The organism is Streptomyces sp. NPDC059788 (genome assembly GCF_042732265.1).
Lineage (GTDB): Bacteria > Actinomycetota > Actinomycetes > Streptomycetales > Streptomycetaceae > Streptomyces.
This window is the reverse complement of sequence record NZ_JBHWHY010000020.1, coordinates 1-112,824: the sequence shown is the minus strand read 5'-3', so window position 1 is coordinate 112,824 and position 112,824 is coordinate 1. Positions and strand designations below refer to the sequence as shown.

Here is a 112,824-nt window from a genome sequence, read left to right as displayed (position 1 = left end):
GCGCCTTCGTGGGGATGCTGCTGGGCGGGGCCTCACCCGTTCAGGCGGGCGCGGTGCAGCTGTTCGTCCTGGTGGCGCTGCTCGCCGTACAGGCGGCGGCCGTGGGGGTGGTGCTGGAGCTGGTGGCCCGCGGGCGGCTGCACCGCGTACCCTTGGCCACAGCAGAAGGGGAGTAGCTCTTCGCCGGACCGTCGACATACTGCCCGCCCGTCGGCCGCCACCGCCCAGGTGACAGGCCGCCCGTGGTGGGCCGGCGCCCGGAGCGTGGCAGGTGACCGGTGTCCCTGCCGCGCCAGCGAGACCTTCGGCCGCAGTGTTTGCGCAGACGCACGTGTGCGCAAGAGACGCTGCCGTGCCGAAGCGACCCCTTTTCCGGGCCCCTCGGTGCGGCCCGACCGATCGAGGTAAGACACCCCGTGTTCAGTTTCACCGTCGCCGCCGTCGTCTTCGGCGTCGTGTTCCTCGCCGAACTGCCGGACAAGACCGCCCTGGCCGGCCTCGTGCTCGGCACCCGCTACCGCGCTTCGTACGTGTTCGCCGGCGTCGCCGCGGCCTTCGCCGTCCATGTCGCGCTCGCCATCGCCGCCGGCAGCGTGCTGTCCCTGCTGCCGCACCGCCTCGTGCAGGCGGTCGTCGGCGTGCTCTTCCTCGCGGGCGCGGTCGTCCTGATCTTCAAGAAGGACGAGGAAGAGGAAGAGGTCAAGAAGCCCGCCGACCAGAGCTTCTGGAAGGTCTCCGGGGCGGGCTTCATGATGATCCTGGTCGCCGAGTTCGGCGATCTGACCCAGATCATGACCGCGAACCTCGCCGCCCGCTACGACGACCCGGTCTCGGTGGGCGTCGGCGCGGTGCTCGCCCTGTGGGCCGTCGCCGGACTGGGCATCGTCGGCGGGCGCACCCTCATGAAGTACGTGCCGCTGGACCTGATCACGAAGGTCGCGGCGGGCGTGATGGTGCTGATGGCCGGGTTCAGCCTGTATGAGGCGATCACGGGCTGAGCGGTACGGGCTGAGTGGTACGGGCGGGGGCGGGCGGGGCGGTGCGGCTTCGGTTGGCGGAACGTTCCGCCAACCGGCCCCGCAGGCTGGGGCGCCCGTCGGCTGTGCCGGTCAGCCGTCGATGTGCAGCGCGATCGACCCGTCCGCGAGCGCCTCGACCCGTACCTGGTGCAGATCGCGTACATGGGCGTCGGGGCCGAAGGCCCCGGCCCGCTCGCCGACGCCGACCACGCGCATCCCCGCCGCGCGCCCGGCCTCGATGCCCGCTTCGGAGTCCTCGAAGACCACGCAGTCCTCGGGCGCGTACCCCAGCTCGGCCGCGCCCTTCAGGAAGCCCTCGGGATCCGGCTTGCTGGCGTTCACCGACTCCGCGGTGATCCGTACGGCCGGCATCGGCAGCCCGGCCGCACCCATCCGGGCGTCGGACAGGGCGAGGTCGGCGGAGGTGACCAGCGCGTGCGGGAGCCGGGCGAGGGCGGCCATGAAGGCGGGCGCGCCCGGGACCGGCACGACGCCCTCGACGTCGGCGGTCTCCTGCGCCAGCATCCGCCGGTTGTCCTCGTGGTTGAGCTCCATCGGGCGCTCGGGGAGCAGCGCGGCCATCGTGGCCCAGCCCTGCCGCCCGTGCACCACCTTCAGCACCTCGGCCGCGTCGAGCCCCTGCTCGGCGGCCCAGCGGCGCCAGCACCGCTCCACCACGGCCTCCGAGTTCACGATCGTGCTGTCCATGTCCAGCAGCAGGGCACGGGCGGTGAGCGTGATGGTTGCCGGCATCGGCGGGCTCCTGGGCGCTGAGGAAAGAGTCAAGCGGCTCCGCCCGCCGGTCAGGGAGTGCGGGCGGAACCACTTTGTTCCTACACGATACAAAGAGCCCCCGCGAGAGGCCAACCGCCCCCTCGGCCGACGGCCTGCCACCGGCGCCCCACGCGCCCGCAACCACCTCGGTCACGCGCCCGCGCCCGCCCTGGCCGCGCGCCCGGCGCCTGCCCCTCCGGTCACGCGCCCGCGCCCAGCCCGCCCACGCGCCCGAGCCCGTGCCCGACGGTCCGGCCCGCACGCCCCGGCTCACGGCTCGACCGTACGGGCCTCCAGCGACCTTCGGGTCTGCACCCCGTAGACGCCGGACGGGTCCTCGCGCAATCCGTAGAACCGCTGGTAGGCGGCGACGGCTTCGCGTACGGCGGTGCTGAAGCGGCCGTCCTCCGGGCCCGGGTACGTGGCCACCTGCTCCAGCCGCCGCTGCAACTCCAGAACCTCCGGCCCGCTGGCCCCCTCCCGCAGCACGAGCGGCCCGTCCGGCGGGCTGCTCGGCGGGCGGCTCTCCGGGGCGCTCGTGATGCTCCCGGAGGCCTTGGCCGTGCCCGCGGGCGTGGAGGGGCCGGGCGAGGCGGGCGGTGTGGCGGCCGGGCCGGGCGGCGGCTGGGCCCTGGTCGCCCGGTGCGGTGTCGGCGTGGAGGAGGGGGGCGGCGGCGCGGCGCGGCGGCCCGGACCGCCGCCTCCGGGGCCGTCGCCGCCGCTGCCCGGTGTCCGGGCGACGCCGGGCATGTGCCGGTGATCGTCCGGCAGGGCGCGGTCCTGGTCCGTGTCGGACAGCAGCGCGCCGCTGAGCAGCACCGCGCCCGCGGCCAGAGCCGCCGCGGAGACCGCCATGGCGGCCAGGGCCGCCTGCTTCCTGCGGCGACGCGGGGAGCAGGCGTACGCGCCGTGCTCGGCCTCGGACCTGGACCCGGCATCCGCCCTGGGCTCGGCGCTGGACCCGGCCCCGGCGCGGACCGCGCTCTCCGTACCGCCCCTGAGCCCCGCGCCGCTGCCGCTCCCGGAGCCCGAGCCCGAGCCCGGACCCGAGCCACCCTCCGCACTCGCACCCGCCCCGGCCGCCGCCTGCCCGTCGGTGTGCCGTCCTGCATCCGAGCCGGCGCACGAACCGGCCTGCGCCTCCTCCCGCCCTCCGGCGTGCGAACCGGCGTGCGAATCCGTACGTGCCCCGGAGTGCGGGCCCGCCCGTGACCCGGCACGCGCCCCCGCCCGCGACCCGGCCGGCGGCACCGTACGGGACCCGAACCGCGGCGCGGGACGCGGATCGGGCCGCATCACCTCCGCCGTCGTGCCCGACGCCGCCCCGGCCGGGTCCGCCCCGTCCGGCAGCCGCACGTACGGGCGTACCCCCAACGGATCGAAGTCCTCCGCGCCGGCCGCCTCGCACAGACACCTCGTCCGGCCGTCGTCGCGCGCGGGCGCCGAGCAGTACGGGCAGGTCTCAGCCGTCACGAGCGTTCCCCCTCCTGAAGCCCTCGATCTGAAGCCCTCGATTGGGCAGTGATTATCCCCATCTGGCCCCTTCCTGCACAGGGAGCACCCGGCAGCCACCGGCCCCCACGGCTCCCAGCGGGCCGTACCCGATCCCACCCGGCGGTATCCGATCTCGGCAGGCCGTATCCAACCGAAACGATCAGGATGGATGGCAGCAAGCCCGCCCCCGCCCGTACGTGAAGCCCGCACGAAGAGCCCGTACGAGAAGACCCGCACGAGAAGACCCGCACGAAGAGAGACGCTCATGGCGCAGGACACCGGCGCTCCGGCCGTCCCCGGCGAGGGCCGGTCCCGGCGGACGGTCCTCGTCGCGATCGGCGCGCTGCTCCTCGGCCTGCTGATCGCGGCACTCGACCAGACCATCGTCGCCACCGCGCTGCCCACCATCGTCAGCGATCTCGGCGGCCTGGACCACCTGTCCTGGGTGGTCACGGCGTATCTGCTGGCCTCGACCGCCGCGACCCCGCTGTGGGGCAAGCTCGGCGACCAGTACGGGCGCAAGCGGCTGTTCCAGACCGCCGTCGTGATCTTCCTGATCGGGTCTGCGCTGTGCGGCATCGCGCAGAACATGCCGCAGCTGATCGCGTTCCGCGCGGTGCAGGGCCTGGGCGGCGGCGGCCTGATCGTGCTGTCGATGGCGATCGTCGGCGACATCGTGCCGCCCCGCGACCGCGGCCGGTACCAGGGCCTGTTCGGCGCGGTCTTCGGCGCGACGAGCGTCCTGGGGCCGCTGCTCGGCGGCCTGTTCGTGGACCACCTCAGCTGGCGCTGGGTCTTCTACATCAACCTGCCCATCGGCATCGTCGCACTGGCCGTCATCGCCACCGTGCTGCACATCCCGGTCCGCCGCACCCCGCACCGTATCGACTATCCCGGCACCGTCCTCGTCGCCGCGGTCGCCGCCTGCTTCGTCCTGATGACCTCGCTCGGCGGCGTCAGTTACGGCTGGGGCTCCTGGCAGATCATCGGTCTCGGAGTGCTGGGACTGGTGCTGCTGGCCGGGTTCGTCGCCGTCGAGCGCCGGGCCGCCGAACCGGTCATCCCGCTGCGTCTGTTCCGCCTGCGTTCCTTCACTCTCACCGCGGTCATCGGCTTCGTCATCGGCTTCGCGATGTTCGGCTCGATGACCTACCTGCCGACCTTCCTCCAGGTGGTGCAGGGCGTGTCGCCCACCATGTCCGGGGTGCACATGCTCCCGATGGTCATCGGCATGCTGCTGTCCTCGACCGCCTCCGGGCAGCTCGTCAGCCGCACCGGGCGCTACAAGGTCTTCCCCGTCGCCGGCACCGCCGTCACCGCCGTCGGCCTGCTGCTCCTGCACCAGCTCGGCCCGTCCAGCGGCACCACGGTGATGAGCCTGTACTTCTTCGTGTTCGGCTTCGGACTGGGCCTGGTCATGCAGGTCCTGGTCCTGATCGTGCAGAACGCCGTCGACTACCAGGACCTCGGCGTCGCCACCTCCGGCGCCACCTTCTTCCGCTCGATCGGCTCCTCCTTCGGCGTCTCCATCTTCGGTACGATCTTCGCCGACAAGCTGGGGCCACGGATCGCCGACGCCCTCGCGGGCAAGCAACTGCCGCCCGGAACGGACCCGTCCAAAATCGCCGAGGACCCGCGGACGGTGGGGCAGCTGCCCCCCGACGCCGCCTCCGGCGTGCTCGACGCCTACTCGGACTCCATCACCGACGTCTTCCTGTACGCGGTCCCGGTCGTCCTGATCGCCTTCGTCCTGGCCTGGTTCCTGCGCGAGGAGCCGCTGCGCCGCGGCGTCACCGCGCCCGACAGCTCCGAGGTGCTCTCCGCCAGCCCCGTACACCGTTCCTCGTACGACGAGGTCTGCCGCGCGCTGTCCAAACTGGGCAGCCTGGAGGGCCGCAAGGCGGTCTACGAGCGGATCACCGAGGCGGCCGGGCTGGACCTGAAACCGGCGGCGAGCTGGATGCTGCTGCGCATCAACCGTTACGGCTCGGTGGAGCCGGCGCTGCTCTCCGAACGCAGCATCGTGCCGCTCCGGGTGATCGCCGAGGCCACCCGGCAGATCGAGGAACGCGGTCTGGCCGTACGGGAAGGGCTGCCGCTGGTCCTCACCGACCGGGGCCGCGCGGTCGCGGAGCGGCTGGCCGCCGCCCGCCGCGCGTCACTGGCCGAACTGCTGGGGGACTGGTGGACCGAGAACCGGCCGACCGACCTCACGGAGCTGGTCGACGAGCTGTCGGCGGAACTGTGCGGCTCGGACAGGGAGAGCCCGCACAACGACGAAGCCCGCAGACGGCGGCCACCGGCGGCACCGCGCTGAGCGGGCCATCCGTCCGCCGGAGCCTCCGCTATTCCCCGCCGCCCGCCAACCGCTTCTCGAAGAAGACCTCCGCATACCGGTCCTCCTTGTACGCGGAGATCTCCACGTACCCGAACGCGCGGTACAGCGCGACGGCCTCGGACAGGTCCCGCCGGGTGTCCAACCGGAGGCGCTCGGCACCCAGTTCCGCCGCGCGCCGCTCGACCGCGCGCATCAGCGCGCCCGCGGCTCCCCGTCCGCGCCACGGCTCGCGGACGAACACCCGCTTCAGTTCCGCCGTACGCCCGCCGTCGATGAGCAGCAGCCCCGCGCACCCGGCGGCCTCCCCGTCGGCCCGCCATACGACGAACAACGCGCCGTGCGGTGGCGTCAGTTGCCCCATCGGATACTCCGCCACACCCTCGTCGATCTCCTCGGGCGTGATCCGCGGCCACCCGTGCAGCGTGTGGTACCGCTGCGCGACCTCGGTGTAGTACTCGCGGAACAGGGCCGTGACGGCGGGCGCGTCGTCCGGCTCGTCCGAGAGGCGCCAGGTTTCCGGCAGGCGCCTGGTGGGGGCGTCGGTCATGGCGGCATTGTGCCGGTACGGGCCCGTCCGCCGCCCTCGAATATCCCCCGGTACGCGCCGCGGGACGGGCCGCCGGCCGGACCGCCGCGGCCCACCGGCCCGTCACCAGGCGGTTGTTTGGCGCCCGACGGCAGGGCTACCCGCCCCGTATGTCCATCACCTTGATCATCGTCCCCATCGTGGCGCTCCTGGTGATCGCCGCCCTCGTCCTCATGGCCCGCGCCAAGGTCGCCCGCAGCGGCAGCAGAGGACTGCGCAAGCGTTTCGGCCCGGAGTACGAACGCGCCGTCGCCGTGCACGACGGCGACACCGTGGCCGCCGAACGCGAGCTGAACCAGCGGCTGGACCGCCACGGCGCGTTCCGCCCGCTGCCGCTCACCGCCGAGCTGCGGTTGCAGTACGAGGAGCGGTGGGAGGCCGTACAGCGGCAGTTCGTCGACGAGCCCGAACAGGCCGTCGTCGAGGCCGACCTGCTGATCGGCCAACTCGCCCGCGAGCGCGGCTACCCGGCCGACACCTATGACGAGCAGACCGACGCGCTCTCCGTCCACCACGCGCACGGCGTCCACGGCTACCGCAAGGCCCACGAGACGGCCGTACGCGCCCGCGCCAACCGCCCCGAGAACGCCGCCGGCACGGAGGAACTGCGCGCCGCCGTCGTCCACGCGCGCACCCTGTTCACCGAACTCCTCCAGACCGGAAGGGGCCGTTCCACCTCCGTGCACGGCCCTCGCGACCACGGCCCCCGCGAGCGCGGCCACCACGACCACGGCTCTCCCGGCCACGGTCGCGGCACCACGGCCCACGGCCGCCCCGACCCGTCCCACGACGGTCACGACCCGGCGGCCCGCGACCCCCGGCACCACAAGCCCACCGCCCGGCGGCTCGGCGACCGGCTGCGTTCTCCCTGGACGCACGGCCGCGGCCACGGGCACGACACCGCGGAAGGCGGTGCGCGATGAGCACCTACGACGAACGCGGGACCGGTCCCGTCGAGACACCCGGCGAGCGCGCGGCGAGCGAGGGCATGCCGCCCCCGGAGCGCGGAGCCGCGGCGTACGAGGGCACCCGTAGCGCGCAGCAGCCGACCGCGCCGCCGCCCACCACCACGTCCGGCGCCGCCGGGACCGAACCAGGCGCGACCGAACCGCGCGCGACCGAACCCGGCGCGACCGAACCCGGTGTGTACGCGGGCCTGCCCGGCACCTCCACCGACTACCCCGCGGGCGCGCCCGGCCACTCCGCCCCGCCCACCGGGAACGCCCCCGCCGGGAACGCCCCCACCGGAAACATCCCCACCGGAACTCCCGGCCGGGCAGGACACACCGATCCCACTCCCACCGAGGCCCTGCTCCCCGCCGACGCCCGGGACAAGCTGCGGCAGCGGCTCGACCACGCCGTCAACGGTTTCGTCGACCGCCCCGGCGAGTCCGTCCAGGAAGCCGACGCCGTCTACGAAGAGCTGTCCGCCCTCCTCCCGGAGGCACTGGCCGCCCGCCGCCGCGCGCTGCGCACGTCCTGGGAGCAGGGCCGCACCGACACCGAACAACTCCGCGTGGCCCTGCGCCACTACCGCGAAACGGCCCAGCGCCTACTCGACTTCTGAGGCCCCGGCCCCTCGCCCCTGAAGCCCCGGACACGCCCGCCCCGGCCCTCACCGGGACGGGCACCCACTCGGCCGGCCTTCCCGGCCGACTCGACCGGCCGGTCCTGCCGGCCGGCCCTACCGCTTCGGACTACTGCTTCGGGCTCGCCTGCTGCACGACCTCGAACGACCACAGCGTGGACCCGGAAGCGGCGGGCTTGGGCCGCTCACCGCCCTCCGCGCCGCCGCCCTGGTGCGCGGCCTTCATCGGCCCCTCCATCCACGCCTGGAAGGACTCCTCGTCCCGCCACCGCGTGTAGACGAGGTACTGGTCGGTGCCCTCCACGGGACGCAGCAGCTCGAACCACTCGAAGCCGTCCGACGACTCCACGGAACCGGCCCGCGCCCCGAAGCGCTTCTCCAGAACTTCCCGCTGCTCGGCGGGTACGGTCAGCACATTGATCTTCACGATGCTCATACCGAACATCGTGCCCCATACCCTCCGGCCGAGGCAGGGCAGGGCCACCCGCCGGCCGGGTTGCGCGGGCCGTGGGCCGCCGGGCCGACGCCGGTCCTCCTGGGATTCACGCGGCGCCGTCGAGCACCGCCCGGACTTCCGGTACGTCCCGGTAATCTTCCAGCCGCCCCAGCACGACGCGTACCCGTGCGGCCGTACGGTCGCTGGTCACGCTCGCGCTCAGTGTGATGACCCGTTCCGCTGTCGCTGCCGCCTCTTCGGGTTCGTTCGCGTCGGCCAGAGCGACGGCCAGCCAGGACAGGTACAGAGCGAGTTCTCGGGTGTGCGTCGTGTCGTACTGGCTGAGCACGTCCCGCAGCAGGGGCACGGCCCGCAAGGGGCGGCGCAGCTCCGTGTAGACGCGACTCTCCATGATCTGTAGTTCTCCAACGTCCACCCAGTACAGGTAGGCGGGCGCACCGGCCCCCGCGTGGTCCGCGGCCAGTGCTTCACCGGCCTGTCCGAGCGCTCGCATGGCCTGCTGGGCCTCCCCGGCCTTGGTGTGGGCCCATGCGGCCCGATCGAGGTAGAGCGCGCGGGCTTTCGGGGGCGCATCCGGGCCGGCTTCGCCGAGGGCCGCCAGCGCGAGTCGGACGCCTTCGGCCTCCCTGCCCGTATTGCTGAGTTGATAGGCCAGCGACCCAGCGAGGTTTCCGGCCAGCGTCCGGTCTTCCGCCTGCATCGCCGCGCTGATCCCGAGCCGGTAGATACGTTCCGCATCCGCATGTTGCCCGGCGTCGCCGGCGATCCATCCCGCGATCTGCGCCAGTTCTCCGACCTGTACGAGGAGAGCACGCGCCACCTCCCCGGAGTGGGCGCCTTCCCGGTAGACCCGTACGGCGGCGCGGAGTTCCCGCAGAGCCGGCCGGATCAAATCACCCCCGGCCAGCACGTCATCAGCGAGCCTGAGCCCGTGCACGCGCTTCTGAAGGTCGCCCACCTGCCCCATGCCGACACGTCGGCCCTCACGGGCGCAGAGCGGGGCCAACGGGTCGTCGTCGGGCAGGAAATCCGCCAGCGTCGGCAAGGGGGGCCCATCGGGCCTCTGCGGCTCCTTGAGTACGTCCACGGGCACTCCGAGGGCGGCAGCGATGAACGGCAGCCACTGACGAGGTGTGCGCTTTCCCTTTTCCCAGCGGCTGACTTCTTGGCGGCCTACCGGTTCGCCTCTGACTCCGGCGCCGCGGCAGATCTCCTGTCCTAATCGTTCCTGACTCCACCCACGGCGGTCCCGTTCACGCCGGATGTTGGCCCCGATGGCGCTTCCCATGGGGCCAGTCTGGCCGACATCCGGCCTACACGGGGCCGCTGGTGGTCACGCCGTCCTGGCGCGACGATCTCCCCACGACGTACCGAGGGGACGGCGAGGAACCATGACTGCTGACCGGGCCCCACGACCGGGGCGTACGCCGTGGATACGGCAGACGGCCGGATCGGAGAGGTGCACTGGCTGTTCGAAGGGCCCGCGTACCTCGATCCGACGGGGCGCGGTGCTGCGGGGACGGCCGCACGAACCGCCCGGCGGCCGAGGAGTGTTCGCTGAAGACGACCGTCGACCTGGAACGGCTGATCCGGCGCTGATGACGCACACGGGCCGTATCGGCACCTCGCTGATCTGTAAGGCGCGCAGCACCGCGTTCCCCCACGCTGCGCGACCCGCTTGAGGGGGCAACTCATCCCACAGTCGCAAGGAGCCCGAAATGAGCGCTGCCCGGAACCGACTGAAGTTTGCATGGTTGGAGGTCACCGGGTTCTGCAACGAACTCTGTGATCACTGCTACGCGGACTCTTCCCCGAAGGGGACGAACGGCACGATGACCTTCCAGGACTGGGAGCGCACCATCGACCAGCTCGTGGGCCTGGGCGCGCTGGACGTGCAGTTCATCGGCGGGGAACCGACCCTGTACCCGCACCTGCCCGACCTGATCAGGCATGCCCATGGGGCGGGGCTGTCCATTGAGGTGTTCTCCAACCTCACGCACGTACGTGATCACCTGTGGGCGATCTTCACGGACTGCGGTGTCAAGCTCGCTACGTCGTACTACTCCGACTCGGCGAAGGACCACGACACAGTGACCAACCTCCGGGGGTCGCACCGGCGGACCCGGAGAAACATCCAAAAGGCGCTCAGCCTGGATATCCCGGTACGCGGTGGCGTCGTCGCGGTACGGGAGGGGCAGCGTGTCCGGGCAGCAGCCAAGGATCTCGTGGACCTGGGCGTGGGTGCGGTCGGCGGGGACCGGACCCGGGCGTTCGGGCGGGCGAGCCGGGGAGCTGCGCCGACGATCGCCGACCTGTGCGGGCACTGCGCCCACGAGAAGTGCGCCATCGGCCCGACGGGCGACGTGTGGCCGTGCGTGCTGGGCCGTTTCCTGACCATGGGCAACGTGCGGGAAACGCCGCTCGCCGACATCTGGTGCGGCGCGCGGATGGCCGAGGTGACGGCCGGTATCACCGCCGTGCACGGCGAGGGCGCGCAGTCGTGCACGCCTCCGCAGTTCCTGCCCATGTGCGGGCCGTGCGGGCCGTGCGTCCCCTCTGTGGGGCACTGCGATCCAAGGGGGGCCGACGCCCCGGTCGAGGCGGCTACGATCGGCTCGCCCGCCTGACCCGCTGAGACCATCAGGGAGCGCGCACATGCACGATCACGGTGACGACTTCGGTCCCTGGGAGGCTGGCGGCAACGCCGGCGCCACACAGCGAACCGAGGAAGAGTGGGCCGCCATCGCCCGGTACGTCCGCCACGCCGCGAACAAGGTCGGCCCCGGCCTTCCGCTGTGTCTCCCCGGTGAGCCCCAGGAGTGCGGGCGAACCGCTCAACAGCACGTCTTGGCGTGGTCAGCGCACCTGAAGGCGGCAGCGCACCACCTGATCGAGCAAGCCACCCCCAGCAGGGAGAGGGGCGCTCACGCCGTCGGGCCCCTGTATCAGCGGCGGCTGACCGAGCTGCGGGACCGGAGCGCCCGCGTCCAGCGGTAGCCGGCACTGCCCGCCCGTCCGTGCTACGCGTGTGTCTCGACAGGGCCACCCGCCGGCCGGGTCCGTTGTTCAGCTCGGCCGGTTGCGTCTGCTCCGGTTGTCGGTGGGTGGGGTTAGCGTCGGGGTATGTCGAACTCAGAAGCGGGGCAGGGGACGCCGGGCGGGGCGCGGCCGGTGCGGCCGACGGGCTGGAAGCGGTTTGTCTTCCGGGCTCCGATCCACCTCTACCGGCTCGGTCTCGGCGGTCTCTTCGGCAAGCGGCTGCTGCTTCTGGAGCACCTCGGCCGTACGTCGGGCAAGACCCGGCGGGTCGTCCTGGAAGTGGTGTCGTACGACCGGCAGGCCCGCACCTGGACGCTGGCCTCCGGCTTCGGTACGGGCGCGCAGTGGTACCGCAATCTTCAGGAGCAGCCCCGGGCGACGATCCAGGTGGGGCGGCGCCGGTGCGCCGTCATCGCGGACTTCCTGCCTGCCGAGGAGGGCGGCCGGATCATGGCGCGGTACGGGGCGAAGCATCCGAAGGCGGCCAAGTCGTTGACGGGGTACATGGGGTTCGAGGCCGACGGCACGGCGGAGGGCTATCGGCAGGCGGGGGAGCACATACCGTTCGTACGGCTCGTGGAGCAGTGAGGCGGTGGCGGCGACGGAGTCCAACGGGGGAGTGGCGCCGCGGTAACGGCCGTGTCCGCTGTTGGAGTCGCAGCCGCCGGGGCGCCGGAGTGGGGGCCGGGCGGGGCGACGGGTTGCCTTCAGCATGGCTCGCACCAGGGCGCGCGAGGGCGCGGCCCGGTGACGAGAGGGAAGTTCTTGAACCCCATGAGCTCCATGAGCCCCGTGCAGTCTGTGAATCCCCAGCGGTCCGTGAGTCCCATGCAGTCCGTGAACCCAATGCCTCCGATGGAGTCCATGAGCGCTGTGACGTCCGTGAACTCCCTGCGCAAGTTCCTCCGCGCCGCGGTCGTGACGGTCTCCGCGGTCGGTACGGTCCTGGCCGCCGTTCCCGCCGTACTGGCCTGCCCGGCGCACGACGGCCGGGCGAGCGGTGACAGCTGCCGTTTCGCCTACACCAGCTTCTTTCCGTCGCCCTCCGGAGCGACCACGGGCGACGGGCTCTACGCGCACGGCCAGAAGGACCCGGCGGGGCGCACCTGCGACGACGGCGGGTGGGTGGGCCCGAACCGCCCGAGCGACACCTGAGGCCGCCCCATCCGCGCAGAGCAGGCAGCGCACTCGCGTAGAGCCGACGGCCCAACCGCGGGGAGCGGACAGCCCACCCGCCGGGCGCCGAAAACGCCTGTGCGCGAGGACGAATCCGTCCTCGCGCACAGGCGGCGTATCAAGATGTATGGCGTATCGGGGCGCAACAGGGCGTATCGATCGGCCCTGAGCCCGCCCGCCGGGTCAGGCGGGCGTTTCCGCCGCGACCCGGCGCTTGCCCGAAGCGGGCTTGGGGGAAGCCGACGCCGAGGCCCGGCGCAGCTCGCGCGCCTCGGACTCCGTCTCCACCGCCGGCGGGGAGCCCGGCAGCGGCCTGCACGCGCTCTCCGACATCAGCAGTACGGCGATCCCGCCGACCACCGCGGCGGCCATCATGTAGAACGCGGGCATCATGTTGTTGCCCGTGGCGCCGATCAGCGCGGTCACCACCAGCGGAGTCGTACCGCCGAAGACCGACACCGAGATGTTGAAGCCGATGGACAGCGAGCCGTAGCGCACCTTCGTCGGGAACAGCGCGGGCAGTGTGGACGGCATGGTGGACGTGAAGCACACCAGCATCAGGCCGAGGATGGCCATGCCCAGCGCGATGCCGGCCAGCGAACCCTGCCGGATCAGCAGCAGCGCGGGCACGGACAGCACCAGGAAGCCGACGCAGCCGGTCGCGATGACCGGGCGGCGCCCGAAGCGGTCGGTGAGGCGGCCCGCGAAGGGCTGCACGCACATCATCACGACCATGACCGCCAGGACGACCAGCAGACCGTGCGTCTCGTCGTACTTCAGCTCCGAGGTCAGGTAGCTCGGCATGTACGACAGCAGCATGTAGTCGGTGACGTTGAAGACCAGGACCAGGCCGACGCAGAGCAGCATCGCGCGCCACTGGCCGAAGATCATCTCGCGTACGCCGAGCTTCTTCTCGGCCTGCCGCCGCTCCTTCTCCTTGGACCGCGCCTCCTTCTCCAGCTGCGCGAAGGCCGGGGTCTCCTCCAGCCGCATCCGCAGGTAGAGGCCGATGATGCCCATCGGGCCCGCGATCAGGAACGGGATGCGCCAGCCCCAGGAGATCAGCGCGTCGTGGCTCAGGACGGCGGTCATCAGGGTGACCAGGCCGGCGCCGCCGACGTAACCGGCGAGGGTGCCGAACTCCAGCCAGCTGCCCAGGAAGCCGCGCTTCTTGTCGGGCGCGTACTCGGCGATGAAGGTCGAGGCGCCGCCGTACTCGCCGCCGGTCGAGAAGCCCTGCACCAGCCGGGCGATCAGCAGCAGGATCGGTGCCCAGACGCCGATGGAGGCGTACGAGGGGATCAGGCCGATCGCGAAGGTGCCCGCGGCCATCATGATCATGGTGATGGCGAGGATCTTCTGCCGGCCGATACGGTCGCCGAGCGGTCCGAAGACCATGCCGCCGATGGGGCGGACGAGGAAGGCCGCCGCGAACGTGCCGAACGTCGACAGCAACTGCGCGGTCGGGTTGCCGGACGGGAAGAAGACCTGTCCCAGCGTGACCGCGATGTAGCTGTAGACGCCGAAGTCGAACCACTCCATCGCGTTGCCGACCGCGGCCGCCGAGACGGCGCGCTTGACCATCGACGGATCGACGACGGTGACGTCGCCGCCCGGTCCCCGCTTCTCCGGTTTCTCCGGCTCGGCCGGATCGGGTGCGGAACCACCGGTACGGGTCCGCGGTGCGACGGGTGACTGCGTCGGCACGTGCTCGCTCGCCTGCGCTCTCTGGGACGACTGCATGGAACACCCGCCGGGGCGGGTCCGGCCCGCCATGGCGTGACGGGCAAAGGTCGACCATAGGGGCAGAGCGGCTCATCACGGACAGTGCACGGCCGACAGCGCAACAGCGCGTAACCCCGCTCTCCGCAGGGGAAGCGGCACTCCGGGGGTCCTTATCCGGCCTTGCCGAATGTGATCCATCTCGCTGCGATCACCGCAACCGAATTGCCCCGGCTTGTGCCTCATATGCACGGCACGGACCTGACCCTGCCCACTCCGCGCGGATGTATGCGCGACATTCCGAAAAATTTCCCCAGGCGCCACACGGGCCACTTCGGACCCTCTCCTGCCCCCTCCGGCCGCTCTCCGGACCGCCTCCCGTGTGCCCCGTGAAGCCCTTCCCCCATCCCTCCCGCGTACCCCTCCCATAACGTCCCCGTACGCCTCGCCTGACCGGATACCCGGTTCCGGCGGGCGCGCCGGGACGCAAGGGTGCGACGCATGTCTATCGCTACGGCAGTGCTGACCGCATCACTGGCGATGGCGCCGGCCGCCGCGCCATCCATGGGAGTGCAGTGCACCAGCGTGACCGTCCGTGCCCACTTCGCCGCGTCGCCGACGGGTGAGGCCGTCACCTACGACCCGGCCCTGGTGCCCGAGGGCAGCCGGGTCACGGTCGTGGAGAAGCGGTACGGGCCGGCGGGCACCGGGCGTACCGTCGTCGCCCTGCGCCTGGCGGGCCTGGTCCCGGACCGTACGTACGGCGCCCATGTCCACACCAAGCCGTGCGGGCCCAAGCCGGCCGACTCCGGCCCGCACTACCAGAACGTGCGCGACCCTGTTCAGCCCTCCACCGACCCCGCCTACGCCAACGCGCGCAACGAGGTGTGGCTCGACCTGAAGACGGACGCGGACGGCGACGGCGCCTCCGTCGCGAAGGTCGACTGGCATGTCCGCTACGGGGAGGCCCGCTCCGTGGTCGTCCACGAACACAAGACGCACACCGAGCCGGGCCACGCCGGGACCGCGGGCGCCCGCCTGGCCTGCGTGAACGTACCGCTGGCCTGAGCACTCGCCGGGCGCGGGCGGCGCGGCAGCATCCGGCTGCCGCGCCGCGGGATCGTCGCGCCCATCCAGCATCAGCCATTCGGCCGCACCCCGCCACTCGGCAGCGCGTCCCGGCCGTGGTGCCGCGTCCGGCGGCCAACCCGGCCGGGATCGCGCCCCGTTCACTCCGTTACGATCGCCCGGCAAGCCGCCGCAACGTCTCTGCACGCAGCGGCGGCGCCGAATCCGGCGACTCCAGGAGGAACGCTATGCGCGGCGCACCCGGCCCGAACGGAGCCCGGCTGTGAAGTACCGACAGCTCGGCGGACCCGGAGGAGCCACCGTTTCGGCGGTGGGACTCGGGTGCATGGGGATGTCCATCGCGTACGGGCCCGCCGATCCGGCGGAATCGCGGCGGGCCCTGGACAAGGCCGCCGACCTGGGCGTGACGTTCCTCGACACCGCCGACGCGTACGGGCGCGGCGCGAACGAGGAATTCGTCGGTGACTGGCTGCGCGGGCGGGGCGGGGCCGCGCGGGAGGACGTCGTCCTCGCGACGAAGTTCGGGCTGCGGCACGACCCGGTGAGCGGGCGTGTCGACACCGTCGACACCTCGGCCGCGTACGTACCGGTCGCCTGCGACGCCTCGCTGCGCAGGCTCGGCGTCGAGTACGTCGACCTCTATTACGCCCACCGTCGCGACCCCGCCGTGCCGGTCGAGGAGACGGTCGGCGCGATGGCGGAGCTGGTCGCGGCGGGGAAGGTGCGCCACCTGGGCCTCTCGGAGGTCAGCCCGCGGACGCTGCGCGCGGCGCACGCCGTGCACCCCATCAGCGCCGTGCAGGTGGAGTACTCGCTGTTCACCCGGGACGTGGTCGAGGGCGAACTGCTCGCCACGTGCCGCGAACTGGGCGTCACGGTGGTGGCGTACTCGCCCCTCGGACGCGGGATGCTCGCGGGCGCGCTCGCCTCGCGCGAGGAACTGGGCGAGGACGACAACCGGCGGCGCTGGCCGCGCTTCTCCGACGACAACATCGAGCGCAACCTCGCGCTCGTACGCGCGGTGCGCCGCGTAGCCGACGAGATCGGGGTGCCTCCCGCGCGCGCGGCGCTCGCCTGGCTGCTGGCGCAGGGCGAGGACATCGTGCCGATCCCCGGCACGAAGCGGGCGCGCTACGTGACGGAGAACGCCGCCGCGGCAGGGCTGACCCTCACCGCCGATCAGGCGGACCGGCTGCGCGCGGCGGTGCCCGCCGACGCCGTGGCGGGCGCGCGCTACCCGCAGCAGGCCCTCGACCGGCTCGGTCACTGAGCGGACGGGCGCGAGGCCGCCCGCGACCGGCCGTCCGGTGACCCGGCGGGTCCGCGCGCGCTCGCCTCACGGCATCCGGGCGCGCTCGCCTCACGGCATCCACGCCTCGTACGACAGCACGTCACCCGACTTGATCCTGAAGTCGGGGATGTCCTTCGTGAACGTCGTCTCCATGCCGAGGACCTGGCCGGTCTCCGGGTCCAGGATGATCAGTTGCAGGGTGCCGTCCATGGAGCCGTCCGAGGAGTCCGTACCGCGGTACGCGTACGCCTGGCCGCGCCGGCCGAGCCGGTCGATGACCTGGCCGGCCGGGCGGAGGTCCGTCCTGCGGGAGAGCAGCCGGGCCAGCGCGGCCGTCTCGCGCGGGCCCGGCGTCCACTCCTGGAGGTAGGAGGACAGGGCCATGAGCAGCGACGGCGTCTTCGTGTCGGCGTCGCTGTAGAAGGTGGCGAGGTACGCGCGCAGCTCGTCGGGGTCGGCGGGCGGCCGGGCGGGCAGTGTGCCGTCGCCGGTGACCGGGTCGTCCAGGCGGGTGCCCGCCGGGTACGTCTTGTGGTGCAGGACCTTGCCGTCGTTCACGGTGCGCCACTCGCCGTCCGCGTCGTTGATCACCGGGCGGCCGGGGTGCCGGGGGTCGGTGGCGACGACGAGTTCGGAGCCGCTGCCGTCCGGGTTCCAGCTGGTGATGCGCTCCTCCGGGACGGTGACCGGCGGCGCCGCGTCCGGACCGGTCTCCATGCTCAGGTACCAGCTCTGGAGGTGGCTGCCCCGGTGCGGCCGGGGGGCGCTGTGCTGGGCGCGGGCGTACGCCTCGGCCTGGCGGGCGACCTCGTCCAGGGGGACGGCCGGGGCGTCGCGCTGCACGACGAGCGGGGTGGGCGAGGCCGCCGCCGGTGCCGTACCGGCGCCGGAGAAGGTCAGGGTCAGGGCCGCGACCACGGCGGCCGAGGCGGCGGTGGCGCCGATGAGGAGGCGCCGGGTGCGGCGCGGACGGCGTGGGCGGTCGGTGCGCGCGGGCGCGTGCGCCGGTTCGGCGGTCGGCGTGCTGTCGCTCATCAGCGCGGCCAGCCGGTGTTCGGCGCGCGCGGTGAGCGGGCGGTCGCGCCAGGGGCCGTCGCCGGACGGTACGGGGTCGGCCTGCCGCAGCAGGTCCAGTTCGTCAGTCAAGGCCGCGGCCTCCGGCTCGGGTCGGCACCGCGGGTGCGGGCAGGGGCGATCGTGCGGTCGTACGGGGTGCGCGCGGGCGCGCCGGAGGAGCGGGGACGCGGCCGGGACCGGGCCCCGGCTCCGGTGCTCCCTTCGGGCGGAGGCGGTCTATCTGCGTACGGAGCCGGTTGCGGGCCCGGTGCAGCCGCATCGCCGCGGCGCTCTGGCTGCAGTTCAGGGTGACGGCCAGTTCCTGGAGGTTCAGTTCCTCCCAGGCCGTCAGACGCAGCACTTCCTGGTCGGCGGGGGAGAGGCGCTCCAGGGCCTCGTGCACCCAGGAGCCCGGCCGTTCCGTGTCGGGGCTGTCCACGGTCTGACGGCGGTGCGCGGCCTCGTGGTTGCCCAGGCGGTGCAGCAGCCGCCGGTAGCGGCCGAAGCCGCGCACCGTGTTCGACAGGCAGTTGCGGGCCACGCCGTACAGCCAGGGCAGCGGGGACGCCGGCAGCTCGGCGCGGCGCCGCCAGGCTATGGAGAAGACCTCCGCCACCACCTCCTCGACGTCGTCCGCCTGGCCGCTGTCCAGGCGGCGGGCGACGAACCGGCCGACGGCCCAGTAGTGCGCGCGGTAGGCGGCGGCGAAGGCTTCGTCGACGTCCTTGCCGAGGTCCGTGCCGGGGCCCGCGCCGAAGTCTTCGTCGGGTTCGTCCCCGGCGGCTGCGTCCTTGCTCATGATCTGTTGGTGTCCGGCACACCGGAGATCTTCACACCCTCCCGCGGTGAAGATTTCCGCGGCCCCGGACACCTACGGTGCATGAAGTCCCCCGTGAAGTGGCTGACGACCACCGACCACAAGACCATCGGCACGCTCTACCTGATCACCTCGTTCGCGTTCTTCTGCGTCGGCGGGCTGATGGCGCTGCTGATGCGCGCCGAACTGGCCCGGCCCGGCCACCAGATCCTGTCGAACGAGCAGTTCAACCAGGCGTTCACGATGCACGGCACGATCATGCTGCTGATGTTCGCGACGCCGCTGTTCTCCGGCTTCGCGAACTGGATCATGCCGCTGCAGATCGGCGCGCCCGACGTCGCCTTCCCCCGGCTGAACATGTTCGCGTACTGGCTCTACCTCTTCGGCTCGCTGATCGCGGTCGGTGGTTTCCTGACGCCGCAGGGCGCCGCCGACTTCGGCTGGTTCGCCTATGCGCCGCTCTCCGACTCCGTGCATTCCCCGGGGATCGGCGGCGACATGTGGATCATGGGTCTGGCGCTGTCCGGTTTCGGCACGATCCTGGGTGCGGTCAATTTCATCACCACCATCGTCTGTATGCGCGCGCCCGGCATGACGATGTTCCGTATGCCGATCTTCACCTGGAACGTGCTGCTGACCGGCGTGCTGGTCCTGCTCGCCTTTCCCGTTCTGGCGGCGGCTCTCTTCGCACTGGAGGCGGACCGCAAATTCGGCGCGCACGTCTTCGACGCGGCCAACGGCGGCGCCCTGCTGTGGCAGCACCTGTTCTGGTTCTTCGGCCACCCCGAGGTGTACATCATCGCGCTGCCGTTCTTCGGCATCATCTCCGAGGTCATTCCGGTCTTCTCCCGCAAGCCGATGTTCGGTTACGTCGGACTGATCGCGGCGACGATTTCCATCGCGGGCCTTTCGGTCACCGTCTGGGCGCACCACATGTACGCGACGGGCGGCGTCCTGCTGCCGTTCTTCTCGTTCATGACGTTCCTGATCGCCGTACCGACCGGGGTGAAGTTCTTCAACTGGATCGGCACCATGTGGAAGGGCTCGCTGTCCTTCGAGACACCGATGCTGTGGGCCGTCGGCTTCCTGATCACCTTCACCTTCGGCGGCCTGACCGGCGTCATCCTGGCGTCCCCGCCGATGGACTTCCATGTGACCGACTCGTACTTCGTCGTGGCCCACTTCCACTACGTCATCTTCGGCACGGTCGTCTTCGCGATGTTCGCGGGCTTCCACTTCTGGTGGCCCAAGTTCACCGGCAGGATGCTGGACGAACGCCTCGGGAAAATCACGTTCTGGACGCTGTTCACCGGCTTCCACGGCACCTTCCTCGTCCAGCACTGGCTGGGCACCGAGGGCATGCTGCGGCGCATCCCCGATTACCTGGCCGCCGACGGCTTCACCACGCTCAACACGATCTCGACGATCGCCTCGTTCCTGCTCGGCCTGTCGATGCTGCCGTTCCTCTACAACGTCTGGAAGACCGCGAAGTACGGGGAAAAGGTGACCACCGACGACCCGTGGGGCTGGGGACGTTCGCTGGAGTGGGCGACCTCCTGCCCGCCGCCCCGCCACAACTTCGTCGCCCTGCCGCGCATCCGCTCCGAATCCCCGGCGTTCGACCTGCATCACCCCGGGATCGGTGCCCCCGAACTGGCCCCGGAAAAGGAACGAGGTGCGCTGGTATGAGCGGCGGTACGCCGGTGGGCACGGCCGAGGCGATCAACGAGATCGAGGGATATCTGCTCTGGGAGGCCGAGAAGGACCGCGCACGGACGCGCGCGCGGGAATTCGGCGCCCGGCTGCCGTGGCTGACCCGTGCGCAACAGGAGGAGGTCGAGCGGCAGTACCGGGCCGACCAACTGGAATGCTCCCGCGCGTATCTGCGGCGGATCGCGGCGCGTAGCGGGGAACTGCGCGCCGAGTACGAGGGCGTGTACCAGGTGCTGCGGCGCCGGCTGGTGACGGCGGCCCTGGCCACGGCCGTGGTGCTGGTGGCCGGCGCGGTGACGGTTGCCGTTGCCCTCACCGGCGGGTGAGGGCAACGGACCGACGACGACCGGGGGCGCCCGCGGCTGAGGGGGCGGTCGGCGGACACCTCCCGGCCGTCGGTCTTGGGGCCGCCCGTCAGCCGGTGACGGTGATCTGCGACGCCGGGTCGGTGGTGTCGGCGACCTTGTAGGTGGCGTTGAACAGCGACGTCGTCGCGCTGGTCGGGCAGCCGAAGCCGCCGACGACCTTGACCGGGACGGAGGCGTTGGTGAAGACGAGGGTGGACGGCGCGCCGTTGGTCCAGGCGCCGCTCACCGTGGCCGCGCCGGTGGGCGCCGCCGTCACCGTACAACTGGCCAGCCCACTGGTCTTGAGCACGAAACCGCCGGTCGGGATGGTCAGCCCGGCGGTGCTCGGCGCCCCGTTCTGCATGGTGACGCCCCATGCGCCGGACGTCTGGATGGTGGCGCTGACGCCCGGCATGCTGGTGGTGCAGGAGCTGTAGGTGGGCGCCGAGATCCCGTTGCTGACCGGGCCGGAGGCGTTGGTGTTGTCCGGTGCGTCGGGGACCTGGCCGGTGGCGTTCGAGACGGTGCAGGTCACCGTCACCGAACCGGCCTTGAAGGTGGCCTTGCCGCTGAGGGTGGCGGCGTAGGCGTGCCCGGCCGGCGTGACGGTGGTCGCGGCCTCGGTGATCCCGGCCCCGGTGGGCTGGGCGGTGGCCGAGCCGGTGAGGGCCAGCGAGAGGGACGCGGTCGCGAGGATTCCCGTACCGGCGGCGAGCAGGGCACGCGGCCGCCGTGTCCGGGGGTGATGTGCGCGAGAGCGTGCGGGTCTGTGCGTCATCGCGAATCTCCTTCTGCGAGCGGTGTGGGTGGGGTGGGTGGTGCGTGTGTGGTGATGGTGGTTCAGGTGGTGCGATTCGGGGGGAGTGGAACCGGCGACGCGGGCAGGGCGGACAGCGACGTACGCGTACGGAGGCCCGCCGGTACAGGCCGCGTTCCTGCCGTACGCGTACGACGCTCCCGCCGCGCCGGTCCGGGTCAGCGCCGCGGCTGGGGGCGGAACGGGGACGGCTCGCTGTCGGACGGCCCCTGGTGCGGCTGCGGGCCGGTACTACCGGTGCCCGGCTGCGGACCCGTACCGTCGCCCGGGCCCGAGTTCGCACCGTCACCCGGCTCCGGATGCGGCTCCGGCTCCGGTTGCGGGCGCGGCTGCCAGGCGAAGATCATGCCGCCGCCGAGGATGCCGACGATCGTGCCGAACAGGAAGCCGCCGAGGTTGGACATCACCAGCGCGGCGGTGGCGACCAGCACGGTGAGGATTCCGGCGAGGCCCCGGTAGTGCGGCGCGAACCACGCGGACAGGCCCATCAGGATCATCACCAGGCCCATCAGGACGGACGGAATTCCGGCGATGCCCTGTTGGAGCATGACCTTCAGGGGCGCCAGCGGGATGGCGCAGATCTCCGCACCGGCGACGACGGCCGCCAGCCCGCCCCAGAAGGGACGGCCCTTGCGCCAGCGCCGCCAGGCCGCGCGCCCGCGCCGCACGGCGCCGGGGCCCCGCCCGGTCAGAAGCATTCCTTCTTGCCCTTGGAGATCTTCATGCTCAGGCCGGCCAGCCGGAACGTCCCGGCGTTGGTGGCCCAGGCCGTCTGCCTGAGGTTGGTGATGTTGACGTCGTCGGCCTGCTGGGCGAACAGGTCCTGCATGCCCTGGGCGGTCGCCGGGCCCTTGTCGAGGGTGGAGGCGTCCCGGCCGATCTCGATGTTGTTGAAGTCCGCGTTGCCGGAGAGCTGCGTGGCGTCCACGAAGAGGTCGGTCGCCTTGACCGGCGTACTGCCCCGGCCCGCGGTGAGGTTGAGCGAGATGTCGCCGATGACCGGCAGCGTGGTGACGACCGACTGGCACAGGCTGCGCAGCTCGGCGTTCTTGATGGCCGTCACGGCCACCGGCAGTAGGTCGCCCCGGGCGTTCTGGTCGACGCCGCCGTACTGGGCGAACCCGTCACCCTTGAGGGCGGCGGCGGACACCTTGAACTGCTGTCCCGATACGGCGAACGAAGCCGCCAGCGCGCCGTTGGCCAGGGCGATGGCCAGCGCGGCGGTCCCGGCGAAGGCCGGGACGGACAGCACGGCGAACTTGCGCCAGCTGACCCGCCCCGTGACATGTCTGCCGTGTGCGTCCTTCATGAGAGTGGTCCCCTTCGAAGTGCGGTGGATCGCGCAGCCGAGAAATGTGGGGGGACGTGCTGGGCACCTGGCCAGGAGGTGAAGGCACGTGGTGGTTACGTGGAGGGTGTGAAGAACTGGCCGGTGTTACTGGCGAGTTGAATGTAAGTCTGCCAGTAGCCGTTGGCAAGGTTGAGGACCGAAGGAACCACAGGAGACGCAAAAGAGACGCGGCGGCACGGCCGTCGGCGGTGGTACGGCCGTACGGCCCCGTACCGGGGCGCGCAGGGCGCCCGTATGCCGGAGGGGCGCGCGGCCCATGCGTATCGGGCGGGTGTGGTCTACGCGCACCGACGAGGCCCGCGGCGCACACCCGCAGCGGGCGGCTGCGGCCTACGCGTACCGGGCCCCCTACGCGTACCGGACCCGCAGTTCCTTCACCCCGTTCAGCCACGCCGACCGCAGCCGGCGCGGCGCGCCCGCGAGGGCGATGCCGGGCATGGCGTCCGCGATCGCGTTGAAGATCAGCTCGATCTCCAGGACCGCGAGCGACTTGCCGAGGCAGAAGTGCGGGCCGCCCCCGCCGAACCCGAGGTGGGGGTTGGGGTCCCGGGTGATGTCGAACGTCCCGGGGCTGTCGAAGACCTCGGGATCGTTGTTGGCGGAGGCGTAGAAGATGCCGACCCGCTGGCCCTCGCCGATCCGCGCGCCGCCCAGGGTGGTGTCCTGGGTGGCGGTGCGCTGGAAGGAGACCACGGGCGTCGCCCAGCGCACGATCTCCTCGGCGGCGGTGCGGGTCCGCTCCCGTTTGAACAGGTCCCACTGCTCGGGGTGGGTCAGGAACGCGTGCATGCCGTGGGTGATCGCGTTGCGCGTCGTCTCGTTGCCCGCGACGGCCAGCAGGAGCACGAAGAACCCGAACTCGTCGGACGCGAGGTTGCCCTCGTCCTCCGCCGCGACGAGCCGGCTGACGATGTCCTCGGCCGGACACTGCTTACGGGCCCCGGCCAGGTTCATCGCGTACGAGATCAGCTCCGCCGCCGCGTTGCTGCCGACCTCCTCGGTGATGGCCAGCTCCGGGTCGTCGTACGCGATCATCTTGTTCGACCAGTCGAAGATGCGGGAACGGTCGTCCTGGGGGATGCCGATCAGTTCGGCGATGGCCTGGAGGGGGAGTTCGCAGGCGATGTCGGTGACGAAGTCGCCGGACCCCTTGCTGCGGGCCTCGGCGACGATGGTCCGCGCCCGGGCACGCAGGGCGCCTTCGAGGGCGCGGATGGCGCGGGGCGTGAAGCCGCGCTGGACGATCTGGCGGACCCGGGTGTGTTCCGGCGGGTCCATGTTGAGCATGATCAGCTTCTGGACGTCGATCTGCTCGCGGGTCATGGCCGCGTTGAAGCGGATGATCGAGGTGTTGAGGTTCGCCGAGAAGATCTCCGGCCGGGTGGAGACCTCCTTGACGTCCTCGTGGCGGGTCACCACCCAGTAGCCGTCGTCGCCGAAGCCGGCGATGCCGTGCGGCTGGGCGTTCCACCAGACGGGCTCGGTGCGCCGCAGCTGGGCGAACTCGGGCAGCGGTACGCGGCGTTGGTAGACGTCGGGGTCGGTGAAGTCGAACCCGTCGGGCAGCGCGGGGCATGGCATCTCGGCGACTCCAGGTCTGGTCCGGTCCAGCTCTGGTCCGGCCCGGCGCCGGTCGGGGGTCCTGGCGGCCTGTCGTCGAACGGGTGCCGGCCGGCGGTACTGACGGGCCGTCAGCTCATGGCGGTGAAGGTAATAACGAGTTCTATAAGTGGCAAGGGGGTGCGGGGCCTCAACTGCCGCCACTCTACGGCCGTTGCGGACGGAAGGCCCGTGCAGCACCCTTGCGCCTCCGGCCGCGGCTCAAAGAAACTGTCCGTGGAACTAGAACGCGTACCAGTTCCATCGTCGGGGGTGCCGGGACGTCCTGCGGGACGTGAGGAGAGGACGAGTCAGCATGGCCGCGGAACCCGTCATCGTCGAAGCCGTACGCACCCCGATCGGCAGGCGCGGTGGCGCGCTCGCCAACCTCCACCCCGCCTACCTCCTCGGCGAGACCTACCGCGAGCTGCTCGCCCGTACCGGAATCCAGCCGGACTGCGTCGAACAGATCGTCGGCGGCACGGTCACCCACGCCGGCGAGCAGTCCATGAACCCGGCGCGCACCGCCTGGCTGGCGATGGGCCTGCCGTACGAGACCGCCGCCACCACCGTGGACTGCCAGTGCGGCTCGTCCCAGCAGGCCAACCACATGGTCGCCAACATGGTCGCGGGCGGCGTCATCGACATCGGCATCGGGTGCGGTGTGGAGGCGATGTCGCGGGTGCCGCTGGGCAGCGGCTCCAAGCACGGCCCCGGCAAACCCTGGCCGGACGAGTGGAACGTGGACCTCCCCAACCAGTTCGAGGCCGCCGAACGCATCGCCCGCAACCGGGGGCTGACCCGCGCGGACGTCGACGCGCTGGGGCTGCTCTCGCAGGAACGGGCCGCGGCGGCCTGGGCGGAGGAACGCTTCAAGCGGGAGACATTCGCGGTCCAGGTGCCGACGACGGAGGAGGAACAGGCCGCCGGACAGGGCATGTGGCGGCTCGTGGACCGTGACGAGGGGCTGCGCGACACGAGCCTGGCGGCGCTCGGCGGCCTGAAACCGGTCATGCCCACGGCTGTGCACACGGCCGGCAACTGCTCACAGATCTCGGACGGCGCGTGCGCGCTGATGTGGGCGTCCAAGCGGATGGCCCGCGCGCTCAAACTCAAACCGCGCGCCCGGATCGTCGCCCAGGCGCTGGTCGGCGCCGATCCCCACTACCACCTGGACGGGCCCATCGACGCGACGCGGGCCGTGCTGGGCAAGGCCGGGATGTCGCTCAAGGACATCGACCTCGTCGAGATCAACGAGGCGTTCGCGTCGGTCGTGCTGTCGTGGGCGCGGGTCTTCGAACAGGACCTGGACAAGGTCAACGTGAACGGTGGCGCGATCGCCCTGGGCCACCCGGTCGGCGCCACCGGCGCGCGGCTGATCACGACGGCGCTGCACGAACTGGAACGTACGGGCAAGGAGTTCGCGCTGATCACGATGTGCGCGGGCGGCGGGCTGGCGACGGGGACGATCATTCAGCGGTTGTGAGGGGCGCGGAGGGTGCGGAGGGCGCGGATGTGAGGGGGTAGGCATGCGGGTGACGCGCCGGTGGTCGGGGCGTTGTCAGTGGTCCCTGTCACACTCGCGGCATGAACGAATCAGGGGTTCAGGCAGCGGCTCGGCCGGCCGCCGTGCCGCGGGGGAACTACGCGCCGACGTGGCCGGGTGACGGCGCCGCGCGGCGGAGTCCGCCGCTGGTGGGGGACGAGCGGGAGATCCTCACCGGCTATCTGGAGTGGCACCGCGCCACCTTCGAGCTGAAGTGCTCCGGGGTGCCCGCCGAGCGGCTCTCGGAGCGGACGGTGCCGCCGTCCGGGATGAGCCTGCACGGGCTGATACGGCACCTCGCCGCGGTGGAGCGCTGGTGGTTCCACATCCAGTTCGCGGGTGAACGGCCGCCCATGCTCCATTACTCGGACGACGACCCGGACCAGGATTTCGGCGACCTGTCCGGCGATCCGGCCGAGGCCCTGGCGGTCTGGCGGGAGCAGTGCGAGCACTCCCGCCGCATCGTGGCCGCCGCTCCGTCCATGGACGCGACGGGCATCCACGCGGCCTCCGGCGACCCCGTCTCCCTGCGCCGCGTCCTGGTCCACCTGATAGCCGAGTACGCCCGGCACAACGGCCACGCCGACCTGCTGCGCGAGCGGACCGACGGCGCCACCGGGCACTGACGGGGGCATGGGGACTGGGCGGGGTCACCGGGCACTGGCGGGCCGCACTGGCGGGCCGCGAGGGCGGGCGGCGCGGGTGGGCCGCGAGGGCGGGCGGCCTCAGTCCTTGAGGGGGAAGGAGCGCGTCACGTCCAGGACGGATTGCTGGAACACCTCGTGGTGACCGGCAGCGCCCCGGTCGACGACCGTCACGGAGGCGCCCCGTGCGGTCAGCTGCCGGGCACAGCTCAGGGTGTTCTCCTTGACCACCTCGTGGTCGCCGGTCGCGGTGTAGAGCGTCACGGGCACCTCGGGTGCCCAGGAACAGGTGGTGTCGATGGTGCGGAACATGTCGAGCAAGGCGCCGGACGGGTGGCGCAGCTTCTCGTACCAGGCGTGGGTGAACAGTTCCTTGAGCGTCCCCGGGAGTTTCCTGATGACCTCCTCCTGCTGGTGCTCGCCGTTGAAGAGGCCGTCGATGTAGGAGGCGTACGGGGCGCGGAAGACCTCGCGCGGATCGGAGTAGAGCGGCGGTGAGAGGAAGTGGTTCTGTGACGTGAGGGCCTGGGAGAAGGTCAGTACGGCGGCCACGCCGTTGACGCGGCCTTCCAGCGCGGCCGGGATCTCGGCGTTCAGCAGGTCGTACGGGCCGCCACCGGGCGCCAGCCCGCGCAGCCGGAAGCGTGGGTCCGTCCCCTCGGCCAGGGCGCGGGCGAAGCCCATGGCGGCGTGGCCGCCCTGCGAGTAGCCGGTGACGTACACCTGGCCGTCGAGGGAAGCGCGCCCGGCCGGTTCGGCGGTGTGCTCGGCCTGCTCGGCGGTGTGCCCGGTCCGCTCCGGCGGTGTGGGGCGGGCGGTGTCCAGGCGGGGTACGGCGGTGCGCGCGGCGCGGAGCATGTCGAGGGTGGCGGAGACGGTGGCCGCGGTGTGCAGGAACGGGTGCCGGCCCGGTCCCTTGCCGAGCCCGAGGTAGTCGGGGGCGACGGCGGCCCGGCCACCCGCCGCGTAGAGGGCGGTGGCGAGGTGGTCCGGCCCTTCGCCGTTGACCGAGGGCGCGCGGTCGCGGGCCGTCATGCCGCCGTGCGTGTGTACGACGGCGGGCAGCCGGGCCGGGGCGTCGTGCGGCAGCACGAGCAGCCCGGAAGCGGTGGTCGGCCGCCCGTCCGGGGCGATGGTGCGGTAGCCGAGGCGGTACGCCGACACGTCGTGCCGTACGACGTCGCGCCAGTCCGCCGCGCTGCCCGCGAACTGTGCCTTCCGGGCGGCGGCGACGAGATGGGCGCGGTCCTGCGTACCGAGAGGAGTGACGGAAAGGAGGGCGCCACGGCCAACGGAGGCGAGCGCAGGGTGCGTTGCCGGAGCCGGAGCCGGAGCCGGAGCCGGAGCCGGAGCCGGAGCCGGAGCCGGAGCCGGAGCCGGAGCCGGAGCCGGAGCCGGGGCCGGGGCCAGGGTCGGGGTCGGGCGGGCTGGTGTGGCGGCTGCGGGTGGTGCGGTGGCGAGGGGGACGAGGGCGGTCGCTGTCGCCAGGAGTGCTGCTGCCGCGCCGACGGCAGTGGAACGGCGGGCGCCCCACGGTCGCCAACCCCCTTTGGTCCGACGCCATTTGCCGGTGTGTCGAGACATGGCGCCGATGCTAGGGCGGCCCTTGGGGAAGGGCCATAAGGGTCTTCCCCGAGTCCTGAGGGAGGAGAGGGGGAGGGGGAGCGACGAGTGGGGAGGGCAGGGTGAGGAGAGTGAGGGGTGGGGGCGGGGGAAGGGGAGAAGCGGGGCGGCGGGATAGGCGAAAGCGGCCGACGCCGGGGGCGTCGGCCGCTTAGGGGCAGGAGTGCGGGCGGGCTTCAGGGGCCCGGGCTGCTCAGTACCAGTTGTGGGACTGCCAGAAGTTCCAGGCGTCGCACGGGCTGCCGTACGTGGAGTTCATGTAGTCCAGGCCCCACTTGACCTGGGTCTCCGGGTTGGTCTTCCAGTCCGGGCCGGCCGAGGCCATCTTCGAGCCCGGCTGCGCCTGCACGAGGCCGTAGGCGCCGCTGGACGGGTTGGTGGCGGTCGGGTCCCAGCCGCTCTCACGCTCGACGATGTTGCTGAAGCACTGGTACTGCGCCTGGTCCGGGATCAGCTTGTGCGCCGCGGCCTTGGCGTCGCTCGCGCTCGCGGAGGACGGGGCCTGCGCGGGGGCGGCGGCCTGGGCCGGCGTGGCGGAGAAGACGGCGGCCGAAGCACCCAGGGCGACGGCACCGGCGGCGACGACGGCCTTCTTGTGGGTGGCAAGGCGGCTGGTGATCGTGGACGAGGTGACGCTCACGGGAGGAGAAGCCTTCCGGTGGGGTGCAAGGGGCGCCGCCGAGGCTGCGGCCAAGGGGGGAAGAAGCACGCTGCGCTCGGCGACGTATCCACCCTGGGAAACGGCCGGCGGGTCCGGCAACACCCCCCTCGTACTAGTGGATCTCGCACGGTGGGTGGAAGGTCCTGCCCGTCGCGGCCCGAGGGGGAGGGGATCGTCGGCGGGACGGCGGCTACGAAGGCGGGCCGTATGTGACGGAAGTCCTGTGGGTGGGGTCACACGGAGAGGAGGGGGAGGTAATGGGTGCGAGATGCATAGGGGTATTACGCGTGGGCGGGGTGTTACGGGCGGGGGTGCGAACGGGGACTGCCTCAGCCCGCAGTCCCAGCCCGCCCGGACCCAGCCCCAGCCCCAGGCCCGGACCCGCCCCCGGCCCTCGGCTCAGCCCCCGGCCCGGACCCGCCCCCGGCCCCCGCCTCAGCCCCCGCCCCCGGTCCGAACGCCGTCGGTGTGTCGAACGCCGCGCGGCGTGTGGCGCGGCGGAGGGCCTTGAGGAGGGTGCCGCCGAGGGTGAGTGTCAGGACGACCGTGACCAGGGCGCGCGGCAGGTCCCAGCCCAGGGAGGTCGCCAGGCAGTAGGCCACGAAGCGGGCCAGGTTCTCGGGCAGCGGGTCGCCCGGCACGAAGGAGACGCCGGTGGCCAGGCCGCCGATGTACGGCCAGCCCTGGAGGTTCATGACCAGGCCGTACAGGACGGCGGAGACCGCGCCGTACACCGCGATCATGACCAGTTCGCGGCGGCCGCGCAGCCGGTCCGGGCCCGGCAGCAGGCCCGCGCCCATCGACACCCACCCCATCGACAGCATCTGGAACGGCAGCCACGGCCCCACGCCGCCGGTCAGCAGCGCGGAGGCGAACATCGACACCGAGCCGAGCACGAAGCCGAAGCCGGGCCCCAGGACCCGCCCGGCCAGCACCATCAGGAAGAACATCGGCTCGATACCGGCGGTGCCCGCGCCCAGCGGCCGCATCGCCGCGCCCGCGGCGGCCAGCACGCCGAGCATGGCGATGGCCTTCGAGTCCAGGCTGGGCGCGCCGCCCGACGAGGAGGCCGCCGAGGTGTCCGCGATCGTGGCCACGACGACGGCGAGCAGCAGCGGCAGCAGCGCCGCGAACAGCCACGGCGCGTCCTTGGAGTGCGCGAGACCGGAGGCGGAGCCGGCCAGCAGCGGCCACCCGAAGGCCATCACGCCGATGGCGGAGACGAGGACGAGTGCGGCGACGGCGCGCGGCCCCAGCCGTACGGCCCGCGCCTGCCGGTCCGCCGGTGCCGTACGGGTCCGGGCGGGGGGCGGCCACGTGCCGGGCGCTTCGGGGGCCGGGGTGCGGACGTCGTCGTGGCGGGTCATGCGGTGGTCTCCAGTGCGTGCGCGACCTGGGGGACGGTGAGCCACGGCAGCGGCGCGAGCACCTTGGCGACCTGCGGCGCGAAAGCGGGCGAGGAGACGACGACCTCGGCGGTCGGCCCGTCCGCGACGATCTCGCCGTCCGCGAGGATGACGACGCGGTGGGCCAGCTCGGCGGCCAGCTCGACATCGTGGGTGGCCAGGACGATCGCGTGGCCCTCGGCGGCCAGCCCGCGCAGCAGCTGGACGAGACGGCCCTTGGCCGCGTAGTCCAGGCCGCGGGTCGGCTCGTCGAGCAGGAGCAGCGGTGGCCGGGCGGTGAGCACGACGGCCAGCGCGAGGGCGAGCCGCTGGCCCTCGGAGAGGTCGCGCGGGTGGGTGTTGTCGGCCACGTCCGGGAGCAGCCGGGTGACCAGGTCCCGGCAGGTGCCGGGGGCGGCGTCCGCGTCGTGGTCGGCGGCGGCGCACTCGGCGGCGACCGTGTCCGCGTAGAGGAGGTCGCGCGGTTCCTGCGGTACGAGGCCGACGTGCCGCAGCAGGGCGCGCGGACCGGTGCGGTGCGGCGTGGCGCCGCCGACGCGTACCGAGCCGGCGGCGGGCTCGTGCATGCCGACCAGGGTGGTGAGCAGGGTGGACTTGCCCGCGCCGTTGCGGCCCATGAGGGCGATGGTCTCGCCGGCGCGTACGGTCAGGCCGACGCGGTGCAGGGCGTCGATCCGCCCGCGCCGTACGGAGAGCCCCACGGTCTCGGCGGCGAGGCGGCCGCCGGAGCCGTCGGGTGCGGGTGCGGGTGCGGGTGCGGGTGCGGGTGCCGGTGCCGGTGCGGCCTCGTGCCCGGACCCGGCCGCAGCCCCGGCCCGGTGCCGGTCCTCGCGATGCTCCTCGCGGCGGCGCCACCGGCCGAAGCGCTTACGGGGGGAGACGCCGTCCTCCGGGCCGGCACCAGCGTCGGCGCCAGGTCCCGGGCCGATAACGGGGCCGGTGCCGGTACCGATGCCGGCCGCCCCGGTCCCAGCCCCGGCGAGCCCGCCCGCTTCCCCCGTCTCCCTCGTTTCCCCCGCCTCCACTCCCGCCAGCCGCTCCCGCAGCGACGACGCCTTGCGCCGGGCGTCTCGTACGGACAGCGGCAGGGGGTCCCAGCGGGCGAGCCGCCCCAGGGCCACCACCGGCGGGTGGACGGGGGAGACGGCCATGACATCGGCGGGGGCGCCGACGACCGGGGGCGCGCCGGGCGCGGGCAGCAGGATGACCTGGTCCGCGTACTGGACGACGCGCTCCAGGCGGTGTTCGGCCAGCAGGACCGTCGTGCCGAGGTCGTGCACCAGGCGTTGCAGTACCGCGAGCACCTCCTCGGCGGCGGCCGGGTCCAGGGCGGAGGTCGGCTCGTCCAGGACCAGCACCTTGGGGTGGGTGGTGAGGACCGAGCCGATGGCGACGCGCTGCTGCTGGCCGCCGGAGAGCGTGGTGATGGCGCGGTCGCGCAGGTCGGCGAGGCCGAGCAGGTCGAGGGTCTCCTCGACGCGGCGCCGCATGACGTCGGGGGCCAGGCCCAGGGACTCCATGCCGTAGGCGAGTTCGTCCTCGACGGTGTCGGTGACGAAGTGGGCGAGCGGGTCCTGGCCCACGGTGCCGACGACGTCGGCGAGTTCGCGCGGCTTGTGGGTACGGGTGTCCCGCCCGGCCACGGTGACACGGCCGCGCAGGGTGCCGCCGGTGAAGTGCGGCACGAGGCCGCAGACGGCGTTCAGGACGGTGGACTTGCCGACGCCGGACGGGCCGACGAGCAGGCACAGTTCGCCCTCCGCGACGGTGAGGTCGATGCCCTGGACGGTGGGTCGCGCCGCGTCCCCGTAGGTGACCGACACCTGGTCGAAGCGGATCACTGGGGGGACTCCTTCGTGTACGGCTTCGCGCCCGGCGCGCCCGGCGCCGGTGACTTCCTTGCCCGTACCCGCCCGGGTTCCTTCCCCACGGGCTCCGCCGGCTGCTCCGCCCGCGGCGGCAGCGGCGCGACGAACGCGGGGAGCAGCCCCAGCAGGACACCCGCGGCGGGCCACAGCGGGAGGACGGGCGCGGTGAGCGGGATGGCGGGCGGGTGCAGGGCGGTCGGGTCGGCGGAGTTCGCCCAGATCATCAGGGCGGCCACCGCGACGCCGGAGCCCGACACCAGCCAGGCGCGCACGCCCCACCGGTCGGGACGGTAGCGGCTGCGTACGGACCGCCGGCCGCCCAGCCACAGCCCGCCGAGGGCCGCGACCAGTCCGGCGAGCAGCACCGGCAGGCCGTACGCCGCTCCGGTGTCGGCCAGCAGCCCGTACGTACCGGCGCAGACGCCGAGCAGGCCGCCGAGGGTGAGCGCGGTGGTGGTGTGGCGTACGGCGGGCGGGACCTGTGCCGTACGGCCGTATCCGCGCGCGTCCATGGCGGCGGCCAGCGACACCGAACGTTCCAGTGCGCCTTCCAGGACCGGCAGCCCCACCTGGAGCAGCGCCTTGAAGCCCCGGTCGGGGCGGCCGCGCAGCCGGCGCGCGGCCCGCAGCCGCTGCACGTCGGCGACGAGGTTGGGCGCGAACGTCATCGCGACGACGACCGCGACGCCCGCCTCGTACAGCGCGCCCGGCAGCGACTTCAGCAGTCGCGCCGGACTGGCGAGCGCGTTCGCGGCGCCGACACAGATGAGGAGGGTGCCCAGCTTCAGCCCGTCGTAGAAGGCGAACAGCATGCCCTCGGCAGTGACCCGGCCGCCGATCCGCACGCCGCGCGCCCACTCGGGCAGCGGCACTTCCGGCAGCGTGAGCAGCACGTGCGTGCCCGGGATGGGGGAGCCGAGGAAGAACGCGAAGACCAGCCGGATGCCGATCACCAGCAGGCCCAGCTTCAGGAACGCGCCGTACGAGCGGGCCCACGGCGCGTCCGTGCGGCGCGCCGCGACGACGTATCCCGCCACGCCGATCAGCAGCCCCAGCAGCAGCGGGTTGGTCGTCCGGGACGCGGCGGTGGCCAGGCCCAGTGCCCACAGCCACCAGGCGCCCGCGTGCAGCGCGGTGGAACGGGTGGCGCGGGGGACGCCGGGGACGCGGGCGCTCATCCGCGGCGGCGGCGGGCCTGCCACCCGGCCGCCGCGCCCAGGACGACCACGACGGCGATGCCACCGATCAGTCCGGCGGAGGGGCCGCCCGAGTCGTCGTCCGCCCGCTTGCCGGCGACCGCGTCCTTGGCGGTTTCGGTGCCCGGTGAACCGGAACCGGGCCCCGGCACCGCCTTCTCCGCGCACCCCGCCTTCGGATATCCGGAGATCGCGCACAGCAGCGCGTTCGTGTCGTACCGCAGCGGCTTGGCCGCCGCGGCCAGCGCGTCGCCGACCGTGCCGTCCTCGGGCAGCCGCACGCACTCCGTGCGGACCGGCGGCGGGTTCTCCCCGGCCGGTGCCTCCGCCTTCGTACCGAAGTCGAGGACCAGTCCGACGCGCTTGGAGCCGTCCTCGGCGGGCGTCTTCGCGCAGATCGCGGCGAAGTCCGCCGCGCGGCGCGGTCTGCCCGCCTCGGCGGAGCCGGCGCTGACGGTGAAACGCAGGCCCGCCACGGCACCGTCCCGGGGGCGGCTGGTGGCCGGCCCCTCGGTCGCGTACGACCAGCCGCCGCCCCCGGACGCCGCGGCTTCCGCGGACGGCCCGTCCCAGAAGGACCAGTAGCGGTACTCCTGGGCCTGGGCGGGCGCGGCGCCCAGGCCCAGGACCGTACCGGCCAGGGCCAGGGCGCCGAGGAGGCGCGGTGAGCGGGACCGTGGCGCGTGGCGCATCAGACGCCGCTCTTCTTCCGGCGGCCGCTCAGCAGGAACCCGGCGCCGACGCTCGCCACGAAGACGATGCCGACGATCCACCACACGCCGGAGTCCTGCTCGTCCTGGTCCTGCGCGTCCTTCTCGGGCGTGGCGGACGGCGCGGAGCTGCCGGCCGGCTTCGGCCCGGTGGCGTTCAGCTGGGCGACGAGGTCGGCGCCGCCGAACTTGCGCGGGTCGCCGCCGGCGGCGTGCGCGGCGAGCACCAGCTGTGCGTACGCGGCCGGGCCGGCCTCCTTGGCCCAGTCGGCCGAGTTCTTCTCCAGCCACTGCAGCGGCTTCTGCGCGGCGTCGCCGTGGGAGGCGGCGGCGAGCGCCACGACGGCGTCGGCGGTGTTGCCGACGTCGGGCTGGTCCTCGGCGCCGGGCATCGCGGACTTCAGGTGCTGGTCGCCCGCGGCGAGCACCGAGGCCAGGTACGCGGCGCCGCCCTGGGCGGCCTGCTCCGGGTCGCGCTTCTTGTCCTCGCCCCCGGCGCACTTCAGGGGCTCGACCGGCTGGTTGACGTCCTTGCCCGCCGGGCTGACCACGAAGCCGTCGCCCAGGCCGCCCAGGACGGCCGCGGCCGTGGCGTCGGCGTTCGGGGCGAGCTTGCCGTCCTTGGGCTGGAAGGCGAACGCGCCGCGCTCCCCTTCCTTCGCGTCGCAGCCCAGCTGGAAGGCGACGAGCGCGTCGTACGGGGACTTGCCGCCCTTCTGCACGGACTCCGGCTTCTCGCCGGCCGCCTTCAGCGCGCCGATCACCACGGAGGTGGAGTTGGCGTCGCTGGGCGAGCCGCCCATCGAGGGCCAGCCGCCGTCATCGTTCTGCACCGACTTCAGCCACTTCACGGCGTTCTGTACGGCGTCGTCGTGGCCGCCGAGCGCGGCCAGCGCCTGTACCGCGGCGCCCGTCTGGTTGGTGTCCCGCATCGTCTTGCCGTCGCACGCCTTGCCCGGGTCGGCGCGGAAGGCGGTGAAGGCGCCGTCGGAGCACTGCTGCCCGGCGAGCCAGTCGACGCCGGTCACCGACGGGCGCACGCCGACGGTGCGCTGCGCGAGGAGGGCGAGCGACTGCCGCCAGACGCCGTCGTACTGCGGGTCCTTGGTGCCGTACAGCCCGTCTGGCAGCTTGGACGCCTGCGCGGCGGGTGCGGCGGAGTCGGCGGTGGCCACGGGCGCGCCGGCCGCGCACAGCACGGCGGCGCCGGCCAGCGCCGCGGCGGCGCGGCGCGCCAGGGCGGCGAAGGTGGGGGCCGTGGAAGCCCTGGGAGCCAGGGAAACCTGGGGAGCCGTGGTGGCCATCGGGTCGGTGCCTCTCGGATCGGTTCGCTGCGGGTGGGTGCTGCGGTGGGTGCGCAGCCGCACTCGGACGCCCCGCCGTCCGCCGATCGGTGATCGGCGGCGGTGGCACCGGGCTCAGCTCCGCTTACCTCGACGGTGCCGCGCACCGGGCGTCCGCGCGAGGAGGCGCGGCCTTGCGGTGGCGGGAGCCTTGGTCGTGCCCCAGCGGGTGCTCCGGCTGCCCGGGCGTACGGAGCCGCGCGGGCGGCCGGGCGCGGGGCCGGTGCGCGGCCCGGCGGCCGACCGGGTGAGTCGATGCCGTACGTCCCGGATCACGGTTGCGGGTCAGCGCCGGATTTCCACCGGCTTCCCCCGATCGGGCACAGGATGAAATTGTCTCGCACACCTTAACCGGCGGGCCGGGGGAGTCCCGGTCACGGGCCCGGCCGGCGCCCCCTCACACCGCCCGGTACGTCACCGGCTCCGCCCCGGACGCCCCACGCGACCCCGGCACCGCCTCCGCCAGCCCCAGCCGGACCAGCCGCCGCAGATGCGCCTCCGCCTCCGAGACGGCGATGGTCCGCGAGGCGTACGGAATCCGCTCCCACGGCCGGTTCCACTCCATGGCCTCGGCGAGCTGCCAGGGCGTACGGGGTACGGCGAGCAGCGCGCGCAGCCCGGCGAGCCGCTCCTCGTGGTGGGCGAGCAGCTCGCGCACCCGGCCGGCCGCGTCCGTGAAGGCGTGCTGGTGGGCGGGCAGCACCTCGGCGGGCGCGAGCCGGGCGACCCGTTCCAGGGAGGCGAGGTAGTCGCCGAGCGGGTCGGCGGGGGTGGTGTCGTCCGGGTCCTCGTACAGCCCGATGTGCGGGCTGATGCCCGGCAGCAGATGGTCGCCGGAGAACAGCCGCCCGTGGCCGGGCCGCCGCGCCGGATGGTCCTCCTCCAGGTGCAGGCACACATGGCCGGGCGTGTGGCCGGGGGTCCAGACGGCGCGGAGCCGGCGGCCGGGCAGGTCGAGGAGTTCGCCGGGGGCGATGTCGCGGTCGGGCAGCGCGGCCCGCTGTCCGGGCAGGCCGCGTGCCCGGCCCTTGGCGCGCGCCGTGCGCAGGGGCTCCAGGTGGCTGTCGGGCGCGCCGGCCGCGGCCAGCTTGGTGATCAAGTAGTCGAGCCACCGGCCGGGTGCGGCCTCCCGGGTGCGGCGTACGACGGCGGCGTCCGCCGCGTGCATGGCGATCCACGCGCCGGACGCCTCCCGGACGCGGGCGGAGAGGCCGTGGTGGTCGGGGTGGTGGTGGGTGATCAGCACGCCGTGCAGGTCGGTGACCTCGAAGCCGCAGGCGGCGATCCCGGCGGTCAGGGTGTCCCAGGCGTCCGGGTCGTCCCACCCGGTGTCCACGAGGACCGGGCCCCGGCCGGTCTCCAGCAGGTGGACGAGGGTGTGGCCGAGCGGGTTGTCCGGGATGGGCACGGCGATGGACCACACACCGCCCCGGTGGTCGGTCACCCGGGGACCGGCCTCCGCCGTCCCGGTCCTGGCTGCTGTCGTCATCCGCCGCACCTCCGCCTCCGCGCGGACCGGCCGCGCCCCCGTGCCGAGCATTGCCCAGCATAACTAGAACTGGTATCAGTCCTGATGCGGCGTCAGAAACGTTCCGTACGCGATCACCCATCGGTCGACCCGCAGGAGGCGGCAGCCATGAGCGCACTCGTCGAGTACGAAAAGCTCTACATAGGCGGCGAGTTCGCCGACCCGGCCGGCGGCGGCACCATCGAGGTGGTCTCGCCGCACACCGAGCAGGTCATCGGCCGGGTGCCGCACGCCTCGCGCGCCGACGTGGACCGCGCCGTCGCCGCGGCCCGCGCCTCCTTCGACTCCGGGGTGTGGGCGCGTACGCCGCTCGCGGAGCGGATCGCGGTGGTCACGCGCATCAAGGACGCCTTCGCCGTACGGAGCGAGGAGATCGCCAAGGTCATCAGCGCCGAGAACGGCACCCCGTACACCTCCGGCGTGCTGGTGCAGGCGCTGGCCGCGATGATGGCGTGGGACGCGGCGCTCACCGTCGCCCGCGACTTCCCGTTCGAGGAGCGCCGGGCCGGCGCGCTCGGGCCGCTGCTGGTGCGGCGCGAGCCGGTGGGCGTGGTGGCGGCCGTGGTGCCGTGGAACGTGCCGCAGTTCACCGCGGCGGCCAAGCTGGCACCGGCGCTGCTGGCGGGCTGTTCGGTGGTCCTCAAGGTGTCGCCCGAGACGCCGCTGGACGCCTACCTGTTGGCGGACATCGTGAGCGGGGCCGGGCTGCCCCCGGGGGTGCTGTCGATCCTCCCGGCGGACCGGGAGGTGAGCGAGTACCTGGTCGGGCACCCGGACGTGGACAAGGTGGCCTTCACCGGGTCGGTCGCCGCGGGCCGGCGCGTCATGGAGGTCGCGGCGCGCAACCTGACGCGGGTGACGCTGGAACTGGGCGGCAAGTCGGCGGCCGTGATCCTGCCGGACGCCGACCTGGACGCCGCGGTGGCGGGCATCGTGCCGTTCGCGTGGCTGATCAACGGGCAGGCGTGCATCGCGCAGTCGCGCATCCTCGCGCCGCGCGAGCGCTACGACGAGATCGCCGAACGCTTCACCGCCGCCGCGTCCGCCCTGCGCGTGGGCGACCCGCTGGACCCGGCGACCGAGGTCGGCCCGCTGGTCGCCCGGCGCCAGCGGCAGCGGTCGCTGGACTACATCGCCCTCGGACAGCGGGAGGGCGCCAAGATCCTCACGGGCGGCGGGCGGCCGAAGGGTCTGGAGACCGGCTGGTACGTGGAGCCGACGCTGTTCGGCGAGGTGTCCAACTCCATGCGCATCGCCCGCGAGGAGATCTTCGGCCCGGTGATCTGCCTGCTGCCGTACGACGACGAGGACGAGGCGGTCCGCATCGCCGACGACTCCGACTACGGGCTGTCCGGCTCGGTGTGGACGGCCGACACCGAGCACGGCATCGACGTCGCGCGGCGGGTGCGCACCGGCACATACTCGGTGAACACCTTCAGCATCGACATGCTCGGACCCTTCGGCGGATACAAGAACTCCGGCATCGGGCGGGAGTTCGGGCCCGAGGGCTTCGGCGCCTACCTGGAGCACAAGATGATCCACCTGCCCGCGAAGGGGTGAGGACGCTATGAGCGGCACGGACGACGCGGCCCGGACCGGCAAGGGCGGGCCCGGGGGGACGGACCCCGGGACCCGCTGGCACGTGGCGGTGGACCGGAACGTGTGCATCGGCTCCGGCCTGTGCGCGGCCACCGCGCCCGGCGGCTTCGAGCTGGACGCGGCCCGCCAGTCGCACCCCGTACGGGCCGAGTGCGACGCCTGTGACGACGTGCTCGCGGCGGCGGAGGGCTGTCCCGTCGAGGCGATCACCGTGACGCTCGCCGACACGGGAGAGGCCGTCTTCCCGCCCGAGGAGTGAGCCCCCCCCGAGGAGCCGGGACCACTGGGGCGCGAGACCCCCGGAGAGTGAGCGGCTTCCGGCCACCGGAGCCCACGGGCGTTCCCGCTGGGCGGTACGGGTGCGAGGCCCGCGCCCACCGGTACGTACCGTCAGTAACCCGTGAACTTCTCACGGCGACCTCGTGACATCTGCGACTGTTAACGCCCCTCGGCGGCGTGGAAATCTCTGTGCCACGCCGCCGAGGGGGAGATGATGGACAAGCGGTACGAGGTTTACTGTCTCGCCGACAGATTCTTCTACGAGACCCCGGACCGTCTGTCCGCCGGGACCGGAGCCGCGTCGGAACGCGGCCCCCTGTACGAGGCGGCGCAACGCGCAGTCCCCGAAGGGTGGCGCTGTTTCCTCTCCGGGGACTGGCTTCACGTCAATCCGGTCGACGCCGAGGGACAGCCGCGACCCGGACTGCCCGCGCAGGGCTGGAAGATCCACGTCTCGGCCTGTACGGACAACGCCGAGAAGATGGCCTCCCAGGTCTGGGACTACTGCGTCGCGCGGCTGATCCCGTTCAAGTTCGTGCCGGGCCCGCGCCCGCTGCACCTGCGCAACTCCAAGTACGCCGACCGCGGTTCGAGCGGCAAGTTCGCCACCATCTACCCGTCGGACGAGCAGGCGCTGCACACCATCCTGCGGGAGCTGGGCGCGCTGCTGGCCGGCGAGCAGGGCCCGTACATCCTCAGCGACCTGCGCTGGCAGGACGGCCCGCTCTACGTGCGGTACGGCGGATTCGCCCGGCGCTACTGCGTCGACGAGCACGGCAACCTGGTCGGCGCGATCGAGAACGCCGAAGGGAAGCTGGTCCCCGACCGGCGCGAGCCGAGATTCCGGCCGCCGGAGTGGGTGACGCTGCCGGACTTCCTCGCCCCGCAGCTCGCCGCCCGCAACTCCACCACCGTCGCCGACCTGCCGTACCAGATCGAGTCGGCGCTGCACTTCTCCAACGGCGGCGGCGTCTACCTGGGCCGCGACCGGCGCACCGGCGACAAGGTGGTGCTCAAGGAAGCCCGCCCGCACGCCGGCCTGGCCGCCGACCGCGCCGACGCCGTCACCCGCCTGGAACGCGAACGGGCCGCCCTGGAGAAGCTGTCCGGGCTCGGTGTCGCCCCCGAGGTCCGTGACTGGTTCACTCTGGACGACCACCGCTTCCTGGTCATGGACTTCCTTGAGGGGCGCACCCTCAACTCCTTCTTCGCCGAACGGCACCCGCTGATCGGGACCGCGCCGGAGCCGTCCGCGCTGGCCGACTACACGCGGTGGGCGCTGGGCGTCCACGCCGCCGTCGAGGACGTGGTGGCCGCCGTGCACCGCCGCGGCGTGGTCTTCAACGACCTGCACATGTTCAACATCATGGTCGCGCCCGACGAGAAGGGCGTGAAACTCCTGGACTTCGAGGCCGCGGCGGAGGCCGGCGAGGCGCAGCGGCAGACGCTGGCACACCCCGGCTTCATCGCCCCGGCCGACCGCACCGGCTTCGAGGTGGACCGTTACGCGCTCGCCTGCCTGCGGCTCGCGCTGTTCCTGCCGATGACCACCCTGCTGGTGATCGACCGGGACAAGGCCGCGCACCTCGCCGAGATCGTGGCGCACGAGTTCCCTGACGTACCGGCCGAGTTCCTCGCCGAAGCGGTGGAGGTCATCCAGGGGACACCGGAAGTACGGCCGCAGGAGGCCCCGGCCGCCCCCGCGCAGGCCCCCTCGGCGAAGCGCCGCCACGCACCCGCGCCCTACCTCCCCGCCGAACCCGCCGACTGGCCGCACTGCCGTGACTCGATGGTCCGCGGCATCCTCGCCTCGGCCACCCCCGAACGCACCGACCGGCTCTTCCCCGGCGACATCGCCCAGTTCACCGACGGCGGCGGGCTGGGCATCGCGTACGGCGCCGCGGGCGTCCTGCACGCACTCGCCGAGACCGGTGCCGGGAGGTACGGGGAAGGCGAGGAGTGGTTGTTGCGGCAGACCGCCCCGCCTCCTCCCGGCACCTCGCTCGGCTTCTACGACGGACTGGCCGGCGTCGCCTGCGTACTGGACCGGCTGGGCCACGCCGAGCGGGCCATGGAGCTGATGGAGCGGGTCCTCGCCGAGAAGTGGCACCGCCTCGCCCCCGACCTGCACGGCGGCCTGGCCGGCGTCGGCCTGGCACTCGACCACCTCGCACGCACCCGCGGCGAGCGCGAACTGCGCGACCGGGCCCTGGAGGCCGCCGGACACACCGCCGACCGGCTCGACGCCTGCGGAAAGCGGGCCGGGCTGCTGCGCGGCGCCAGCGGACCCGCGCTGCTCTTCCTGCGGCTGTACGAGAGCACCGGCGACCCGGGCCTGCTCGACCTCGCGGCCGAGGCCCTCCGCCGCGACCTGGCGCGCTGCGTACGGAACAAGAACGGCACCCTGGTCGTGGACGAGGGCTGGCGGACACTGCCGTACCTCGGCGGCGGCAGCGTCGGCATCGCGACGGTGCTCGACGACTACCTGGCGCACCGCTCGGACGAGGAGTTCCAGGAGGCCCGCACCGCCATCCTGCCCGCCGCCAGGTCCCGCTTCTACGCGCAGCCCGGCCTTTTCCGCGGCCGTGCGGGATGCGTGCTGCACCTGGCGCGTACCACCACCCCGGGCGCCGACCTCGACGGCGAACTGGCGGCCCAGATCTCCTATCTGAGCTGGTACGCCATGCCGTACCAGAAGCACCTGGCCTTCCCGGGCGACCAGATGATGCGCCTGTCGATGGACCTGGCGACCGGGACGGCGGGCTGCCTGCTGGCCCTCGGCGCCGCGCTGCACGACCGGCCCGTCCAGTTGCCCTTCCTCCCGCCGCCCTCCCCGGAGATCCGGCGGCCCTGAAGCCGGCCCCGGCCGCCGTGCCGGAGCCGTACCACCGGGTGCTCCGGGGAGACCCGCCACCCGGCACAGCAGCACCACCTGCAACACAGCACAACCAGCACGACAACGTCCCCATAGTGAGAGGAAAGTGTCATGGCGCTTCTCGACCTGCAGGCGATGGACGCTCCGGAGCACGGCGGCGGCGGTGGCGGCAGCGAGGCCAGCCTCCTGCTCTGCTGGAGTGACGCCAGCATCGTCCTGTGTCTCTGATCGGACCGATCGGAGAGCTCTGCCGGAATGCCTGAACCGGTAGACCAGATCCGGGAGTTGTGATCCGGACGTGCGTGCGGCCCCTGCGCGGGCCGCACGCACACCCCGTTGGAGAGGCTGTGACCGTGACCCCCGCCGACCGGCTGCTGGGCGGCGCCCTGCGCCACAGTGCCCTGCGTGCCACCGCGCTCCTGCTGCTCACCGTCACCTCGGCCGGCCTCGGCCTGGCCCTCCCCGCCGCCCTCGGCCACACCCTCGACCTGCTGCTGGAACACCGGCCCGCGGCGGGCTGGCTCACCGTCTGCGCGGCCCTGACCGGCCTGATCGTCCTGCTGGACGCCCTCGACGGGCTCCTCACCGGCACCACCGACGCCCGCGGCACCGCCTGGGTACGGCGGCGCCTGACCCACCACCTCCTCGCCGCCGGGCCGCGCGCCACCGAGCGGTACGGCACCGGCGACCTGGTCACCCGCGTCGTCGGCAACGCCACCCACGCCGGTACCGCCCCCACCGCCCTGGCCGCCTCGCTCGCCGCCGTCGTCACACCGGTCGGCGCGCTCGTCGCGCTGGTGTACGTGGATGTGTGGACCGCCGCCGCCTTCCTCCTGGGCATGCCGCTGCTGGCCCTCCTGCTGCGTGCCTTCGCGCGCGACACCGGCGACTGCGTGGGGCGCTACCAGGAGAGCCAGGGCGACATGGCCGGCCGGCTCGTCGAGGCGGTCGGCGGCGCCCGCACCATCACCGCCGCGGGCACCCAGCGCCGCGAGGCCGCCCGCATCCTCGCCCCGCTGCCCGGCCTCGCCGCGCACGGCCACCGCATGTGGCACGTCCTGGGACGCTCGACGGCCCAGGCCGCCATGCTCGTACCGCTGCTCCAGATCGCCGTGCTGTGCGTCGCCGGAATCCGGCTGTCGCAGGGCGCGCTGACCGTCGGCGCGCTGCTCGCCGCGTCCCGGTACGCGGCGCTGGCCACCGGGGTCGGCCAGGTCGTCGGCCGGCTCAACAGCCTGGTGCACGCCCGCGCCGCCGCCCGGCGCATCGCCGAGGCCCTGGAGATACCGGCGATGCCCTACGGGCGGCGGCAGCTCGGCTCGGGCAACGGCACGCTGAAGCTGCACGGCGTCACCGTGCGGCGCGGTGACCGCCCCGTGCTGCGCGGCCTGGACCTGACCGTGCCCGGCGGCTCCTCGGTCGCCGTCGTCGGCCGCTCCGGCACCGGCAAGTCCGTGCTGGCCGCGGTCGCCGGACGGCTGGCCGACCCGGACTCCGGCATGATCACCCTCGATGACGTACCGCTGCCCGACCTGTCGCACGACGCCCTGCGCCGCGCGGTCGGCTACGCCTTCGAACGCCCGGCGGTCCTCGGCGCCACCCTCCGCGACACCCTGGCCCTCGGCTCGTACGCACCCGGGCACAAGGACATCGAGGCCGCCGCAGAGGCCGCCTGCGCCGCGCCCTTCATCCACCGCCTGCCCGACGGCTACGCGACGCCGTGCGCGGACGCGCCGCTGTCCGGCGGTGAGACCCAGCGGCTCGGCCTGGCACGGGCGTTCGCGCACGCCGAGCGGCTGCTCGTCCTCGACGACGCCACGTCCAGCCTGGACACCGTCACCGAACTGAACGTCACCCGCGCCCTGCTGCGCGACGTGCGGGCCGCCACCCGCATCGTCGTCGCGCACCGCGCCGCCACCGCCGCCCGCGCCGACCTGGTCGCCTGGCTCGACGACGGGCGGATTCGCGCCCTTGCGCCGCACGCCGAGCTGTGGCAGCTGCCCGATTACCGGGCGCTGTTCGCCACGGTCCCGAAGGAGGCCGCGCATGTCTGAAGCCGTTCCGGCCGCCGCACGGCGGCGGGGAACCGTCCCCGGGGAAGCGCTGCGGCGCTCCGGCCCGCGTTTCCTCAAGCGGCGGCGCCGGGTCCTGGGCCGGCTCGCGGGCTGGTCACTGGTCGAGTCCGGGCAGACCTTCCTGTTCGGATACGCGCTCGCGCACGCCCTCGACGACGGCTTCCTGCGCGGCTCCCCGGTCGTCGGCGTCGCCTGGCTGGCCGCCGCCGCGCTCTGCGTCGGCGCCGGCGCGTACGGGACCGCGCGGGTCTACGGGGCCGTGGCCGACCTGGTGGAACCGCTGCGCGACGCCCTGGTGCGCAAGGTCGTCGCCCGCGGGCTGTACGCCCCCGACGGCGCGGCGGTCTCCCGGCTGACCCACCAGGTGGAGATCGCCCGGGACACCTTCGCCGGACTGGTGCTGGTGTCCCGCTCGTTCGTCTTCGTCACCGCCGGGGCGCTGGCCGGGCTGTGCTCGCTCGCCCCCGTACTCCTGCTGCTGGTCCTGCCGCCGCTGCTGCTCGGCCTGGCACTGTTCGCCGGGGCGCTGCGGCCGATGGCCCGCCGGCAGGAGGCGTTCCTCACGGCCGACGAGGCCCTCGCCGAGGAGACCGGCGCGGCGGTCGGCGGGCTGCGCGACATCACCGCGGCCGGTGCGGAGCGGACCGTGGCCGACGCGGCGGGTGAGCGGTTCGACGCCGAACAGCAGGCGTCGCGTGCCCTGGCCCGCTGGAGCGTGTGCCGGGTGCTCGCCCTCGGGATCAGCGGGCGGCTGCCCATCGTCCTGTTGCTGGTCGCCGCGCCCTGGCTGCTCGGCCGCGGGGTGACGCCCGGCGCGCTGGTGGGCGCGCTCGCGTATCTCACGCAGTCGCTGCTGCCCGCGCTCCAGAGCCTGATGCACGGCCTGGGCACGGCCGGTACCCGCCTGGGCGTGGTGCTGCGCCGCCTCACCGCCGAGCCGGTGGCCGCGCCGGTGCACGCCCGGCCGCACAGCGCGCCCCGCGCCGGGCGCGCCGTCGAACTGACCGGCGTGACCTTCGCGTACGGCCCGCACGCCGACCCGGTCGTCCGCGGCCTGGACCTGACCGTGCCGGTGGGCGGGCACCTGGCCGTCGTGGGCCCGAGCGGCATCGGCAAGTCCACCCTCGCCGGGCTGGTCGCGGGCCTGCTGGAGCCCGACAGCGGCGAGGTCCGGCGGCCCGCCGCCGCGGACCGGGTGCTCGTGCCGCAGGAGGCGTACGTCTTCTCCGGCTCCGTACGGGAGAACCTGCTCTACCTGTGCCCCGGCGACCGGGGCACGGACACGGACATCGCGGCCGCCGCCGAGGCGGTCGGCGCCGACGCGCTGCTGGCGCGGCTGGGCGGGCCGGACGCCGCGCTCGCCCCCGACGGGCTGTCCGCGGGGGAGCGCCAGCTGATCGCCCTGGTCCGCGCCTACCTCGCGCCCGCGCCGCTGGTCGTCCTCGACGAGGCGACGTGCCACCTCGACCCGGCGGCCGAGGCCCGCGCCGAACGCGCCTTCGCGGCCCGCCCCGGCGGCTCGCTGATCGTCGTCGCGCACCGCATCAGTTCGGCGCTGCGGGCCGACCGGGTGCTGGTGATGGACGGTACGCACGCCCGGACGGGCCGGCACGGCGACCTGCTGCGGCGGTCGGCGCTCTACCGCGAACTGACGGGTGGCTGGGCGCACGAGGGGTGGGAGGCGCAGGAGGCCGGCACTTCTTCGGCGGACCCCGTGGCGTCGGCTGCCGCGGCCCCGGCCGTCCCGCCGCTAGAGCCAGCCCTCCCCGCGCGAGATGCGGATGGCGTCGACGCGGTTGCGGGCCCCCGTCTTGCGGGTGATGGCGGACATGTAGTTGCGCACGGTCCCGGTCGACAGATGCAGGACGCCGGCGATCTCGGAGACCGAGGAGCCCTCGGCGGCCAGTGACAGCACGCTCAGCTCGCGGCGGGTCAGCGGAATGTCGGCGGCCTGGAGGAAACCGAAGCCCAGCGAACCGTCGATGAACCGTTTCCCCGCCGCCACCTGCCGTATTCCGGTGGTCAGCTGCACCGGTGAGGCTTCCTTGTCGACGTATCCGAGGGCGTTCGCCTCGAAGGCCCGGCGCAGTGGACCGGGACGGTGCGCCGAGCCGAGCACCAGCAGCGCCGGGGTTTTCCCCGGGCCTTTCGCTTTCCCCAGTCTGGATAACTTGCGCAGTATCCCCTGGCCGGTGGGTTCCGGACTCTCCGCGTCCACGACGCAGACGTCGGGGCGTACGGCCCGTACCCGTTCCGCCGCGTCACGGGTGGTGGCGGCGGCGACGTCGATGTCGTTCTCCCGGTCGAGCACTTCCGTCAACGCCCATCGGAACAGACAGATGTCGTGAACGAGTAACACCCGGATCACTGCAGTCCCCCTCCAGACCCCCGTGTACCGGCACCTTTGCGAGTACCCGGAATTCATACCGGCAATGCCGCTGTCATGGACCCGGGAAACTGGCCAAGCGGATGCGTGGGGGCGCGCGTTGGGGTTGCGCGCGCCCCGAATGCGCCATGTCAGGGGTTACCCGTTCGTAGCCTTCACGTCAGGCGCGCGGTCCGGGTGCGGTGAGGTCGATGAGCCGGCAGACGGTCTCGATGTCGATCTTCACCTGGGCGATCGAGGCGCGCCCGGACAGCCAGGTGATCAGCGCCGAGTGCCAGGTGTGCTCGATGACCCGGACGGCGGACAGCTGCTCCGGCGTCGGCGCGCCGTCCAGCCCCATCGCGTCCAGGATGATCGTCGTGGTGAGCCGGGAGACGGTGTCCACCTCCGGGCTCACCGAGCGGTCGGCGAACGTCAGGGCGCGCACCATGGCGTCCGCCAGGTGCGGTTCGCGCTGCAGCGCCCGGAAGGCCCGCATCAGCGTCTGCGCGACCCGCGCGCCGGGCTCCCGCTCCGTCGGCGGGCGCTTGCGCAGCGTCTCGTGCAGATGCTGCAACTGGTCCTGCATGGTCGCCACGAGCAGGTGCACCTTGGACGGGAAGTACCGGTAGAGGGTGCCGAGCGCCACGTCGGACGACTCGGCCACCTCGCGCATCTGCACGGCGTCGAACCCGCCGCGGCTGGCCAGCCGGGCGCTGGCGTGCAGGATGCGGCGGCGGCGGGCCTCCTGACGCGCGGTCAGGGGAGGACTGGCGGGAAGCGCCGCTCCGGCCGCTGTGGAGTCCGTAGTCATATATCCCATTCCGTGACAGTCCGTCCGCGGTGCGACGCGTACCGGTCATGCGATCGGCACAGCATGGCAGGGGCGCGGGTGGTGGCGCGAATCACCTGGTGCGGCTCCATTCGACGGGTTCCGGGCCGGTAGATTCGAAGCTCCTTGAACTGATCAGTAGCCTGCCGGCCGCGGTGGCCCGCACGGGTGCCGCGAGCCGGTCGCCGGCCGGTCGCGGCCGATCCGTACTGAAACTTGTTCTAGATTAGCGCCAGCGGTTACGCTCCGGCGAAAGTCCAGCGAGAAGGGGGCCGAGAGTGTCCGCCGAGGCCGTCCAGGCAGCCGCGCCGCACCCCGCCGAGGCCCCCGCCGCCTCCGCAGGGCCGGACGGCGACCGCCCCCTGCGCATCGCCCTGCTGACCTACAAGGGCAACCCGTTCTGCGGCGGCCAGGGCGTCTACGTACGCCACCTCTCCCGCGAGCTGGCCCGCCTCGGCCACCGCGTCGAAGTGATCGGCGCCCAGCCGTACCCGGTCCTCGACGAGGGCGTCACCCTCACCGAACTGCCCAGCCTCGACCTCTACCGGCAGCCCGACCCGTTCCGCACGCCGGGGCGCGGCGAGTACCGGGACTGGATCGACGCCGTCGAGGTCGGCACGATGTGGACCGGCGGCTTCCCCGAACCGCTCACCTTCTCCCTGCGCGCCCGCCGCCACCTCGCCGCCCGCCGCGGCGACTTCGACGTCGTGCACGACAACCAGACCCTCGGTTACGGCCTGCTCGGCGGCCTCGGCGCCCCCCTGGTCACCACCATCCACCACCCCATCACCGTCGACCGGCAGCTCGACCTGGACGCCGCGGCGGGCTGGAAGCGGCGCGCGTCGGTGCGCCGCTGGTACGGCTTCACCCGGATGCAAAAGCGCGTCGCCCGCCGCCTGCCGTCGGTGCTGACCGTCTCCGGCTCCTCCCGCCAGGAGATCGTCGACCACCTCGGCGTGCCGGACGGCCGTATCCACGTCGTGCACATCGGCGCCGACACCGACCTCTTCTCGCCCGACCCGGCCGTCCCCGAGATCCCCGGCCGCATCGTCACCACCTCCAGCGCCGACGTGCCGCTGAAGGGCCTCGTCCACCTCGTCGAAGCGCTGGCCGAGGTCCGTGCCGGCAACCCGCGGGCCCACCTGGTGGTCGTCGGCAAGCGCGCCGACGACGGCCCGGTGGCCGCCGCCATCGCCCGGCACGGCCTCGGCGACGCCATCGAGTTCGTCAAGGGCATCAGCGACGCCGAACTCGTCGACCTGGTCCGCGGCGCCCAGATCGCCTGCGTCCCCTCCCTCTACGAAGGCTTCTCGCTGCCCGCCGCCGAAGCCATGGCCACCGGTACGCCGCTGCTGGCCACCACCGGCGGCGCCATCCCCGAGGTCTCCGGGCCGGACGGCGAGACCTGCCTGTCCGTACCGCCGGGCGACGCCGGCGCGCTGGCCGCCGGACTGACCCGGCTGCTGGACGACGACGCCCTGCGCCGCCGCCTCGGCGCCGCCGGACGCGAACGCGTCCTCGCCCGCTTCACCTGGCGCCAGGCCGCCATCGGCACCGCCGAACGCTACCGGGAGGCCATCGCCCTCCAGACCGCGCGCACCCGCGGCGCCGCGACCGCCACCGCCCCGTCCCCGGCCGGCCGCGCCTGATGCGGCCCGGCCGGGCACCGACCACCACCGCCATGACCCACCGCCGCCGGCCCTAGGCGCGGACCCCCAGGACGAAAGCAGAGAGCCCTTGCTGACCGTCGACTTTTCCCGATTCCCGCTCGCGCAGGGCGACCGCGTCCTCGACCTGGGCTGCGGCGCGGGCCGGCACGCCTTCGAGTGCTACCGGCGCGGCGCGCAGGTCGTGGCGCTCGACCGGAACGCCGAGGAGATCCGCGAGGTCGCCAAGTGGTTCGCCGCCATGGAGGAGGCCGGCGAGGCCCCGGCGGGCGCCACCGCCACCGCCATGGAGGGCGACGCGCTGGCCCTGCCCTTCCCCGACGAGAGCTTCGACGTCGTCATCATCTCCGAGGTCATGGAGCACATCCCCGACGACAAGGGCGTGCTCGCCGAGATGGTGCGGGTGCTGCGGCCCGGCGGGCGGATCGCGGTGACCGTGCCGCGCTACGGTCCGGAGAAGGTCTGCTGGGCGCTCAGCGACGAGTACCACGAGGTCGAGGGCGGCCACATCCGCATCTACAAGGCCGACGAACTCCTCGGCAGGATGCGCGAGGCCGGCCTGAAGCCGTACGGCACCCACCACGCGCACGGGCTGCACAGCCCCTACTGGTGGCTCAAGTGCGCCTTCGGTGTCGACAACGACCAGGCGCTGCCGGTCAAGGCGTACCACAAGCTGCTGGTCTGGGACATCATGAAGAAGCCGCTGGCCACACGGATGGCCGAGCAGGTGCTCAACCCGGTCATCGGCAAGAGCTTCGTCGCGTACGCCACCAAGCCGCACCTGCCGGCGCAGGCCGCCGCGGGCGCCGGGGCCGCGACCGGGGCCGCCACCGGTTCCGCCGCCGGGGCCGCTGCCGCCGCCGGGGCCGCCAAGTGACGACACCAGGACGTACCGAACGCCTGGTCCTGCCCGGAGTGCTGACCGCGGAACAGGCGGCCCGCACCGTCGCCGGCATCCTGGCGACGCAGCGCGAGGACGGCGCGATCCCCTGGTTCCGCGGCCACCACCTCGACCCCTGGGACCACACCGAGGCCGCCATGGCCCTGGACGCGGCCGGCGAGCACGAGCGCGCCGAGGCCGCGTACGCCTGGCTGGTACGGCACCAGAACCCGGACGGCTCCTGGTACGCGGCCTACGCCGACGGGGACGCCGCCGCCCCCACCGACCGCGGCCGCGAGACCAACTTCTGCGCGTACCTCGCCGTCGGCGTCTGGCACCACTTCCTGTCCACCGGCGACGACACCTTCGTGGACCGCATGTGGCCCGCCGTCTACGCGGCCGTCGAATTCGTCCTCGACCTCCAGCAGCCCGGCGGCGAGATCGGCTGGAAGCGCGAGGACGACGGAACCCCCGTCACCGACGCGCTGCTCACCGGCTCCTCCTCCGTCTACCAGGCGCTGCGCTGCGCGCTCGCCCTGGCCGAACAGCGCGAGGAGCCCCAGCCCGACTGGGAACTGGCCCTCGGCCGGCTCGGGCACGCCATCCGGCACCACCCGGAACGCTTCCTCGACAAGGCCCGCTACTCGATGGACTGGTACTACCCGGTCCTCGGCGGCGCCCTGCGCGGCACCGCGGCCAAGGACCGCATCGAGTCCGCCTGGGAGGACTTCGTCGTCCCCGGCCTCGGCGTCCGCTGCGTCCTGCCCAACCCGTGGGTCACCGGCGGCGAGAGCGCCGAACTGGCACTGGCGCTGTGGGCGATGGGCGAGTCCGACCGCGCCGTGCAGATCCTCAAATGGGTCCAGCACCTGCGCGCCGACAACGGCATGTACTGGACCGGGTACGTCTTCGACGACGACGCGGTGTGGCCCGAGGAACAGACGTCCTGGACGGCCGGCTCGATGCTGCTCGCCGTGGCCGCGCTGGGCGGGGACGAGGCGACCACGGCGGTCTTCGGCGGCGAACGCCTGCCGGCGGGGCTCGATCCGGACTGCTGCCGCTGACCGCCCGGGAGGGCGCTCAGTGCTCGATCCGCCGGATACGGGCGGCCAGCGCGTGCCCCACGAACAGGTACACGATCGCCGGCAGCCCGTAGTTCAGCAGTGTCCGCAGCCAGACCGCGTCGAAGGTGAAGAGGTTGTAGGACCAGCCCGCCAGCCACCGCGCCGCCCCCTGGACGAAGTGCACCAGGTCGTTGGCGCGGTTCGCGTCGAGCAGGTACATCACGATCCACAGGCCGAGGATCACGGCCATGATGTCCGCGATGACGGTGACGGCCGTGGCCGCGTGACTGCTTCCGTACCGGTGTCTGCTGGACATGACGGCCGGGTAGCCGCATAAGCCCGGCGTAAACAACTCCCCGCTCTCCGCGTGCCGTTGGCCGCGATATCCGGAGGCATCCACCGCTCCCACCCGTTACTGTGCGCACCATGACGACCATGAACGGAACACTCGACCACGACCGCTACTGTGCCGAAATCCTCGTGGAGGCCGACCGGTTCCGGCGGACCATACGGGGCGCCGACCTGACGGCGCCCGTACCGACCTGCCCGGAATGGACCCTCGAAGACCTCATACGCCACGTCGGCGGCGCGTACCGCTGGGCGGGCGAGACCGTACGCACCCGGGCCACCGAGATGGTGCCCTTCGACGCGGTCCCGGAGCACGCGGGCCCGCCGGACCACGACCCGGCCGCCCTGGACGCCTGGCTGGCCGAGGGCGCCCGGCTGGCCTCCGAGGCGATGCGCGAGGCGGGCCCCGACGCGGCGATCTGGGCCTGGGCGCCGGGACAGCCGTCCGCCTTCTGGCCCCGGCGGATGACCCACGAGACGATCATCCACCGGGCGGACGCGGTCGCCGCGACGGGCGCCGACTTCCCCCTCGACCCGGAGGTCGCCGCCGACACCATCGAGGAGTGGTCGCAGCTGATGTGCCTGATCCCGACCCTCCGGCCCGACCACGCCCTCAACACCCTCCTCGGCACCGACCGCACCCTGCGCCTGCACGCGACCGACACCCCGCCCGGCGCCCCCGCCGACTGGCTCCTCGACTTCACCGGCACCACCCCCGCCTACCGCCACACCCCCGAACCGGCCACCACCACCCTCCAGGGCCCCGCCGCCGACCTCCTCCGCGTGTACTACCGCCGCCTCCCGGTCGACACACCGGGCATCGAGGTCACGGGCGACCGGGCGTTCCTGGACGAGTGGCTGGGGATGGCCGTGTTCGGCTGACCCACCGGCCACGGCGCCCGACCCCCCGGCCGGGCGCCGGGCCTTCGCGCGTCAGGCGGCGTGCGGGACGAAGGACAGTGACACTTCGTCCGAGTCGATGGACAGGTCGAGCTGCGCGTCGAGGGCACCCGCCAGCCGCCGCAGCAACGGCAGCGTCGGCACGGTGCCGCCCCCCTCGATCCGCTCGATCTCGTCCTCACCGAGCCCCGTCCGGCGGGCCAGCTCACCCACCGAAACACCGAGCGCACCGCGCACATCGAACACCGCCTGCCCGAGCGCGATCGCCGCCCCCGCCTCCACGTAGGCGGGGTCGGCCCGGTGCTCGTCCGGCACCTGCCATCGGGTGTGGTATCCGCGGCTCATCCGTGCTCCTCGGACCTCGGGTTCGATCTCCAGGGCGTACGGGGCTTCCATGGCGCGAGGCTAGGGAGGCGGGTGGCCGGACGAATGGGGAAAGGGGGCGGTTCACCCGCTGGTGTGGCTCGTGGTGTGGGGGTCAGCTGTTCAGTTCGGCCAGGGCCCGGAGTGTTTTCGGGTCCGGGGCCGTGATGAGGAGGTCGGTTACCGGGCCCTTGCGCCATGCGGTGAGGCGGTCGGCTATGCGGGGGCGGGGGCCGATGAGGGAGACGGCGTCGGCGAAGGTGTCGGGGACGGCGTGGACGGCTTCGTCCCTGCGGCCCCGGAGGAAGAGGTCCTGGATGCGGTGGGCCGCGTCGGCGTGGCCCATGCGGGACATCAGGTCCGCGTGGAAGTTGCGGGTCGCGTGGCCCATGCCGCCGATGTAGAAGGCGAGCATGGCCTTGACGGGGAGCAGGCCTTCGGCCACGTCGTCGCAGACGTGGGCGCGGGCCATGGGGGCGACGAGGAAGCCCTCGGGGGCGTCGGCGAGGGAGGGCTCGTACACGTCGGTGCGGTACGGGGACCAGTACAGCGGGAGCCAGCCGTCGGCGATGCGGGTGGTCTGGGCGATGTTCTTGGGGCCCTCGGCGCCGAGGAGGACGGGGAGGCCGGGGCGGCGGGGGTGGGTGATGGGCTTGAGGGGCTTGCCGAGGCCGGTGGCGTCGGGGCCGCGGTAGGGGAGCGGGTGGAAGCGGCCGTCGAGGGTCACGGGGGCCTCGCGGCGCAGCACTTGGCGGACGATGTCCACGTACTCGCGGGTGGCGGTCAGCGGGCTCGCCGGGAACGGGCGGCCGTACCAGCCCTCCACCACCTGCGGCCCGGACAGGCCGAGCCCGAGCAGCATCCGGCCGCCGGAGAGGTGGTCGAGGGTGAGGGCCTGCATCGCGGTGGCCGTGGGGGTGCGGGCGGCCATCTGGGCGATGGCGGTGCCCAGTTTGATGCGGGACGTGTGGGCGGCGATCCAGGTGAGGGTGGTGAAGGCGTCGGAGCCCCAGGCTTCCGCGGTCCATACGGAGTCGTAGCCGAGCCGCTCGGCCTCCTGGGCGAGTTCGACGTGCCGGGGGTCGGGGCCGCGGCCCCAGTAGCCGAGTGCCAGGCCGAGTCGCATGGAGGGCCTCCGTACGGGTGTGATGTCCGCCGTGTATCGCCTTGGTGATGGAGCGTCAGGTGCGTCGGTGCAGCGTAGGAGGCGGGGGCGGGGAGGGGAAGGGCGGGTACGGCGACGGCCCCCCGCCCGGAGTGTGGGCGAGGGGCCGTGCGGTGCGGGCGGCGGCGGGCCGGGGGTCAGCCGCGCTGGATGCCGGTCGTGTCCTGGAGGACGCCGCGGCGCCCGTCCTGCGTCTGCGCGATGAGCGCCTGACCGCGCTGGTCCACGGCCAGGTACCACGTGCCGGGCGCCAGTTCGGCGATCGGCGTCGGCGCGCCGTCCTCGCCGTACAGCGGGCGCGCCACCGGCACCGCGAACCAGAACGGCGCGAAGTCCGTGGCGGGCGCGGGCTGCTGCGCGGCGGCCGGCGCGGGCTGCTGGCCGCCGTACGACTGCGGGCCCGGCTGGCCCTGCCCCGGCTGCGGCTGGCCCTGGCCGGCCTGCTGGGCGCCCGGGTAGCCGTATCCGCCGTGGCCCGGCTGCTGCTGGTGGGCGCCGGGGTAGCCGTAGCCCTGGCCCGGTGCGGGCGCGCCGTACGGGGACGGGGCCTGCGGCCGCGGGGCCGGGATGAGCCCGGCCTTCAACGCCGGTACCAGCGGCGTGGCCACGGCCGCGCCGGCCAGCACGAGCGCGGCGATCAGGCCGAGGATCAGGCCGGCGCCCGCGCTGCCGCTGTTGACGGTCGTCCAGAAGGCGAACCAGGCGACGAACACGGTCCAGGCGACGCCGAACTGCCCGAGGTCGAGCCCGGCGACCTTCAGCGGGTTCGGCAGGGCCCGCGCGACGACGATCAGGGCGGCCGCGATGATGCCGGCCAGGTACAGGCCCATCAGCAGGGGCAGCGCGTCCCAGGCGTTCGAGGACGTGATCTTCGGGCAGAAGCTGCCGGTGCAGTCGGATCCGTCGTACGAGCTGATGTCGAGAAACGAGGCGATGAACAGCAACACCGCTGCTCCGATCACCACGCCGTCGCCTCTAGTGAGGGAGCGGATGTTCACGTAAGGGTCCTTTGTCGGTTCCGGTGTCTGGTCTTCGCTGTCGCTGCCGTATGCGCTGGTGGGCGCGTGGCGAGGCACGGGGTGGCCCCCCATCGTAAGGGGGAACCTACCGCCGGAACCTGTGGGCCGTCTTGTCGGTATCGGTCAGGTATCGAGCGGGTATCGACGCCGTCCGCTACCGGGTCAGGAAGCCCGTAATGCCTTCGGCGATGCCGCGGGCGGCCTTTTCCCGCCATTGCGGATCGGTCAATTGCGCGGCGTCCTTCGCGTCCCGCATATTGCCGCACTCCAGGAAGACCTTGGGAATGCCGGAGAGGTTGAGGCCGCCGAGGTCGGACCGTACGACCAGCCCGGTGCCGTCACCGAGGTAATTGGCCGGGGCGCTTCCGGTCGCCGCCACGAACCGGCCCGCGAGGCGCTCGCCGAGCTGCCGCGACGGGCCGACGATGGCGGAGGTGTCCGCAGCGCCGGCGGTGACGCGTGCGGGCAGGATCACGTGGAAGCCGCGGTTGCCCGTGCCCGCGCCGTCGGCGTGCACGGACACCGCGGCGTCGGCCCCGGCCTCGTTCCCGGCGCGGGCGCGCTCGTCCACGCACGGGCCGTACGGGCGGTCGCCGTCCTGGGTGAATACGACCTTGGCGCCCTCGGCCTGGAGGAGGGCACGGGCGCGCCGCGCCACGTCCAGCGTGAAGGACGCCTCGGCGTAGCCGTCGTCGGTGGAGGTGCCGGTGGTGTCGCACTCCTTGCGCGCGTTGCCGACGTCCACCTGGCGGGCGATCTCGCGGGTGTGGTCGCGGTTGTGGGGGTTGTGGCCGGGGTCGAGGAGGACGACCTTGCCTTTGAGGCGGGTCCCGGCCCGGCCGCCCGGACCGGCCTGGTCACCCTGGCCGTTCCGGCCGTCCCCGCCGTCCGTTCTGTCCGCGCCGTCCTTGCCCGGCGGCGCGCCGCCGGGGGACGTGGCCGGGCCGGCCGCGGGCAGGGCCTTGGGCGGCTTGTCGCCGCCGTGACCACTCGTGGACCGCCAGATCAGCCAGCCCGCGGCGCAGGCGGCCAGCAGCGCGGCCAGGACGACGACGAGGGTGCCGCCGAAGCGGCGGCGCGGGGGGAAAGTACTGCCGTTCGACACATCGCGATCGTAGTGGTGCGGTCAGTGCCCTTCACCGGTGCGACGCAGTACGTGCAGCGATCCGTGTGCCGACATTTCGGTGAAGGCGCCGGATTCCAGGGCGCGCCGGTAGACGCGGTACGGGGCCTGGCCGCCGTCCGCCGGGTCGGCGAACACGTCGTGGATGACGAGCAGTCCGCCGGGCGCGACGTGCGGCGCCCAGCCCTCGTAGTCGGCGGTGGCGTGCTCGTCGGTGTGCCCGCCGTCGATGAAGACCAGGCCGACGGGGGTGTTCCAGAGCGCCGCGACCTGCGGGGAGCGGCCGACCAGCGCGATCACGTGGTCCTCCAGCCCGGCCGCGTGCAGGGTGCGGCGGAAGGCGGGCAGGGTGTCCATGAGGCCGACCTCGGGGTCGACCACGGACGGGTCGTGGTACTCCCAGCCGGGCTGCTGCTCCTCGCTGCCGCGGTGGTGGTCGACGGTGACGGCCGTGACGCCGGCCGCCCGCGCGGCGTCGGCGAGCAGGATCGTGGAACGGCCGCAGTAGGTGCCGACCTCGACGAGCGGCAGCCCCAGCGCCGCCGCCTCACCGGCCGCCGTGTAAAGCGCCAGTCCCTCGTCGAGCGGCATGAAACCCTTTGCGGCCTCGAATGCGGCGAGTATCTCCGGCTTGGGGGCGTTCGCGGCGGCCATGGGGATTCCTCCTAGTCGTACGGTCACCGGGTGTACGCGGTGACTCATAACGACGGATCGTACGTGCCGGTAATACGCGGCGTGTGCGGGTGGCCGGCCGGTGGTGAGGCGGTGGTGGAATGTGACGGCAATTTTCGGGAGCCGGTGGTTTACGGATGCGTGCGTTTCGTGCGGAATGCGGTGGTAACGAAGTGCGGCGGTGACGAAGTGCGGCGGTGACGAAGTGCGGTGCGGGAATCCGTAAGCGTACGGATATGGTCCCGGGCCGTGCGGACGGCGACCCGCCCTCCCGCCCGGCCCCGCGCGGCCGCCCCGTCCGGCCCGCACTTCGTACCCCAGCTGACCTACCGTCAGTTTGGAACGTGTTCTAGTCTGCCCGGCATGAGCATGCGCATGGGCACCGGCATCGGCATCACACCGGAGCAAGGGGAACTGGCCGAGGCGGTACGCGGGTGGGCGGCCCGCGCCGTGCCGCCGGAGGAGCTGCGCAAGCTGCTCGACGCCGGGCCCGGCCGCCGTGGCCGCCCCGCCTACTGGGACGGACTCGCCGCCATGGGCCTGCTCGGGCCGCACCTGCCGCCGGAGTGCGGCGGTGGCGGCGGCGAACTGCTCGACCTGGCCGTCGTGTTGGAGGAGACCGGCCGCGCCGCGCTGCCCGGCCCGTACCTGCCCAGCGTGCTCGCCTCCGAGGTGCTGCGGCGCGCCGGTGCCCCGGACCTGGCGCGCGCCCTGGCCACCGGTGAACGCATCGGCGCTGTCGCGCTCGGCACCGGCACGCTCCGCGCGACCCCGACGGCCGACGGCTACGTGCTGGACGGCGCGGCGCCACCCGTCCTCGGCGGCGGCGACGCGGACCTGATCGTCTTGGCGGCGGAAGCGGCGGAAGCGGCGGAAGCGGCGGAAGCGGCGGAGTCGCCCGGCGCGCCGGCGCGCACCCGCTGGCTCGCCGTCGACGCCGCCGCACTCTCCATACGGGTCCCGGCCGCCGCCGACCCGACGCGCCCGGCCGCGCGCGTGACCGCCGAGGGCGTCGCGGTCCCGGCCGGCCGGGTGCTGGACGTCGATTCCGACCTCGTACGGGACCTGGCGGCGACGCTGTTCGCCGCCGAGGCATGCGGCACGGCGGCCTGGGCGCTGCACACCGCGGCCGCGCACGCCGCCGTACGCGAGCAGTTCGGGCGGCCGATCGGCCAGTTCCAGGCCGTCAAGCACCTCTGCGCCGACATGCTCGTACGGGTCGAGCAGGCCCGCGCCCTGGCGTGGGACGCGGCGCGCGCGGCGGACGACGCCCCGGCGTCCCGCGGCCTGGCCGCCGCGCTGGCCGCCGCCACCGCCCTGGACGCCGCCTTCACCTGCGCCAAGGACTGCATCCAGATCCTCGGCGGTATCGGCTTCACCTGGGAGCACGACGCCCACCTGTACCTGCGGCGGGCGACCGTGGCCCGCCAACTGCTGGGCAGCGGTACGGAACTCCGGCTGCGCGCCGCCCGGTACGGCGCCGGTGGCGCCCGGCGCGAACTGCGCATGGACCTGCCCATGGAGCGGTCGCGGGAGGCGGTCCGGTACCGCGAGCAGGCCCGCGAGGTGATCGCGAAGGTCCGCGGCCTGGACCCGGCGGCCGTACGCCGCGAGCTGGCGCCCACCGGATACGCGGCGCCGCACCTGCCCGCCCCGTACGGCCTGGGCGCGGGCCCCGTACAGCAGCTGGCCGTACAGCAGGAGCTGCGCGACGCGGGCGTCAAAATCAGCGACCTGGGGATCGCCACCTGGGTGGTGCCCTCCCTGATCACCTACGGGACGCCGGAGCAGAAGGAGCGGCATCTGCTGCCGACGCTCCGCGGCGACCGGCTGTGGTGCCAGCTGTTCTCCGAGCCGGAGGCCGGGTCCGACCTGGCCGCGCTGCGGACCCGGGCGGAGCGGGTGGACGGCGGCTGGCGGGTCAACGGCCAGAAGGTGTGGACCTCGGCGGCGCAGTGGGCGGGCCACGGCATCCTGCTCGCCCGTACGAACGCGGACGCGCCCCGGCACCGGAACCTGACCTTCTTCCTTGTCGACATGTCGGCACCCGGCATCGAGGTCCGGCCGCTGCGGGAGATCACCGGCGACGCCCTCTTCGGCGAGGTGTACTTCGACGACGTGCTGCTGCCCGTCGGCGCGGTGGTGGGCGAGGTGGACGACGGCTGGAAGGTGGCCCGGCACACGCTCGGCAACGAGCGCGTCCACATGGCCGACCAGGTGACCTTCGGCACCGGCCTGGAAGCGCTGATCGAGCGGTCCGCAGGCCTGGACGGCGCGGTACGCGAGCGGGTGGGCGCGCTGGCCGCCGAGGCGCACGCGCTGGCCTGCATCGCGATGCGCACCACCGGCCGGCAGGTCTCGGGCCTGGAGCCGGGCGCCGGGGCCAGCGTCCGCAAGCTGGTGCAGACCGCGCACCAGCAGAAGGTCGCCGAGCTGGCGCTCGAACTCCTCGGCCCCGAGGGCGCGACGGGGGAGGGCGACGCGCAACGCGCCCTGCACGGCTTCCTGATGTCGCGCTGCCTGACGATCGCGGGCGGCACGACGCAGGTGCAGCTGAACGTCGTCGCGGAGCGGCTGCTCGGCCTGCCCAGGGACCCCGAGCCGCGACCGCTGATCTGACCCCGGGCGCCATCCATGAGGAGGACGGACATGGCCGGTAAGGCGTACATCGTCGGCGTGGGTATGACGAAGTTCGAGAAGCCCGAGACGCGGGACTGGCAGTACTGGGACATGGCGAAGGAGGCGGGCGGCAAGGCCCTCGTCGACGCCGAGATCCCGTACGGCGCCATCGAGCAGGTCCCGGTCGGCTACTGCTACCAGGCCTCCACGGCCGGTCAGCGCGCCGTCTACGAGCTGGGCCTGACCGGCATCCCCGTCTACAACGTCAACAACAACTGCGCGACCGGCGCCACCGCGCTGATGATGGCCCGGCAGTTCGTCGCCTCCGGCCTCAACGACTGCGTACTGGCCCTCGGCTTCGAGAAGATGAAGCGCGGCGCACTCGGCGGCGGCGCCGACAGCGGCGACTTCGCGACATCACCCGTGGCCCGCCACTACGGCGTGATGGCCGCCGCGCACGGCTTCGAGATGACACCGCCCACCGCGCAGATCTTCGGCAACGCCGCCCGCGAGCACATGGACCGGTACGGCACCACGGAACGCCAGCTCGCCGCGGTTGGCGCCAAGAACCACCGGCACTCGGCGGACAACCCGAACGCCCAGTTCCAGGACATCCACACGGTCGAGGAGATCCTCGCCGCCCGGACCGTCCACCGGCCGCTGACCAAGCTCCAGTGCTCCCCGACGTCCGACGGCGCGGCGGCCGCCGTCGTCGCCTCCGAACGCTTCGTGCGCGAACACGGCCTGGCCGGCCGGGCCGTGGAGATCGCCGGGCAGGCCATGGCGACGGACACGGACGACAGCTTCGCCTCCGGGTCCTGCATCGACGTCGTCGGCCGCCCGATGTCCCGGGCGGCGGCCCGGCAGGCGTACGAGGCGAGCGGGCTCGGCATCGAGGACGTGGACGTGATCGAGCTGCACGACTGCTTCTCGGTCAACGAGCTGCTGACGTACGAGGCGCTGGGCATGTGCGCCGAGGGCGGCTCCGGCAAGCTGGCCGAGGACGGCGCCACGACCCACGGCGGCCGGTGGGTGGTCAACCCCTCCGGCGGGCTGATCTCCAAGGGGCACCCGCTCGGCGCGACCGGCCTGGCGCAGGCCGCCGAGCTGGTGTGGCAGCTGCGCGGGACGGCGGGCGCACGGCAGGTACCGGGGGCGCGGGTCGGGCTCGCGCACAACATCGGACTGGGCGGCGCGGCGGTCGTCACGCTGTTCCGGGGGCTGTGACGGGTCTTGCCGCGCAAACCCTGACGCACCCCGAACCGTCCCGGAGCGGTCCGTCCAGGTCCGCAGCCGGCTCCGGCGCGGTCCCGGCGCCGAGGCGGGCGAGGCATGACCCGTGCGGAATACCGGCTTTAGAAAAGCGTTAGGCCTCCGGAACAGGGTGAGGGACATCCATCGCGGGCGGCCAGGTGACCCAGGACATCTGCCCGAAGCAGCCGTGCGCCCACCACGCGGGCCGTTGCCTTTCCGCGGAGCCCCCGCCACGGGCCTTCGCCGAACCCAGCACCATTCGTCCCCGGCACCCCGCCGGGCGAGAAAGGGCCATCCATGAGAGTCAGACTCGGCATCGCCGGTGCCTTGGCCGCTGTGTGTGCAAGCGTCGTGCTGGCGCCCTCCGCACACGCCGCCGACCCCATCTATGGCGGCGTGCAGACGATAGTGAACGAACAGACCGGACGCTGCCTCGATTCGGATGTCAAGGGATACGTCTACACCAAGGCGTGCACCGACAACAATCGGTATCAGCAGTGGCATCTGGAGACGGAGGGAGGCGATCTCCATATCAGAAACGTTCAGACCGGTTTCTGTCTCACGGCCGTCAATGGTGAAGAGGTTCGCGCGATTCCCTGCGCCGGGAGCTACCGGCCCATGAGCTGGGAGGTGATCAAATGGCGGGGGAACAACATCCGGAGTCGTCCCCTGGTCACGAACCTGGATTCGGATCACAAGGGAAACGTGTATCTGAAGAGCGGTTCGCTCGACAACCGCTACCAGAGCTGGCTCTTCTATCCTGCCGGCTGATCGCGGTACCGGACCGGATATCCCCCCGACAGCACACCGCCCGAGAAAGTTCATCGATGAGAGCGAAGCTCGGCACGGCCGGAGCCCTGGCCGCCCTGGGAATCAGCATGATCGTGGCGCCTTCCGCGCATGCCGCCGATCCCGTCAACAACAAACAACAGAGCATTCACAACGAGCAAACAGGTCTCTGTCTCGACGGAGATTACGAAGGAAAGGTCTACACGAAGGCCTGTACGCCGAACAACAAGTTCCAGCAGTGGACCCCGGTGTTCATGGAAGCCGGCGCTTTCAAGCTGAGGCATGCGGCGACCGGAATGTGCCTCACCTTGGTGAATCGCGAGATGATCACGAACATGGGATGCTCGGATTATTACTATCCCCCGCAGGCGTGGTATCTGGTACACGACGGCAACGCCAATATGTTGACCACTGTTTACGATGGCGTACTGGATTCGGACGCGAAGGGGAATGTTTATCCGAAGGACCGGACGCACAACAACCGGTACCAGAGCTGGATCTTCACCGAGCCCAGGTGAACGGCCCGGTGAATGACCCGCTTCCGCCGCGCCGTCCGTCCTGGGGCGGACTGCGCGGCGGAACGTCCTCGGCGCGGGGCGCCGCCGCGAGCCCGGTGTGTGCGGCTGTCAGGAAGGGCGCCTGGACGAGGGGGCGGTGGGCGCCGTACTCCGCTCCCGACGCGGGCGTGCCATCCGAAGACAGGTCCTAGGACCGGCGACCGGCCGCCCTCAGGCCGATAATCCGATGCCGCCGACGCGTGTCTGCTGCAACTATGGAGACCATGCCCCCGACAGCAACTCCCACCACCCTGCCCGAAAACGCCCGCCGCACACCACCGCCCGCCTGGCTGGTGACCCTGCTGGTCTGCGCCGGGCAGTTCCTCGTCGTCCTCGACGTCTCGGTCGTCAACGTCGCGCTGCCGAGCATGCGCACCGGCCTGGGGCTCAGCGAGCTGGGACTGCAGTGGGTCGTCAACTCCTACGTGATCACTTTCGCCGGCTTCATGCTGCTCGGCGGCCGGGTGGCCGACATCTTCGGGCGCAAGCGCATATTCGTCGTGGGACTCGCCCTCTTCACCGTCGCCAGCCTGGCGGGCGGCCTGGCGCAGGAGTCGTGGCAGCTGATCGCGGCCCGTACGGTTCAGGGCGTCGGCGCGGCCATCCTCTCCCCGGCGACGCTCACCATCCTCACCACCGCGTTCCCCGCGGGCCCGGCCCGCACCCGCGCCATCGCCACCTGGACCGCGGTCGGCGCGGGCGGCGGCGCCGTCGGCGGCCTGGTCGGCGGTGTGCTGACGGAGTACCTGTCGTGGCGCTGGGTGCTGCTCATCAACGTGCCCATCGGCGCGCTCGTGCTGGCCGGCGCGGCGCTCTGGCTCGACGAGAGCCGCCGCGGCGCCGGACGGCGGCTCGACATCCCGGGCGCCCTGCTGGTGACGGCGGGCCTGGCGCTGGTGGCGTACGGCATCGTGCAGACCGAGTCGGACGGCTGGACCTCGGCGAGCGCGCTGCTGCCGCTGGCGGCGGGCCTGCTGGTGCTCCTCGCCTTCGTGGCCGTCGAGGCCCGTACGAAGGCACCGCTGATGCCGCTCACGCTCTTCCGGCTGCGCTCGGTGTACGCGGCGAACAGCGCGATGGTGCTGGCCGGCGCCGCGATGTTCTCCATGTGGTACTTCCTCTCCCTGTACGTGCAGAACGTCCTCGACTACACGCCCCTGGAAGCCGGGCTGTCCTTCATCCCGCACTCGCTGAGCATCGTGCTGGGCTCGAAGATCGCGCCGCGTCTGATGAACCGGGTGGGCGCCAAGACCCTGGCGATCACCGGTGCGCTGATCTCCGCGGCGGGCATGGTCTGGCAGGGGCAGATGGGCGCCGACGGTACGTACGCCGGCACGCTCCTCGGCCCCGGCATCCTGATGGCCCTCGGCGCGGGCCTGACCGCCACACCGGTCGCCTCGATCGCCACCTCCGGCGCGTCCCCCTCCGACCAGGGCCTGGTCTCCGGCCTGATCAACACCTCCCGGCAGATGGGCGGCGCGCTCGGCCTGTCGATCCTGTCCACGGTCGCGGCCACCCGCATCGCGGCGGGGCACGGCGGACCGGCCGCGATGGCCGACGGATACGGCCGCGCCTTCCAGGTCGGCACGGTCATCCTGCTGGCGAGCGTGCTACTGATGGTGCTGGCCCTGCCGCGCCGCCCCGAGGACGCCCACCATGCCTGACGCCGTACCCGCCGTACCCGCCGTGCCCGTCACCGCCGCCTTCCCCGCCACCGGCCGCCGCGTCCTGGTCAGCGGCGCCTCGCGCGGCCTCGGCCGGGCCGTGGCCCATGCCTTCGCGGAGAACGGCGACCGGGTCGCGGTCCATTACGGCTCGCGGCGGCCGGACGCCGAGGAGACCCTCGCCGCGCTGCCCGGCAGCGGCCATGTCCTGCTCGGCGCCGACCTGGCCGACCCGTCCGGCGCCGCCGCCCTGGTGAGCGCGGCCGCCGCGGCCCTCGGCGGCATCGACGTCCTGGTGAACAACGCCGCCGTCAACACCCCGCACCCGCCCGCCACCACCCCGTACGACGAGTGGACCGCCGCCTGGCAGCAGCACGTCGCGGTGAACCTGCTCGGCACGGCCCACCTCAGCCACGGCGCGGCCCGGGCGATGATCGCGCAGGGCACCGGCGGGCGCATCGTCAACATCGGCTCCCGCGGCGCCTTCCGCGGCGAACCCGACCACCCCGCCTACGGCGCCACCAAGGCCGCCGTGCACGCGCTCGGCCAGTCGCTCGCCGTCGCCCTGGCCCCGCACGGCATCGCGGTGGCCTCCGTCGCCCCCGGCTTCATCGACACCGACCGGGTGGCCCACCGCCTGACCGGTGACGAGGGCGCGGCGATCCGCGCCCAGAGCCCGTTCGGCCGGGTGGCCGCGCCGGAGGAGATCGCGGCGGCCGTACGGTGGCTGGCCTCGCCCGAGGCCCAGTGGAGCTCGGGCGCGGTACTGGACCTCAACGGGGCGTCACACCTGCGTACGTGACGGCCCGGCCGCTCAGGACCCGCGGCCGGGGCCGCCCCGCCCCCGCTCCCTCCGCCGGAAGCCTTCCCTCCGCCGGAGCGCGGTGGCAGCGTCCGGGCCATGGCGAACATCCCCGCGGATCTTTCGTACACCAAGGACCACGAATGGGTCCGGGTCAAAGGCGATCAGGTCACCGTCGGCATCACCGACCACGCGCAGCGGCAGCTGGGCGACATCGTCTACGCCGAACTGCCCAAGCAGGGCGAACGCTTCGAGGCGGGTGACGCGTTCGGCTCGCTGGAGTCGGTCAAGGCCGTCACCGAGGTCTACGTGCCGCTGACCGGTACGGTCCTCGCGGTCAACGACACCGTCAACGACGCCCCGGAACAGATCAACGACGAGCCGTACGGCGCGGGCTGGCTGGTCGTGCTCCGCCTGTCCCGGCCCGCCGAACTCGACAGCCTGATGGACGCGACGGGGTACGAGAGCTACATCCAGGAGGAAGCCGCCGACTGAACCCGGCCCCCTACAGCCAGCCGTTCCGGCGAGCGGTGCGCACCGCCTCCATGCGGTTGCGCGTCCCGGTCTTGCCGATGGCCCCGGAGAGGTAGTTGCGCACCGTCGCCTGCGACAGGTGCAGCTTCCCGGCGATGTCGGCGACGGTCGCCCCGTCCACGGCCGCGGTCAGCACGTCGCGCTCGCGCTGGGTCAGCGGGTTGGGCCCCGCGCTGAGCGCGGCGGCGGCCAGCCCCGGGTCGATGACCTGCTCCCCGGCCAGCACCCGCCGGATCGCCGCCGCCAGATCCTCCACCGGCCCGTCCTTGACCAGGAACCCGGAGGCCCCCGCCTCCATCGCCCGCCGCAGATACCCCGGCCGCCCGAACGTCGTCACGATCAGCACCTTGCAGGACGGCAGCGCCTGCCGCAGCTCGGCCGCGGCGTCCAGCCCGCTGCGCCCCGGCAGCTCGATGTCCAGCAGCGCGATGTCCGGCCGCGCCTCCAGCGCCGTACGCACGATCTCGTCCCCGGCCGACACCTGGGCGACGACCTCCATGTCGTCCTCCAGGTTGAGCAGCAGCGCCAGCGCGCCGCGCATCATCCCCTGATCCTCGGCGAGGAGGACCTTCACGCACGCTGCGGCCTGCTCGCCGTCCGGATCGGTCATGGGCCAAGCCTAGCCAGCGCAGCGCCCCGCACGGGCCGCGCGGGTGGCGGGGCGTCCGGGCCCGTCAGGCGCGACCGGGCCCGTGCGGCGGTCCGGCTCAGTCGGTACGGCGGCGACGCGTGATCAGGACGGCCGCGCCACCCGCGACGACGGCCGCGCCGCCGATCATGGCGATGGTGGGCAGGGCGTCGGAGGAGCCGGTCTCGGCGAGGTTGCCGCCGGGACCGGAGGGGGTCCGGTCCGACGCCGTCACGACGTTCGCGGAGGATTTGGCGCTCGGCGTGGACGCCTCGGGCGTCGGCTCCGAGGTGCCGGTGGTCGGGGTGGGCCGCGGCGTGGCGGTCCCGCTCGGGGCCGGCCCGGGCTTGGTGGGGGTGACGGTGGGGGTGGGCTTGGGTTGGGGCTTCTCGGACGCGTTCACGATGGTGATCCCGTTCTGGCCCGTTTCGCCGGCCGTGCAGGGGACCACCTCGCCGCTGGGGAAGCGGTACTGCTCCACGAAGGAGGAGCCCACGCTGACGTCGGCCCATTCCATGTGCTTCGGCAGGTCCGCCGCGGCGCGCATGCGCAGCTGGTAGGTCACCGTCTGCCCGGCCTTCAGGACGCCCTTGGTCACGAAGCGGCCGGACTCGCGGTCCACCGGCGTCCACTTGCCGGCCTCGCCGGTCTTGTACTCGAACGTGACGAACTTGCCCACCACCGGGTCCTCGTCGTCCACCTGCCGCCAGGCACGTACGTCCATGCCGAGCGTCGACACGTCCTTCTCGCCGATGTTCTTCACCGTCGCCCGGAACGTCCGCCAGTCCCCGCCCCGGACGACCGGGCCGTTCGCGTCGGTCTGGTCCAGCTTGAGGGTCTTCTGCTCGTAGTCGCCCTGGGAGACGTCGGAGCAGCTGTACAGCTTCTCGTCGGCCGTGCCGGTGGCGTACGCGGCGGGGGCCGTCAGCAGGACGGCCGGCGTCAGGGCGGCCGCGGCGACGGCTATGGCCACGGTTCGGTGGAGCTTCATCGGGTTCCTCTTCCGGTGTGGACATGTGAGGGCGCGGGCCGATATCCGGCCTTTGCCACTCGTATGACAGCTGATGGGGGAGGAGGGTTGCGTGCGCAGGGAGAGAAATGGGGCCCCGAGCCTCGGCAACAACCGCGCCTCGGCGGCCCTCTGGGCCTCGGCGGCAACCGGGCCTCGGGGCCCCGAGCCTCGGCGCGCCGTCCCTAGGACGTGCCCGTATCGTCCACCGGCAACTCCACCACCAGCCGGAACCCCCTTCGTCCGTCCGGTCCCGAGTCCAGCGTGCCGCCTGCCGTCGCGAGGCGTTCGGCGAGGCCCTTGAGGCCGGTGCCGCCGGTGGTGGCGGGCACGGCGGACGGGGTGGGGCCCTGGCCGTCGTCGGTGATGGTGAGGCGGGCGCGGTCGGTGTCGGTGTCGGTGCGGACCTCGATCTCGCAGCGGGTCGCGCCGCTGTGCCGCACGGTGTTGGTGACGCCTTCGCGTACGACCCAGCCGAGCAGCGCGCTCGCCTGCGGGGGCAGTGGGGGGCCGGATTCGCGTACGAGAGGTTCGATGCCGGCGGCCCGCAGGGCGGAGCGGGCGCGGTCCAGTTCGGTGGGCAGGCTGCCCTCGCGGTAGCCGGTGACCGCTTCGCGGATCTCGGTGAGCGCCTGGCGGCCCACCGCCTCGATGTCGGCGGCCTGGCCCAGCGCCGCGTCCACGTCGCGCGGCGCCAGCCGCCGTACCGCCTCGGCCTTGACGACGATCACCGAGAGGGTGTGGCCGAGCAGGTCGTGCAGGTCGCGGGAGAAGCGCAGGCGTTCCTTCTCGACGGCGGTGCGGGCCAGTTCCTGGCGGGTCGCGTCGAGCTGCTGGATGGTTTCGAACAGGCTCAGGACGGTGGCGGCGATCATGCCGGAGATGAAGGTGCCGTAACCGATGGCGGCGGACATCCAGCTGTCGCCGAAGCGCACGCCGGCGATGGTGCCCGCCGAGCCGCTGAGGACCGTCAGCAGGACGAAGCGGGCCCTGCCGCGGATGTTGCGGACCGCGCCGGAGGCCAGCGAGAGGAGCGGGAAGAACAGCAGCCAGGCGTGGCCGAAGGTGATCGCGATGGTGTAGGTGACCGCCGCCAGGGCGCCGAGGCCGTACAGGGGGACCCGGGAGTCGCGGTAGCGGGGGTTGAAGGCCGAGAAGACGACGAAGATGTAGAGGGAGTTGAAGGTGAGCAGGCCGAGTCCGGCCAGCCAGGTGTTCTGGGACTTGCCGCTGAAGATGTTGGACAGGGCGCCGACGCCCATCAGCAGCCAGGGCAGGAAGGTGAAGGCGCGCGGGCCCTTGCCCTTGGCGTGGCCGCCGAATGCGTCATGGTGTCCGGAGCTCCGCCCGCCGGGTCCGCCCCGCACGTTCTGCCCGTCCCGTTCGCCCTGGCCGTCCGGGTCGTTCTGTTCGGTCCGCCGGTTCCTGCGCACGTTGCGTACTGCCTCTTCCCTGTTCCGCGCCGCTGTCCGCGCTCCGCCCGCGACGCTACCGATACCGCCGCCGGCCTCGGCAGAGGTGAATGTACGCGGTCGGGATGGACAAATGTCACGGAGGCGGGCGGGCGGGGCGCCGCGCCTACCTGACGGGGCGTCAGGGGGTTCCGGGCTCCTGCCGGATCGGCTATACATGGAAGCCGTCGGATAGAACGCGTTCTAGAACGGGTGGCCGGGCGGGTCGCCGGTCCCGTACGGCCCGGACCCGCCGGCGCGGCGCCGACCGCAGGCGACCCCGGCACGGCCGACGGTGCGGACGGCCGGGCCGGGGTCTTCACACCGTGACACCGTGGTGAAGGAGCAGCAGCCCCATGCCCATCGACGCCGTCAAGGCCACCTCCGCCGAGCCGCGGACCACCGAACTCGCCTGGGAGGCCAAGGACGTCCTGCTCTACCACCTGGGCATCGGCGCGGGCGTGCCCGCCACCGCGCCCGGCGAGCTGCGCTACACCCTGGAGAGCAGGCTGCACGTGCTGCCCAGCTTCGCGACCGTGGCGGGCGGGGGCATGGCACTGGCCGGCGGCCTGTCCGCGCCCGGCATCGACGTGGACCTCGCCGCCGTACTGCACGGCGGACAGACCGTGACCGTGCACCGGCCCCTGCCCGTACGGGGACGGGCCGTCCAGACGTCCACCGTCCCCGCCGTGTACGACAAGGGCAAGGCCGCGGTCATCGTGCTGCGCTCCGAGACGGCCGACGACGACGGGCCGCTGTGGACGTGCGACACGCAGATCTTCGTCAAGGGAGAGGGCGGGTTCGGCGGGGAACGCGGGCCGTCCAACCGCCTCGAACTGCCCGAGCGCGCGCCGGACCGTACCATCGAGCGGCGCGTACGGGAGGACCAGGCGCTGCTCTACCGCCTGTCCGGCGACTGGAACCCGCTGCACGCCGACCCCGAGTTCGCCGCGCTCGCGGGTTTCGACCGGCCCATCCTGCACGGGCTGTGCACCTACGGCATCACGCTGAAGGCGGTGGTGGACGAGCTGCTGGACGGCGACGTGGCGCGCGTCGCCGCGTACACGACCCGGTTCGCGGGGGTGGTCTTCCCCGGCGAGACGCTGCGCGTACACATGTGGCAGGAGCCGGAGCGGGTCCAGGTCTCGGTCACGGCTGCCGACCGGGACGACGCGCCGGTCCTGGTGGACACCGTCGTCGGCATCGGCCCGTCCGGTACGTGAGGACGCCCGCCCCCCGTCTGCACCACCCGACCCGATCCCGCCGCCCCGCGAAGGGAGCGCACCATGCGCGCAGCGATACAGCACCAGACAGGGCAGGAGAAGCTGGAAGTCCTCGACGGCGTCGAGGCGGTGGGGTTCGGCCCGGGGAAGGTGCGTATCCGCATCCGGGCGACCGGGCTGTGCCACTCGGACCTGTCCGCGATGAGCGGGGTGCTGCCGCAGCCCGCGCCGTTCGTCCCCGGGCACGAGGGCGCGGGCGAGGTAGTGGCGGTGGGCGACGGCGTCGAGGGCCTCGCGGCGGGCGACCGGGTGCTGATGTGCTGGCTGCCCGCCTGCGGTACGTGTCCCTCCTGCAAGCGCGGTCAGGGCCACCTGTGCCTGGCCGGGTTCATGAGCGCCGGCACCCCCAACTTCCGCCGCCCCGGCGCCGACCCGTCCGACGTCTTCGGCTTCGCGGGCACCGGCACCTTCGCCGAGGAAGTGGTGGTCGCCGCCAACTGCGCGGTGCCGATCCCGGACGACGTGCCGTACGAGATCGCGGCACTGATCGGCTGCGGCGTGACGACGGGGCTGGGCGCCGCGATGAACACCGCCCAGGTGCGGCCCGGCGCGTCGGTCGCGGTCATCGGCTGCGGCGGCGTCGGCATCGCGGCCGTACAGGGCGCGCGGGTGTGCGGGGCCGCGCAGATCGTCGCGGTGGACCCGGTGGCCTCGCGCCGCGAGGCGGCACTGCGCTTCGGCGCCACCGAAGCGGTGTCCCCGGAGGAACTGGCCGACGCCAAGCAGCGGATCACCGGCGGCGAGGGCTTCGACTACGTCTTCGAGGTCGTCGGCAGGTCCGCCACCGCCCGCACCGCCTACGAGGCGACGCGGCGCGGCGGCACGCTCTGCGTGGTCGGCGCCGGGGCGATGGACGACCACTTCCAGGTCAACATGTTCGAGCTGTTCTTCGACGAGAAGCGCATCCTGCCGTCGCTGTACGGGGGCGGGGACGCGCTGCGCTCCTACGAGCGGGCCATCGCGCTGTGGCGGGCGGGCCGCATCGACCTCGAAGGGCTGATCACCCACCGGGTCCGGCTCTCCGAGATCAACGAGGCGCTGGAGCAGATGCGCAGCGGCACCGCGCTCCGTACGTGCATCGAGATGTGAGCCGCGCCGCCGCCGGCGGCCCCGCGCGCCGCGCCCGCGTCCGCGCACCGACCGAGAGGAAGCCGAGAACGTGAGTGCTGCAAGCGAACGGCCGCTCGACGGACTGACCGCGATCGTCACCGGCGCGGGCCGTGGCCTGGGCCGCGCGGAGGCGCTGGAACTCGCCCGGCTCGGCGCGGCCGTCGTCGTCAACGACTACGGGCAGCCCGGCCGGGACGGCTCCGGCGCGGCGTCGGCGGGCCCGGCCGAGGAGGCCGCCGCCGAGATCCGCGCGGCGGGCGGCGAGGCCGTCGCGCACGTCGGCGACGTCGCCGACCACGAGACGGCCCGTGACCTGGTCCAACAGGCCGTCGAGCGCTGGGGGAAGCTGGACGTCCTGGTCAACAACGCGGGCATCCTGCGCGACCGGATGGTGTTCTCCATGACGGAGGACGAGTGGGACTCGGTGATCCGCGTCCACCTCAAGGGACACTTCAACACCACGCATTTCGCCGCCGCCCACTGGCGCGAGCGCTCCAAGGCCGCCGGCGCCGCCGTGTACGGGCGGATCGTCAACACCTCCTCCGAGGCGTTCCTCGCGGGCTCGGCGGGCCAGCCCAACTACGCGGCGGCCAAGGGCGGCATCGTCGGCCTCACCACGTCCTCGGCGCTCGCGCTGGCCAAGTACGGGGCCACCGTCAACGCCATCTGCCCGCGCGCCCGCACCAGGATGACCGAGGACGTCTTCGCCGGGTTCGAGGTGCCGGGGGAGGGCGCCCTCGACGCGCTGGCCCCCGAGCATGTCGCGCCGCTGGTCGGCTACCTGGCCTCGCCCGCCGCCGCGCGGGTCAACGGGCAGCTGCTCGTGGTGCACGGCGGCATGGTCGCGGTGGTCGAACGGCCCAGGGTGGCGGCGCAGTTCGACACGGCGAAGGACACCTTCACGTACGCGGAACTGGACGGTCTGCTGACGCCGTACTACGCGGAGCGCCCGCCGGACGAGACGTTCGCGGCGGCGGAGGTGCTCGGGCTCAAGCGGCGCTGAACGGCCGCGCGGCGCACACGACAACGGCCGTGGCCCCCGCACCCCTGAGGGGTGGTGCGGGGGCCACGGCCGTCGTGCGGCGCGCGGTCCGGGGGCGGGCCCCGGAGGCTCAGGCGTCCTGCGTCTGCTTGCTCCGGCGGTGCCTGCCGTTCGGGGACGCGTCGGCGTCCTCCGAGGCGGCCGGGCCACGGTGTCTGCCGGCGCCTGCCGCCGCGGCGGCCTGGGCGGCGTCCTGCGGGCGCGCCTGGGTCGTATCGGTTCGGGCTTCGGACATGTGAGGAGTCACTCCGTCAGATCGCTTACAGCTGTACGCGTCGGGACCTCACCCGGCGGAGCCGGGATGTGCCGCGGCAATGCCGTCGGTGGCCGGTCAACCGGCCGCGCAGCCCCCGCCCGATACTAACGAAGCAGAAGATCTTGCTCTACCGGGCCTCCCGGGCCGCCAGCGGCGCCTGTTGCAGCGGCACCGGTCTGCACGGAGAGGGATGCGCGGGCCCGCCGAACGGTTCCTGGGTTACGGACTCCGCTTGTGAGGATGGTGTGCAGGCGGGGGGCGGTGGCGGCTGCGTACGGGCGTCCAGGAGCGGGGGAGTTGAGGCGACTCGTACCCATCGGGGAGGTACCGGAGGGAAGTCGGGGGATGCGGTGCCCCGGGGCGGAATGTCTGATAGAGGGGCGGCGCGTGGGGGGACGGCGGGCACGGGGGCTGCGGGCACGGAGAGGGCCGTGCCGGGGGTGCCCGTACGGGACTCGGGGCCCGGCGCGGACGGGCCGGGGGCCGGGCTCCGGGACGGGCCCGAGCGCAGCCCCACCGCCTGGCCCGGCAGCCGGGCCAGGCCGCACGGCACCGCCGGAGTCTCGAACGGCAGCCGCAGTTCACCGTCCGGTGTCCACAGCCCGGCGCCCGCCAGCCACCCGCGCGGCGGCGGAAGCTGCCGCAGCCGGCGTTCGGCCGGCCGCCAGACGCCCAGCCATGTGCCGCCCGCCGCGTCGACGCGGAACGCCACCGCGCTGTTCTCCGGCGCCAGCACCTGCCCCGGCTGCACGGCGAACGGCTGGAGCGCGGCGTCCGGCAGTCGCAGGCACTCCGGGAAGCGCACCGGCAGCGCGCTGCCCATGACCCCCCACCCCAGCCGGTCGTGCCCGGCCGCGTCCGACCGCAGCACCAGCAGGCCGCTGTCCGGATCGGCCATCAGCAGCCGGTCGTTGCTCTCCTCGGTGATCTGGAGCAGCGGGCTGACCTCGCCGCCGCGCTCCAGGTCGACGACCACCGTCTTGGTGCGGCCGTCCAGCTCCTGGTCGACGGCCAGCAGCTGTCCCGTACGGTCCAGCCAGACGCCGCCCGTGCAGCGGCCCTCGATCTCGGCGGCGCAGGCGGGGACGGAGCGCGCGCGGCCCGGGGCGGGGGAGCGCCGTCCGTCGTGCACCAGCCACAGCACGGTGGACCGCTCGCCGGGCGCGAGGGCGTACGCGAGGGTGCCGCAGGGCGCGGCGGGCAGCAGCGTCAGCTCCGCCGCCGCGACGGCGCCGAGCGGCAGTTCGCCGGTGCCGGGGCCGGTCGGGTACAGCAGGCCGAACGTGTGGCGGTCCGCGACCCGGCGCCGGATCAGGACCCGGCCGTCCGTCAGGGGCAGCAGCCCGGTGTCCGCCTCCTCGGGCTGGTGGCCGGGCAGGGGGACCGCGTACGGCTCCGGCCCCGCCAGCGTCCAGCGCTCGGGGAACCGGCTCCCGGTGCTCTCGTGCCGCGCGAGCCGGGCGGCGTAGGAGCCGTCGGCGGCGATCGTCAGCGCCGCGGGGTGCTGCCGGGTGTCCGGCGTCGCGGTTTCCTCGGTGACACAGGCCGTCATCGAGTGCTCACCTCCAGTCAGTGCGCTCGAAGCTAGTTTTCGCTCTCCAAACGATCAGTGAAGGTTGCGGTACTTCACGCAAAAGGGTGGTGGATGTCCGGTTCGCCTTGAAGTGGAGGGGGCGGTTGTGCTCCATGGCAGGGGCCGGCGGGCCGACGGGGCCCGCCGCCGCCCGCCGTACGGGCCGCCGCCCGCAGCGGCCCGTCATACGGGCACGGCTGGGAGGTAACCTTCCACCCGTGCCCGTACTGTCTGAAGTCCTCGCCGCGCTCGACGCCCTCTGGCCCCCCGAGCGGGCCGAATCGTGGGACGCCGTCGGCACGGTCTGCGGTGATCCGGACGCCGAGGTGCGCCGGGTCCTGTTCGCCGTGGACCCGGTGCAGGAGATCGTGGACGAGGCGGTCCGGCTCGGCGCCGACCTGCTCGTCACGCACCACCCGCTCTACCTGCGCGGTACGACCACGGTCGCGGCCGGCACCTTCAAGGGCCGCGTCGTGCACACGCTGATCAAGAACGACATCGCCCTGCACGTCGCGCACACCAACGCCGACACCGCCGACCCCGGCGTCTCCGACGCCCTGGCCGGCGCCCTGGACCTGCGCGTCCTGCGGCCGCTGGTCCCGGACGCCACCGACGCCCACGGCCGCCGCGGCCTGGGCCGGATCTGCGAGCTGCCGCACCCGATGACGCTCGCCGAGTTCGGCCCGTACGCCGCCGCCCGGCTCCCCGCCACCGCGCAGGGCGTCCGGATCGCCGGCGACCCGGACCGCACGATCCGTACGGTCGCCGTCTCCGGCGGCTCCGGCGACAGCCTCTTCGACGACGTACGGGCGGCGGGCGTGGACGCGTTCCTCACCGCCGACCTGCGCCACCACCCCGCCTCCGAGGCGACCCAGAAGAGCCCGCTGGCGCTGCTGGACGCCGCCCACTGGGCCACCGAGTGGCCCTGGTGCGAGCAGGCCGCGGCCCAGCTCGACGAGATTTCCGACCGGCACGGCTGGAGCCTGCGCACCCACGTCTCGCGCACGGTCACCGACCCCTGGACCGCCCACGCGGCGTCCGACGCCCGCACGACCCCGACGAATACATCAGGAGCCCCACGCTGAACGCCGCGCCCGCCGACCAGATCCGCCTCCTCGACGTCCAGGCCCTGGACGTGAGGCTCAGCCAGCTCGCGCACAAGCGCAAGACCCTCCCCGAGCTGGCCGAGATCCAGACCCTGGAAGGCGACCTCACCCAGCAGCGCGACCTGCTCGTGGCCGCGCAGACCGAGGAGAGCGACACCACCCGCGAGCAGACCAAGGCGGAGCAGGACGTGGACCAGGTGCGCCAGCGCGCCGCCCGCGACCAGCAGCGCCTGGACTCCGGTGCCATCACCTCGCCCAAGGACCTGGAGAACCTCCAGAAGGAGATCGCCTCCCTCGCCAAGCGCCAGGGCGACCTGGAGGACGTCGTCCTGGAGGTCATGGAGCGCCGCGAGTCCGCCCAGGAGCGCGTCGCCGAGCTGACCGAGCGGGTGGACTCCGTACAGGCCAAGGTCAACGACGCGGTCACCCGCCGGGACGCCGCGTACGCCGAGATCGACGGCGAGGCCGACACGGTCCGCAAGGAGCGCGAGCTGACCGTCGCCGACATCCCCGCCGACCTCCTGAAGCTCTACGACCGGCTGCGCGAGAAGCAGGGCGGCCTCGGCGCGGCCCGCCTCTACCAGCGCCGCTGCGAGGGCTGCCGTCTGGAGCTGGACATCACCGAGCTGAACGACGTGCGCAGCGCGCCCGCCGACAAGGTCGTGCGCTGCGAGAACTGCAGCCGCATCCTGGTGCGCACGCCCGACTCGGGCCTGTAGGCCATGCCCCGTACGTTCATCGTCGAGGCCGACGGCGGGTCCCGGGGCAACCCGGGGCCCGCGGGCTACGGCGCGGTCGTCATCGACCCGGAGACCGGGCAGCCGCTCGCCGAGGCCGCCGAGTACATCGGCACCGCCACCAACAACGTCGCCGAGTACCGGGGCCTGCTGGCCGGCCTGCGCGCCGCGCACGCCCTGGACCCGGACGCCGAGGTGCGGGTGCGGATGGACTCCAAGCTGGTCGTCGAGCAGATGTCCGGGCGCTGGAAGATCAAGCACCCGGACATGCGGCCGCTGGCGGCCGAGGCGCGGAGCGTCTTCCCGCCCGAGCAGGTGACGTACGAGTGGATTCCGCGCGAGCGGAACAAGCACGCCGACCGGCTCGCCAACGAGGCGATGGACGCGGGCCAGGCGGGCCGGCCGTGGGAGCCGCGGGACTCGCGCGCCGAACTGGACGCGGGCGGCGCGGTGCGCAGTGCGGCGGCCCGGGCGGCCGACGCGGCGGCGGAGGCCGTGGAAGCCGCCGAGCCGAAGGCACCCCCGGTGGGCTGGGCGTCCGCCGACCTCGGCGCGCCCACCACGCTCGTCCTGCTGCGGCACGGCGAGACCGCGCTGACCCCGCAGAAGCGGTTCTCCGGCAGCGGCGGCTTCGACCCGGAGCTGTCCGAGGCCGGGCACCGGCAGGCCGAAGCGGTCGCCGCCGCGCTCGCCGCGCGCGGCACCGCCCAGGCCGTCGTCAGCTCGCCCCTCAAGCGCTGCCGGCAGACCGCCGAGACCGTCGCGGCCCGCCTCGGCCTGGACGTACGCATCGACGAGGGGCTGCGCGAGACCGACTTCGGCGCCTGGGAGGGCCTGAGCTTCGCCGAGGTCCAGGAGCGCCACCCCGAGGACCTCGACGCCTGGCTCGGCTCCGCCAAGGCGGCACCCACCGGCGGCGAGTCCTTCGCCTCCGTCGCCCGCCGCGTCGCCCTCTCCCGCGACAAGCTGCTGGCCCGGTACGCGGGGCGGACGGTGCTGCTGGTCACGCACGTCACGCCGGTCAAGACGCTGGTGCGGCTGGCGCTCGGCGCCCCGCCGGAGGCGCTGTTCCGGATGGAACTCTCCGCCGCGTCGCTGTCGGCGGTCGCGTACTACGCCGACGGGAACGCGTCGGTGCGGCTGCTGAACGAGACGGCGCATCTGCGCTGAAGGGGCGGCGCATCCGCGCTGAGGCGGGCGGGCCGGGACCCGTGTCCCGCGGGGCACGCGGGCGGGTTCCGGCACCCCCGCAGGGGCCGGCGGGCGGTTTCCCGCGCCCACCGGCCGGGCTTTTCCGGACCGCCCCCGGTCCTTTTCCGGTCGGTCCCGGGCCGCTTTTCGGTCCCTTTTCTCTGGCGTGATCCACGCGCTTTTCCCGGGGATTTGGCCGGTCCGTGGCGCTGGCTTGATCGGTGCCTTGTACCCCGCACTCCGGTTTCATAGCGTCACTGGCACACCACGGCGCGGTCCGCGCCTATTTCCCTCGCTTCATGCGTGAATTCGGCATGTCTGTACGGAGGTTGGTATGCCCAGCGAGTACACCGAGCCCGTCGAGATCTCCCCGTCCGTGGCCGAGGCCAACCGGAAGGCCGCGGAGAGGTCCGCGGCGGACGGTGCGCAGGACTTCGAGGACGCGAACCGGCAGCTGCTCGCGCCGCCCGGCGTCCCGGCCGTCTACTCCCGTACGGACAGCGGCAAGCCGGTCTGGAACTTCGCGGCCTACGACTTCCTCACCGAAGGCAGCGAGCAGGCGCCGCCGGAGGTCAACCCCAGCCTGTGGCGCCAGGGCGCGCTCACCGCGACGGCCGGGCTGTTCCTCGTCGTCTCCGGTGCGAACCGGGCCGTCTACCAGGTGCGCGGCTACGACCTGTCCAACATGACGATCATCGAGGGCGACACCGGGATCATCGTCATCGACCCGCTGGCCTGCTACGAGACCGCGCAGGCCGCCCTCGCGCTGTACCGCGACACCACCGGCAACCGGAACCCGGTCACCGGGCTGATCTACACCCACAGCCACGTCGACCACTTCGGCGGCGCCCGCGGCCTGTTCGCCGAGCACGACGACGCGGTGCCCGAGGGCCTGCCGGTCATCGCGCCCGAAGGGTTCCTGGAGCACGCCGTCAGCGAGAACGTCTACGCCGGCCCGGCGATGGGGCGCCGAGCCGAGTACATGTGCGCGGCGAACCTGGAGAAGTCGCCGTACGGGCAGACCGGTTCGGGCCTGGGCCTGACCATCTCCACCGGCGAGGTCACCCTCCTGCCGCCGACCGACTCCATCGGCGGCGCCCAGGCCGTCACCAGCGACGACTGGTCGCCCGCCGACGTCATCCCGTGGCGGGCGGGGCTGCACCGCCGCGTCGTCGACGGCGTACGGCTGCTCTTCCAGCTCACGCCCGGCACCGAGGCGCCCGCGGAGATGAACATCTACCTCCCCGAGCTGCGGACTCTGTGCATGGCGGAGAACGCCACCCACAACCTGCACAACATCCTCAGCCTGCGCGGCGCCCAGGTACGGGACGCACACGCCTGGTCGAAATACCTCACCGACGCGATCCAGACCTTCGGCGAGCACACCGAAGTGGAATTCGCCTCGCACCACTGGCCGCGCTGGGGCAAGGAAAGCATCCTCGAATTCCTGAGCAACCAGCGGGACATGTACGCGTACCTCAACGACCAGTCGCTGCGGCTCATCAACCGGGGATACACCGGAATCGAGATCGCCGAGGAACTCCAGCACCTGCCGGCCGGCCTCGCCGACCACTGGTACAACCAGGGCTACTACGGCTCGCTCAGCCACAACTTCAAGGCCGTATACCAGCGTTACATGGGCTGGTTCGACGGAAATCCGGCCCACCTGTGGAATCTGCCGCCGACCGACGCCGGTACGCGGTACGTGGCGGCGATGGGCGGCGCCGAGGCCGTCGTACAGAAGGCGCAGGAGGCGTACGACGGCCACGCCGGCGACCCGGAGGCGTACCGCTGGGTCGTCGAACTGCTCAACCACGTCATCTTCGCCGACCCCGCCACCGTCTCCGAGCAGGCCGTCCGGGACGCCAAGGCCCTCCAGGCCAGGACGTTCGTCCAGCTCGGCTACGGCGCCGAGAACGGGCCGTGGCGCAACTTCTTCCTGACCGGCGCCGACGAACTGCGCAGCGGTCCGCAGCGGCCCACCAGCGCGGGCGCGCCGGACCTGGTGCGCAGCATGACCCTGGAACAGATCTTCTCGGCGATGGCGCGCAGCGTGGACGGGCCGACGGCGGCGCGTGAGCAGCGGTCCGCGATCGTGCTCCAGTGGCACTTCACGGACACCGGGCAGGAGTGCACCAGCACCCTGCGCAACGGCGTCCTGGTGTACGTGGCGGGCAAGGACCTGTACGCGGGCAAGCCGCAGGCCACCATCACCCTGACCAGGGCGGTCCTCGACTCGCTCGTCCTCGAAGGCCCGCTGTTCCGCAACAACTTCGACGCGGCGGTCAAGAAGGGCGCCGTCGTCGTCGACGACCTGACGGCGGCGGACACCGTCTTCGGCTACCTGACGGTGCCGGACCCGTCCTTCGCGATCGTCACCCCGCGGCGCGAGGGCGGGGTGTAACCGACCGGGGAGGGCCAAGGGGGAGGGGGCGCCGTCCCGGGGGGGGAAGCGGCCGGGGCGCCCCGGGGGGAAGCGGCCGGGCGGGGCGGGTGCGTCGACCCGTACCCGCCCGGCCTGCGCTGCGCACGAGTCCGCCCGCGCCCGCCTCAGGGCAACGACGCGACGCCTCAGCGCAACGACGCGGCCTCGCGGGCCAGCCGCTCCACCCGGCCCCAGTCCTTGGCGCGCAGCGCGTCCGCCGGCAGCATCCACGTACCGCCCACGCAGCCCACGTTCGGCAGCGCCAGGTAGTCGGGGGCCGAGGCCGCGCCGATGCCGCCGGTCGGGCAGAACCGGGCCCGGGGGAGCGGCGAGGCGAGGGACTTCAGATAGGCCGTGCCGCCCGCGGCCTCGGCCGGGAAGAACTTCATCTCGGTCACGCCCTCGTCGAGCAGCGTCACCACCTCCGACGCCGTCGAGACGCCCGGCAGGAACGGCAGGCCGCAGGCCCGCATCGCGGCCAGCAGCCGCGGCGACCACCCCGGGCTGACCAGGAAGCGGGCGCCCGCCGCGACCGCGGTGTCCACGTCCCCGGGGGTCAGGACCGTGCCCGCGCCGACCACCGCTTCCGGTACCGCGTCGGCGACGGCCCGTATCGCCGCCGGCGCGGCGGCCGTCCGCAGCGTCACCTCGATGGCGGGCAGCCCGCCCGCCACGAGCGCGCGGGCGAGCGGGACGGCGTCGGCCGCGTCGTCGAGGACCACGACCGGGATCACGGGGGCGAGCCCCAGCACGGAGGGCGGGGCGGCGGCGGGGGAGGAGGCAGCGCTAGTCACGAGCCCATAGTGCGCCGCCCCAGCAGCATCCGCAACGGTCGTTGCGAATGCTGCAACGACCGCCGTGGCTGGCCTCCGCGAACCCCCTACAGCTCCTTCACCACCACATCGATCGCCCACGCCTTGCCCGCCTTCGCGGGCGCCTCGGCCTCCACCACGTACCCGAGATCGCCCAGCGCCTCGACCAGCTCCGCGGGACCGTCCGGCGTCCGCCCCGCCGTCAGCAGGTCGCGCACCATCCGCCCCTTCGTCGCCTTGTTGAAGTGGCTGACCACCGACCGCTTCTCCACGCCGTCCACGATCTTCGACTGGAGCACCCGCACCGTCGCCGTACGGCCCGCGACCTCGCCCTTCGGCTTCCACGCCGTCGCGTACGCCGCCGACCGCAGGTCCAGCACCAGCCCGTCCCCCGCGGCCTCGGGCAGCACCTGCGCCATCGGCGTACGCCAGTACGCGCCCAGCGCGCCCAGCCCCGGCAGCTTCACCCCCATCGAGCAGCGGTACGACGGGATACGGTCACCTACCCGCACCGCGCCCCACAGCCCCGAGAACACCAGCAGGGACGCCCCGGCCAGCCGTCGCGCCCTCGCGTCCAGCGTGGCGAGCCCCAGCGCGTCGTACAGCACGCCCGTGTAGATCTCCCCGGCCGGCCGGGTCCCGGCCTCGCGCAGCCCGGCGTTCTTGGCGACCTCGCCCTTGAGGCCGTCACTCAGCCCCAGGACCTCCTGCGCCTTCGTCTCGTCCGCCGCGCACAGCCCGACCAGCTCGTCGAGCACCGCCGCCCGCGCCGGGCCCAGCCCGGGCAGCGACAGCGCCCCCAGGTCCAACGGCTCCCCGCCCCCGGACGCGGCCTTCCCTTCGGACGGCGGCAACAACACGAGCACGCGCTTCTCCTCAAACCTCCGGTGCACTGGCCCCGCCACTTTACGGTTCACGGAAGGGGCGCCCTGCCCACCGGCCCCGCCCGGCGCCCGCGCCTGCCGCCCCCACCCTGACGTGCCCCGGCCCCCCGAGCCCCCTACGCTCAAAAACATGCCCCGCCGCCACCTCCGCGTGACCGCCGCAGCCGAGGCCCCCGTGCGGGCCGCGCTGCGCGAGCTGCGGGCGCGGCTGGACATCCCGCAGACCTTCCCGCTGTCCGCGCAGGCGGAGGCGGACAGCGCCGCCCGCTGGCCGCACCCGCCCGTCGACACGGCCGCCACCGACGCCACCGACATCCCGCTGTTCACCGTCGACCCGCCCGGCTCGATGGACCTCGACCAGGCCATGTTCCTGTCCCGGCGCCCCGGCGGCGGTTACCGCGTCGACTACGCCATCGCCGACGTGGCCTCCTTCGTCACCCCCGGCGGCGCCCTGGACGCCGAGACGCACCGCCGCGTGACCACCCTCTACTTCCCCGGCGAACACGTCCCGCTGCACCCGCCCGTCCTCGGCGAAGGCGCCGCCAGCCTGCTCCCCGACGAGGACCGCCCCGCCGTCCTGTGGCGCCTCGACCTCGACGCGGACGGCGCCCTGCGCTCGACGGACGTCCGCCGCGCCCTCGTCCGCTCACGGGCCCGGCTCGACTACGAAGGCGTACAGCGCGCCATCGACTCCGGCGCCGCCGAGGAGCCGCTGTCCCTCCTCCGCACGATCGGCCGCCTCCGCGAAGACCTGGAGGTGGCGCGCGGCGGGATCTCCCTCAACGTCCCCGAGCAGGAGATCATCGAGCACCCGGACGGCTACGCCCTCGCCTACCGCGCGCCCCGCCCCGCCGACGCCTGGAACGCCCAGATCTCCCTGCTCACCGGCATGGCCGCGGCCGAGCTGATGCTCGCCTCCGGCACCGGCGTCCTGCGCACCCTGCCCGCCGCCCCGGACGGCGCGGTCGCCCGCCTGCGCCGTACCGCCCGCGCCCTCGGCGTCGACTGGCCGCCCCACACCTCGTACGCCGCCCTCATCCGCACCCTCGCCCCCTCCCGCACCGCGCACGCCGCGTTCCTCCAGGACTGCACGGCCCTGCTCCGCGGCGCGGGCTACACCGTCTTCGACGGCGACCCGCCCGCCCCCGAGCACGCCCGGCACGCCGCCGTCGCCGCGCCGTACGCCCACGTCACCGCACCGCTGCGGCGCCTCGCCGACCGCTACGGCGCCGAACTGTGCCTGGCCGCTGCGGCGGGCCGGGAACCGCCGGACTGGGTCCGTACGGCCCTGCCCGCGCTGCCCGGCGAGATGGCGGAGGGCGGACGCCGGGCCGCCCAGGTCGAGCGGGAGTGCGTCGACCTCGTCGAGGCCGCCCTGATGCAGGACCGGCTCGGCGAGATCTTCGACGGATACGTGGTCGACGTCCAGGACAAGCGCCCGGACCGGGGCACGGTGCACCTGGACGACCCGGCGGTGATCGGCCGCGTCGACGGGGGCGAGCAGGTCCCGGAGCTGCCGCTGGGCCGGAGCCTGCGGGTCCGCCTCATCGAAGCGGACCCCGGCCGCGCCCCCGTCCGCTTCACACCGGCATGACCGCGCCCCTGCCCTCCTCGCCCGCCCCCTCTTCGCGGCGGGCGATCGCCTCCCTGATGGCGGCGACCGCGGCCCGGCCCTCGTCCGCGTGGAACCGGACGGTACGGGCCGCCACCCGCTGCCCCAGCAGCTTCACGGCGGTGACCGGCTCGGCCAGCTCGACGGTGACGCAGGTCTGGGCCCCCACCGCCAGTTCCAGCACGCCGTCCCGCTCCTGGGACTGCCGCCCGGCCGCCTCCGTCTTCGGGAAACGCAGGTCGTAACGGACGGACGTGATCCGCTCCAGCGGTATCCACACGTCCATCTGGGCGCCGCCGCGTACGCGCAGTCCGTCGGGCCCCACGACGTGCGGGCGGGTCACGGCGGCGGCCTGGAAGCCGAGCACCATCAGCACCGTGTAGACGTCCAGCACCAGCATGATCCAGTGCGCGACCGGCACCTTCGCGAGCAGGAACCCGACGCCGACCGACTCCACCACGCACACGAACGCGAAGCCGTACATCATCGGCGCCTGCGCCCGCGCGTACCCGAGAGCCCGCTGCCCGGCCCCGACGCCGTCCTGCCGCCGGGTCACCCACAGGCCCAGACTGGCCATCCACCGCCCTTCATAGGCCAGCAGCCGCCGCCCCTTGCCCCCGCCCGCATCTCCCCCTCCGACACCCGCTCCCCCTCCGGCCCCCGCTTCTCCCGCTCCCACCCTGCCCCTCCGCATCCGTGTCCGCCTCCACATCCCGCCCACCGTCCTCCCCGCCACTGCGCCCTCCCCGTCACCCCGTCTTTGCCCCCTCCCGCGCCAACACCAACCGGCGAGGTGGTGATGGCGCCGTACGGTCCGCGTGGTGACACCGGCCGGCGCCGCGGGCTCTCCGATCCTCATACGGCCAGTAGAAACGTTGCCGCTACGGCAAGGTCAAGCCTCAGCGGGCAGGCAGGTACCATGGTCCGCACGGCGGACGAGCCGGCCGGACGGCCGCGTGGGGATGCACCGCATCCTCCCGAGGAACGTCCGGGCTCCACAGGGCAGGGTGGTGGGTAACGCCCACCCGGGGTGACCCGCGGGACAGTGCCACAGAAAACAGACCGCCGGTGCCGCAAGGCGCCGGTAAGGGTGAAACGGTGGTGTAAGAGACCACCAGCCTCCGAGGTGACTCGGAGGGCTAGGTAAACCCCACCCGGAGCAAGGTCAAGAGGGGCCGTCGGCTGACGGCCCTGCGCGGACGACCGAGGGCTGCCCGCCCGAGTCCGCGGGTAGACCGCACGAGGCTGCCGGCAACGACAGCCCTAGATGGATGGCCGTCTCCCGACGGGCCGCAAGGCCCGCCGGCGACAGAACCCGGCGTACAGGCCGGCTCGTCCGCCCATCAGCTGGTACAAGGCCCCCTGATCTGGCAAAACTCCAGAACAGGGGGCTTTTTCGCTACCCGCTACCAGTGGTGGAATGCTCACGCGCCCCTGTCGGAGTTGCGAAGAGGCACCGGGCAGTCCGGGGAGTCCAGCCATGCCCACTCGCCGTACTCGTCCGCGTTGAGTCCAAAGCGGTCGAAGTCGGGTTGGCCGTTCTCTTCCCACCAGCGGTGGGCGGCTTCCGTCTCGTCCCACAGTCTGCGCGGGCCGGACTGGACGACTTCGTACGTATCGGCGTTCGGTACGTAGTCCGCCGATGCCCACGATCGTGTATCGGTGCTGTAGGTCCACAGCGTGTAGGAGCCGTTGGCGTACCGCTCGGCCCGCCAGAACGCCCCGGGCACTTGCAGCCCGATCACGAACTGTTGCAGCCACCCACCGATATCAGCGGGGGAAAGCGTGGTTGTGCTCTTCGTGCCGTCCGCGGGCCACTCCTGGCCTTTGAGGTAGGCGGCGAAGGGCGGGCGTTCCGTGCGCTGCTGCCGCAGGCGCATGAAGGCGCTGGAGCGGGTGAAAGGGCCGCTCGCTGTTCCGGCGTCACCGACTACCAGGCGCACGATGTGTTCGCCGCCGTACTCGGTTGCCCACGGGGCGACGACGACCCCGCCGGGGCGGGTCTGCCGAGCCCAGGTCCTGGGCATTTTCCTGATGGAGCAGGTAGCGATGACCCGGTCGTACGGGGCGCCGCCGGGGTAGCCCAGGCGGCCGTCGCCCACGATGACCACAGGGGACAGACCGGCGCGCCGTAGGTTTTCGTCGGCGTCCTTGGCTACGCCTGCGTCGTACTCGGTGCTGACCACCTGTGTGCCGCCGAGTCGGTGGGCGAGCAGACCTGCGTTCCAGCCTGTGCCCGTGCCGATTTCAAGGACGCGTTGCCCTTCTCGAACGTCCAGGTCGGCGAGCATGGAGAAGACCATGCGCGGCATGGAATTCGAGCTGGAGGGCGTGACCCCCGGTTCGTCACCGGCTTGCCGGCCGTCGTCCCACTGCGTCGTGAGAGGGATGTCGGAGTACACCGCCTGGAACCACGCGTTCGGGTCCTTGGCGCGGTCCACCAGCGCGTTCTGTCGGGTGCCGTCCGCGATGCCCGGCCAGATGCGGTCAGGCACGAACAGCTCACGGGGGACCGCCTCGAACGAAGGCAGCCAGTCGGCAGTCAGGGCGCCCGCTTCTACGAGCGCGGAGGCGAGCCGCGAAGGGCCCGCCTCCTCTGTGCGTGTTGTCACGTGCGCCTACTTGCCGGTCGCGGGGCCGGAGCCGTCGGACGTGTTGCCGCCCTCGTCGGTGCCGCCACCGCCGTGTCCGGCTCCCTTGTTGCTGTCGTCCTGCTGGCTGCCGCCCTGACCGTCGCCGGTTCCGCCGCCGTGCTGTCCACCCATGGGGTTCTCTCCTTCGGAGCTGGATTGATTGTTCACATGACCCTCCCGGCTGTGGGCCTCGTGCTCAGAGAGGGGGCTGGAAAGGCGAAGGCGCCGCGCCTTGTTGCGGGGCCTGGCAGTACGGCCAGGCTCCCATCGACAGAACGAGCGAACTCCAGGTCGAAGCAGCGGTTCAGTTGCCGTGCCTCCAGAGCGGCGCGAATGATCACGGCATGAGGTTCCGTGGTGAAGAGGTCGAGCCGCGACTCCCCGACGCGATCCCAGGCCAGTACCTCTTCCACAGCCAGGGTGATCGAGTCGAGCTGGTCTTCGTCCAGCACACCACCGTCGTAGACGAAGTTGACGGCGGCCTCCGCTCCGGACTTCGGATTCGGAGGTGCGTAGTAGCTGAGCAGCTTCCGGCCCGGAAAGGTCTCGAAGCCGATTTCCTCCCGGCCTGCGCGGCGCGCCGCTGCGCGCGGGGACTCGTCCGCGCGTCGGGCTCCGCCGACGAGGAACAGCCCCTCCTCGTACCTGGGCTGGACCAGGACCAGGCGGCTTTCCGGATCGGTAAGCAGCAATAGAGCCCCCACCTGTGTCCGGGGCTGCCGGCCATGGGGGATTTCCGAGTGCGTCATGTGAGCCTTTTCGTCAGGTGGTCGGTGCGACTGTGCCGGCCTTGCTTCGGAACGGCCGCGCTTCGGAGGTCGTGGCGGGCATCGTGTCGTAGTGCGTGGTGTCCGCAGCAGGAGGCAGCAGGCACGGCGTGGCCCAGCCGCACGATCCGGCATCACTCGTTCTCGGGCAGCGGGTCAGGCCGTCGGCCGGGGGTGACGGTTGAGAGCCCTCCGGGGAAGCACAGTGCGCACGTGCACGACTTCCATTCGGGTCCCAGGCTCCGCCACTCGGCAAATGTCACCTCTCGGCGCTGAGCGGTGCGCGTCCCCTTGGCGATGTCGCGCCGATAGACGGTGTATTTGAACGGCTCGACGCTCTTTTTCGGCATGTGCGGCTACTTCCACTACGTACATGTGTCCGTCGGAACCGACTCCGACGGATTTGATCCGGTCGGGCTTATTGGGCGACGGGTTGACATCTGACCTCGAGGCGTGAAATGGACATGGCTATCGGGCTCCTGAAGCGCCGGAGGGGACGGCCGCCAGAGGGAGGCGACAGGCTGACGCGGTCGATGCCTCACCCAGCGATTCCCCGAGTGGTGAGCAGTCAACTCTCCGGAGGGCAGGCCGGAGGACTCCAACGGGTGACTCCGGCTCGGAGTCACGCAGGGCAACAAATGGCATGATCGCCGCTACGCCGCAAGGGGGGTGCCGCAGATGTCCCAGCCGCAAGACCTTCGTGTAACAGTGGCCGGCCTACTGGACGACCTACGGTTCCGGGACGCCTGCGCCCAACGGGACATGGGGCGGCTCTTCAAGATGCTCAATCACCGTGGGCACAGCACCCGCCAACTCGCGGCGGCCGTGCACATCACCCAAGGTCGGTTGTACGAGTACATGAACGGCAGGAGTCGGGTTGAGAAACTGGCGATCTTTGAGCAGATCGCAGACGCCCTGCACGTTCCGGGGCACCTTCTCGGCTTGGCCCGAAGACCGTGGGAGCCCTCAGCTGTCGAGTCCCGCCAGGCCGCAGAACCACCCAGCGGTGGCGACTTGGAAGTAATGGGCGCTTTCCGCAGTGCAGACCGGCAGACGGGCGGAGGGCGCCTGTACGCGGCTGTTGTGAACCACCTGAGGGAGCGGGTCTCGCGCCGGTTACTGGATGCCCGTGTCGACCTGTCTGTCTTCGCCGCGGCGGCAGCGATGACGGAGATGGCCGGCTGGATGGCCCACGACTCCGGATGGGATGTCTTGGCGGAGAGGCACTTCGCCAAGGCGATGCTCCTGTCGCAAGCATCTGGAGACGTACTGCTGGTAGCCAATATCGCCGCCAGCAACAGCCACCTCGCCCTTCAGGCAGGCCACCCGGACACAGCAGCGCATTGGGCCCGCAGTGGCTTCGAGCACCTGGAACGATGCCCCAGGGTCCCCAGTTTGGTAGCACGCCTGCACACCATGTCCGCCAGAGCCCTCGCTGCTACGGGGCAGCGGCAGCCGGCCATGCGAGCACTGGGCATGGCCCAGGACAGCCTTCAGGCGGCAGCCGACGACTCGCACCACTGGATCAGCCCGTTCGACATGGCCGCGCTGACCAGCGAATCAGCTCTCGCCTTCGCGGGCTTGTCTCTCCACAACGAAGCCCTGGGGTACGCCGAGGAGGCGGTGAGGCTTCGGGGAGAAGGGCGTACCCGCTCAAAGGCTCTCAGTCGGATCACACTGGTAGATCTGCACGCACGACGAGCTGACCTGGACGCGGTCGTACACTGCGGCTACGAGCTTTTGGCCACGAGTCCGACCCTTGGATCAGTGCGCTTCGTCAATCAACTTGCCGAGCTGCGTGACGTGCTGGCCGCTCATCGCGAGTACCCGCCGGTCCGCACCTTCTTGAATCGGTTCGACGAAGCGGCCCGGACCAGACGGTTGCTGCTCGCGGACATCATTTCGCCCCACAGGGGAGGACTCGCCCATGAGGCCGACACCTGACGATCCCGAAGCGTGGAACGCCTACCTTGCAGAGGGGAACGCCCAGCAGGCCCGCAAGCGTGTCGGTGCGGACGTGCTGTTCCGCAACGCTCATGGGGAATTCCTGATTGTGCAACCGACCTATAAGCCGGGGTGGGACCTTCCCGGGGGCATGGCGGAAGCCAATGAGGCGCCTGAAGACGCGGCCGTGCGAGAGGTGAAGGAAGAGCTGGGCATCGCGGTCGCGTTGGCAGGCCTGCTTGTCGTCGATTGGGTGCCACCGCACGGTCCTTGGGATGATCAGCTGTCGTTCATCTTTGACGGTGGGGTCCTTGCCGAAGAGCTGCCCCTGCAACCTCGGGACGCCGAAGTGGGTGATGTGGCATTCGTGGCGCAGTCGGAAGTCGGGGCCAGGGTCAGAGCGCGATTGGCCAGGCGCTTTGACGCCGCGGTCGCCGCGTTGGCCGGAGACAGAACCACGTACCTGCGCGACGGCATACCGGTTTGGTAATTGAAGGAGAGATTCTTCCCGTTGCGCTATCGCCCTGGCAGGTGGGGCGACCTGTGCGGAAATCCCGTTTCACTTGCCGGACCGGTTCCGCCTCCCAAGTGGAGCGGTGCCGCCCCGCGCTTCGGGAGCGCGAGGCGGTGTGGCGTGCAGGGGTTTCCTCGATGTCAGGTGAGGGGCGGGTCAGTTCTTTTGCGCGCCGCTGCGGACCTTCAGTGCGCAGGACAGGTCGTACGTCAGGTCGTTGACGGCGCGGCGCAGGGCGGCGGGCAGGGTGGGGTGGGCCAGGAGGTTTTGGGCTGCGGTGAGGGTCTCGGGGGTGGCGGCGTGTTTGGGGTAGAGGTGTTTGATCAGGAGGTCGAGGGTCAGGTCGCCGTAGTGGGCCGCCGCGGCGGGGAGTTCGGTGAAGAAGCGCTCGACGTAGGGGGCGGTCAGGGCGGCCTGTTCGGGGTGCCAGAAGCCGTCGGCCAGGGCCAGCAGCTCGTAGTTGGAGACTTCCTCCGAGGAGAGCAGCTGCTGCCAGGCGGCTTCCTTCGCGGCCGGGTCGGGCAGCGCCGCACGGCACTTCGCCGCGCCCTCGTCCGCCCCGGAACCGACGTCCGCGGCGTGCGCCGCCGTCAGCTCATGTGAACCCAGGGCGCCGAGAACGGTGAGCCGCAGCCGGATGCGCCAGGCCAGGTCGCTGCTGAGGTGCAGGCCGGCGGGGAGCGGGGCCGGTGTCCCGGGTTCGGTGCCGAGCCAGCGGCGCAGTTCGGCGGTGTCGTCGGTGAAGTCGACGAGCGCGCGGAAGAGGGTCAGCGCGGTCTGGTCCTCGGGCCCGGTGCGGGCGAGCCGTTCGCGGAGCGCGGCGGCGACGCGCGCGAGTGCGGCCGGCCGGCGGGCGGGGAGCAGGAAGCGGTCGGCGACGTCGAAGCGGGCCTGCTCCAGCACCTCGGTCAGGATGGGCAGCTCCGGCTCCACGGCCACCATCGCGGCCACCAGCGACAGGTGTTCCTCGGCCGGGTGGGCGCCGTCCTGCACGGCCAGCAGCAGCGAGGCCCACACCATCGCCCGGTTGATCGGTGACAGGGCCGGGAGCAGCGCGGGCAGCGCGGCGAGCGAGCGCTCGTCCAGACGGATCTTGGCGTAGGTGAGGTCGCCGTCGTTGAGCAGGGCCAGTTCGGGTGCGGGCAGGCCGACCAGGTCCGGTATCGCGGTGCGGTCGCCGTCGATCGCGGCGCGTACCAGGGCGGTTCGGCCCTCGGCGGCGGTGTAGAGGCCGATGTCGAGGGTGTGCGGACGCAGCACCGGGTGGCTGTCGGGGGCGCTCTGGTGGACGGTGGCCGAGGTGATCGTGCCGTCCTGCGTGGCCAGCTCCAGGCGCAGGGTGTTGACGTTGGCCGAGGTGAGCCAGGCGTCGGACCAGCGGTCGAGGTCGAGTCCGTCCTCGCCCAGGGCTGATCCGAGGGCGTCGAGGAAGTCCCGGTACGTGGCGGTCGAGTAGGCGTGCCGCTCGATGTAGGTACGCAGCCCCGCGCGCAGCGCCTCGTCGCCGATCACGGTGGCGAGCTGGCGGAGCGCGGAGTGGCCCTTGAAGTAGGAGATGCGGTCCAGGTCGAGGAGGGCGGAGGCGACGTCCTGGGCCTGGAGGCTGACCGGGTGCGTGGACGGGCGCTGGTCGGCCGCGTACGCCTGGCCCTTGCGGCGGGCGGCGAATGTGGTCGGCGGGCCGGTGAAGCGGGTGACCTCGCTGGTGACCCGGTGGGCCAGGTAGTCGGCGAAGGTCTGCCCGAGCCAGAGGTCGTCCCACCAGGCGCTGGTGACGAGTCCGGCCATCCACATCAGGGAGATGCCGTGGGCGAGGACGACGGCCCGGGTCTCGCGCTCGCTGTCGGTGGCGCCGGAGCTGAAGACGTAACTCTCGCGCATCAGCACCAGGCCGGGGTGGTCCAGGGACAGGACACTGAACTCGGGGGCGAAGAGCTGGTCGAACGCGGGCAGGTGGTACGGGGAGCCGAAGAGCCGGTGTCCCTCGTCCAGGCACTGACGGGTGACCTCGAAGAGTTCGCCGAGGTCGTCCTTGAGGGCGTCGGCGAGGGAGGCCCGGCAGTGCAGGCCGAGCCGGGTGCCGCGGTGCTGAGTGTGGTACGAGGCGTACGGGCCGGCGGCCACCGTGGTCAGGTAGGTCGCCTGCGGCACGGTGGGGCCGGCGCGCCAGTGGCCGGGGCTGATTTCGGTGGCCTCGCCGGTCGCCAGCACCCGCCAGTGGGCGGGGACGGTGAGGTCGAAGGTGAAGGGCGCCTTGAGGTCCGGCTGGTCGAAGCAGGCGAAGATGCGCGGCGCCTGGTCGACGTAGGGGAAGCCGTAGACGTAGACCTCGCCGTCGGCGGGGTCGGTGTAGCGGTGCAGGCCCTCGTTGCTCCGGGAGTAGCGCATGTCGGCGGTGACGATCAGCTCGTTGTCGGCGGCGAGGCCGTCGAGGGGGAACCGGCCGTCGGCCAGCCGGCCGGGGTCCAGCGGGGTGCCGTTGAGGGTGACGGAGTGCAGCGCCGACGGCCGCAGGTCGACGAAGGTCTCGGCGTCCGGCAGTTCTGACCGGAATCGCATGGTGGTGACGGAGCGGAACACCTCCTGACCGGTGAGGTCGAGAGCCACGTGATAGGAGTCCACGGCGACCGTGGCGGCGCGGTCGGTCGCCTCGGCCTTGGTGAGACTGGGCATGTTCCACCTCTTTCAGCGGGGTGTCCCGCTGTGCAGACAAGGGTTCGAAGACGGCTGCGGCCCCCGGGGCGGACAGTGGCGTGAACCATTCGCTGGAGTAGGTCGCCGGAAGGCCCCGGGCAGGGCCTGGGGAATTATTCGGGTGACGGTCTGTACACGTCAATGCAGCAGATCCGGCGTTGGTCGGACCTAAACATTCCACTTCTGTGAGCAAATTCCGCAGGGCCGACTGTGGAGATTCGGCCGGTGGCGGGCGGGGGCGGCTTCCGGCGGCGCTGTTCGAGCGCGGACATTCTTCAGTTGTACGTTGAAGGAGTCGTCGTACGAGGCGCCGTCGACCGGTGGGCAGGGGGCGAAGCGACCTCGCTGACCAGGCGTGATGAGGTCTGGCGAGGAATCCGGAAGGACGTGTTCCGGGAGTCCGGGCGGGCATTGCGCAAAGGCTTCTTCGCATCACTTCTGTCACACCAGTCACTCCTGCCACTCCCTCGACATTGCCCTGATGCCCTGGGTAGTCTCGATCCCTGCGTTCTGAGTCACAAATTAGGTGATCTTCGGTCGCTGACCGAGTGGGCGACAGAAAAGGCGTGGAGGGGGAGTTCGAGACGTGGGAATTTCTGTGGATCATGAGGCGGGATTGCCGCTGCTGCTTCTCGTCGGATCGGGAATGCAGCCCTACCGCGAATATTTGCTCCGTTCGATCGGCAAGGAATTCCGTATTCACCTCTTTCACGAGTCGCAGCCGACCTGGGAAGTCCCGTACCTGGACGGCTCGACCGTGCTGGAGAACACCTGCGACGGCTTCGCCATGGCCGCCGCGGCGGAAAAGCTGCACGCCGCCACGGCCATAAGCGGAGTGCTCTGCTGGGACGAAACGCGCATCCACGCCACCGCGTACGTGGCCGAGGCCCTCGGCCTGCCGAACGGTGACCCCGCGGTCATCTGGCGGCTGCGCGACAAGGCGCAGACGCGGGCGGCGCTGGACGCCGCCGGCGTGCCGCAGCCGCGTTCCGTGCCCGTCGGCACCGTCGAACAGGCCCTCTCGGCCGCCGGACGGCTGGGCTACCCGGTCGTCCTCAAGCCGCGCGGGCTCGGCGCCAGCCTCGGCGTCATCAAGGTGGACGGCCCCGCCGCGCTCCGCGCGGGCTTCGGCTTCACCAGCTCCATCGCACTGCCGGAGGGGGTCGTGTACAACTCCCCGGAGCCGTACCTGGTCGAGGAGTGTGTGCACGGCGAGGAGATCAGCGTCGACGCGGTCGTGCACCAGGGCGAGGTCACCCCGGTCTTCATCGGCCGCAAGGTCGTCGGATACCCGCCGTACGCCGAGGAGATCGGCCACTTCGTCGACGCGGCGGACCCGCTGCTGACCGACCCGGAGCTGCGCCGGGTGCTGTCCGAGGCACACGCCGCGCTGGGCTTCACCGACGGCTGGACGCACACCGAGTTCATGCTCACCGCCGACGGCCCCCGGCTCATCGAGGTCAACGGCCGGCTCGGCGGCGACCTCATCCCCTGCCTCGGCCACCTGGCCACCGGCATCGACCCCGGCCTCGCGGCCGCCTCGGCGGCGTGCGGGCTGCCTCCGGACCTGCGGCCGACCCGGCAGCAGGTCACCGCCGTCCGCTTCTTCTACGTGGACGAGGAGGACACCACCCTCGGGGAGGTCGCCTTCCGGGGCGAACTCCCCCCGGCCGTCGACCAGGCCGTGGTGGTGGCCCGGCCGGGCGCCGTGGTCTCACCGCCGCCCAAGGGCACGGTGTGGGGGCGCATCGCCTACGTGACGGTCGCCGCGCCCACCCGTACCGAGGCCCTCGCCGCACTGGACGCGGCGGAGTCCGCCCTGGTCGTCCATACCAGCTGACGGCACCGTCGGCCCGTTCCGCGCGCCCTCGCAGTTCACGGCCGAGGGCGCGGGGCCCGGGATGGCCGACGCGCGAAGAGCCTTTCCGAGGCCGGTCCCGGAGGACACCGAGGACCGGCAACCGGCATATCCCGATCCCCCCTACGCCGGCCGGCCGCGGCCGCATCCCGGCAGAAGCAATCAGCTGTACCTGTGCAGCCGCAGAGCAAAGGTCCTTTCGCCGCAAACACCACGCGGGAGAGCGCAAATGGGTCAGAAGGAAAGAGTCTTGATATCGGCGATTCTCCCAGGAGAATCGCCCCGCTTCGTCCAACAGGACGAGGCGCATATCAGGCGCCTCGCCGAAACCGACAGCGAACTGCCCCCGATCCTCGTACACCGGCGCACCATGCGCGTCATCGACGGCAGCCACCGGCTGCGGGCGGCGCTGCTGCAACAGCGCAAGTACATCGACGTCGAGTTCTTCGACGGGACCGAGGCGGAAGCGTATGTGGTGGGCATCCAGGCCAACACCGCGCACGGTCTGCCGCTCTCCCTGGCCGAGCGCAAGGCGGCCGCCGGCCGCGTCATCCAGCTCCAGCCCGAGCAGTCGGACCGGGTGATCGCCCGCATCACGGGACTGTCCGCCAAGACCGTCGGCGCCCTGCGCGGACGTTCGAGTGAGGAGAACCCGCAGCCGAACACGCGCCTCGGCAGGGACGGCCGCGTCCGGCCGCTGAGCTTCGAGGAGGGGCGGCGCCGGGCACTGGCCGTCATCAAGGAGCGGCCGGGCGCCACCGTACGGGAGATCGCCCGCGAGGCCGGGGTGTCCGTCGGTACGGCGCACAGCCTGCGCGTGCAGGTCGAACGGGGCCGGCCGGCGGAACCGTCGGGGAGCACGGACACCGGGTGCCGCATCGACGCCTGCGCCGACCACGTCTCCCCGGACGAGGCGGAGGCCAAGAAGACGCCGCCGCCGCGCAACGTGGCACGCGTGGCGTACCCCTTGGACAACCGGCGAGCCCCGGACGTGACGTCACGGATCTCCGGGCCGGTCGGCGAGCCCGGGGGAGCGGGGCAGCAGCCGCGGCCCCCGGGGACCGCCCGCGGGTCCGGGGCCGCGTACGGCGGCCCGGTCTACGTCCGTATGGAGCGACTCCAGCGCGATCCCTCGCTGCGCTTCTCCGAGCGGGGCCGCTCCATGCTGATCTGGCTCCGCCGCTGCCTGGTCACCGCGAACGAGGCCGAACTCGAACTCGGCGACCTGCCGCAGCACCTCCTGCCGACCGTGGCCGGCCTCGCCAAGGAGTGCGCCGACGAATGGCAGCGGCTCGCCGTCGAGCTGAACAGCCGCACCCGTCAGCTCGACTTCCAGGACCTGAAATGATCATTCGGTTCGATCATGTGGGAGTGGCGACGGGCGATCCGGCGGCGGCGGGACAGCTGCTGTCCGACCTCGGGCTCGTCCGGTCGGACACGGGTACGGCCGAGGCGTACGGCGTCAGTTGTGACTTCTGGTCGCCGGGCGCGGACGCGGGCGGGGCCGCGGTGGAGCTGGTCGCGCCGCTGTGCTCCACCGCCGCGGTCCAGGGCCACCTGGACCGCCACGGGCCGGGGCTGTACCACGTGGCCTTCGAGGTCGACGACGTACAGGCCGAGCTGGGCCGGCTGCGGACGGCGGGCTTCGTACCGGTCGACACGGAGCCGAAGGCCGGTGCGCGACCGGGGATGCGGGTCGCGTTCGTCTACGCCAAGCGGCCCGCCGGCCTGCTCGTCGAACTGGTGCAGTACGACCGGACGGAGCGGCCGGCATGAGGGCCGCGATCGTCGGCGGCGGACTGGCCGGGGCGGCCCTCGGCTGGCGCCTGGCGCAGCGCGGCGCGTCGGTGACGGTGTTCGTGGCGGGAGCGGGCCGGTGGCGGGACGCGACCGGCGCCTCCGGCGGGCTGGTCCGCGGGTTCGACACCGACCCGGACGCCGGGCGCCTCGCCGCCGAGAGCCTGGCCGAGCTGCGCGGCGACCCGCGGCTGCGGGACTGGGCGGGCTACCAGGAGGGCACCTCGACCTACCTGCTGCCGCCCGACGCGGACGTGGACCGGGCCCGCGGCACGCTGCGGACCGTGGACGCGCTGCTGCCCGGCTCGGCCGAACTGCGGCCGGCGGCCGGTCTCGCCCCCTTCCGCGGCCTGCCCGAAGGCACCTGGTGCGTGCGCGAACGGCACGCCGGACACGTGTCGCCGGGGCGGCTGCGCGACAGCCTGCTGAGAGCCGTCGCCGACCTGGGCGGCACCCTGCGCTGTGAACCCGTGCTGGGCGTCCTGCCCGGCCCGGCCCTGCGCCTCGGCCTCGGCGTCGAACGCCGCTACGACGCGGTGGTGCTCGCCACCGGGCCGTGGACGCCGCACCTCCTCGACCGGTGGGGGCTGCCCGACCAGGGGCTGAGCACCCGCCAGATCCAGTACACCCTGGGCCGGACGGTGCCGCGGGGCCTCGGTGCCTTCGTCGACGAGACCTCCGGTCTGTACGGGCGGCCGGTCGGCACCGGCCAGATGCTGCTGGGGCTGCCCACCACCCGCTGGGGCGTGGGGCCGGACGAGGTGGCCCGCGACCCGGCGCTGGCCAGACGGGTCGCCGAGTGCGCGGGCCTGCGGCTCGGGCTGACGGCCTGGCCCGGCCCGGGAGCGCGCACGGTGGCCTCGCTCGACTGCTACCCCGTCGGCGGGCGCGGGGGCCTGGCGCTGCGCGGCTGCCGGCCGGACAGCGCGCTGTACACCTTCGCCGGAGGCGGGGGAGGGGCCGCGAAGACCGCCCTGGCCGCCGGCCGGCTGGCGGCCCGCACACTGTGTTCCGCCTGACCTGACACCCGGTTTCCGCGAAGCGCGGTGCCCCGGAACCACTGTCCCGCGAATCCCTGCCGCGCCGCCGTCCTTAGCGGCCGCCGCCTGCCGCGGGCATTATCAGCCTTCTTCCTCCGCCATTCTCGGCGGTATTTTTTCGTGCCCTGTTCCGGCCTGCCGGAAAATGGAACATGAACATGGCGCGGGCTTTCCCGGCCCTCTCGATTTCTCATTCATCGCGCTAGTATCCCGTTCCGTGAGTCCGTGCAGGCCCGCCCAATTGCCCGTGATGGGAGAATGTCTTGACGGAGCATGACGTAGAAGTCCTGGCCGTAGGCGCAGGACCGGCGAACCTGGCCCTTGCCGTGGCCATGGAAGAACGCACCGGAAGCGATATCGCGAAGAACACGCTGCTGGTCGAGGAACACGCCGATGTGGCCTGGCAGCGCGGCATGCTGCTGCCCTGGACACAGAGTCAGGTGTCCTTCCTCAAGGACCTGGTGACGCTTCGCAACCCGCGCAGCAAGTTCTCCTTCGTCAATTACCTGCACGCGGTCGGCAGGCTCGACGAATTCATCAACCTGGGGACCTTCACCCCCTACCGCCAGGAGATATCGAACTACCTCCGGTGGGTCGCCGACTCGCTGTCCGACGTACGGGTGGAGTACGGCCGGCGCGCCGTGCAGATCGCCCCGACCCGCAACGGCGCCGGCCGGGTCGACGGCTGGCGCACCAGCTTCGCCGACGGCACCGCGCTGACCTCCCGCAGCGTGTCGATCGGCGCGGGCCGGGACCCGCGCATCCCGGCCGAGCTGCACAACCTGCCGGCCGACCGGCTCATCCACAGCGCCGAGTTCAGCGAGAAGATCGCCAAGCTGGACGCCGCCGGCACCCGCCACATCGTCGTCGTCGGCGGGGCGCAGAGCGCCGCCGAACTGACGTGGGCGGCGCACCAGGGCTTCCCCGAGGCGCGCGTCACGATGGTGATGCGTTCGATCGGGCTGAAGAACTACGAGTCGTCGAGGTTCACCAACGAGATCTTCTACTCGTCGTTCGTCAACGACTTCCACGCCGCCCCCGAAGAGGCGCGGCGCCAGCTCCTCCAGGAAATGCACCTGAGCAATTACGGCGGTCTCGCCCCCGGCATGCTCGAAACCCTCTACCGGCAGCGGTACCTGGAACGTCTGAACGGCGGGGAGCGGCTTTTCCTCACCACGATGACCGACATCACCGGTTCCCGGACGGACGACGACGAGATCGTGCTGTCGCTCAAGGACCGGCGTACCGGACTGCCGAGCGAGCTGCGCTGCGACGCGGTGCTGCTGGGCACCGGATTCAACAGCGCGATGCCGCGGCTCATCCAGGGCCTGTCGGATTCCCTGGGGCTGCAGAAAACGGTCGTCGACCGCGGCTACCGACTCCGGGTGCCGGACTGCGACGGCGCTTCCTGCTTCCTCCAGGGGGTCAACGAGGCCACCCACGGAATCGCCGATTCGCTGCTGAGCGTCCTCGCCAGCCGGGCCCAGGACATCGTCGACGGACTCCTGGCGGACCGGACCGGCGACCGGCTGCTCGCCGAGGTCGGCTGAGGAATTCCCCGCACCACAGACACCGAGTGGAGAAAAGACTGTGCCCATGGAGATCCGCTCGCTGCGACGCGGCGAGCTGAAGCTGGACAACCAGCTGCGAGCCCAGCGGCTGATGCCCTGGCCGCAGCTGAACGCCCCCTTCGAGGGCTCGTGGTGCGTGGCCGCGCCCGGCGTCTCGTCGGGCGCCCACGGCCACCACGAGTACGAGATCTGGATCGCGGTCAGCGGCGCCGCGGAGATCCTCGTCGAGGGCCGGCGCGTCCCGTTCACCGCCGGCGACATCATCCACTTCGTCCCGGGGACCGAGCACCAGCTCGTCAACGACTCGGACGAGGACTTCGAGATGTACGCCCTGTGGTGGGACGCCGACATGACGGACCGCTTCGCCGCACGCCACCGGACCGCCTCCGGTGCCACGGGCGCCGAGGCCGCTGCCCCGGGGACGCGGCCGTGACCGCCCCCGACCGTTCGGTGATCATCATCGCGGCCACCCCGACCCCCAACGGGGACCTGCACGTCGGGCACATGGCCGGTCCATACCTCGCCGCCGACATCTACGCCCGCCAGCTGCGCGCGGACGGCGTCCGGGCGACGTACACCACGGTGACGGACAACAGCCAGAGCTACGTGCTGACCACGGCGGTCCGCCAGGGCCTGTCCCCCCAGCTGCTCTGCGACCGGTCGACGGCCGCGATCGAGCAGTCCCTGACCGCGCTCGGCATCGAGCTGACCGCCCCCGCCGGGCGGGTGCTGCCGCCGGTCGACGACCGCTACCGCGCCGCGATCACCTCCTTCGTACGGGACCTGCGCGACGCGGGCCGGCTCCGGGAGCGCACGGTGCGGCTGCCGTATGCCGAGAAGAGCGGACGCTACCTCTACGACGGCCTGCTCACCGGCCGCTGCCCGGCCTGCGACGCGTCCAGCGGGGGCGGCGCCTGCGAGGACTGCGGCCACCCGAACAACTTCGACGAACTGCTCGACCCGCGCCACTCCCTCGACCCGCAGGAGACGGTGGTCTTCCGCGAGGAGCGCCTCCTCGTCCTGCCGATGGAGGAGTACCGCGCGGAGCTGACCGCGCACCTGGACGCCGTCGCCGGCCGCTGGCGCCCGCACCCGCTGCGCCTGGCCCGCGAGCTGCTGGCGCGTCCGCTGCCGGACATCCCGGTCACCTTCCCCGGCACCTGGGGCGTCCCGGCGCCCTTCGAGGACTTCGCCGGGCAGATCGTCTACCCGTGGGCGGAGGCCATGCCGGCGTCGATGTACGCCACGTGGTGGGCGCACGGCAGCCCGGCGGACCTGCCGTACGACGCGTTCTGGAAGGCGGACCGGGAAGCGGAGCTGGTCTACTTCCACGGCTTCGACAACGTGTACCACTGGTCCGTGATGGACCTGGTGCTGCTGCTCGCGCACGGCGACCGCTACATACGGCCGTACGCCAGTGTGTGCAACGAGTTCTACGAGCTGGAGCACGCCAAGTTCTCCACCAGCCGCAACCACCTGATCAGGGCGGGCGACCTGGTCGCCGACGTGCCCCGGGACATCGCCCGCTACTACCTGGCGCTGACCGCGCCGGAGCGGGAGCGCACCAACTTCGACCCGGCCGAGCTGGCCGCCCGCCCGCTGGCCGGCGCGTGGAACGAACTGGCCGCGGTCGTGGACACCGCGCTGGCCGGCCGCGACTTCCAGGAACTGCTGCCCGTCACGGACGAGGGGCGCCGAGCCGACGCGCGGTTCGCCGCGCGGCTGCGCGCCTGTTTCACGCCGGAGACCTTCAGCCTGGCCCGCGCGGCCCGGCTGATCGCCGAGCGGACCGCCGAACTGCGCGACACCGCGGCCGGGTTCGCCGCTCCCGGCGACTTCCTGCTGGCCGTGCGCACCCTGCTGGCCTGGTCCGCGCCGATTCTCGTGGACGTGGGCCGGCAGGCCGCCGAGGACGGTGTCGACCTCGGCCTGTCCGGCGCCCCGGCGGTGGAGAAGATCGCGCCGTTCCGGCTGCCCCGGCTGCCCGAGAGCGCCGCTACGCACGGCTGACGCCACCGCGCGCCCCGGTCGCGCGCCGCCCGCGCGACAACCCCGAGTGCCACACCGAGGCATGGAGTGCCACGTGAAGCTGCTCACCATCGAGACCACGCAGTACCTGGACTACTACATATCCCGCTACCGGCAGGTGCAGAGCCACGGCATCGACCTGTACGTCCTCAACGGCGAGGGGACCGAGGACTTCTGGCCGCAGGAGAAGTACCGGCTCGCCGGCACCCGCGACCTGGACACCATCGTCAAGACCGCCCAGGAGTGGCACCGCACCGAACGGTTCGACGGCGTCATCACCTTCTCGGAGTCCGCGGTCATCACGGCCGCGGCGGTGGCCGAGGCGCTGGGCCTGCCCGGCATCGGGCAGGAGGCCGCCATCGCGTGCCGCAACAAGTACCTGATGCGCCGGGCCCACGAGCGGGCCGCCGCCCCGCATCCGCGGTTTCGCCTGGTGGACTCGCTCGACGAGGCCCGGCAGGCGGCCGAGGACTTCGGCTACCCGCTCATCCTCAAGCCGACCATGGGCGCCGGCTCGCACTTCGTCTTCAAGATCGATACGCCGGAGGAGCTGGTGGACCGCTACGAGCGGGCCGCCAAGGGCATCCAGGACCTCTTCTGGGCCCGCTCCGAGGCGTCCGGCGTGGACCTGGGCCCCAACGGGCTGCTGGTCGAGTCGTACCTGGACGGCCGTGAGTACCTGATGGAGGTACTGGCCTGGGACGACGAGGTCTACCTCGGCTCGGTGGTGGACCGCGTGACCGAGGAGAACGGCACCTACGACGACGATGTGCACCACGCGCCGACCTCCCTGTCACCGGCCGACCTCAAGGCCGTCCACGAGGTGGTCGCGGCCGGCTGCCGGGCGCAGGGGCTGCGCCGCAGCGTCGGCCACGCGGAGGTCCGCTTCCACGGGGGCAAGCCCTACCTGCTGGAGATCGCGGCCCGGGTGGGCGGCGGCGGGCTGGACGAGATCTCCCGGCTGACGGCCGGCTACGACCCGGTCAAGGCCGTCGTGGACGTCGGCCTGGGCGTCAAGCCCGAGGTGCGGCACTACCGGCCGACCGGGACCCACATCACCGCCATGTGCCTGATCTGCGACGCGGGCACGGTGCACCACGTGGACGTACCGGCGGAGGTCGCCGAGTCGGAGCACACCTTCCTGCTCAAGATCACCGCCCGGCCCGGCGACGTCATCCTGCGGCCGCCGAACGGCAACACCATCTTCGGCTTCCTGGGCACGACGGGCACCTCGCTGGACGACGCCATGCGCCGGATGAACGACTACGCCGCCAAGATCACCGTCACTCTGGAGCCGCAATGATCAACTACGACGGCAGGAGGTTCCGGCCCGTCGGCGCGGACCCGGGCGAGTCCGGCCGGGTCGCCGTCTACCACCAGGAAGGCGACCTGCTCTGGGGCGAGTTCACCGGCGGCGACGCCCGCCGGGGCGTCCTGAGCGGCGTCTGCGCCCCGGACGGCGCGCTGGAGTTCGCGTACTGCGTCGTACTGACCGACGGCGCCGTCGTCTCGGGCCGGTGCCGGTCGCGGCCCGAGGTCCTCGCGGACGGCCGTGTCCGGCTGGCCGAACGCTGGGAGAGGTTCGGCGCGCACGCCGCCAGCGGCGATTCGTGCATCGAGGAGATCCGCGGTCCCGGCGGCGCCCCGGCCGGCGCCGGCGCACCGGACCGCACCGCCACCACCGAGGACGGAACGCGACGATGACTGCTGCCAAGGAACGCAAGCCGAAGCGGGGCGGCACCGTCACCTGGGCCTGCGCCCCCGGCTTCCCGCCCGCGGTGATCTTCCCCTTCACGCCGGCCGAACGCATGGGCACCCGGAACGTCCTGGAGTTCCAGGCGCTCATGTACAGCACCCTCTACTACTTCGGGAGCGACGGCCTGCCCGAACCGGACTGGGACCGCAGCATCGGCGAGCAGCCCCGCTGGAGCGCGGACGGCCTGACCGTCACCATCAAGGTCAAGCCCTGGAAGTGGAGCAACGGCGAGACGCTGTGCGCCGACAACGTGCTGTTCTGGGTCAACCTGATGAAGGTCAAGGGCGACCGCTACGGCGAGTACGTCCCCGGCTACTTCCCCGACAACCTGACGGACTACGGCAAGTGGGGCGAGGACACCGTCTACTTCACGTTCGACCGCCCGTACTCCCAGCGGTGGGTGCTGATGAACCAGCTCAGCACCATCACCCCGCTGCCGAAGTCCTGGGACCGCACCGCCGAGGGGCCGGCCAACGCCTCCGGCGACCCGGCCGACGTCGAGGCGGTCTACGCCTACCTCATGGCCGAACAGGGCGACATCGTCGACGAGGGCAACGCGCACCGCACCCGGTGGGCCGACAGCCCCGTCTGGTCCACGGTCAGCGGCCCCTGGCGGCTCAAGAGCTACACCGTCGAGGGCGTGGTGACCTTCGTACCCAACGAGAGCTACTCGGGGCCCAACAAGCCCTACCTCGACGAGTTCCGGCAGGTGCCGACCTTCTCCGACGAGGAGCAGTACGAGATGCTCCGGCGCGGCCCGCGCGGCAAGGACGCGATCCAGGTCGGCTACCTGCCGCTGAGCTTCGCCACCGAGCCGACCACCAGCCCCGACAAGGGCGGCCCCAACCCCCTCGACAACTACCGCCTGGTACCCCAGACCGCCTACTGCATCCGCTACACCGCGCTGAACTACAACAACCCCACGGTCCGCGGGAAACTCTTCCACCAGACGTACTTCCGGCAGGCCCTCCAGTCCTGCCTGGACCAGGACGCCGCGGTCCGCGACATCTACCAGGGCTACGCCTACCGGCAGAACGGCCCGGTCCCGATGTACCCGGCGACCGACTTCGTCTCGCCCCGGCAGCGCGAGGGCGCCTGGCCGCTGCCCTTCGACGTCGACCACGCCCGACGGCTGCTGGAGGACAACGGCTGGGACACGAGCGTCACCCCCGCCGTCTGCGTCCGGCCCGGCACCGGTCCCGGAGAGGCAGGCGAGGGCATCCCGGCGGGCACCGAGCTGACGTTCCTGCTGCGTTACGCGGAGGGCCGCCCCGCCCTGACCCGGCTGATGCGGCAGCTGCGCGCGGACGCCGCCAAGGCCGGAATCGACGTACGGCTCGAAGAGGTCTACGGATCGGTGCTGGTCGCGGAGGACGCCCCCTGCGAGGCCGGCCCGGACTGCCTGTGGGAGGCGTGCTGCTGGAACGGCGGCTGGGTCTTCCACCACCCCACCGGCGAGATCCTCTTCAGCACCGGCGCGGGCGGCAACTTCGGCCACTACAGCGACGCGGAGGCCGACCGGCTGATCGACGCCTCGGTGACCACCGACGACCCGCAGGCCCTCTACGACTACCAGGACTACATCGCCGAGCAGGTGCCGGTGCTGTTCACCCCGAACTTCCCGATCCGGCTCTTCGAGGTCTCCGAGGACCTGCACGGCTTCGAGCCCGTCAACCCGTTCGGCATGATCAGCCCGGAGAACTGGTACTACCTTGAGGACTGACCCGGCCCTTCTCCAGGCGGCGCTGCCCGTCCCACCGCTGGGCAGCCACACCCTCCTCGTCCTGCTGCTCCAGCTCGCCGCGCTGCTGGGCCTCGCCCTGCTGCTGGGCCGCCTCGCGGTCCGCCTCGGCTGGCCGGCGGTGGTGGGGGAGCTGTGTGCCGGGGTGCTGCTGGGACCGTCGGTCCTGGCGCACCTCGTGCCGCCCCTGTCGCAGTGGCTGTTCCCGAGCGCGGCGGACCAGGCTCATCTCCTGGACGCGGTGGGCCAGTTCGGTGTCCTGCTGATGGTCGCCGTCAGCGGGCTCCACCTCGACCTGGGGCTCGTCCGGCGTCAGGGCGCGACGGCCGTCCGGGTCAGCCTCTTCGGCCTGGTCGTGCCGCTGGGCCTGGGCCTGGCACTGGGGCTGTTCCTGCCGGCCGCGCTGTTCGGACCGAACGGCGACCGCACCGTCTTCGCCCTGTTCCTCGGCGTCGCGATGTGCGTCAGCGCCATACCGGTGATCGTCAAGACGCTGATGGACATGAACCTGCTGCACCGCGACATCGGTCAGCTCACCGTCACCGCCGGCATGATCGACGACGCGGTGGGCTGGATGCTGGTGTCGGTGGTGACCGCGATGGTCACCGCCGGGTCGGCCGGTGTGACGGTCCTGGTGTCGCTGGCCGCGATCGCCGGTACGCTCGCGGCCGCCCTGCTCGTACGGCGGCCCCTGCGCGCGCTGTTCTCGCTCGCGCGGCGCGCGGAGGGGGAGGGGCCGGTCACCGCGCTGACCGTGGTGCTGGTCCTGGCCGCCGCCGCGGGCACCCACGCCCTGGGCCTGGAACCGCTGTTCGGGGCGTTCGTGTGCGGGGTGGTGATCGCGGCGTCCGGCGGTGTGCGTCCGGCGCAGCTGTCCGCGCTGCGCACGGTGACGATGGGCGTGCTCGGGCCGCTGTTCCTCGCCTCGGCCGGCCTGCGCATGGACCTGACCCAACTGGCCCGTCCCGAGGTGGCCCTCATGGGGGCCGCGACGCTGGCCCTCGCCGTCATCGGCAAGTTCGCCGGGGCCTACCTCGGTGCCCGCACCAGCCGGCTCGGCCGGTGGGAGGCGGTGGCGCTGGGCGGCGGCATGAACGCCCGGGGCGTCGTCGAAGTGGTCATCGCCCTGGTCGGACTGCGGCTCGGCGTCCTGACCACGGCGACGTACACGGTGATCGTGCTGGTCGCGGTGGTCACCTCGCTGATGGCCCCGCCCGTCATCCGGATGGCCATGAACCGGATCGAACAGACCCCACTCGAAGAGCAACGCCGGCTGGCCCACGCGGGCGTGGGCGCCGGCCAGGCATAGACCACCCGCCTCGATGGCGCGTCGAGGCGGCACAATCCGCAGGGAGACCACGTGACCACCACCGTTCCAGAGTTCGGCATAGCCGGGTACGGCTGCGCCTTCGGTGAGGACCAGGACGTCGCCTCGACCGCCGGGCAGTTCGTCGACGACCCAGAGCGGGTGTTCCGCTGGGGTTACCGGACCTTCCACCGCGCGGCCCCGGACGTCACCGCCACCCACCTGGCCGCCGAGGCCGGCCGGGCCGCCATCGCCGCGGCCGGGCTGAGCGCCGGCGACATCGACTACGTCGTCCTCGCCCTCTCCGACGTGCCCGAATACCTCAACTTCGACTCCAGCGCGGCCCTGGCCCGCGAACTCAAGATCCACCTCAGGCCGACCCTGCTGCTCGGCGAGGGCTGCGCCTCCGGCGTCACCGGACTGGGCAACGTCGCCGGCCTCTTCGCCACCCAGCCCGACCTCACCCACGTCCTCTTCGTCGCCGTCAACCGTGTCAGCGAGTACCACCGCAACCGGATGAAGGTGAACAACTCCATCCACAGCGACGGCGCCAGCGCCGTCGTGCTGCGCCGCGGGCACACCGCCGGGCAGTGGCTGGCCACCACCCAGTTCACCGACCCCGAGGTCGCCGACTGGTTCCGTACGGACCACGGTGGCGCGGTGTCCCCGGTCGCCCCCGACGGCTGGTCCTCGCGCAGCGACGTCAACGGCCTGGAGCGGGTGCAGGAGCACTTCCGGGCCGACCCCAAGGGCCTGCGGGACTTCGTGCAGGCCCTCAACCGCCGGCTGGTGGAGGTGGTCGACCAGGCGTGCGCCCGCTCCGGCGTCGACCGGGCGGACCTGACCAAGGTCGTCCACCTCAACGACAACCAGGGCTCCTTCGAGGAGATCTCCGAGGAGTTCGGCATCCCGATGAGCCGCACCAACGCGGCCCTCGCCGCACAGCACGGCCACATGGGCGCGGCCGACCACCTGGCCACCCTGGCGATGCTGACCGAGAGCGGCGAACTCACCTCCGGCGACCTGGTCGCGCTGATCGGCATCTCGATCGGTATGCGCTGGTACTGCACCCTGGTCAGGATCTGATGTCCGAGACGCTCATCGCACTCAAGGACGCCGTGGCGTCCGGCACGGCCCCCGGCCCCGCGCTCCGGCTGGCCCTGGCCCGTATCGACGACCCGGCCGCCCTGCGCCGGGCGGGACGCGCCCTGACGGGGCTCACGGACCCGGCGGGCGACCTGCGCCCGGCCCGCGTCGCGGTGGTCGCGGGCTGCACCGTCGGCGCCTTCGAACCGATGCTGCGGGCGGGCCTCGTGGCCGCCGGAGCGCTCCCGGAGATCGTCACCGCCCCGTACGGCGCCTTCGACCTGACGCTGGCCACCGGCGGTTTCGACCCCGCCAGCGACGTGGTCAGCTGCCTGCTCGACGCGTCGTACTTCCTTCCCGACGACCTGGACCACGCGGAGCCCGGCACGGCCGCCGAGCACCTGACCCAGCGGCTGGCCCACCTGGGCGGCCTCGTCACGGCGGCCCTGGCGACCACCCACGCGACCGTGGTGCTGCACACCGTCCCGCTGCCTGGCAACGTCCGCGACGGCGTGCTCAGCCTGCGCGCCCGCGGCGAGCTGACCCGGCTGTGGTACCGGCTCAACCTCGGACTGCTGGAGCTGGCCGAGACCTCCGCCCAGATCGAGGTGGTGGACCTCGCCGGGCTGCTGGCCGACGCCGCGGCACCGGCCCGCGACGACCGCCTGCACAGCTACGCCGATCTGCCGTACACCGACGCGGCGCTGTCCGTCCTGGCCCGCGAGGTCCGGCGGATCGCCCAGGCCCGGCTGGGGCTGTCCAAGAAGGTGCTCGCCCTCGACCTGGACAACACCCTGTGGGGCGGGGTCCTGGGCGAGGTGGGCGCGGAGGGCGTCGCCCTCGGCGGCCTCTACCCCGGCAAGGCGTACAAGGAGTTGCAGCGGGCCGCGCGCCGGCTGCGGGACCAGGGCGTCGTCCTCGTCCTCGCCAGCAAGAACGACGAGGAACCGGTGCGCCGGGCGCTGCTGGAGCACCCGGAGGCGGCGCTGCGCCCCGACGACTTCTCGGTGCTGGTGGTCAACTGGGACTCCAAGTCGGCCAACCTGACGCGGGCGGCCGGTTCGCTGGGCCTGGGCCTGGCCTCGGTGGTCTTCATGGACGACTCGCCGTTCGAGCGCGGGGAGGTCGAGGCGCAGCTGCCCGAGGTCGCCGTCGTCGACGCGGGCGGCGATCCGGCGGGGCTGGTCACCGCCCTGCTGCGGCACGGCTGGTTCGACGTCCCGGAGCTGACCGGCACGGACCGCAAACGGCCCGAGCTGTACCGGGCGCGGAGCCTGCGCAGCGACTTCTCCGGCGGATTCGCCTCGACCGAGGACTACCTCAAGGCGCTCGACCTGAGGGTCGCCGTCGAGCCGGCCACCCGGTTCACCGCCGCCCGTGTCGCGCAGCTGGCGGCCCGCACCAATCAGTTCAACCTGACCGGGGTGCGCTTCGACGAGGCGGCCACGGTGGCCATGCTCACCGACCCGGCGTACCTGGTGGCGTCGGTCTCGGTACGCGACCGCTTCGGCGACGAGGGGGTGGTCGGCGCGGCCTGGGTGGAGAAGGACACGGACGTCTGGCACGTACGGAACCTGGTGCTCAGCTGCCGGGTCCTGGGCCGGGGCGTGGAGTTCGCCGTGGCGGGCTGGCTCGCCCGGCAGGCCCGCGAGGCCGCGGTGCCCCGGCTCACGGGGGCGTTCGTGCCGTCCGCGAAGAACGCGGTGGCGGCGGCCTTCTGGGAGAAGGCGGGCTTCGTGCCGGCCGGTGACGAGGGCTTCGAGTTCGCTCCCGCGGACATGCCCGACCCGACCCCGTCGTGGGTCGAAGTGACGAGCGGCGGCTCGACTGAGGAGGACGCGTGAACGGCACCACTTCGGAAGACATCGGCGCGACCGTGCTGGACGTCGTCAGCGACGTCCTGGGCCGGTCCCCCGAGGCCCTGCGGGACCAGCCGGTGCTGGCCGCGCACGACTGGGACAGCATCGCGTCGCTGGAGGCGCTGGCCCAGCTGGAGAGCGGCTTCGGCATCCGCCTGGAGCTGCGGGAGTTCCACGCCGCCCGCACGGTGGACGACATGACCGCCCTGGTCACCGCGGCCCTGGGCCGCTGAAGCCCCGCGGCCCGGTCGCACCGGCCCACCCATCCACCGGCCCACCGGCCAGGAAGGAAACGAGCGTGAGCCTGCTCGAAATCCGTTTCTTCACCGTGCACCCCGGCCGGCGTGAGGAGTTCGACCGCCTCAGCCGTGAGGAGACCGTTCCCCTGATGCGCCGCTGGGGCATCACGGTGCTCACCGGCGGCCCCGCCCTCAACGACGAGAACGGCTACTGCCTGGTGCGGACCTTCGCCTCCGAGGAGGAGCGGGTCGGCCTCCAGGAGCGCTTCTACGCCAGTGCCGAATGGAACGACAAATACGACAAGCCCGTGACCGCGATGATCGCCGACTACAAGACGGTGGTCCTCCCGCTGACCCCGGAACTTGAGCGCCGGTTCGGAGCCTGAGCCGACCCCGCTCCCCGAACCCCCACCCCGGGGCCACCGCCCCGTCCTCGAAGGGAACACCCATGTCCCGTACCGCCGTGCCCGCCCAGGAGCGCGCCACCCGCGAGCCGCGCGTGGCCACCCCGCGCCGGCTGCTGATGTGCCGGCCCCAGCACTTCGACGTCACCTACTCGATCAACCCGTGGATGGACCCGCGCAAGCCGTCCGACGCCGGCCTCGCCCTGCTCCAGTGGGAGCGGCTGCGCGAGCTCTACCTCTCGCTCGGCCACACCGTCGAGGTCATCGAACCCGACCCGGCCTTCCCCGACATGGTGTTCGCCGCCAACGGCGCCACCGTCGTCGACGGCAAGGTCCTCGGCGCCCGCTTCCGCCACGTGGAGCGGACCGGCGAGGGGCCCGCCTACTTCCAGTGGTTCCTGCGCAACGGCTACCGGGACGTCCTGTGGCCGGAGCACATCAACGAGGGCGAGGGCGACTACCTCACCGTCGGGCGGCGGCTGCTGGCCGGCACCGGGTTCCGTACCGACCCGCGCTCGCACGCCGAGGCCCAGGAGTTCTTCGGCCTGCCTGTGACCGGGCTCACGCTGGTCAACCCGAACTTCTACCACCTGGACACCGCGCTGTCGGTACTGTCCGATGACGAGATCATGTACTACCCGGCGGCCTTCTCTCCCGGAAGCCTCGCGGTGTTGCGCGAACTCTTCCCGGACGCCGTCACCGCGTCCGACGAGGACGCCGCGGCGTTCGGCCTCAACGCCTTCTCCGACGGCCGCCACGTCGTCCTGCCGCAGGCGGCCACCGGGCTCGCCGACCAGCTCAAGCGGCGCGGCTTTGAACCGATCGGTGTGGACATCGCCGAGCTGCTCAAGGCCGGCGGCAGCGTCAAGTGCTGCACGCTGGAGCTGCGCGACCGGTGAGACATCGGCGGTGACACGAGGAAGGGAAGCGGTCGATGGCGACTGCGCAGGACGTCAGACGGGTGACGAGCGCGTTACCCCGCAGCTATGAGGCGCTCGTACGCGACCAGGTGAAGTTCCGGGTCGGGCGGCTGGTCTACCTCGCGCTGTCCCGGGACGAGGAGTCGATGGGCTTCGCGTACCCGCGTGAGGAACGGGCCGCACTGGTCGCCTCCGCCCCGGACGTCTTCTTCATGCCGGTCCCCTCGGACGAACGGTACAACTGGGTACGGGCCCGCCTCGCTCCGCTGGAGCCGCGGGAACTGCGCGAGATCGTGGTGCACGCCTGGACCATGGTGGTACCGAAGTTCCTCGCGGCGCGGCAGGACGAACTGCTCCGCGCCCTCGACGGCTCCCCTTCCGCGCCCGGTGCGCCCGCCCCGGACGCACCGGTCCACGACGAGGACGAGGGAGCGGCGCGTTGAGTGACGCCGAGCTGTTCGACATCAAGGACCTGTCGGCCCGTCAGGACGGTGAGGGGCGACGCTATCTGGAGTTCCTGCACGTCCCGGCGATGAGCGCCGGGGTGTACGTCCTGGCGGCGGGGAGCGAGGACCCGCAGAGCCCGCACGGCGAGGACGAGCTGTACCACGTGCTCACCGGCCGCGCCGTCCTGACGGCCGGGGAGCGGGAGTACGAGGTCGCGGCCGGCTCGCTCTGCTTCGTACCCGCCGGGATGCCGCACCGGTTCCACACCATCACCGAGGACCTGCGGGTGCTCGTCTTCTTCGCCCCGTGCGAGCGGGAGCCCGACGCTCCGGCGGCGCCGGACGCCGTACGCCCGTGAGGTCCGCGGGCCCGCCGCCCGCGGGCTCGCCGGCCCCCGGTGTTCGACTGCCTCGTTTTCCCGGCTGAACGCCGGCCGCGCATTGCCCGGTCGCGGCTCGGCTCATAAAGTCGCAGAGCCGCAACCGTCGTCCCTCCGCCACCACCCGGCACTCCCGCACCGGTGACCGATACCCACGCGTTCCTTCCTCCCGCGCTTCTTCCCCCGCGATGTCCTCCGCCGCGAAATCGCCCCACCCGCGATCCGCCGGTGCCGCCACCGGCCCGCGACGGGGCCGCACTTCGCGGTTCTGTTCTCCCTCGGCAAGCCAACGCACCAGGTGAGGAGCTACACGATGTCCGCAGAACCCCGCTGGCGCGTCACGGTCGACCGCGACGTGTGCATCGGCGCCGGAGTGTGCATGGGCGATCTCCCGCACCGGTTCCGGTTCGTGAACGGCCAGTCGCAGCCGGTCGACGCAGAGATCGACGCCGACGACGAGGTACTGGCCGTCGCGGACTCCTGCCCGCGCGAGGCGATCCAGGTCCTGGAGATCTCCACCGGCCGGGTCATCGCCCCCCTCGACTGACCGGCAAGCAGACAAGAAAGAGGCCACGCTGTGCAGATCCAACCGACCGAAGAGCTGGAGAAGCTCTCCGCGGAATTCGTCCAGGACGTCTACGAGCTCTACGCCCGCCTGCGGACGGAGGGGCCGCCCCGCAAGGTCCTGATGCCGCACGGCATCAAGGTCTGGATGGTCACCCGCTACGACGACGTACGGTCCCTGCTGGCCGACGGCCGGGTGAGCAAGGACGGCAGGCGCATCAACGAGATGTTCGCGCGCCACTCCGAGACGCCCACCGAGGCACCGGCCGCCGTCAACGACGACCTGGCCGCGCACATGCTCAACAGCGACCCGCCCCAGCACGCCCGGCTGCGCCGGCTGGTCGGCAAGGCGTTCACCGAACGCCGCACCAAGGCGCTGCGCCCGCGCATCGAGGCGATCACCGACGAGCTGCTCGACCGGCTGGCCCAGCGGCCCGACGCCGACCTGATCGAGGACCTGGCCGCACCGCTGACCATCACCGTGCTGGCCGAGCTGCTCGGCGTACCGCCGGAGAACCGCGCGGTCTTCCGGCAGTGGACCAACACCCTGGTCGGCGCCAACCACACCGAGGAGGAGGTGGCCGCCGCCTCCGCCGCGGTCGCCAAGTTCACCGAGGACCTGATCGACGCCAAGACCGCCGAGCCCGGCGAGGACATGTTCAGCGCGCTGGTGCAGGCCACCGAGGAGGGCGACCGGCTGACCAAGACCGAACTGGTCGCCATGGTCTTCCTCCTGGTCGTCGCGGGCCACGACACCACCCTGAGCATGATCGGCAACGCCGTGCACGCCCTGCTCACCCACCCCGACCAGCTGGCCCTGCTCCAGGAGCGGCCCGAACTCCTGCCGAACGCGGTCGACGAACTCCTGCGCTACGAAGGCCCGGTGGGCATGGCGACCTTCCGCTTCACCACGGAGGACATCCCGGTGGGCGGCATCACCATCCCCGCCAAAGAGATCGTCATGGTGGCGCTGGGCTCGGCCAACCGCGACGCCGCCAAGTTCGAGAACCCCGACGCCCTGGACATCACCCGGCGCATCGGCGGCCACCTCGCCTTCGGCCACGGCATCCACTACTGCGCCGGCGCGCCCCTCGGCCGCCTCCAGGTGGAGATCGGCGTCAGCCGGCTGCTCCAGCGCTTCCCGCAGCTGCGCCTGGCGGCGAAGTCCGAGGACCTGCGCTGGAAGGCCAGCACGATCATGCACGGCCTGGTCGAGCTGCCGGTCACCCTCAACGCCTGACCGGCGCCCGCCGCGGCCGGACCGGCCGCCGCCCCACCGGGTTCCTCCGGTGGGGCGGGGCCGCGCCGCCCGGCTCAGCCGGTGCGGCTCAGGCTCATCGTCCAGTTGGTCTCCCAGGTACTGCCGCCGTCCGGCGAGAACGCCTGCTCCCAGCGGGCCGCGTCCCCGGTGATCCCCGACCAGACGAAGCGGCACGGCACCACGGAGCCCTCGTGGGTCTCCTCGCCGTGGAACTCGCCGCGCCGGTCGGTGTCGAAGCGGCCGACGATCGGCGCGGACAGCCGGCCGCTGAGGCTGGTGGACCAGTTCAATGACCACTGGGCGCGCTGCGGGTCGTACAGCCGCAGCGTCAGCCCGCTGAAACCCTTGGTGGTGAAGGTGATCTCGTCGAGGTTGGCGGCACCGGCGAAGAGCGTGCCGTGGCACACGGCCGTCCCCGGGAACTCCTCCCACGCGTCGCTGCCGGAGAGGGGAGCGAGCAGCCGGCGGTTGTGCACGTGCCAGCGGCCGATGAGGAAGTCGAAGTCGCCCGGCCCCGGGCGGTATCGCGGGTCCGCGCTCACGCGCCCGCCTCCTGGGCGCCGAGGTGCGCGCGGAGCAGCCCGCCGGGCCAGGAGAACTCCGGCGCCTTGTCCTGCTGCCGGAGCGCCTGGGCGACCACGGCGCCGGTGAGTTCGGCCTCGAAGTCCAGCCGCGGGTAGCGCTCCTCGATGGCCGCCTTCACGGCCCTGCCCTCGGGCCCCGGGTCCTTGAAGTCGCTGACCACGCCCAGCCGGGTCAGCATCGTGACCGGCCCGCGGCGCTCGGCGATCTGCGGGGAGGTGTGCAGCGCGATGGCCTCCCAGACGACGTCGATCTGCTCGGGCCCCAGGCCGCGCGCGGCGAGGAAGGCACCGGCCGCGTCGGCGCCCTCGACCTCGAAGCGCTGTGGCCCGTCATGGTCGTCGGCCGTCCCGAGATCGTGCAGCAGGCAGGCGTAGTAGAGCAGATCGGGGTCGAAGTCCTTGGCCGGGTCCATTTCCCGCCGGGCCGCCTCGTGCAGCGCCCACAGATACGTGCGGATGCTGTGGTTGGCGATCGAGGGGTGTTCCCGTGCGGTGACGATGTCAAGTGCCGCCAGCGCGCCCGGGTGCTGGGGAAGAGCATCAATTTCGATCATCACTCCACCCTAGGGAGCGGGCGCCGGTACGCCAGGGGCGTGGACGCCGAATTCCCGACAATCCCCCGCCGAATTCCCGACCCCTTACCGTCCGTTGGTCCGCTGGCCGGTGACGTGTACCCCAGTGGGCCGCCCGCGATCAGCCGCGGGCGCACGAGAGAGATGCGACGACGCATGGCCACCGATACACAGACGACCCCGACCGCTCCCGGAATCTGGGCCACGTTCCGCGACTCCCCGCTCGCGGTGAAGACGATTCTCGCCGGTGTGCTCGCCAGCCGCCTCGGCGGATTCCTGAACATCTTCCTCGTCCTCTATCTGACCGACCGGGGGTATTCGGCCGAGGAGGCCGCGTTCGCCCTGGGCGTCTACGGCATCGGCGGTGTGGCCGGCGTCTTCCTCGGCGGCACCCTCGCCGAGCGGCTCGGCGCGCGCAACGCGACGGTGCTGGGCATGGCCGCCACCGCCGCCCTGACCGCGGCCCTGCTGTACCTGCCCGACTACGGCCTGCTGCTGGCGGCGATCGCCCTGGTCAGCATGGCGGCGCAGCTCTACCGTCCGGCGTCGACGACCCTGCTGTCCGACCTGACGTCCCGCGACGGCCAGGTCATGATCTTCGCGATGTACCGGTTCAGTCTGAACCTGGGCACCACGGTCGCCCCGCTCCTCGGCTTCGCCCTCTACAACCTGGACGACAGCTACGTCCTCCTCTTCTGGGGCGAGGGCATCGTCGCGCTCGGCTACGCGGTGCTCGCGCGGGCCACCATCCCGGCCCGCCCGCGCCCCACGGCGGCGGGGGAGACGGGCGCGGACGCCGCGGGGCAGGCCCCCGCGGACGGTTACCGGGTGCTGCTCCGTGACCGGCGCTATCTGCTGTTCCTGCTGGCCGCGATGGTCAACGCGATGGTCTACGTGCAGTATCTGTCGACCCTGCCCCTGGATGTGAAGGCGTCCGGGATGCCCATCCTCTGGTACACCGTCGCGGTCTCCGCGAACGGATTCATCGTGATCGCCTTCGAGCTGGGGCTGACCAAACTCTCGCAGAAGTGGCCCATGAAGATCACGATCGCGGTGGCGTGGACCCTGATCGGTCTCGGCGTGGCCCTCTACAGCCTGCCGCTGGGCGCCGCGGTGGTCATCGGTGCCACGCTGGTGTGGACGCTGGGCGAGATCGTCGGCGGCCCCTCGGTCTTCGCCTACCCCGCGCTGGCCGGCCCGGCCCCGCTGCGCGGGCGCTACATCTCCGCCTTCCAGTTCGCCTACGCGCTGGGCATGGCCGTCGGACCCGCCCTCGGCGGGGTGCTCTTCACCCGGCTCCAGCACGGCGTCTGGGCGGTGTTCGGCGCGCTCGGCCTCTTCGCGGCCGTACTGGGCGTGGCGGCGGTACGCGTACCCGTCGCGGCACCGGCGACCGCCGGACCGGAAGCGGACACCGCAGAGCCGCAGGACGCCGGGACCGGCAGCCCCCGGACCTGACCGCGGCGGTGCGCGGCCCGCTCCGGACTCCGGAGCGGGC

104 protein-coding genes, 1 other RNA gene, 1 pseudogene and 1 riboswitch (1 of these 107 only partly in view) are annotated in these 112,824 nt (G+C 72.6%); of the genes and pseudogenes, 64 read left to right on the top strand and 42 right to left on the bottom strand.

Translation table 11 applies throughout. The features are described from left to right. Positions 1–176, top strand: the final stretch of a protein-coding gene (locus ACFV57_RS19365) for an ABC transporter permease (protein WP_385233301.1). The gene continues 583 nt to the left of window position 1, outside the view; only the last 176 of its 759 coding nucleotides appear in the window; its start codon lies off the left edge, out of view; its stop codon occupies positions 174–176. 240 nt (positions 177–416) lie between these two features. Further along, positions 417–998, top strand: a complete 582-nt coding sequence (locus ACFV57_RS19360; RefSeq protein WP_385233298.1) for a TMEM165/GDT1 family protein — start codon at positions 417–419, stop codon at positions 996–998. Positions 999–1,109: 111 nt separating this feature from the next. On the opposite strand, the gene ACFV57_RS19355 is transcribed toward ACFV57_RS19360, so the two are convergent. Further along, positions 1,110–1,772 (bottom strand): HAD-IA family hydrolase, encoded by a 663-nt coding sequence (locus ACFV57_RS19355; protein ID WP_385233295.1) that lies wholly within the window; start codon positions 1,770–1,772, stop codon positions 1,110–1,112. 291 nt (positions 1,773–2,063) lie between these two features. Continuing rightward, positions 2,064–3,266: a peptidoglycan-binding protein gene (locus tag ACFV57_RS19350; RefSeq protein ID WP_385233292.1), complete on the bottom strand. Its 1,203-nt coding sequence runs from the start codon at positions 3,264–3,266 to the stop codon at positions 2,064–2,066. Between the two features lie 286 nt (positions 3,267–3,552). Between ACFV57_RS19350 and ACFV57_RS19345 the strand changes: the two genes are divergently transcribed. Next, positions 3,553–5,604, top strand: a complete 2,052-nt coding sequence (locus ACFV57_RS19345; RefSeq protein WP_385233289.1) for an MDR family MFS transporter — start codon at positions 3,553–3,555, stop codon at positions 5,602–5,604. A gap of 28 nt (positions 5,605–5,632) precedes the next feature. On the opposite strand, the gene ACFV57_RS19340 is transcribed toward ACFV57_RS19345, so the two are convergent. Beyond that, on the bottom strand, positions 5,633–6,172 hold the full coding sequence (locus ACFV57_RS19340; RefSeq protein WP_385233286.1) for a GNAT family N-acetyltransferase: 540 nt from the start codon (positions 6,170–6,172) through the stop codon (positions 5,633–5,635). A gap of 149 nt (positions 6,173–6,321) precedes the next feature. On the opposite strand from ACFV57_RS19340, the gene ACFV57_RS19335 reads away from it, so the two are divergent. Further along, on the top strand, positions 6,322–7,134 hold the full coding sequence (locus ACFV57_RS19335) for a hypothetical protein (protein WP_385233283.1): 813 nt from the start codon (positions 6,322–6,324) through the stop codon (positions 7,132–7,134). Continuing rightward, positions 7,131–7,778, top strand: coding sequence for a hypothetical protein (locus tag ACFV57_RS19330; RefSeq protein ID WP_385233280.1), 648 nt, complete (start codon positions 7,131–7,133; stop codon positions 7,776–7,778). Before ACFV57_RS19335 ends, ACFV57_RS19330 begins: the two co-directional genes overlap by 4 nt. Before the next feature lie 130 nt (positions 7,779–7,908). On the opposite strand, the gene ACFV57_RS19325 is transcribed toward ACFV57_RS19330, so the two are convergent. After that, positions 7,909–8,235 carry an antibiotic biosynthesis monooxygenase family protein gene (locus ACFV57_RS19325; RefSeq protein WP_385233277.1) on the bottom strand — a complete coding sequence of 109 codons (327 nt, stop codon included), beginning with the start codon at positions 8,233–8,235 and terminating at the stop codon, positions 7,909–7,911. A gap of 106 nt (positions 8,236–8,341) precedes the next feature. Continuing rightward, positions 8,342–9,544 (bottom strand): helix-turn-helix transcriptional regulator, encoded by a 1,203-nt coding sequence (locus ACFV57_RS19320; protein WP_385233274.1) that lies wholly within the window; start codon positions 9,542–9,544, stop codon positions 8,342–8,344. A gap of 430 nt (positions 9,545–9,974) precedes the next feature. Between ACFV57_RS19320 and ACFV57_RS19315 the strand changes: the two genes are divergently transcribed. The 4 genes from ACFV57_RS19315 to ACFV57_RS19300 all read left to right on the top strand — a co-directional run bounded on the left by ACFV57_RS19315 (position 9,975) and on the right by ACFV57_RS19300 (position 12,450). Next, positions 9,975–10,883, top strand: a complete 909-nt coding sequence (locus ACFV57_RS19315; protein WP_385233271.1) for a radical SAM protein — start codon at positions 9,975–9,977, stop codon at positions 10,881–10,883. Positions 10,884–10,911: 28 nt separating this feature from the next. Beyond that, the gene (locus ACFV57_RS19310; protein ID WP_385233268.1) at positions 10,912–11,253 is read left to right on the top strand and encodes a hypothetical protein; all 342 of its coding nucleotides are present in this window, start codon (positions 10,912–10,914) and stop codon (positions 11,251–11,253) included. Positions 11,254–11,379: 126 nt separating this feature from the next. Further along, positions 11,380–11,883 carry a nitroreductase family deazaflavin-dependent oxidoreductase gene (locus ACFV57_RS19305; protein WP_385233265.1) on the top strand — a complete coding sequence of 168 codons (504 nt, stop codon included), beginning with the start codon at positions 11,380–11,382 and terminating at the stop codon, positions 11,881–11,883. A gap of 276 nt (positions 11,884–12,159) precedes the next feature. Continuing rightward, positions 12,160–12,450, top strand: coding sequence for a hypothetical protein (locus ACFV57_RS19300; protein ID WP_385233262.1), 291 nt, complete (start codon positions 12,160–12,162; stop codon positions 12,448–12,450). Between the two features lie 204 nt (positions 12,451–12,654). On the opposite strand, the gene proP is transcribed toward ACFV57_RS19300, so the two are convergent. Continuing rightward, on the bottom strand, positions 12,655–14,214 hold the full coding sequence (proP, locus tag ACFV57_RS19295; protein ID WP_385233259.1) for a glycine betaine/L-proline transporter ProP: 1,560 nt from the start codon (positions 14,212–14,214) through the stop codon (positions 12,655–12,657). Positions 14,215–14,694: 480 nt separating this feature from the next. On the opposite strand from proP, the gene ACFV57_RS19290 reads away from it, so the two are divergent. Beyond that, positions 14,695–15,261: a superoxide dismutase family protein gene (locus ACFV57_RS19290; RefSeq protein WP_385233256.1), complete on the top strand. Its 567-nt coding sequence runs from the start codon at positions 14,695–14,697 to the stop codon at positions 15,259–15,261. Between the two features lie 283 nt (positions 15,262–15,544). After that, on the top strand, positions 15,545–16,552 hold the full coding sequence (locus ACFV57_RS19285; RefSeq protein WP_385233253.1) for an aldo/keto reductase: 1,008 nt from the start codon (positions 15,545–15,547) through the stop codon (positions 16,550–16,552). 90 nt (positions 16,553–16,642) lie between these two features. On the opposite strand, the gene ACFV57_RS19280 is transcribed toward ACFV57_RS19285, so the two are convergent. Together ACFV57_RS19280 and ACFV57_RS19275 are read right to left on the bottom strand one after the other, a co-directional pair. Continuing rightward, positions 16,643–17,719, bottom strand: a complete 1,077-nt coding sequence (locus tag ACFV57_RS19280) for a CU044_5270 family protein (RefSeq protein ID WP_385233250.1) — start codon at positions 17,717–17,719, stop codon at positions 16,643–16,645. Then, on the bottom strand, positions 17,712–18,428 hold the full coding sequence (locus ACFV57_RS19275) for an RNA polymerase sigma factor (protein ID WP_385233247.1): 717 nt from the start codon (positions 18,426–18,428) through the stop codon (positions 17,712–17,714). Before ACFV57_RS19275 ends, ACFV57_RS19280 begins: the two co-directional genes overlap by 8 nt. Before the next feature lie 81 nt (positions 18,429–18,509). On the opposite strand from ACFV57_RS19275, the gene ctaD reads away from it, so the two are divergent. Together ctaD and ACFV57_RS19265 are read left to right on the top strand one after the other, a co-directional pair. Next, positions 18,510–20,135 (top strand): cytochrome c oxidase subunit I, encoded by a 1,626-nt coding sequence (gene ctaD, locus ACFV57_RS19270; RefSeq protein ID WP_385233244.1) that lies wholly within the window; start codon positions 18,510–18,512, stop codon positions 20,133–20,135. Then, positions 20,132–20,485, top strand: a complete 354-nt coding sequence (locus tag ACFV57_RS19265; RefSeq protein ID WP_385233241.1) for a hypothetical protein — start codon at positions 20,132–20,134, stop codon at positions 20,483–20,485. The genes ctaD and ACFV57_RS19265 overlap by 4 nt, the downstream gene beginning before the upstream one ends. Positions 20,486–20,573: 88 nt before the next feature. On the opposite strand, the gene ACFV57_RS19260 is transcribed toward ACFV57_RS19265, so the two are convergent. From ACFV57_RS19260 to ACFV57_RS19245, 4 genes are all read right to left on the bottom strand, one after another. After that, complete coding sequence (locus ACFV57_RS19260) at positions 20,574–21,284, bottom strand: hypothetical protein (protein WP_385233238.1); 711 nt, start codon at positions 21,282–21,284, stop codon at positions 20,574–20,576. A 197-nt stretch (positions 21,285–21,481) separates the two neighbouring features. Beyond that, complete coding sequence (locus ACFV57_RS19255; protein WP_385233235.1) at positions 21,482–22,021, bottom strand: DUF6114 domain-containing protein; 540 nt, start codon at positions 22,019–22,021, stop codon at positions 21,482–21,484. Continuing rightward, a complete protein-coding gene (locus ACFV57_RS19250; RefSeq protein WP_385233232.1) occupies positions 22,012–22,632 on the bottom strand; it encodes a DUF6230 family protein in 621 nt (206 codons plus the stop codon). The genes ACFV57_RS19255 and ACFV57_RS19250 overlap by 10 nt, the downstream gene beginning before the upstream one ends. A 390-nt stretch (positions 22,633–23,022) precedes the next feature. Beyond that, entirely contained in the window at positions 23,023–24,255 is a 1,233-nt protein-coding gene (locus tag ACFV57_RS19245; RefSeq protein ID WP_385233229.1) for a cytochrome P450, read from the bottom strand. A 334-nt stretch (positions 24,256–24,589) separates the two neighbouring features. On the opposite strand from ACFV57_RS19245, the gene ACFV57_RS19240 reads away from it, so the two are divergent. Together ACFV57_RS19240 and ACFV57_RS19235 are read left to right on the top strand one after the other, a co-directional pair. Then, positions 24,590–25,759: a steroid 3-ketoacyl-CoA thiolase gene (locus ACFV57_RS19240; protein ID WP_385233226.1), complete on the top strand. Its 1,170-nt coding sequence runs from the start codon at positions 24,590–24,592 to the stop codon at positions 25,757–25,759. Between the two features lie 101 nt (positions 25,760–25,860). Next, a complete protein-coding gene (locus ACFV57_RS19235) occupies positions 25,861–26,445 on the top strand; it encodes a DinB family protein (RefSeq protein WP_385233223.1) in 585 nt (194 codons plus the stop codon). 99 nt (positions 26,446–26,544) lie between these two features. Here ACFV57_RS19235 and ACFV57_RS19230 read toward each other — a convergent pair whose 3' ends face one another. From ACFV57_RS19230 to ACFV57_RS19195, 8 genes are all read right to left on the bottom strand, one after another. Beyond that, positions 26,545–27,627, bottom strand: a complete 1,083-nt coding sequence (locus ACFV57_RS19230) for an alpha/beta hydrolase family protein (protein WP_385233220.1) — start codon at positions 27,625–27,627, stop codon at positions 26,545–26,547. A 652-nt stretch (positions 27,628–28,279) separates the two neighbouring features. Beyond that, a complete protein-coding gene (locus tag ACFV57_RS19225) occupies positions 28,280–28,726 on the bottom strand; it encodes a transglycosylase SLT domain-containing protein (RefSeq protein ID WP_385233217.1) in 447 nt (148 codons plus the stop codon). 350 nt (positions 28,727–29,076) lie between these two features. Further along, a complete protein-coding gene (locus tag ACFV57_RS19220) occupies positions 29,077–30,114 on the bottom strand; it encodes an ECF transporter S component (RefSeq protein WP_385233214.1) in 1,038 nt (345 codons plus the stop codon). Next, complete coding sequence (locus ACFV57_RS19215) at positions 30,111–31,994, bottom strand: ABC transporter ATP-binding protein (RefSeq protein ID WP_385233212.1); 1,884 nt, start codon at positions 31,992–31,994, stop codon at positions 30,111–30,113. Before ACFV57_RS19215 ends, ACFV57_RS19220 begins: the two co-directional genes overlap by 4 nt. After that, a complete protein-coding gene (locus ACFV57_RS19210; protein WP_385233209.1) occupies positions 31,991–33,199 on the bottom strand; it encodes an energy-coupling factor transporter transmembrane component T in 1,209 nt (402 codons plus the stop codon). Before ACFV57_RS19210 ends, ACFV57_RS19215 begins: the two co-directional genes overlap by 4 nt. Continuing rightward, the gene (locus ACFV57_RS19205; RefSeq protein WP_385233206.1) at positions 33,196–33,909 is read right to left on the bottom strand and encodes an SCO2322 family protein; all 714 of its coding nucleotides are present in this window, start codon (positions 33,907–33,909) and stop codon (positions 33,196–33,198) included. Before ACFV57_RS19205 ends, ACFV57_RS19210 begins: the two co-directional genes overlap by 4 nt. Next, positions 33,909–35,231 carry a prenyltransferase/squalene oxidase repeat-containing protein gene (locus tag ACFV57_RS19200; RefSeq protein ID WP_385233203.1) on the bottom strand — a complete coding sequence of 441 codons (1,323 nt, stop codon included), beginning with the start codon at positions 35,229–35,231 and terminating at the stop codon, positions 33,909–33,911. The genes ACFV57_RS19205 and ACFV57_RS19200 overlap by 1 nt, the downstream gene beginning before the upstream one ends. Positions 35,232–35,511: 280 nt before the next feature. Next, positions 35,512–35,613: riboswitch (cobalamin riboswitch) on the bottom strand. Positions 35,614–35,667: 54 nt separating this feature from the next. Next, positions 35,668–36,759: an MBL fold metallo-hydrolase gene (locus ACFV57_RS19195; RefSeq protein WP_385233200.1), complete on the bottom strand. Its 1,092-nt coding sequence runs from the start codon at positions 36,757–36,759 to the stop codon at positions 35,668–35,670. Positions 36,760–36,906: 147 nt separating this feature from the next. Between ACFV57_RS19195 and ACFV57_RS19190 the strand changes: the two genes are divergently transcribed. From ACFV57_RS19190 to ACFV57_RS19165, 6 genes are all read left to right on the top strand, one after another. Then, positions 36,907–38,358: an aldehyde dehydrogenase gene (locus tag ACFV57_RS19190; protein WP_385233197.1), complete on the top strand. Its 1,452-nt coding sequence runs from the start codon at positions 36,907–36,909 to the stop codon at positions 38,356–38,358. Positions 38,359–38,365: 7 nt separating this feature from the next. Further along, complete coding sequence (locus tag ACFV57_RS19185) at positions 38,366–38,656, top strand: ferredoxin (RefSeq protein ID WP_385233194.1); 291 nt, start codon at positions 38,366–38,368, stop codon at positions 38,654–38,656. A gap of 234 nt (positions 38,657–38,890) precedes the next feature. Then, positions 38,891–41,530 carry a class III lanthionine synthetase LanKC gene (gene lanKC / locus ACFV57_RS19180; RefSeq protein WP_385233429.1) on the top strand — a complete coding sequence of 880 codons (2,640 nt, stop codon included), beginning with the start codon at positions 38,891–38,893 and terminating at the stop codon, positions 41,528–41,530. Between the two features lie 132 nt (positions 41,531–41,662). Beyond that, positions 41,663–41,779 (top strand): SapB/AmfS family lanthipeptide, encoded by a 117-nt coding sequence (locus tag ACFV57_RS19175; protein ID WP_073761776.1) that lies wholly within the window; start codon positions 41,663–41,665, stop codon positions 41,777–41,779. Between the two features lie 119 nt (positions 41,780–41,898). Then, positions 41,899–43,605 carry an ABC transporter transmembrane domain-containing protein gene (locus ACFV57_RS19170; RefSeq protein ID WP_385233191.1) on the top strand — a complete coding sequence of 569 codons (1,707 nt, stop codon included), beginning with the start codon at positions 41,899–41,901 and terminating at the stop codon, positions 43,603–43,605. Continuing rightward, positions 43,598–45,535: an ATP-binding cassette domain-containing protein gene (locus ACFV57_RS19165; protein ID WP_385233188.1), complete on the top strand. Its 1,938-nt coding sequence runs from the start codon at positions 43,598–43,600 to the stop codon at positions 45,533–45,535. Before ACFV57_RS19170 ends, ACFV57_RS19165 begins: the two co-directional genes overlap by 8 nt. On the opposite strand, the pseudogene ACFV57_RS19160 reads toward ACFV57_RS19165, so the two are convergent. Both ACFV57_RS19160 and ACFV57_RS19155 read right to left on the bottom strand, forming a co-directional pair. Then, a pseudogene (locus ACFV57_RS19160) lies at positions 45,461–46,051 on the bottom strand (DNA-binding response regulator); the annotation flags it as partial. The gene ACFV57_RS19165 and the pseudogene ACFV57_RS19160 sit on opposite strands and share 75 nt — an antisense overlap. Positions 46,052–46,172: 121 nt before the next feature. Continuing rightward, positions 46,173–46,805, bottom strand: coding sequence for a TetR family transcriptional regulator (locus ACFV57_RS19155; protein WP_385233185.1), 633 nt, complete (start codon positions 46,803–46,805; stop codon positions 46,173–46,175). 296 nt (positions 46,806–47,101) lie between these two features. On the opposite strand from ACFV57_RS19155, the gene ACFV57_RS19150 reads away from it, so the two are divergent. The 3 genes from ACFV57_RS19150 to ACFV57_RS19140 all read left to right on the top strand — a co-directional run bounded on the left by ACFV57_RS19150 (position 47,102) and on the right by ACFV57_RS19140 (position 50,434). Further along, positions 47,102–48,472 carry a glycosyltransferase family 4 protein gene (locus ACFV57_RS19150; protein ID WP_385233182.1) on the top strand — a complete coding sequence of 457 codons (1,371 nt, stop codon included), beginning with the start codon at positions 47,102–47,104 and terminating at the stop codon, positions 48,470–48,472. An 88-nt stretch (positions 48,473–48,560) separates the two neighbouring features. Continuing rightward, positions 48,561–49,367, top strand: coding sequence for a methyltransferase domain-containing protein (locus tag ACFV57_RS19145; protein WP_385233179.1), 807 nt, complete (start codon positions 48,561–48,563; stop codon positions 49,365–49,367). Further along, positions 49,364–50,434 carry a prenyltransferase gene (locus tag ACFV57_RS19140; RefSeq protein WP_385233177.1) on the top strand — a complete coding sequence of 357 codons (1,071 nt, stop codon included), beginning with the start codon at positions 49,364–49,366 and terminating at the stop codon, positions 50,432–50,434. The genes ACFV57_RS19145 and ACFV57_RS19140 overlap by 4 nt, the downstream gene beginning before the upstream one ends. A 16-nt stretch (positions 50,435–50,450) precedes the next feature. On the opposite strand, the gene ACFV57_RS19135 is transcribed toward ACFV57_RS19140, so the two are convergent. After that, positions 50,451–50,750 (bottom strand): hypothetical protein, encoded by a 300-nt coding sequence (locus tag ACFV57_RS19135; protein ID WP_385233174.1) that lies wholly within the window; start codon positions 50,748–50,750, stop codon positions 50,451–50,453. Between the two features lie 119 nt (positions 50,751–50,869). Here ACFV57_RS19135 and ACFV57_RS19130 point away from each other — a divergent pair, with 119 nt between their 5' ends. After that, the gene (locus ACFV57_RS19130; RefSeq protein ID WP_385233426.1) at positions 50,870–51,664 is read left to right on the top strand and encodes a maleylpyruvate isomerase family mycothiol-dependent enzyme; all 795 of its coding nucleotides are present in this window, start codon (positions 50,870–50,872) and stop codon (positions 51,662–51,664) included. 51 nt (positions 51,665–51,715) lie between these two features. On the opposite strand, the gene ACFV57_RS19125 is transcribed toward ACFV57_RS19130, so the two are convergent. The 5 genes from ACFV57_RS19125 to ACFV57_RS19105 form a co-directional block, all read right to left on the bottom strand. Beyond that, positions 51,716–52,078, bottom strand: a complete 363-nt coding sequence (locus tag ACFV57_RS19125) for a helix-turn-helix domain-containing protein (protein ID WP_385233172.1) — start codon at positions 52,076–52,078, stop codon at positions 51,716–51,718. Positions 52,079–52,160: 82 nt separating this feature from the next. Then, positions 52,161–53,171 (bottom strand): LLM class F420-dependent oxidoreductase, encoded by a 1,011-nt coding sequence (locus tag ACFV57_RS19120; protein ID WP_385233169.1) that lies wholly within the window; start codon positions 53,169–53,171, stop codon positions 52,161–52,163. Positions 53,172–53,347: 176 nt separating this feature from the next. After that, positions 53,348–54,208 carry a DUF5336 domain-containing protein gene (locus tag ACFV57_RS19115; RefSeq protein ID WP_385233166.1) on the bottom strand — a complete coding sequence of 287 codons (861 nt, stop codon included), beginning with the start codon at positions 54,206–54,208 and terminating at the stop codon, positions 53,348–53,350. Positions 54,209–54,383: 175 nt separating this feature from the next. Then, positions 54,384–55,334 carry an N-acetylmuramoyl-L-alanine amidase gene (locus ACFV57_RS19110; protein WP_385233163.1) on the bottom strand — a complete coding sequence of 317 codons (951 nt, stop codon included), beginning with the start codon at positions 55,332–55,334 and terminating at the stop codon, positions 54,384–54,386. A gap of 21 nt (positions 55,335–55,355) precedes the next feature. Beyond that, positions 55,356–56,006, bottom strand: a complete 651-nt coding sequence (locus ACFV57_RS19105) for a class I SAM-dependent methyltransferase (protein WP_385233160.1) — start codon at positions 56,004–56,006, stop codon at positions 55,356–55,358. Between the two features lie 381 nt (positions 56,007–56,387). On the opposite strand from ACFV57_RS19105, the gene ACFV57_RS19100 reads away from it, so the two are divergent. The 7 genes from ACFV57_RS19100 to gcvH all read left to right on the top strand — a co-directional run bounded on the left by ACFV57_RS19100 (position 56,388) and on the right by gcvH (position 64,204). Next, entirely contained in the window at positions 56,388–58,643 is a 2,256-nt protein-coding gene (locus tag ACFV57_RS19100; RefSeq protein ID WP_385233157.1) for an acyl-CoA dehydrogenase family protein, read from the top strand. Between the two features lie 30 nt (positions 58,644–58,673). Continuing rightward, positions 58,674–59,870 carry a lipid-transfer protein gene (locus ACFV57_RS19095; protein WP_385233154.1) on the top strand — a complete coding sequence of 399 codons (1,197 nt, stop codon included), beginning with the start codon at positions 58,674–58,676 and terminating at the stop codon, positions 59,868–59,870. A gap of 324 nt (positions 59,871–60,194) precedes the next feature. Beyond that, the gene (locus ACFV57_RS19090; RefSeq protein WP_385233151.1) at positions 60,195–60,668 is read left to right on the top strand and encodes an RICIN domain-containing protein; all 474 of its coding nucleotides are present in this window, start codon (positions 60,195–60,197) and stop codon (positions 60,666–60,668) included. A 56-nt stretch (positions 60,669–60,724) separates the two neighbouring features. Next, positions 60,725–61,204, top strand: a complete 480-nt coding sequence (locus tag ACFV57_RS19085) for an RICIN domain-containing protein (protein ID WP_385233148.1) — start codon at positions 60,725–60,727, stop codon at positions 61,202–61,204. A gap of 254 nt (positions 61,205–61,458) precedes the next feature. Then, complete coding sequence (locus ACFV57_RS19080) at positions 61,459–62,907, top strand: MFS transporter (RefSeq protein ID WP_385233145.1); 1,449 nt, start codon at positions 61,459–61,461, stop codon at positions 62,905–62,907. Continuing rightward, the gene (locus ACFV57_RS19075) at positions 62,900–63,709 is read left to right on the top strand and encodes an SDR family NAD(P)-dependent oxidoreductase (protein WP_385233142.1); all 810 of its coding nucleotides are present in this window, start codon (positions 62,900–62,902) and stop codon (positions 63,707–63,709) included. Before ACFV57_RS19080 ends, ACFV57_RS19075 begins: the two co-directional genes overlap by 8 nt. Positions 63,710–63,808: 99 nt before the next feature. Then, positions 63,809–64,204 (top strand): glycine cleavage system protein GcvH, encoded by a 396-nt coding sequence (gcvH, locus tag ACFV57_RS19070; RefSeq protein ID WP_385233139.1) that lies wholly within the window; start codon positions 63,809–63,811, stop codon positions 64,202–64,204. Between the two features lie 10 nt (positions 64,205–64,214). Here the strand turns inward: gcvH and ACFV57_RS19065 are convergent, their stop codons facing one another. The 3 genes from ACFV57_RS19065 to ACFV57_RS19055 all read right to left on the bottom strand — a co-directional run bounded on the left by ACFV57_RS19065 (position 64,215) and on the right by ACFV57_RS19055 (position 67,313). Continuing rightward, entirely contained in the window at positions 64,215–64,853 is a 639-nt protein-coding gene (locus ACFV57_RS19065) for a response regulator (RefSeq protein WP_385233136.1), read from the bottom strand. 97 nt (positions 64,854–64,950) lie between these two features. Then, positions 64,951–65,862: an LAETG motif-containing sortase-dependent surface protein gene (locus ACFV57_RS19060; protein ID WP_385233133.1), complete on the bottom strand. Its 912-nt coding sequence runs from the start codon at positions 65,860–65,862 to the stop codon at positions 64,951–64,953. Positions 65,863–66,065: 203 nt separating this feature from the next. Beyond that, a complete protein-coding gene (locus ACFV57_RS19055) occupies positions 66,066–67,313 on the bottom strand; it encodes a sensor histidine kinase (protein ID WP_385233130.1) in 1,248 nt (415 codons plus the stop codon). Between the two features lie 374 nt (positions 67,314–67,687). Here ACFV57_RS19055 and ACFV57_RS19050 point away from each other — a divergent pair, with 374 nt between their 5' ends. From ACFV57_RS19050 to ACFV57_RS19040, 3 genes are all read left to right on the top strand, one after another. After that, entirely contained in the window at positions 67,688–68,554 is an 867-nt protein-coding gene (locus ACFV57_RS19050; protein WP_385233127.1) for a MaoC/PaaZ C-terminal domain-containing protein, read from the top strand. Between the two features lie 63 nt (positions 68,555–68,617). Next, positions 68,618–69,703 (top strand): Zn-dependent alcohol dehydrogenase, encoded by a 1,086-nt coding sequence (locus ACFV57_RS19045; RefSeq protein WP_385233125.1) that lies wholly within the window; start codon positions 68,618–68,620, stop codon positions 69,701–69,703. A 70-nt stretch (positions 69,704–69,773) separates the two neighbouring features. After that, positions 69,774–70,727 (top strand): 3-oxoacyl-ACP reductase, encoded by a 954-nt coding sequence (locus tag ACFV57_RS19040; RefSeq protein WP_385233122.1) that lies wholly within the window; start codon positions 69,774–69,776, stop codon positions 70,725–70,727. A 109-nt stretch (positions 70,728–70,836) separates the two neighbouring features. Here ACFV57_RS19040 and ACFV57_RS19035 read toward each other — a convergent pair whose 3' ends face one another. Next, entirely contained in the window at positions 70,837–71,001 is a 165-nt protein-coding gene (locus ACFV57_RS19035; protein ID WP_385233119.1) for a hypothetical protein, read from the bottom strand. A 148-nt stretch (positions 71,002–71,149) separates the two neighbouring features. After that, a complete protein-coding gene (locus ACFV57_RS19030; RefSeq protein ID WP_385233116.1) occupies positions 71,150–72,574 on the bottom strand; it encodes a hypothetical protein in 1,425 nt (474 codons plus the stop codon). A gap of 239 nt (positions 72,575–72,813) precedes the next feature. Between ACFV57_RS19030 and ACFV57_RS19025 the strand changes: the two genes are divergently transcribed. From ACFV57_RS19025 to ACFV57_RS19010, 4 genes are all read left to right on the top strand, one after another. Beyond that, on the top strand, positions 72,814–73,680 hold the full coding sequence (locus ACFV57_RS19025) for a Nif3-like dinuclear metal center hexameric protein (protein WP_385233113.1): 867 nt from the start codon (positions 72,814–72,816) through the stop codon (positions 73,678–73,680). Further along, entirely contained in the window at positions 73,677–74,420 is a 744-nt protein-coding gene (locus ACFV57_RS19020) for a zinc ribbon domain-containing protein (RefSeq protein ID WP_385233423.1), read from the top strand. Before ACFV57_RS19025 ends, ACFV57_RS19020 begins: the two co-directional genes overlap by 4 nt. A 3-nt stretch (positions 74,421–74,423) precedes the next feature. Next, a complete protein-coding gene (locus ACFV57_RS19015) occupies positions 74,424–75,608 on the top strand; it encodes a bifunctional RNase H/acid phosphatase (RefSeq protein WP_385233110.1) in 1,185 nt (394 codons plus the stop codon). A gap of 355 nt (positions 75,609–75,963) precedes the next feature. After that, positions 75,964–78,033, top strand: coding sequence for an alkyl/aryl-sulfatase (locus ACFV57_RS19010; RefSeq protein ID WP_385233107.1), 2,070 nt, complete (start codon positions 75,964–75,966; stop codon positions 78,031–78,033). A gap of 167 nt (positions 78,034–78,200) precedes the next feature. Here ACFV57_RS19010 and eda read toward each other — a convergent pair whose 3' ends face one another. Both eda and yaaA read right to left on the bottom strand, forming a co-directional pair. Beyond that, on the bottom strand, positions 78,201–78,848 hold the full coding sequence (gene eda / locus ACFV57_RS19005; protein WP_385233104.1) for a bifunctional 4-hydroxy-2-oxoglutarate aldolase/2-dehydro-3-deoxy-phosphogluconate aldolase: 648 nt from the start codon (positions 78,846–78,848) through the stop codon (positions 78,201–78,203). An 86-nt stretch (positions 78,849–78,934) separates the two neighbouring features. Continuing rightward, the gene (gene yaaA / locus ACFV57_RS19000) at positions 78,935–79,732 is read right to left on the bottom strand and encodes a peroxide stress protein YaaA (RefSeq protein WP_385233101.1); all 798 of its coding nucleotides are present in this window, start codon (positions 79,730–79,732) and stop codon (positions 78,935–78,937) included. 148 nt (positions 79,733–79,880) lie between these two features. On the opposite strand from yaaA, the gene ACFV57_RS18995 reads away from it, so the two are divergent. Beyond that, a complete protein-coding gene (locus ACFV57_RS18995) occupies positions 79,881–81,344 on the top strand; it encodes an RNB domain-containing ribonuclease (protein WP_385233098.1) in 1,464 nt (487 codons plus the stop codon). Here ACFV57_RS18995 and ACFV57_RS18990 read toward each other — a convergent pair. After that, positions 81,331–81,939: a hypothetical protein gene (locus tag ACFV57_RS18990; protein WP_385233095.1), complete on the bottom strand. Its 609-nt coding sequence runs from the start codon at positions 81,937–81,939 to the stop codon at positions 81,331–81,333. The two genes, ACFV57_RS18995 and ACFV57_RS18990, sit on opposite strands and share 14 nt — an antisense overlap. 359 nt (positions 81,940–82,298) lie before the next feature. On the opposite strand from ACFV57_RS18990, the gene rnpB reads away from it, so the two are divergent. Further along, positions 82,299–82,701, top strand: an RNA gene (gene rnpB, locus ACFV57_RS18985) — RNase P RNA component class A. Positions 82,702–82,786: 85 nt separating this feature from the next. Here the strand turns inward: rnpB and ACFV57_RS18980 are convergent. From ACFV57_RS18980 to ACFV57_RS18970, 3 genes are read right to left on the bottom strand one after another with little or no spacing between them, the layout of a single operon-like run. After that, positions 82,787–83,974, bottom strand: a complete 1,188-nt coding sequence (locus ACFV57_RS18980) for a methyltransferase domain-containing protein (protein WP_385233092.1) — start codon at positions 83,972–83,974, stop codon at positions 82,787–82,789. A gap of 6 nt (positions 83,975–83,980) precedes the next feature. Next, positions 83,981–84,127 carry a hypothetical protein gene (locus ACFV57_RS18975; protein WP_385233089.1) on the bottom strand — a complete coding sequence of 49 codons (147 nt, stop codon included), beginning with the start codon at positions 84,125–84,127 and terminating at the stop codon, positions 83,981–83,983. Between the two features lie 32 nt (positions 84,128–84,159). Then, positions 84,160–84,744, bottom strand: a complete 585-nt coding sequence (locus ACFV57_RS18970) for an NUDIX domain-containing protein (protein ID WP_385233086.1) — start codon at positions 84,742–84,744, stop codon at positions 84,160–84,162. A gap of 696 nt (positions 84,745–85,440) precedes the next feature. On the opposite strand from ACFV57_RS18970, the gene ACFV57_RS18965 reads away from it, so the two are divergent. Beyond that, on the top strand, positions 85,441–86,706 hold the full coding sequence (locus tag ACFV57_RS18965) for a helix-turn-helix domain-containing protein (protein WP_385233083.1): 1,266 nt from the start codon (positions 85,441–85,443) through the stop codon (positions 86,704–86,706). Next, a complete protein-coding gene (locus tag ACFV57_RS18960; RefSeq protein ID WP_385233079.1) occupies positions 86,690–87,196 on the top strand; it encodes an NUDIX domain-containing protein in 507 nt (168 codons plus the stop codon). Before ACFV57_RS18965 ends, ACFV57_RS18960 begins: the two co-directional genes overlap by 17 nt. A 180-nt stretch (positions 87,197–87,376) precedes the next feature. Here ACFV57_RS18960 and pepN read toward each other — a convergent pair whose 3' ends face one another. Then, a complete protein-coding gene (pepN, locus tag ACFV57_RS18955) occupies positions 87,377–89,893 on the bottom strand; it encodes an aminopeptidase N (protein ID WP_385233075.1) in 2,517 nt (838 codons plus the stop codon). A 688-nt stretch (positions 89,894–90,581) separates the two neighbouring features. Between pepN and ACFV57_RS18950 the strand changes: the two genes are divergently transcribed. The 20 genes from ACFV57_RS18950 to ACFV57_RS18855 all read left to right on the top strand — a co-directional run bounded on the left by ACFV57_RS18950 (position 90,582) and on the right by ACFV57_RS18855 (position 110,149). Next, a complete protein-coding gene (locus tag ACFV57_RS18950) occupies positions 90,582–91,754 on the top strand; it encodes an acetyl-CoA carboxylase biotin carboxylase subunit family protein (protein ID WP_385233072.1) in 1,173 nt (390 codons plus the stop codon). A 268-nt stretch (positions 91,755–92,022) separates the two neighbouring features. After that, on the top strand, positions 92,023–93,120 hold the full coding sequence (locus tag ACFV57_RS18945; protein ID WP_385233069.1) for a ParB N-terminal domain-containing protein: 1,098 nt from the start codon (positions 92,023–92,025) through the stop codon (positions 93,118–93,120). Continuing rightward, positions 93,117–93,548 (top strand): VOC family protein, encoded by a 432-nt coding sequence (locus tag ACFV57_RS18940; RefSeq protein ID WP_385233066.1) that lies wholly within the window; start codon positions 93,117–93,119, stop codon positions 93,546–93,548. Before ACFV57_RS18945 ends, ACFV57_RS18940 begins: the two co-directional genes overlap by 4 nt. Beyond that, positions 93,545–94,588 carry an FAD-dependent oxidoreductase gene (locus ACFV57_RS18935; protein ID WP_385233063.1) on the top strand — a complete coding sequence of 348 codons (1,044 nt, stop codon included), beginning with the start codon at positions 93,545–93,547 and terminating at the stop codon, positions 94,586–94,588. Before ACFV57_RS18940 ends, ACFV57_RS18935 begins: the two co-directional genes overlap by 4 nt. A gap of 284 nt (positions 94,589–94,872) precedes the next feature. Further along, positions 94,873–96,159 (top strand): SidA/IucD/PvdA family monooxygenase, encoded by a 1,287-nt coding sequence (locus ACFV57_RS18930; RefSeq protein WP_385233060.1) that lies wholly within the window; start codon positions 94,873–94,875, stop codon positions 96,157–96,159. Positions 96,160–96,205: 46 nt separating this feature from the next. After that, entirely contained in the window at positions 96,206–96,613 is a 408-nt protein-coding gene (locus ACFV57_RS18925) for a cupin domain-containing protein (protein WP_385233057.1), read from the top strand. Next, positions 96,610–98,190 carry a class I tRNA ligase family protein gene (locus tag ACFV57_RS18920; RefSeq protein WP_385233054.1) on the top strand — a complete coding sequence of 527 codons (1,581 nt, stop codon included), beginning with the start codon at positions 96,610–96,612 and terminating at the stop codon, positions 98,188–98,190. The genes ACFV57_RS18925 and ACFV57_RS18920 overlap by 4 nt, the downstream gene beginning before the upstream one ends. Before the next feature lie 73 nt (positions 98,191–98,263). Further along, the gene (locus ACFV57_RS18915; RefSeq protein ID WP_385233051.1) at positions 98,264–99,511 is read left to right on the top strand and encodes an ATP-grasp domain-containing protein; all 1,248 of its coding nucleotides are present in this window, start codon (positions 98,264–98,266) and stop codon (positions 99,509–99,511) included. Then, on the top strand, positions 99,508–99,912 hold the full coding sequence (locus ACFV57_RS18910) for a hypothetical protein (protein ID WP_385233048.1): 405 nt from the start codon (positions 99,508–99,510) through the stop codon (positions 99,910–99,912). The genes ACFV57_RS18915 and ACFV57_RS18910 overlap by 4 nt, the downstream gene beginning before the upstream one ends. Further along, complete coding sequence (locus tag ACFV57_RS18905) at positions 99,909–101,687, top strand: ABC transporter substrate-binding protein (RefSeq protein ID WP_385233045.1); 1,779 nt, start codon at positions 99,909–99,911, stop codon at positions 101,685–101,687. Before ACFV57_RS18910 ends, ACFV57_RS18905 begins: the two co-directional genes overlap by 4 nt. After that, positions 101,677–103,014, top strand: coding sequence for a cation:proton antiporter (locus ACFV57_RS18900; RefSeq protein WP_385233042.1), 1,338 nt, complete (start codon positions 101,677–101,679; stop codon positions 103,012–103,014). The genes ACFV57_RS18905 and ACFV57_RS18900 overlap by 11 nt, the downstream gene beginning before the upstream one ends. 51 nt (positions 103,015–103,065) lie before the next feature. Then, positions 103,066–104,097 (top strand): 3-oxoacyl-[acyl-carrier-protein] synthase III C-terminal domain-containing protein, encoded by a 1,032-nt coding sequence (locus ACFV57_RS18895; RefSeq protein ID WP_385233039.1) that lies wholly within the window; start codon positions 103,066–103,068, stop codon positions 104,095–104,097. Continuing rightward, positions 104,097–105,941: an HAD-IIIC family phosphatase gene (locus ACFV57_RS18890; protein ID WP_385233036.1), complete on the top strand. Its 1,845-nt coding sequence runs from the start codon at positions 104,097–104,099 to the stop codon at positions 105,939–105,941. Before ACFV57_RS18895 ends, ACFV57_RS18890 begins: the two co-directional genes overlap by 1 nt. Continuing rightward, entirely contained in the window at positions 105,938–106,189 is a 252-nt protein-coding gene (locus ACFV57_RS18885) for an acyl carrier protein (protein WP_385233033.1), read from the top strand. Before ACFV57_RS18890 ends, ACFV57_RS18885 begins: the two co-directional genes overlap by 4 nt. A 65-nt stretch (positions 106,190–106,254) precedes the next feature. Continuing rightward, positions 106,255–106,581, top strand: a complete 327-nt coding sequence (locus ACFV57_RS18880) for a hypothetical protein (RefSeq protein WP_385233030.1) — start codon at positions 106,255–106,257, stop codon at positions 106,579–106,581. A gap of 62 nt (positions 106,582–106,643) precedes the next feature. Next, entirely contained in the window at positions 106,644–107,498 is an 855-nt protein-coding gene (gene ddaH, locus ACFV57_RS18875) for a dimethylargininase (protein WP_385233027.1), read from the top strand. 35 nt (positions 107,499–107,533) lie between these two features. Next, entirely contained in the window at positions 107,534–107,962 is a 429-nt protein-coding gene (locus tag ACFV57_RS18870) for an MmcQ/YjbR family DNA-binding protein (protein ID WP_385233024.1), read from the top strand. Further along, positions 107,959–108,324 carry a cupin domain-containing protein gene (locus ACFV57_RS18865; protein WP_385233020.1) on the top strand — a complete coding sequence of 122 codons (366 nt, stop codon included), beginning with the start codon at positions 107,959–107,961 and terminating at the stop codon, positions 108,322–108,324. Before ACFV57_RS18870 ends, ACFV57_RS18865 begins: the two co-directional genes overlap by 4 nt. 334 nt (positions 108,325–108,658) lie before the next feature. After that, positions 108,659–108,892, top strand: a complete 234-nt coding sequence (locus ACFV57_RS18860; protein ID WP_385233017.1) for a ferredoxin — start codon at positions 108,659–108,661, stop codon at positions 108,890–108,892. 30 nt (positions 108,893–108,922) lie between these two features. Then, complete coding sequence (locus ACFV57_RS18855; RefSeq protein WP_385233013.1) at positions 108,923–110,149, top strand: cytochrome P450; 1,227 nt, start codon at positions 108,923–108,925, stop codon at positions 110,147–110,149. Between the two features lie 74 nt (positions 110,150–110,223). Here ACFV57_RS18855 and ACFV57_RS18850 read toward each other — a convergent pair whose 3' ends face one another. Then, on the bottom strand, positions 110,224–110,712 hold the full coding sequence (locus ACFV57_RS18850) for a hypothetical protein (protein ID WP_385233010.1): 489 nt from the start codon (positions 110,710–110,712) through the stop codon (positions 110,224–110,226). Continuing rightward, positions 110,709–111,308, bottom strand: coding sequence for an HD domain-containing protein (locus ACFV57_RS18845; RefSeq protein ID WP_385233007.1), 600 nt, complete (start codon positions 111,306–111,308; stop codon positions 110,709–110,711). Before ACFV57_RS18845 ends, ACFV57_RS18850 begins: the two co-directional genes overlap by 4 nt. Before the next feature lie 174 nt (positions 111,309–111,482). Between ACFV57_RS18845 and ACFV57_RS18840 the strand changes: the two genes are divergently transcribed. Beyond that, a complete protein-coding gene (locus tag ACFV57_RS18840) occupies positions 111,483–112,784 on the top strand; it encodes an MFS transporter (RefSeq protein ID WP_385233004.1) in 1,302 nt (433 codons plus the stop codon). Positions 112,785–112,824 lie beyond the last annotated feature (40 nt).

Excerpts from the sequence above, each read along its gene's own strand:
- ACFV57_RS18995 (WP_385233098.1), top strand. The coding sequence starts at position 79,881 with ATGCCCCGCCGCCACCTCCGCGTGACCGCCGCAGCCGAGGCCCCCGTG.
- ACFV57_RS19325 (WP_385233277.1), bottom strand. The coding sequence starts at position 8,235 with ATGAGCATCGTGAAGATCAATGTGCTGACCGTACCCGCCGAGCAGCGG.
- ACFV57_RS18910 (WP_385233048.1), top strand. The coding sequence starts at position 99,508 with ATGATCAACTACGACGGCAGGAGGTTCCGGCCCGTCGGCGCGGACCCG.
- ACFV57_RS19100 (WP_385233157.1), top strand. The coding sequence starts at position 56,388 with ATGAGCATGCGCATGGGCACCGGCATCGGCATCACACCGGAGCAAGGG.
- ACFV57_RS19300 (WP_385233262.1), top strand. The coding sequence starts at position 12,160 with ATGAGCGCTGTGACGTCCGTGAACTCCCTGCGCAAGTTCCTCCGCGCC.
- ACFV57_RS19260 (WP_385233238.1), bottom strand. The coding sequence starts at position 21,284 with ATGACGCACAGACCCGCACGCTCTCGCGCACATCACCCCCGGACACGG.
- ACFV57_RS19210 (WP_385233209.1), bottom strand. The coding sequence starts at position 33,199 with ATGAGCGCCCGCGTCCCCGGCGTCCCCCGCGCCACCCGTTCCACCGCG.
- ACFV57_RS19060 (WP_385233133.1), bottom strand. The coding sequence starts at position 65,862 with ATGAAGCTCCACCGAACCGTGGCCATAGCCGTCGCCGCGGCCGCCCTG.
- proP (WP_385233259.1), bottom strand. The coding sequence starts at position 14,214 with ATGCAGTCGTCCCAGAGAGCGCAGGCGAGCGAGCACGTGCCGACGCAG.
- ACFV57_RS19050 (WP_385233127.1), top strand. The coding sequence starts at position 67,688 with ATGCCCATCGACGCCGTCAAGGCCACCTCCGCCGAGCCGCGGACCACC.
- ACFV57_RS18960 (WP_385233079.1), top strand. The coding sequence starts at position 86,690 with ATGAGGCCGACACCTGACGATCCCGAAGCGTGGAACGCCTACCTTGCA.
- ACFV57_RS18990 (WP_385233095.1), bottom strand. The coding sequence starts at position 81,939 with ATGGCCAGTCTGGGCCTGTGGGTGACCCGGCGGCAGGACGGCGTCGGG.
- ACFV57_RS19090 (WP_385233151.1), top strand. The coding sequence starts at position 60,195 with ATGAGAGTCAGACTCGGCATCGCCGGTGCCTTGGCCGCTGTGTGTGCA.
- ACFV57_RS19355 (WP_385233295.1), bottom strand. The coding sequence starts at position 1,772 with ATGCCGGCAACCATCACGCTCACCGCCCGTGCCCTGCTGCTGGACATG.
- ACFV57_RS18845 (WP_385233007.1), bottom strand. The coding sequence starts at position 111,308 with ATGATCGAAATTGATGCTCTTCCCCAGCACCCGGGCGCGCTGGCGGCA.
- ACFV57_RS19125 (WP_385233172.1), bottom strand. The coding sequence starts at position 52,078 with ATGGAAGCCCCGTACGCCCTGGAGATCGAACCCGAGGTCCGAGGAGCA.
- ACFV57_RS18905 (WP_385233045.1), top strand. The coding sequence starts at position 99,909 with ATGACTGCTGCCAAGGAACGCAAGCCGAAGCGGGGCGGCACCGTCACC.
- ACFV57_RS19165 (WP_385233188.1), top strand. The coding sequence starts at position 43,598 with ATGTCTGAAGCCGTTCCGGCCGCCGCACGGCGGCGGGGAACCGTCCCC.
- ACFV57_RS19190 (WP_385233197.1), top strand. The coding sequence starts at position 36,907 with ATGAGCGCACTCGTCGAGTACGAAAAGCTCTACATAGGCGGCGAGTTC.
- ACFV57_RS19185 (WP_385233194.1), top strand. The coding sequence starts at position 38,366 with ATGAGCGGCACGGACGACGCGGCCCGGACCGGCAAGGGCGGGCCCGGG.
- ACFV57_RS18970 (WP_385233086.1), bottom strand. The coding sequence starts at position 84,744 with ATGACGCACTCGGAAATCCCCCATGGCCGGCAGCCCCGGACACAGGTG.
- ACFV57_RS19345 (WP_385233289.1), top strand. The coding sequence starts at position 3,553 with ATGGCGCAGGACACCGGCGCTCCGGCCGTCCCCGGCGAGGGCCGGTCC.
- ACFV57_RS19240 (WP_385233226.1), top strand. The coding sequence starts at position 24,590 with ATGGCCGCGGAACCCGTCATCGTCGAAGCCGTACGCACCCCGATCGGC.
- ACFV57_RS18925 (WP_385233057.1), top strand. The coding sequence starts at position 96,206 with ATGGAGATCCGCTCGCTGCGACGCGGCGAGCTGAAGCTGGACAACCAG.
- ACFV57_RS18935 (WP_385233063.1), top strand. The coding sequence starts at position 93,545 with ATGAGGGCCGCGATCGTCGGCGGCGGACTGGCCGGGGCGGCCCTCGGC.
- ACFV57_RS19275 (WP_385233247.1), bottom strand. The coding sequence starts at position 18,428 with ATGAGCAAGGACGCAGCCGCCGGGGACGAACCCGACGAAGACTTCGGC.
- ACFV57_RS19320 (WP_385233274.1), bottom strand. The coding sequence starts at position 9,544 with ATGGGAAGCGCCATCGGGGCCAACATCCGGCGTGAACGGGACCGCCGT.
- ACFV57_RS18940 (WP_385233066.1), top strand. The coding sequence starts at position 93,117 with ATGATCATTCGGTTCGATCATGTGGGAGTGGCGACGGGCGATCCGGCG.
- ACFV57_RS19330 (WP_385233280.1), top strand. The coding sequence starts at position 7,131 with ATGAGCACCTACGACGAACGCGGGACCGGTCCCGTCGAGACACCCGGC.
- ACFV57_RS19030 (WP_385233116.1), bottom strand. The coding sequence starts at position 72,574 with ATGACGGCCTGTGTCACCGAGGAAACCGCGACGCCGGACACCCGGCAG.
- ACFV57_RS19205 (WP_385233206.1), bottom strand. The coding sequence starts at position 33,909 with ATGCGCCACGCGCCACGGTCCCGCTCACCGCGCCTCCTCGGCGCCCTG.
- ACFV57_RS19195 (WP_385233200.1), bottom strand. The coding sequence starts at position 36,759 with ATGACGACAGCAGCCAGGACCGGGACGGCGGAGGCCGGTCCCCGGGTG.
- ACFV57_RS19335 (WP_385233283.1), top strand. The coding sequence starts at position 6,322 with ATGTCCATCACCTTGATCATCGTCCCCATCGTGGCGCTCCTGGTGATC.
- ACFV57_RS19155 (WP_385233185.1), bottom strand. The coding sequence starts at position 46,805 with ATGACTACGGACTCCACAGCGGCCGGAGCGGCGCTTCCCGCCAGTCCT.
- ACFV57_RS19290 (WP_385233256.1), top strand. The coding sequence starts at position 14,695 with ATGTCTATCGCTACGGCAGTGCTGACCGCATCACTGGCGATGGCGCCG.
- ACFV57_RS19010 (WP_385233107.1), top strand. The coding sequence starts at position 75,964 with ATGCCCAGCGAGTACACCGAGCCCGTCGAGATCTCCCCGTCCGTGGCC.
- ACFV57_RS19235 (WP_385233223.1), top strand. The coding sequence starts at position 25,861 with ATGAACGAATCAGGGGTTCAGGCAGCGGCTCGGCCGGCCGCCGTGCCG.
- ACFV57_RS19250 (WP_385233232.1), bottom strand. The coding sequence starts at position 22,632 with ATGAAGGACGCACACGGCAGACATGTCACGGGGCGGGTCAGCTGGCGC.
- ACFV57_RS19035 (WP_385233119.1), bottom strand. The coding sequence starts at position 71,001 with ATGTCCGAAGCCCGAACCGATACGACCCAGGCGCGCCCGCAGGACGCC.
- ACFV57_RS19015 (WP_385233110.1), top strand. The coding sequence starts at position 74,424 with ATGCCCCGTACGTTCATCGTCGAGGCCGACGGCGGGTCCCGGGGCAAC.
- ACFV57_RS19200 (WP_385233203.1), bottom strand. The coding sequence starts at position 35,231 with ATGGCCACCACGGCTCCCCAGGTTTCCCTGGCTCCCAGGGCTTCCACG.
- ACFV57_RS19305 (WP_385233265.1), top strand. The coding sequence starts at position 11,380 with ATGTCGAACTCAGAAGCGGGGCAGGGGACGCCGGGCGGGGCGCGGCCG.
- ACFV57_RS19075 (WP_385233142.1), top strand. The coding sequence starts at position 62,900 with ATGCCTGACGCCGTACCCGCCGTACCCGCCGTGCCCGTCACCGCCGCC.
- ACFV57_RS19135 (WP_385233174.1), bottom strand. The coding sequence starts at position 50,750 with ATGTCCAGCAGACACCGGTACGGAAGCAGTCACGCGGCCACGGCCGTC.
- ACFV57_RS18965 (WP_385233083.1), top strand. The coding sequence starts at position 85,441 with ATGTCCCAGCCGCAAGACCTTCGTGTAACAGTGGCCGGCCTACTGGAC.
- ACFV57_RS19045 (WP_385233125.1), top strand. The coding sequence starts at position 68,618 with ATGCGCGCAGCGATACAGCACCAGACAGGGCAGGAGAAGCTGGAAGTC.
- ACFV57_RS19220 (WP_385233214.1), bottom strand. The coding sequence starts at position 30,114 with ATGACCCGCCACGACGACGTCCGCACCCCGGCCCCCGAAGCGCCCGGC.
- gcvH (WP_385233139.1), top strand. The coding sequence starts at position 63,809 with ATGGCGAACATCCCCGCGGATCTTTCGTACACCAAGGACCACGAATGG.
- ACFV57_RS19255 (WP_385233235.1), bottom strand. The coding sequence starts at position 22,021 with ATGCTTCTGACCGGGCGGGGCCCCGGCGCCGTGCGGCGCGGGCGCGCG.
- ACFV57_RS19340 (WP_385233286.1), bottom strand. The coding sequence starts at position 6,172 with ATGACCGACGCCCCCACCAGGCGCCTGCCGGAAACCTGGCGCCTCTCG.
- ACFV57_RS19315 (WP_385233271.1), top strand. The coding sequence starts at position 9,975 with ATGAGCGCTGCCCGGAACCGACTGAAGTTTGCATGGTTGGAGGTCACC.
- ACFV57_RS18890 (WP_385233036.1), top strand. The coding sequence starts at position 104,097 with ATGTCCGAGACGCTCATCGCACTCAAGGACGCCGTGGCGTCCGGCACG.
- ACFV57_RS19245 (WP_385233229.1), bottom strand. The coding sequence starts at position 24,255 with ATGCCATGCCCCGCGCTGCCCGACGGGTTCGACTTCACCGACCCCGAC.
- ddaH (WP_385233027.1), top strand. The coding sequence starts at position 106,644 with ATGTCCCGTACCGCCGTGCCCGCCCAGGAGCGCGCCACCCGCGAGCCG.
- ACFV57_RS19085 (WP_385233148.1), top strand. The coding sequence starts at position 60,725 with ATGAGAGCGAAGCTCGGCACGGCCGGAGCCCTGGCCGCCCTGGGAATC.
- ACFV57_RS19130 (WP_385233426.1), top strand. The coding sequence starts at position 50,870 with ATGAACGGAACACTCGACCACGACCGCTACTGTGCCGAAATCCTCGTG.
- ctaD (WP_385233244.1), top strand. The coding sequence starts at position 18,510 with ATGAAGTCCCCCGTGAAGTGGCTGACGACCACCGACCACAAGACCATC.
- lanKC (WP_385233429.1), top strand. The coding sequence starts at position 38,891 with ATGGACAAGCGGTACGAGGTTTACTGTCTCGCCGACAGATTCTTCTAC.
- ACFV57_RS19310 (WP_385233268.1), top strand. The coding sequence starts at position 10,912 with ATGCACGATCACGGTGACGACTTCGGTCCCTGGGAGGCTGGCGGCAAC.
- ACFV57_RS19120 (WP_385233169.1), bottom strand. The coding sequence starts at position 53,171 with ATGCGACTCGGCCTGGCACTCGGCTACTGGGGCCGCGGCCCCGACCCC.
- ACFV57_RS19080 (WP_385233145.1), top strand. The coding sequence starts at position 61,459 with ATGGAGACCATGCCCCCGACAGCAACTCCCACCACCCTGCCCGAAAAC.
- pepN (WP_385233075.1), bottom strand. The coding sequence starts at position 89,893 with ATGCCCAGTCTCACCAAGGCCGAGGCGACCGACCGCGCCGCCACGGTC.
- ACFV57_RS18860 (WP_385233017.1), top strand. The coding sequence starts at position 108,659 with ATGTCCGCAGAACCCCGCTGGCGCGTCACGGTCGACCGCGACGTGTGC.
- ACFV57_RS19095 (WP_385233154.1), top strand. The coding sequence starts at position 58,674 with ATGGCCGGTAAGGCGTACATCGTCGGCGTGGGTATGACGAAGTTCGAG.
- ACFV57_RS18840 (WP_385233004.1), top strand. The coding sequence starts at position 111,483 with ATGGCCACCGATACACAGACGACCCCGACCGCTCCCGGAATCTGGGCC.
- ACFV57_RS19065 (WP_385233136.1), bottom strand. The coding sequence starts at position 64,853 with ATGACCGATCCGGACGGCGAGCAGGCCGCAGCGTGCGTGAAGGTCCTC.
- ACFV57_RS19105 (WP_385233160.1), bottom strand. The coding sequence starts at position 56,006 with ATGGCCGCCGCGAACGCCCCCAAGCCGGAGATACTCGCCGCATTCGAG.
- ACFV57_RS18870 (WP_385233024.1), top strand. The coding sequence starts at position 107,534 with ATGGCGACTGCGCAGGACGTCAGACGGGTGACGAGCGCGTTACCCCGC.
- ACFV57_RS19175 (WP_073761776.1), top strand. The coding sequence starts at position 41,663 with ATGGCGCTTCTCGACCTGCAGGCGATGGACGCTCCGGAGCACGGCGGC.
- ACFV57_RS19265 (WP_385233241.1), top strand. The coding sequence starts at position 20,132 with ATGAGCGGCGGTACGCCGGTGGGCACGGCCGAGGCGATCAACGAGATC.
- ACFV57_RS18975 (WP_385233089.1), bottom strand. The coding sequence starts at position 84,127 with ATGGGTGGACAGCACGGCGGCGGAACCGGCGACGGTCAGGGCGGCAGC.